The 109,791-nt window shown below is 73.1% G+C and carries 120 protein-coding genes (1 of these 120 only partly in view); 62 read left to right on the top strand and 58 right to left on the bottom strand.

What is annotated here, in order from left to right:
* Positions 1-323: 323 nt before the first annotated feature.
* The 5 genes from dnaK (at position 324) to ACIGNX_RS06535 (ending at position 5,378) form a co-directional block, all read left to right on the top strand.
* The gene (dnaK, locus tag ACIGNX_RS06515; protein ID WP_396537017.1) at positions 324-2,174 is read left to right on the top strand and encodes a molecular chaperone DnaK; all 1,851 of its coding nucleotides are present in this window, start codon (positions 324-326) and stop codon (positions 2,172-2,174) included.
* Positions 2,171-2,860, top strand: a complete 690-nt coding sequence (gene grpE / locus ACIGNX_RS06520; RefSeq protein ID WP_396537019.1) for a nucleotide exchange factor GrpE — start codon at positions 2,171-2,173, stop codon at positions 2,858-2,860. The genes dnaK and grpE overlap by 4 nt, the downstream gene beginning before the upstream one ends.
* A gap of 19 nt (positions 2,861-2,879) precedes the next feature.
* Complete coding sequence (gene dnaJ / locus ACIGNX_RS06525; protein ID WP_396537021.1) at positions 2,880-4,052, top strand: molecular chaperone DnaJ; 1,173 nt, start codon at positions 2,880-2,882, stop codon at positions 4,050-4,052.
* Positions 4,049-4,471, top strand: coding sequence for a heat shock protein transcriptional repressor HspR (locus ACIGNX_RS06530; protein WP_396537023.1), 423 nt, complete (start codon positions 4,049-4,051; stop codon positions 4,469-4,471). The genes dnaJ and ACIGNX_RS06530 overlap by 4 nt, the downstream gene beginning before the upstream one ends.
* A gap of 229 nt (positions 4,472-4,700) precedes the next feature.
* Positions 4,701-5,378, top strand: a complete 678-nt coding sequence (locus ACIGNX_RS06535; RefSeq protein WP_396537025.1) for an alpha/beta fold hydrolase — start codon at positions 4,701-4,703, stop codon at positions 5,376-5,378.
* Between the two features lie 176 nt (positions 5,379-5,554).
* Here the strand turns inward: ACIGNX_RS06535 and ACIGNX_RS06540 are convergent, their stop codons facing one another.
* Positions 5,555-6,658 carry an FAD-binding oxidoreductase gene (locus tag ACIGNX_RS06540; protein ID WP_396537027.1) on the bottom strand — a complete coding sequence of 368 codons (1,104 nt, stop codon included), beginning with the start codon at positions 6,656-6,658 and terminating at the stop codon, positions 5,555-5,557.
* Between the two features lie 500 nt (positions 6,659-7,158).
* Positions 7,159-7,539, bottom strand: coding sequence for a VOC family protein (locus ACIGNX_RS06545; protein WP_396537029.1), 381 nt, complete (start codon positions 7,537-7,539; stop codon positions 7,159-7,161).
* Between the two features lie 175 nt (positions 7,540-7,714).
* Between ACIGNX_RS06545 and clpB the strand changes: the two genes are divergently transcribed.
* The 9 genes from clpB (at position 7,715) to ACIGNX_RS06590 (ending at position 16,613) form a co-directional block, all read left to right on the top strand.
* Positions 7,715-10,297: an ATP-dependent chaperone ClpB gene (gene clpB, locus ACIGNX_RS06550; RefSeq protein WP_396537031.1), complete on the top strand. Its 2,583-nt coding sequence runs from the start codon at positions 7,715-7,717 to the stop codon at positions 10,295-10,297.
* Positions 10,298-10,733: 436 nt separating this feature from the next.
* Positions 10,734-11,429, top strand: coding sequence for a hypothetical protein (locus ACIGNX_RS06555; RefSeq protein ID WP_396537033.1), 696 nt, complete (start codon positions 10,734-10,736; stop codon positions 11,427-11,429).
* Positions 11,426-12,205: an SDR family NAD(P)-dependent oxidoreductase gene (locus ACIGNX_RS06560; RefSeq protein ID WP_396537035.1), complete on the top strand. Its 780-nt coding sequence runs from the start codon at positions 11,426-11,428 to the stop codon at positions 12,203-12,205. The genes ACIGNX_RS06555 and ACIGNX_RS06560 overlap by 4 nt, the downstream gene beginning before the upstream one ends.
* A gap of 94 nt (positions 12,206-12,299) precedes the next feature.
* A complete protein-coding gene (pyrE, locus tag ACIGNX_RS06565; RefSeq protein ID WP_396538166.1) occupies positions 12,300-12,854 on the top strand; it encodes an orotate phosphoribosyltransferase in 555 nt (184 codons plus the stop codon).
* Position 12,855: 1 nt separating this feature from the next.
* Entirely contained in the window at positions 12,856-13,545 is a 690-nt protein-coding gene (locus ACIGNX_RS06570) for a hypothetical protein (RefSeq protein WP_396537037.1), read from the top strand.
* 69 nt (positions 13,546-13,614) lie between these two features.
* The gene (locus ACIGNX_RS06575; RefSeq protein ID WP_396537039.1) at positions 13,615-13,995 is read left to right on the top strand and encodes a DUF2784 domain-containing protein; all 381 of its coding nucleotides are present in this window, start codon (positions 13,615-13,617) and stop codon (positions 13,993-13,995) included.
* 90 nt (positions 13,996-14,085) lie between these two features.
* A complete protein-coding gene (locus ACIGNX_RS06580; protein WP_396537041.1) occupies positions 14,086-14,781 on the top strand; it encodes a hypothetical protein in 696 nt (231 codons plus the stop codon).
* 112 nt (positions 14,782-14,893) lie between these two features.
* Complete coding sequence (locus ACIGNX_RS06585) at positions 14,894-15,511, top strand: TrmH family RNA methyltransferase (RefSeq protein WP_396537043.1); 618 nt, start codon at positions 14,894-14,896, stop codon at positions 15,509-15,511.
* A 25-nt stretch (positions 15,512-15,536) separates the two neighbouring features.
* Positions 15,537-16,613: a glycoside hydrolase family 76 protein gene (locus tag ACIGNX_RS06590; protein ID WP_396537045.1), complete on the top strand. Its 1,077-nt coding sequence runs from the start codon at positions 15,537-15,539 to the stop codon at positions 16,611-16,613.
* Positions 16,614-16,646: 33 nt separating this feature from the next.
* Here the strand turns inward: ACIGNX_RS06590 and ACIGNX_RS06595 are convergent, their stop codons facing one another.
* The gene (locus ACIGNX_RS06595; RefSeq protein WP_396537047.1) at positions 16,647-17,603 is read right to left on the bottom strand and encodes a LacI family DNA-binding transcriptional regulator; all 957 of its coding nucleotides are present in this window, start codon (positions 17,601-17,603) and stop codon (positions 16,647-16,649) included.
* A gap of 77 nt (positions 17,604-17,680) precedes the next feature.
* On the opposite strand from ACIGNX_RS06595, the gene ACIGNX_RS06600 reads away from it, so the two are divergent.
* Both ACIGNX_RS06600 and ACIGNX_RS06605 read left to right on the top strand, forming a co-directional pair.
* On the top strand, positions 17,681-18,505 hold the full coding sequence (locus ACIGNX_RS06600; protein WP_396538168.1) for a PfkB family carbohydrate kinase: 825 nt from the start codon (positions 17,681-17,683) through the stop codon (positions 18,503-18,505).
* A complete protein-coding gene (locus ACIGNX_RS06605) occupies positions 18,502-19,122 on the top strand; it encodes a nucleoside/nucleotide kinase family protein (protein WP_396537049.1) in 621 nt (206 codons plus the stop codon). Before ACIGNX_RS06600 ends, ACIGNX_RS06605 begins: the two co-directional genes overlap by 4 nt.
* A gap of 4 nt (positions 19,123-19,126) precedes the next feature.
* Here ACIGNX_RS06605 and ACIGNX_RS06610 read toward each other — a convergent pair whose 3' ends face one another.
* A complete protein-coding gene (locus ACIGNX_RS06610) occupies positions 19,127-19,792 on the bottom strand; it encodes a DedA family protein (protein WP_396537051.1) in 666 nt (221 codons plus the stop codon).
* A gap of 140 nt (positions 19,793-19,932) precedes the next feature.
* Here ACIGNX_RS06610 and ACIGNX_RS06615 point away from each other — a divergent pair, with 140 nt between their 5' ends.
* Positions 19,933-21,312: an FAD-binding oxidoreductase gene (locus tag ACIGNX_RS06615; protein ID WP_396537053.1), complete on the top strand. Its 1,380-nt coding sequence runs from the start codon at positions 19,933-19,935 to the stop codon at positions 21,310-21,312.
* Between the two features lie 9 nt (positions 21,313-21,321).
* Here ACIGNX_RS06615 and ACIGNX_RS06620 read toward each other — a convergent pair whose 3' ends face one another.
* From ACIGNX_RS06620 to ACIGNX_RS06640, 5 genes are all read right to left on the bottom strand, one after another.
* Positions 21,322-22,059, bottom strand: coding sequence for a DedA family protein (locus ACIGNX_RS06620; protein ID WP_396537055.1), 738 nt, complete (start codon positions 22,057-22,059; stop codon positions 21,322-21,324).
* A 10-nt stretch (positions 22,060-22,069) separates the two neighbouring features.
* Positions 22,070-22,255, bottom strand: a complete 186-nt coding sequence (locus tag ACIGNX_RS06625; RefSeq protein ID WP_396537057.1) for a hypothetical protein — start codon at positions 22,253-22,255, stop codon at positions 22,070-22,072.
* A 4-nt stretch (positions 22,256-22,259) separates the two neighbouring features.
* Positions 22,260-23,444 carry an N-acetylglucosamine-6-phosphate deacetylase gene (gene nagA / locus ACIGNX_RS06630; protein ID WP_396537059.1) on the bottom strand — a complete coding sequence of 395 codons (1,185 nt, stop codon included), beginning with the start codon at positions 23,442-23,444 and terminating at the stop codon, positions 22,260-22,262.
* Positions 23,441-24,346: an ROK family protein gene (locus ACIGNX_RS06635; RefSeq protein ID WP_396537061.1), complete on the bottom strand. Its 906-nt coding sequence runs from the start codon at positions 24,344-24,346 to the stop codon at positions 23,441-23,443. Before ACIGNX_RS06635 ends, nagA begins: the two co-directional genes overlap by 4 nt.
* Before the next feature lie 193 nt (positions 24,347-24,539).
* Positions 24,540-25,118 (bottom strand): SigE family RNA polymerase sigma factor, encoded by a 579-nt coding sequence (locus tag ACIGNX_RS06640; RefSeq protein WP_396537063.1) that lies wholly within the window; start codon positions 25,116-25,118, stop codon positions 24,540-24,542.
* A gap of 66 nt (positions 25,119-25,184) precedes the next feature.
* On the opposite strand from ACIGNX_RS06640, the gene ACIGNX_RS06645 reads away from it, so the two are divergent.
* Positions 25,185-25,463: a YciI family protein gene (locus ACIGNX_RS06645; RefSeq protein WP_396537065.1), complete on the top strand. Its 279-nt coding sequence runs from the start codon at positions 25,185-25,187 to the stop codon at positions 25,461-25,463.
* On the opposite strand, the gene ACIGNX_RS06650 is transcribed toward ACIGNX_RS06645, so the two are convergent.
* Positions 25,460-26,326, bottom strand: coding sequence for an SDR family oxidoreductase (locus ACIGNX_RS06650; RefSeq protein WP_396537067.1), 867 nt, complete (start codon positions 26,324-26,326; stop codon positions 25,460-25,462). The genes ACIGNX_RS06645 and ACIGNX_RS06650 overlap by 4 nt on opposite strands.
* Positions 26,327-26,398: 72 nt before the next feature.
* The gene (locus tag ACIGNX_RS06655) at positions 26,399-27,331 is read right to left on the bottom strand and encodes an aldo/keto reductase (RefSeq protein ID WP_396537069.1); all 933 of its coding nucleotides are present in this window, start codon (positions 27,329-27,331) and stop codon (positions 26,399-26,401) included.
* 109 nt (positions 27,332-27,440) lie between these two features.
* Between ACIGNX_RS06655 and ACIGNX_RS06660 the strand changes: the two genes are divergently transcribed.
* Positions 27,441-28,265 (top strand): TIGR03620 family F420-dependent LLM class oxidoreductase, encoded by an 825-nt coding sequence (locus tag ACIGNX_RS06660; protein ID WP_396537071.1) that lies wholly within the window; start codon positions 27,441-27,443, stop codon positions 28,263-28,265.
* Here the strand turns inward: ACIGNX_RS06660 and ACIGNX_RS06665 are convergent.
* Complete coding sequence (locus ACIGNX_RS06665; protein WP_396537073.1) at positions 28,262-28,549, bottom strand: DUF427 domain-containing protein; 288 nt, start codon at positions 28,547-28,549, stop codon at positions 28,262-28,264. The genes ACIGNX_RS06660 and ACIGNX_RS06665 overlap by 4 nt on opposite strands.
* Before the next feature lie 94 nt (positions 28,550-28,643).
* Here ACIGNX_RS06665 and fbaA point away from each other — a divergent pair, with 94 nt between their 5' ends.
* Positions 28,644-29,678 (top strand): class II fructose-bisphosphate aldolase, encoded by a 1,035-nt coding sequence (gene fbaA, locus ACIGNX_RS06670; protein ID WP_387485307.1) that lies wholly within the window; start codon positions 28,644-28,646, stop codon positions 29,676-29,678.
* Between the two features lie 123 nt (positions 29,679-29,801).
* On the opposite strand, the gene ACIGNX_RS06675 is transcribed toward fbaA, so the two are convergent.
* A complete protein-coding gene (locus tag ACIGNX_RS06675) occupies positions 29,802-30,917 on the bottom strand; it encodes a hypothetical protein (protein WP_396538170.1) in 1,116 nt (371 codons plus the stop codon).
* Positions 30,918-31,224: 307 nt separating this feature from the next.
* Between ACIGNX_RS06675 and ACIGNX_RS06680 the strand changes: the two genes are divergently transcribed.
* Together ACIGNX_RS06680 and ACIGNX_RS06685 are read left to right on the top strand one after the other, a co-directional pair.
* A complete protein-coding gene (locus ACIGNX_RS06680; protein WP_396537075.1) occupies positions 31,225-31,632 on the top strand; it encodes a DUF3151 domain-containing protein in 408 nt (135 codons plus the stop codon).
* Between the two features lie 4 nt (positions 31,633-31,636).
* Positions 31,637-32,740 (top strand): aromatic acid exporter family protein, encoded by a 1,104-nt coding sequence (locus tag ACIGNX_RS06685; RefSeq protein ID WP_396537077.1) that lies wholly within the window; start codon positions 31,637-31,639, stop codon positions 32,738-32,740.
* Here ACIGNX_RS06685 and ACIGNX_RS06690 read toward each other — a convergent pair.
* From ACIGNX_RS06690 to ACIGNX_RS06700, 3 genes are all read right to left on the bottom strand, one after another.
* Positions 32,737-32,940 carry a hypothetical protein gene (locus ACIGNX_RS06690; protein WP_396537079.1) on the bottom strand — a complete coding sequence of 68 codons (204 nt, stop codon included), beginning with the start codon at positions 32,938-32,940 and terminating at the stop codon, positions 32,737-32,739. The two genes, ACIGNX_RS06685 and ACIGNX_RS06690, sit on opposite strands and share 4 nt — an antisense overlap.
* A gap of 51 nt (positions 32,941-32,991) precedes the next feature.
* Positions 32,992-33,651 carry an HNH endonuclease family protein gene (locus tag ACIGNX_RS06695; protein ID WP_396537081.1) on the bottom strand — a complete coding sequence of 220 codons (660 nt, stop codon included), beginning with the start codon at positions 33,649-33,651 and terminating at the stop codon, positions 32,992-32,994.
* A gap of 108 nt (positions 33,652-33,759) precedes the next feature.
* Entirely contained in the window at positions 33,760-34,437 is a 678-nt protein-coding gene (locus ACIGNX_RS06700) for a hypothetical protein (RefSeq protein ID WP_396538172.1), read from the bottom strand.
* A gap of 88 nt (positions 34,438-34,525) precedes the next feature.
* On the opposite strand from ACIGNX_RS06700, the gene ACIGNX_RS06705 reads away from it, so the two are divergent.
* From ACIGNX_RS06705 to ACIGNX_RS06725, 5 genes are all read left to right on the top strand, one after another.
* A complete protein-coding gene (locus ACIGNX_RS06705; protein ID WP_396537083.1) occupies positions 34,526-35,815 on the top strand; it encodes an adenylosuccinate synthase in 1,290 nt (429 codons plus the stop codon).
* Between the two features lie 159 nt (positions 35,816-35,974).
* Positions 35,975-36,799, top strand: a complete 825-nt coding sequence (locus tag ACIGNX_RS06710) for an ABC transporter permease (protein ID WP_396537085.1) — start codon at positions 35,975-35,977, stop codon at positions 36,797-36,799.
* Positions 36,784-37,485 (top strand): ABC transporter ATP-binding protein, encoded by a 702-nt coding sequence (locus ACIGNX_RS06715; protein WP_396537087.1) that lies wholly within the window; start codon positions 36,784-36,786, stop codon positions 37,483-37,485. Before ACIGNX_RS06710 ends, ACIGNX_RS06715 begins: the two co-directional genes overlap by 16 nt.
* A complete protein-coding gene (locus ACIGNX_RS06720) occupies positions 37,469-38,422 on the top strand; it encodes an ABC transporter substrate-binding protein (RefSeq protein ID WP_396537089.1) in 954 nt (317 codons plus the stop codon). Before ACIGNX_RS06715 ends, ACIGNX_RS06720 begins: the two co-directional genes overlap by 17 nt.
* Complete coding sequence (locus ACIGNX_RS06725; protein ID WP_396537091.1) at positions 38,419-39,594, top strand: LLM class flavin-dependent oxidoreductase; 1,176 nt, start codon at positions 38,419-38,421, stop codon at positions 39,592-39,594. Before ACIGNX_RS06720 ends, ACIGNX_RS06725 begins: the two co-directional genes overlap by 4 nt.
* A 46-nt stretch (positions 39,595-39,640) precedes the next feature.
* Here the strand turns inward: ACIGNX_RS06725 and ACIGNX_RS06730 are convergent, their stop codons facing one another.
* Both ACIGNX_RS06730 and ACIGNX_RS06735 read right to left on the bottom strand, forming a co-directional pair.
* On the bottom strand, positions 39,641-40,744 hold the full coding sequence (locus tag ACIGNX_RS06730; protein ID WP_396537093.1) for a glycerophosphodiester phosphodiesterase: 1,104 nt from the start codon (positions 40,742-40,744) through the stop codon (positions 39,641-39,643).
* Positions 40,745-40,879: 135 nt separating this feature from the next.
* Positions 40,880-42,433 carry a Na+/H+ antiporter gene (locus ACIGNX_RS06735; RefSeq protein WP_396537097.1) on the bottom strand — a complete coding sequence of 518 codons (1,554 nt, stop codon included), beginning with the start codon at positions 42,431-42,433 and terminating at the stop codon, positions 40,880-40,882.
* A 27-nt stretch (positions 42,434-42,460) separates the two neighbouring features.
* Here ACIGNX_RS06735 and ACIGNX_RS06740 point away from each other — a divergent pair, with 27 nt between their 5' ends.
* From ACIGNX_RS06740 to ACIGNX_RS06790, 11 genes are all read left to right on the top strand, one after another.
* On the top strand, positions 42,461-42,721 hold the full coding sequence (locus ACIGNX_RS06740; RefSeq protein WP_396537100.1) for a UBP-type zinc finger domain-containing protein: 261 nt from the start codon (positions 42,461-42,463) through the stop codon (positions 42,719-42,721).
* Positions 42,722-42,831: 110 nt separating this feature from the next.
* Positions 42,832-44,832, top strand: a complete 2,001-nt coding sequence (locus tag ACIGNX_RS06745) for a TRAP transporter permease (RefSeq protein WP_396537102.1) — start codon at positions 42,832-42,834, stop codon at positions 44,830-44,832.
* Complete coding sequence (locus ACIGNX_RS06750) at positions 44,813-45,805, top strand: TAXI family TRAP transporter solute-binding subunit (RefSeq protein WP_396537104.1); 993 nt, start codon at positions 44,813-44,815, stop codon at positions 45,803-45,805. The genes ACIGNX_RS06745 and ACIGNX_RS06750 overlap by 20 nt, the downstream gene beginning before the upstream one ends.
* 28 nt (positions 45,806-45,833) lie before the next feature.
* Positions 45,834-47,090, top strand: a complete 1,257-nt coding sequence (gene purD / locus ACIGNX_RS06755) for a phosphoribosylamine--glycine ligase (RefSeq protein WP_396537106.1) — start codon at positions 45,834-45,836, stop codon at positions 47,088-47,090.
* 138 nt (positions 47,091-47,228) lie between these two features.
* The gene (locus tag ACIGNX_RS06760; RefSeq protein ID WP_396537108.1) at positions 47,229-47,681 is read left to right on the top strand and encodes a hypothetical protein; all 453 of its coding nucleotides are present in this window, start codon (positions 47,229-47,231) and stop codon (positions 47,679-47,681) included.
* 22 nt (positions 47,682-47,703) lie between these two features.
* Positions 47,704-48,273: a DUF3558 domain-containing protein gene (locus ACIGNX_RS06765; protein WP_396537110.1), complete on the top strand. Its 570-nt coding sequence runs from the start codon at positions 47,704-47,706 to the stop codon at positions 48,271-48,273.
* Between the two features lie 10 nt (positions 48,274-48,283).
* Positions 48,284-49,582 carry a PPE domain-containing protein gene (locus tag ACIGNX_RS06770; RefSeq protein ID WP_396537112.1) on the top strand — a complete coding sequence of 433 codons (1,299 nt, stop codon included), beginning with the start codon at positions 48,284-48,286 and terminating at the stop codon, positions 49,580-49,582.
* Position 49,583: 1 nt separating this feature from the next.
* The gene (locus ACIGNX_RS06775) at positions 49,584-50,351 is read left to right on the top strand and encodes an ESX secretion-associated protein EspG (protein WP_396537114.1); all 768 of its coding nucleotides are present in this window, start codon (positions 49,584-49,586) and stop codon (positions 50,349-50,351) included.
* Positions 50,352-50,454: 103 nt separating this feature from the next.
* Positions 50,455-50,982, top strand: coding sequence for an ESX secretion-associated protein EspG (locus tag ACIGNX_RS06780; RefSeq protein ID WP_396537116.1), 528 nt, complete (start codon positions 50,455-50,457; stop codon positions 50,980-50,982).
* Between the two features lie 41 nt (positions 50,983-51,023).
* Positions 51,024-51,329, top strand: coding sequence for a hypothetical protein (locus tag ACIGNX_RS06785; protein ID WP_396537118.1), 306 nt, complete (start codon positions 51,024-51,026; stop codon positions 51,327-51,329).
* Positions 51,330-51,333: 4 nt separating this feature from the next.
* A complete protein-coding gene (locus ACIGNX_RS06790) occupies positions 51,334-52,515 on the top strand; it encodes a transglycosylase SLT domain-containing protein (RefSeq protein ID WP_396537120.1) in 1,182 nt (393 codons plus the stop codon).
* A gap of 395 nt (positions 52,516-52,910) precedes the next feature.
* Here ACIGNX_RS06790 and ACIGNX_RS06795 read toward each other — a convergent pair whose 3' ends face one another.
* The gene (locus ACIGNX_RS06795; protein WP_396537122.1) at positions 52,911-53,546 is read right to left on the bottom strand and encodes a hypothetical protein; all 636 of its coding nucleotides are present in this window, start codon (positions 53,544-53,546) and stop codon (positions 52,911-52,913) included.
* Positions 53,547-53,716: 170 nt separating this feature from the next.
* On the opposite strand from ACIGNX_RS06795, the gene ACIGNX_RS06800 reads away from it, so the two are divergent.
* Both ACIGNX_RS06800 and ACIGNX_RS06805 read left to right on the top strand, forming a co-directional pair.
* Positions 53,717-54,022 carry a hypothetical protein gene (locus tag ACIGNX_RS06800; protein WP_396537124.1) on the top strand — a complete coding sequence of 102 codons (306 nt, stop codon included), beginning with the start codon at positions 53,717-53,719 and terminating at the stop codon, positions 54,020-54,022.
* Positions 54,019-56,013: an alpha/beta hydrolase gene (locus ACIGNX_RS06805; protein ID WP_396537126.1), complete on the top strand. Its 1,995-nt coding sequence runs from the start codon at positions 54,019-54,021 to the stop codon at positions 56,011-56,013. Before ACIGNX_RS06800 ends, ACIGNX_RS06805 begins: the two co-directional genes overlap by 4 nt.
* Before the next feature lie 13 nt (positions 56,014-56,026).
* Here ACIGNX_RS06805 and ACIGNX_RS06810 read toward each other — a convergent pair whose 3' ends face one another.
* From ACIGNX_RS06810 to ACIGNX_RS06835, 6 genes are all read right to left on the bottom strand, one after another.
* Complete coding sequence (locus ACIGNX_RS06810) at positions 56,027-56,368, bottom strand: hypothetical protein (protein WP_396537128.1); 342 nt, start codon at positions 56,366-56,368, stop codon at positions 56,027-56,029.
* Positions 56,369-56,382: 14 nt separating this feature from the next.
* Positions 56,383-56,760 carry a sterol carrier family protein gene (locus ACIGNX_RS06815; protein ID WP_396537130.1) on the bottom strand — a complete coding sequence of 126 codons (378 nt, stop codon included), beginning with the start codon at positions 56,758-56,760 and terminating at the stop codon, positions 56,383-56,385.
* A 70-nt stretch (positions 56,761-56,830) separates the two neighbouring features.
* A complete protein-coding gene (locus ACIGNX_RS06820; RefSeq protein WP_396537131.1) occupies positions 56,831-57,637 on the bottom strand; it encodes an ESX secretion-associated protein EspG in 807 nt (268 codons plus the stop codon).
* 73 nt (positions 57,638-57,710) lie between these two features.
* Positions 57,711-59,063, bottom strand: a complete 1,353-nt coding sequence (locus ACIGNX_RS06825) for a PPE domain-containing protein (protein WP_396537133.1) — start codon at positions 59,061-59,063, stop codon at positions 57,711-57,713.
* Between the two features lie 33 nt (positions 59,064-59,096).
* On the bottom strand, positions 59,097-59,489 hold the full coding sequence (locus ACIGNX_RS06830) for a transcriptional regulator (protein WP_396537135.1): 393 nt from the start codon (positions 59,487-59,489) through the stop codon (positions 59,097-59,099).
* Between the two features lie 106 nt (positions 59,490-59,595).
* The gene (locus ACIGNX_RS06835) at positions 59,596-60,168 is read right to left on the bottom strand and encodes a DUF3558 domain-containing protein (protein ID WP_396537137.1); all 573 of its coding nucleotides are present in this window, start codon (positions 60,166-60,168) and stop codon (positions 59,596-59,598) included.
* A 57-nt stretch (positions 60,169-60,225) separates the two neighbouring features.
* Here ACIGNX_RS06835 and ACIGNX_RS06840 point away from each other — a divergent pair, with 57 nt between their 5' ends.
* Positions 60,226-62,073: a glycoside hydrolase family 15 protein gene (locus ACIGNX_RS06840; protein ID WP_396537139.1), complete on the top strand. Its 1,848-nt coding sequence runs from the start codon at positions 60,226-60,228 to the stop codon at positions 62,071-62,073.
* Between the two features lie 60 nt (positions 62,074-62,133).
* Here ACIGNX_RS06840 and ACIGNX_RS06845 read toward each other — a convergent pair whose 3' ends face one another.
* Positions 62,134-64,293: a putative bifunctional diguanylate cyclase/phosphodiesterase gene (locus ACIGNX_RS06845; RefSeq protein ID WP_396537141.1), complete on the bottom strand. Its 2,160-nt coding sequence runs from the start codon at positions 64,291-64,293 to the stop codon at positions 62,134-62,136.
* Positions 64,294-64,369: 76 nt separating this feature from the next.
* Entirely contained in the window at positions 64,370-65,191 is an 822-nt protein-coding gene (locus tag ACIGNX_RS06850) for an SAM-dependent methyltransferase (protein ID WP_396537143.1), read from the bottom strand.
* Positions 65,192-65,281: 90 nt separating this feature from the next.
* On the opposite strand from ACIGNX_RS06850, the gene ACIGNX_RS06855 reads away from it, so the two are divergent.
* Both ACIGNX_RS06855 and ACIGNX_RS06860 read left to right on the top strand, forming a co-directional pair.
* Positions 65,282-66,430: a pentapeptide repeat-containing protein gene (locus ACIGNX_RS06855; RefSeq protein WP_396537145.1), complete on the top strand. Its 1,149-nt coding sequence runs from the start codon at positions 65,282-65,284 to the stop codon at positions 66,428-66,430.
* Position 66,431: 1 nt separating this feature from the next.
* On the top strand, positions 66,432-67,391 hold the full coding sequence (locus tag ACIGNX_RS06860; protein WP_396537147.1) for a pentapeptide repeat-containing protein: 960 nt from the start codon (positions 66,432-66,434) through the stop codon (positions 67,389-67,391).
* Here ACIGNX_RS06860 and ACIGNX_RS06865 read toward each other — a convergent pair.
* On the bottom strand, positions 67,335-68,219 hold the full coding sequence (locus ACIGNX_RS06865) for a LysR family transcriptional regulator (protein WP_396537149.1): 885 nt from the start codon (positions 68,217-68,219) through the stop codon (positions 67,335-67,337). The genes ACIGNX_RS06860 and ACIGNX_RS06865 overlap by 57 nt on opposite strands.
* A 108-nt stretch (positions 68,220-68,327) precedes the next feature.
* Here ACIGNX_RS06865 and ACIGNX_RS06870 point away from each other — a divergent pair, with 108 nt between their 5' ends.
* Positions 68,328-69,173 (top strand): aldo/keto reductase, encoded by an 846-nt coding sequence (locus tag ACIGNX_RS06870; RefSeq protein ID WP_396537151.1) that lies wholly within the window; start codon positions 68,328-68,330, stop codon positions 69,171-69,173.
* Positions 69,174-69,560: 387 nt separating this feature from the next.
* A complete protein-coding gene (locus ACIGNX_RS06875) occupies positions 69,561-70,391 on the top strand; it encodes a GH25 family lysozyme (protein WP_396537153.1) in 831 nt (276 codons plus the stop codon).
* Positions 70,392-70,453: 62 nt separating this feature from the next.
* Here the strand turns inward: ACIGNX_RS06875 and purL are convergent, their stop codons facing one another.
* The 4 genes from purL to ACIGNX_RS06895 form a co-directional block, all read right to left on the bottom strand.
* Positions 70,454-72,715 carry a phosphoribosylformylglycinamidine synthase subunit PurL gene (gene purL, locus ACIGNX_RS06880; RefSeq protein ID WP_396537155.1) on the bottom strand — a complete coding sequence of 754 codons (2,262 nt, stop codon included), beginning with the start codon at positions 72,713-72,715 and terminating at the stop codon, positions 70,454-70,456.
* Complete coding sequence (gene purQ, locus ACIGNX_RS06885; protein WP_396537157.1) at positions 72,715-73,386, bottom strand: phosphoribosylformylglycinamidine synthase subunit PurQ; 672 nt, start codon at positions 73,384-73,386, stop codon at positions 72,715-72,717. The genes purL and purQ overlap by 1 nt, the downstream gene beginning before the upstream one ends.
* Positions 73,383-73,622, bottom strand: a complete 240-nt coding sequence (purS, locus tag ACIGNX_RS06890; protein ID WP_306743917.1) for a phosphoribosylformylglycinamidine synthase subunit PurS — start codon at positions 73,620-73,622, stop codon at positions 73,383-73,385. The genes purQ and purS overlap by 4 nt, the downstream gene beginning before the upstream one ends.
* Positions 73,623-73,851: 229 nt before the next feature.
* Positions 73,852-74,391: a DUF3800 domain-containing protein gene (locus ACIGNX_RS06895; RefSeq protein ID WP_396537159.1), complete on the bottom strand. Its 540-nt coding sequence runs from the start codon at positions 74,389-74,391 to the stop codon at positions 73,852-73,854.
* A 150-nt stretch (positions 74,392-74,541) separates the two neighbouring features.
* Between ACIGNX_RS06895 and ACIGNX_RS06900 the strand changes: the two genes are divergently transcribed.
* The gene (locus ACIGNX_RS06900; RefSeq protein ID WP_396537161.1) at positions 74,542-75,513 is read left to right on the top strand and encodes an NAD-dependent epimerase/dehydratase family protein; all 972 of its coding nucleotides are present in this window, start codon (positions 74,542-74,544) and stop codon (positions 75,511-75,513) included.
* 29 nt (positions 75,514-75,542) lie between these two features.
* Positions 75,543-76,154: an MBL fold metallo-hydrolase gene (locus ACIGNX_RS06905; protein ID WP_396537163.1), complete on the top strand. Its 612-nt coding sequence runs from the start codon at positions 75,543-75,545 to the stop codon at positions 76,152-76,154.
* Here ACIGNX_RS06905 and ACIGNX_RS06910 read toward each other — a convergent pair.
* Both ACIGNX_RS06910 and ACIGNX_RS06915 read right to left on the bottom strand, forming a co-directional pair.
* The gene (locus ACIGNX_RS06910; RefSeq protein ID WP_396537165.1) at positions 76,076-76,795 is read right to left on the bottom strand and encodes a DUF2334 domain-containing protein; all 720 of its coding nucleotides are present in this window, start codon (positions 76,793-76,795) and stop codon (positions 76,076-76,078) included. The genes ACIGNX_RS06905 and ACIGNX_RS06910 overlap by 79 nt on opposite strands.
* 71 nt (positions 76,796-76,866) lie before the next feature.
* Positions 76,867-77,757: a phosphoribosylaminoimidazolesuccinocarboxamide synthase gene (locus ACIGNX_RS06915; protein WP_396537167.1), complete on the bottom strand. Its 891-nt coding sequence runs from the start codon at positions 77,755-77,757 to the stop codon at positions 76,867-76,869.
* A gap of 61 nt (positions 77,758-77,818) precedes the next feature.
* On the opposite strand from ACIGNX_RS06915, the gene ACIGNX_RS06920 reads away from it, so the two are divergent.
* Genes ACIGNX_RS06920 through ACIGNX_RS06935 form a run of 4 tightly spaced genes read left to right on the top strand, consistent with a single transcriptional unit; the run spans position 77,819 to position 80,743 of the window.
* Positions 77,819-78,673 carry an ABC transporter substrate-binding protein gene (locus ACIGNX_RS06920; protein ID WP_396537169.1) on the top strand — a complete coding sequence of 285 codons (855 nt, stop codon included), beginning with the start codon at positions 77,819-77,821 and terminating at the stop codon, positions 78,671-78,673.
* Positions 78,670-79,500 carry an amino acid ABC transporter permease gene (locus ACIGNX_RS06925; RefSeq protein WP_396537171.1) on the top strand — a complete coding sequence of 277 codons (831 nt, stop codon included), beginning with the start codon at positions 78,670-78,672 and terminating at the stop codon, positions 79,498-79,500. The genes ACIGNX_RS06920 and ACIGNX_RS06925 overlap by 4 nt, the downstream gene beginning before the upstream one ends.
* On the top strand, positions 79,497-80,246 hold the full coding sequence (locus ACIGNX_RS06930; RefSeq protein WP_396537173.1) for an amino acid ABC transporter ATP-binding protein: 750 nt from the start codon (positions 79,497-79,499) through the stop codon (positions 80,244-80,246). Before ACIGNX_RS06925 ends, ACIGNX_RS06930 begins: the two co-directional genes overlap by 4 nt.
* Before the next feature lie 56 nt (positions 80,247-80,302).
* Positions 80,303-80,743 carry a hypothetical protein gene (locus ACIGNX_RS06935; RefSeq protein ID WP_396537175.1) on the top strand — a complete coding sequence of 147 codons (441 nt, stop codon included), beginning with the start codon at positions 80,303-80,305 and terminating at the stop codon, positions 80,741-80,743.
* A gap of 73 nt (positions 80,744-80,816) precedes the next feature.
* On the opposite strand, the gene purB is transcribed toward ACIGNX_RS06935, so the two are convergent.
* The 7 genes from purB to ACIGNX_RS06970 form a co-directional block, all read right to left on the bottom strand.
* On the bottom strand, positions 80,817-82,250 hold the full coding sequence (gene purB / locus ACIGNX_RS06940) for an adenylosuccinate lyase (protein WP_396537177.1): 1,434 nt from the start codon (positions 82,248-82,250) through the stop codon (positions 80,817-80,819).
* A 47-nt stretch (positions 82,251-82,297) separates the two neighbouring features.
* Positions 82,298-83,089 (bottom strand): hypothetical protein, encoded by a 792-nt coding sequence (locus tag ACIGNX_RS06945; protein WP_396537179.1) that lies wholly within the window; start codon positions 83,087-83,089, stop codon positions 82,298-82,300.
* On the bottom strand, positions 83,086-83,616 hold the full coding sequence (locus tag ACIGNX_RS06950) for an RNA polymerase sigma factor (RefSeq protein WP_396537181.1): 531 nt from the start codon (positions 83,614-83,616) through the stop codon (positions 83,086-83,088). Before ACIGNX_RS06950 ends, ACIGNX_RS06945 begins: the two co-directional genes overlap by 4 nt.
* Before the next feature lie 47 nt (positions 83,617-83,663).
* On the bottom strand, positions 83,664-84,248 hold the full coding sequence (locus ACIGNX_RS06955; protein ID WP_396537183.1) for a TetR/AcrR family transcriptional regulator: 585 nt from the start codon (positions 84,246-84,248) through the stop codon (positions 83,664-83,666).
* Positions 84,249-84,261: 13 nt separating this feature from the next.
* On the bottom strand, positions 84,262-84,585 hold the full coding sequence (locus tag ACIGNX_RS06960; RefSeq protein WP_396537185.1) for a DMT family transporter: 324 nt from the start codon (positions 84,583-84,585) through the stop codon (positions 84,262-84,264).
* A gap of 85 nt (positions 84,586-84,670) precedes the next feature.
* Positions 84,671-85,420, bottom strand: a complete 750-nt coding sequence (locus ACIGNX_RS06965; protein WP_396537187.1) for a hypothetical protein — start codon at positions 85,418-85,420, stop codon at positions 84,671-84,673.
* 17 nt (positions 85,421-85,437) lie between these two features.
* The gene (locus ACIGNX_RS06970; RefSeq protein WP_396537189.1) at positions 85,438-85,956 is read right to left on the bottom strand and encodes a SigE family RNA polymerase sigma factor; all 519 of its coding nucleotides are present in this window, start codon (positions 85,954-85,956) and stop codon (positions 85,438-85,440) included.
* Positions 85,957-86,108: 152 nt separating this feature from the next.
* Here ACIGNX_RS06970 and ACIGNX_RS06975 point away from each other — a divergent pair, with 152 nt between their 5' ends.
* The 3 genes from ACIGNX_RS06975 (at position 86,109) to ACIGNX_RS06985 (ending at position 87,741) form a co-directional block, all read left to right on the top strand.
* Positions 86,109-87,131 (top strand): threonine aldolase family protein, encoded by a 1,023-nt coding sequence (locus tag ACIGNX_RS06975; protein WP_396537191.1) that lies wholly within the window; start codon positions 86,109-86,111, stop codon positions 87,129-87,131.
* 1 nt (position 87,132) lies between these two features.
* A complete protein-coding gene (locus ACIGNX_RS06980) occupies positions 87,133-87,264 on the top strand; it encodes a hypothetical protein (RefSeq protein ID WP_396537193.1) in 132 nt (43 codons plus the stop codon).
* 132 nt (positions 87,265-87,396) lie between these two features.
* Complete coding sequence (locus tag ACIGNX_RS06985) at positions 87,397-87,741, top strand: HAD-IA family hydrolase (protein ID WP_396537195.1); 345 nt, start codon at positions 87,397-87,399, stop codon at positions 87,739-87,741.
* 28 nt (positions 87,742-87,769) lie between these two features.
* Here the strand turns inward: ACIGNX_RS06985 and ACIGNX_RS06990 are convergent, their stop codons facing one another.
* Positions 87,770-87,943, bottom strand: a complete 174-nt coding sequence (locus ACIGNX_RS06990; protein WP_396537197.1) for a hypothetical protein — start codon at positions 87,941-87,943, stop codon at positions 87,770-87,772.
* Between the two features lie 68 nt (positions 87,944-88,011).
* Complete coding sequence (locus tag ACIGNX_RS06995) at positions 88,012-89,166, bottom strand: pyridoxal phosphate-dependent aminotransferase (protein WP_396537199.1); 1,155 nt, start codon at positions 89,164-89,166, stop codon at positions 88,012-88,014.
* Positions 89,167-89,558: 392 nt separating this feature from the next.
* On the opposite strand from ACIGNX_RS06995, the gene ACIGNX_RS07000 reads away from it, so the two are divergent.
* The 5 genes from ACIGNX_RS07000 to ACIGNX_RS07020 all read left to right on the top strand — a co-directional run bounded on the left by ACIGNX_RS07000 (position 89,559) and on the right by ACIGNX_RS07020 (position 94,272).
* Positions 89,559-90,290, top strand: coding sequence for a maleylpyruvate isomerase N-terminal domain-containing protein (locus tag ACIGNX_RS07000; RefSeq protein WP_396537201.1), 732 nt, complete (start codon positions 89,559-89,561; stop codon positions 90,288-90,290).
* A 117-nt stretch (positions 90,291-90,407) separates the two neighbouring features.
* Positions 90,408-91,940 (top strand): amidophosphoribosyltransferase, encoded by a 1,533-nt coding sequence (gene purF / locus ACIGNX_RS07005; protein WP_396537203.1) that lies wholly within the window; start codon positions 90,408-90,410, stop codon positions 91,938-91,940.
* An 86-nt stretch (positions 91,941-92,026) separates the two neighbouring features.
* Complete coding sequence (gene purM, locus ACIGNX_RS07010; RefSeq protein WP_396538174.1) at positions 92,027-93,088, top strand: phosphoribosylformylglycinamidine cyclo-ligase; 1,062 nt, start codon at positions 92,027-92,029, stop codon at positions 93,086-93,088.
* A gap of 88 nt (positions 93,089-93,176) precedes the next feature.
* Entirely contained in the window at positions 93,177-93,605 is a 429-nt protein-coding gene (gene arfB, locus ACIGNX_RS07015; protein WP_396537205.1) for an alternative ribosome rescue aminoacyl-tRNA hydrolase ArfB, read from the top strand.
* A 10-nt stretch (positions 93,606-93,615) separates the two neighbouring features.
* On the top strand, positions 93,616-94,272 hold the full coding sequence (locus tag ACIGNX_RS07020; RefSeq protein ID WP_396537207.1) for a class I SAM-dependent methyltransferase: 657 nt from the start codon (positions 93,616-93,618) through the stop codon (positions 94,270-94,272).
* Positions 94,273-94,361: 89 nt separating this feature from the next.
* On the opposite strand, the gene ACIGNX_RS07025 is transcribed toward ACIGNX_RS07020, so the two are convergent.
* The 3 genes from ACIGNX_RS07025 to ACIGNX_RS07035 form a co-directional block, all read right to left on the bottom strand.
* Positions 94,362-94,715: a hypothetical protein gene (locus ACIGNX_RS07025; RefSeq protein ID WP_396537209.1), complete on the bottom strand. Its 354-nt coding sequence runs from the start codon at positions 94,713-94,715 to the stop codon at positions 94,362-94,364.
* Between the two features lies 1 nt (position 94,716).
* Positions 94,717-95,505: a hypothetical protein gene (locus ACIGNX_RS07030; protein WP_396537211.1), complete on the bottom strand. Its 789-nt coding sequence runs from the start codon at positions 95,503-95,505 to the stop codon at positions 94,717-94,719.
* A gap of 108 nt (positions 95,506-95,613) precedes the next feature.
* Entirely contained in the window at positions 95,614-96,321 is a 708-nt protein-coding gene (locus ACIGNX_RS07035; RefSeq protein ID WP_396537213.1) for a Crp/Fnr family transcriptional regulator, read from the bottom strand.
* Positions 96,322-96,647: 326 nt separating this feature from the next.
* On the opposite strand from ACIGNX_RS07035, the gene ACIGNX_RS07040 reads away from it, so the two are divergent.
* Positions 96,648-97,712, top strand: coding sequence for an NADH:flavin oxidoreductase/NADH oxidase (locus ACIGNX_RS07040; protein ID WP_396537215.1), 1,065 nt, complete (start codon positions 96,648-96,650; stop codon positions 97,710-97,712).
* 72 nt (positions 97,713-97,784) lie between these two features.
* Here ACIGNX_RS07040 and ACIGNX_RS07045 read toward each other — a convergent pair whose 3' ends face one another.
* Complete coding sequence (locus tag ACIGNX_RS07045) at positions 97,785-97,970, bottom strand: DUF3073 domain-containing protein (RefSeq protein WP_396537217.1); 186 nt, start codon at positions 97,968-97,970, stop codon at positions 97,785-97,787.
* A 162-nt stretch (positions 97,971-98,132) separates the two neighbouring features.
* Here ACIGNX_RS07045 and ACIGNX_RS07050 point away from each other — a divergent pair, with 162 nt between their 5' ends.
* Positions 98,133-99,014: a hypothetical protein gene (locus ACIGNX_RS07050; protein WP_396537219.1), complete on the top strand. Its 882-nt coding sequence runs from the start codon at positions 98,133-98,135 to the stop codon at positions 99,012-99,014.
* On the opposite strand, the gene ACIGNX_RS07055 is transcribed toward ACIGNX_RS07050, so the two are convergent.
* The 5 genes from ACIGNX_RS07055 to ACIGNX_RS07075 all read right to left on the bottom strand — a co-directional run bounded on the left by ACIGNX_RS07055 (position 98,967) and on the right by ACIGNX_RS07075 (position 103,299).
* Entirely contained in the window at positions 98,967-100,163 is a 1,197-nt protein-coding gene (locus ACIGNX_RS07055) for an MFS transporter (RefSeq protein ID WP_396537221.1), read from the bottom strand. The genes ACIGNX_RS07050 and ACIGNX_RS07055 overlap by 48 nt on opposite strands.
* 46 nt (positions 100,164-100,209) lie before the next feature.
* Positions 100,210-100,803 (bottom strand): aerial mycelium formation protein, encoded by a 594-nt coding sequence (locus ACIGNX_RS07060; RefSeq protein ID WP_396537223.1) that lies wholly within the window; start codon positions 100,801-100,803, stop codon positions 100,210-100,212.
* Positions 100,804-100,863: 60 nt separating this feature from the next.
* Entirely contained in the window at positions 100,864-101,712 is an 849-nt protein-coding gene (locus ACIGNX_RS07065; protein WP_396537225.1) for a 3-keto-5-aminohexanoate cleavage protein, read from the bottom strand.
* 103 nt (positions 101,713-101,815) lie between these two features.
* Positions 101,816-102,907: a YgfZ/GcvT domain-containing protein gene (locus tag ACIGNX_RS07070; protein WP_396537227.1), complete on the bottom strand. Its 1,092-nt coding sequence runs from the start codon at positions 102,905-102,907 to the stop codon at positions 101,816-101,818.
* Positions 102,904-103,299 carry a Fur family transcriptional regulator gene (locus ACIGNX_RS07075; protein ID WP_396538176.1) on the bottom strand — a complete coding sequence of 132 codons (396 nt, stop codon included), beginning with the start codon at positions 103,297-103,299 and terminating at the stop codon, positions 102,904-102,906. Before ACIGNX_RS07075 ends, ACIGNX_RS07070 begins: the two co-directional genes overlap by 4 nt.
* Positions 103,300-103,387: 88 nt before the next feature.
* Here ACIGNX_RS07075 and ACIGNX_RS07080 point away from each other — a divergent pair, with 88 nt between their 5' ends.
* Positions 103,388-104,230 (top strand): aminodeoxychorismate lyase, encoded by an 843-nt coding sequence (locus ACIGNX_RS07080; RefSeq protein WP_396537229.1) that lies wholly within the window; start codon positions 103,388-103,390, stop codon positions 104,228-104,230.
* A 73-nt stretch (positions 104,231-104,303) separates the two neighbouring features.
* Here ACIGNX_RS07080 and ACIGNX_RS07085 read toward each other — a convergent pair whose 3' ends face one another.
* The 6 genes from ACIGNX_RS07085 to ACIGNX_RS07110 form a co-directional block, all read right to left on the bottom strand.
* On the bottom strand, positions 104,304-106,865 hold the full coding sequence (locus ACIGNX_RS07085) for a glycosyl hydrolase family 18 protein (RefSeq protein ID WP_396537231.1): 2,562 nt from the start codon (positions 106,863-106,865) through the stop codon (positions 104,304-104,306).
* A gap of 131 nt (positions 106,866-106,996) precedes the next feature.
* Positions 106,997-107,839, bottom strand: coding sequence for a biotin-dependent carboxyltransferase family protein (locus ACIGNX_RS07090; protein WP_396538178.1), 843 nt, complete (start codon positions 107,837-107,839; stop codon positions 106,997-106,999).
* Between the two features lie 62 nt (positions 107,840-107,901).
* A complete protein-coding gene (locus ACIGNX_RS07095; protein WP_396537233.1) occupies positions 107,902-108,507 on the bottom strand; it encodes an allophanate hydrolase subunit 1 in 606 nt (201 codons plus the stop codon).
* A 67-nt stretch (positions 108,508-108,574) separates the two neighbouring features.
* On the bottom strand, positions 108,575-109,210 hold the full coding sequence (locus ACIGNX_RS07100; RefSeq protein WP_396537235.1) for an FABP family protein: 636 nt from the start codon (positions 109,208-109,210) through the stop codon (positions 108,575-108,577).
* Positions 109,211-109,392: 182 nt separating this feature from the next.
* On the bottom strand, positions 109,393-109,695 hold the full coding sequence (locus ACIGNX_RS07105) for a DUF1416 domain-containing protein (RefSeq protein WP_396537237.1): 303 nt from the start codon (positions 109,693-109,695) through the stop codon (positions 109,393-109,395).
* A gap of 2 nt (positions 109,696-109,697) precedes the next feature.
* Positions 109,698-109,791 carry the 3' portion of a sulfurtransferase gene (locus tag ACIGNX_RS07110; RefSeq protein ID WP_396537239.1) on the bottom strand. 752 nt of this gene lie beyond the right edge of the window, so only the last 94 of its 846 coding nucleotides appear in the window; the start codon falls outside the window, past its right edge — the gene reads right to left on this strand; it ends in the stop codon at positions 109,698-109,700.

The raw sequence follows: 109,791 nt of genomic DNA on the forward strand, positions 1-109,791 counted from the left end.
ATCGCCGCCCAGGCACGATCGGTCAGCTCGCCACGCCCCACCATGCCCAAGAACTACCAGACGCCCTGATCACCGGCTTACAGGACACTGCCTAGGCACCGACCACGCGGCCCCGGTCGGCGACACCCCTCGTGTCGCCGACCGGGGCCGTTCCGCGTCCGGAGTGGCCCGGATCACCGCCGGGCGGGAACACCGGGGCCGCCAGGCGCGTTGGACAGGCAGGAAGGTTGAGCCGGGTGGACTCAAGTCCACCGGTGCCGGTTAAACTTGAGCCGGTACCGCTCAATGCGGGGCTCTCACAGACGCACTACCAGGAGGAACCAATGGCGCGAGCGGTCGGCATCGACCTGGGGACGACCAACTCCGTCGTCGCGGTACTCGAGGGTGGCGAGCCGACGGTGATCGCCAACTCCGAGGGGTCGCGCACCACCCCGTCCATCGTGGCCTTCGCCAAGAACGGCGAGGTGCTCACCGGGCAGCCCGCCAAGAACCAGGCGGTGACCAACGTCGACCGCACCATCCGGTCCGTCAAGCGCCACATCGGCACGGACTGGAAGACGGCCGACATCGACGGCAAGCAGTACACGCCGCAGGAGATCAGCGCGCGCGTGCTGATGAAGCTCAAGCGCGACGCCGAGGCGTACCTGGGCGAGGAGATCACCGACGCGGTGATCACCGTCCCCGCCTACTTCGAGGACGCCCAGCGGCAGGCCACCAAGGAGGCCGGCCAGATCGCGGGCCTCAACGTGCTGCGCATCGTCAACGAGCCCACCTCCGCCGCCCTGGCCTACGGCCTCGACAAGGGCGACAAGGAGCAGACCATCCTGGTCTTCGACCTCGGTGGCGGCACGTTCGACGTCTCGCTGCTCGAACTCGCCGAGGGCGTCGTGGAGGTCAAGGCGACCTCCGGCGACAACCACCTCGGCGGCGACGACTGGGACCAGCGCATCGTGGACTGGCTGGTCGAGCGGTTCAAGCAGAGCAACGGCATCGACCTGACCAAGGACAAGATGGCGCTGCAGCGCATCCGCGAGGCCGCCGAGAAGGCCAAGATCGAGCTGTCCAGCTCGAACAACGCCTCCATCAACCTGCCCTACATCACCGTGGACGCGGACAAGAACCCGCTGTTCATGGACGAGACGCTGTCGCGCGCCGAGTTCCAGCGCATCACCAACGACCTGCTGGAGCGCACCCGCGCGCCGTTCAACAACGTGATCAAGGACGCCGGCATCAGCGTCGGCGACATCGACCACGTCGTGCTGGTCGGCGGCTCCACCCGCATGCCCGCCGTGGCCGAGCTGGTCAAGGAGCTGACCGGCGGCCGCGAGCCCAACAAGGGCGTCAACCCGGACGAGGTCGTCGCCGTCGGCGCCGCCCTCCAGGCCGGTGTGCTGAAGGGCGAGGTCAAGGACGTCCTGCTGCTCGACGTCACCCCGCTGTCCCTGGGCATCGAGACCAAGGGCGGCGTGATGACCAAGCTCATCGAGCGCAACACCACGATCCCGACCAAGCGCTCGGAGATCTTCACCACCGCCGACGACAACCAGCCGTCCGTGCAGATCCAGGTGTTCCAGGGTGAGCGCGAGTTCGCCCGGGACAACAAGAAGCTCGGCATGTTCGAGCTGACCGGCCTGCCGCCGGCGCCGCGGGGCGTCCCGCAGATCGAGGTCACCTTCGACATCGACGCCAACGGCATCGTGCACGTGTCGGCCAAGGACATGGGCACCGGCAAGGAACAGCGGATGACGATCACCGGCGGCTCGGCGCTGCCGAAGGACGACATCGAGCGGATGATCAAGGACGCCGAGGCGCACGCCGAGGAGGACAAGCGCCGCCGCGACGAGGCCGAGGTCCGCAACCAGGCCGAGACGCTGGTCTACCAGACGGAGAAGGTCCTCAAGGAGAACGAGGACAAGATCCCGGCCGACGTCAAGGAGAAGGTCACCGCGGCCATCGCCGAGACCACCGAGGCGCTCAAGGGCGAGGACATCGCCAAGGTCCGCGCCGCCGTGGAGAAGCTCGCCACGGAGTCCCAGGCCATCGGCCAGTCCCTGTACGCCAACGCACCCACGGCCGACGCCGCGGGCGCCGCGGGCGGCACGACCGCCGGCGACGCGCCCAAGGCCGACGACGTCGTGGACGCCGAGATCGTCGACGAGGACGAGAAGAAGTGACCAACCCCGAGGAACAGCCCCACGTGGTCGTGCGCGACCGCAGGCGCATCGACCCGGAGACCGGGCAGGTGCGGCAGGCGGCGCCCGACGAGGAAGCGCGGGCCGAAGCGGTGGCGGAGCCCGAGGGCGGCGGCAAGCACGCCGCCCCCGAGGCCCCCGACGACGCCCAGGCCGTGGCCGTCGACCCGTCCGTCGAGCTGAAGGCCCAGCTCGACGAGCGGACCGCCGACCTCCAGCGGTTGACCGCCGAGTACGCCAACTACCGCAAGCGCGTCGAGCGCGACCGGGAACTGGTGATCACCACGGCCAAGGCCCAGGTGGCGGGCGAACTGCTCGGCGTGCTGGACGACGTCGAGCGGGCCGGCGCCCACGGCGACCTCACCGGCGCGTTCAAGGCGGTGGCCGACAAGCTGGTCAGCGCCCTGCACGGCACCGGCCTCGAGCCGTTCGGGCACGAGGGCGAGGAGTTCGACCCGTCCGTCCACGAGGCCGTGCAGCACAGCACGTCCCCGGACGTCACCGGGCCGACCGTCACCGCCGTGCTCCGCCGCGGCTACCGGTTCGGCGAGCGCGTGCTGCGGCCCGCGCTGGTCGCCGTGACCGACCACGAGCCCGCCGCCGAGCAGGCCGCGGGCGAGCAGACCGAAGAGACCGCCGAGAAGCCGGTCGAAGAGCAGCAGGACTGAGGAAAGGGGGCGGCGTCCGTTGAGCGCTCGCGACTGGATCGAGAAGGACTTCTACCGCGAGCTGGGCGTCACCTCGGACGCCTCGGCCGACGAGATCAAGAAGGCGTACCGGAAGTTGGCGCGGGAACTGCACCCCGACGCCAACCCCGGTGACGCCAAGGCCGAGGCGCGGTTCAAGGCGGTGTCCGAGGCGTACGGCGTGCTGTCGGACAGCGCCAAGCGCAAGCAGTACGACGAGGCCCGCCGCCTCTTCGCCGGAGGCGGCGGGTTCCCCGGCGGCTTCGGCACGGGCGGCGGCGGGTTCGACGTCGGCGACCTGTTCGGCCGCCAGGGCGGCGCGCAACCCGGCGGCATGGGCGGCCTCGGCGACCTGCTCGGCGGCCTGTTCAACCGCCGGGGCGGCACGTCCGCGTCCGCGACCAGGCCCCGCCGCGGCGAGGACGTCGAGACCGACGTCCGCATCGACTTCACCGAGGCCGTCAAGGGCGCGACCGTGCCCATGCGCCTGTCCAGCCCCGCGACCTGCGGCACGTGCGCCGGGTCCGGCGCACGTCCCGGCACGTCGCCGCGGACCTGCCCGAACTGCGACGGCGCCGGCCTGGTGACCCGCAGCCAGGGCGCGTTCGCGTTCTCCGAGCCGTGCGCGGACTGCCGCGGCACCGGGCGCATCGTGGACGACCCGTGCCCCGAGTGCGGCGGCGACGGCGTGAGCACCAAGACCAGGACGCTGACGATCCGCATCCCCGCGGGCGTCGACGACGGCCAGCGCATCAGGCTGGCCGGCCAGGGCGAGCCGGGGCGCAACAACGGACCAGCCGGCGACCTGTACGTGCGCGTGCACGTCAACCCGCACCCCGTCTTCGGCCGGTCGGGCAACGACCTGACCGTGACCGTGCCGGTGACCTTCCCCGAGCTGGCGCTGGGCACGACGTTGACCGTGCCGACGCTCGAGGGCAAGGTGACCTTGAAGGTGCCCGCGGGCACGGCCAGCGGCCGCGTGCTGCGGGCGAAGGGCAAGGGCATCGCCCGGCGCGACGGCCAGGTCGGCGACCTGCTGATCACCTTGAACGTCGCGGTGCCCAACAACATGGACGCCGCAGCCCGGGAGGCGTTGGAGAACTACGCGTCGGTGACGGCGAAGCACGACCCGCGCGCGGAGCTCAACGCCCTGTTGGAGAAGAGGTCGGTGTGAGCTTCCCGTTCCCGCCCGGCACCGACGAGGACACCCCGTTCTTCGTCATCTCCGTGGCGGCCCAGCTGTCCGGTCTGCACGCGCAGACCCTCCGCGCCTACGACCGGTTGGGCCTGGTGTCGCCGGGCCGCACGTCCGGCGGCGGGCGGCGGTACTCGATGCGCGACATCGTGCTGCTGCGGGAGGTGCAGCGGCTGTCGCAGGAGGAGGGCGTCAACCTCGCCGGCATCAAGCGGATCATCGAGCTGGAGAACGAGGTCGGCGCGCTGCGGGCGAAGGTGCAGGAGCTGACCGAGCAGCTGTCCAACGCGATGGCCGCCGCCGAGCACGCCGCCGCGTCGGTGCACGCCTCCTACCGCCGCGACCTGGTGCCGGTGCGGCACGAGACGGCCCTGGTCGTCTGGAAGCCGAAGCGCTGACCGGCCCCGAGCCGCCCACCGCGTCGCCCGATGGGGTGATCATGTCGCGACAATGTACGGAAACGCCGTTACCACACCTCGGTTAGAACGAGGAACCCCGCGACCACCACCCCACCCGCACCTACCCACCCGCCCGCAGCCACCCACCACACCCACCCACCGCACTCACGCCCACCCACCACACTCACGCTTACCCACCACACCGCCCGCCGCCCGGATGGGGACCCACGTGGACTTCGTCTTCGTGCACGGCACCACCCAGTCACCGGCCTCCTGGCGTCCGGTGGCCGACCTGCTCCGCGGCCGCGGCCACCGGACCGTGGCCGTGGACCTGCCGACCGACCGGCCGGAGCTGCGCGCCACCGACTACGCCGCGATCGCCCGCGCCCAAGCGGGCGACGCGCTGGCCCCGGTGCTGGTGGGCCACTCCGGCGCGGGCCTGCTGATGCCGGCCATCGCCCGGGCCGTGGCCGCGTCGCACCTGGTGTGGGTGGCCGCGGTGGTGCCCGGCCCGGTGTCCCTGGCCGACGAGCTGTCCGTCGACACGGGCGAGATGTTCAACCCGGAGTGGCGCGCCCTCACCGAGCCGCCCACCGCGGACCCCGTGGTCGCCGCGTACTTCCTGTTCCACGACTGCGACCTGGCCGGCGTGCGCGCAGGCCTGCGGACGTTGCGGCTGTTCCACCCCGTCGCCACGTACCGCGAGGTGCACGAGGTGCCGCAGCTGCCGTCGACCTACGTCCTGCCGCGCGAGGACCGCACGTTGCGGCCGTCGTGGATGCGGCGCGCGGCGCGTGAGCGGCTCGGGGTCGAGGCGATCGAGGTCGAGGGCGGGCACTGCCCGCAGACGAGCCGTCCGGCGACGTTGGCGGCGATCCTCGGTGCGGCGTGGCCCGGACGGGCGTGAGGAGCTGTCGCCCGGACGGGTGGCGACGGGCTCCGGCGATGGCGGTGTGCGGTCAGGACGGCGCGGGGTGCCGCCGAGGCCGTCCGGGCGGCCGTGACCGCCGAGGCGGCCACAGCTGGGTGCACGGCGCGGCGGCCGAAGTGGCTCCGTGAGGTGAAAGTTTTTCGGGAAGTGGCTCAGTCCAGGGTGAACGGGTCGTACTTGATCCGGTCCAGCGGGGTGCCGGCGACCAGCATGCGGGACACCGTCGCCCGGATCATGGACGGTGAGCCGCACACCAGCACGTCCCGGTCCTCCCACGCCCCGTAACGGGTGACCACGTCGGCGAGCGTGCCCTGCTCCACGCCCCGCGCGCCGGGGTCCGACTCCAGCACCGGCACGACGGTCAGCCACGGGTTGGTCATGGCGAACCGCTGGAGGTTGTCCAGGTCGTACAGGTCCTCCCGGGTCCGCCCGCCCAGGAACAGGTGCACCCTCGGGTTCTCGCCCCACTGCGCCATCTCGTCGATGATCGCGTGCATCGGCGCGACCCCGGTCCCGCCGGCGACCATCAGCACGTCCCGCCCGGACTTGCGGTCGACGCTCAGCCGGCCCATCGGCGGACCGATGCGCCACACGTCGCCGCGCTGCGTGTGCCCCACCACCGAACGGCTGACCCACCCGCCCTCGACCGAGCGAATGTGGAACTCGATGATGCCGTCGTCACGGGGTGCGTTGGCGGGCGAGTAGTACCGCCACAGGCGCGGGCGCTGGGGCGTCTCGACGCTGACGTACTGCCCCGCCCGGTACCCGACCGGGTGATCCGGTTGCAGCCGGACGACCGCCAGGTCCCAGCTCACGCGCTGGTGGTCCAGCACGGTGGCGTGCCAGTAGGCCGGGCCGTCGTCGGCGGCCGCCGCCTCCTGCATCGCCCGCGCCATGATCGTGTACGCCTCGGCCCACGCCATCTCGACCTGCGGCGTCCACGCGGGCCCGGCGTACTTCTTCACCGCCGCCAGCAGGGCCGTGCCGACGGACTCGTAGTGCACGTTCACGACGCCGAACTTGCGGTGGTCGCGCCCGAGCTGCCGCAGGAACGGGATGAGGTCGTCCGGCCGGTCCACCATCTGCACGACGTGGACGAGGGCGCGCAGCAGGCGGCTGCGCTGCACCTCCATGTTCACGGGGAACATCTCGCGGGTCGCCGGCGCGAGGCTGAAGAGCATGCCGTAGAAGAACTTGGCCACCTCTTCGGAGCGCGGCTCCACCACCGCGAAGCTCTCCCGGATCATCCGCACCATGGCGGTGACCCCGGGGGGAGGTTGGCGGTGTGGCGGGGTAGGGATGGGGCTCAACACGGCGTTCGCAGTCATGGTCCGGGCGCAGTCTCCACGTTTCTGGCGGCGCCAGCAAGGGCGCTACGTCCTCGTCAAGCTTCCATCCCCGACGAGGGGACACTAACCCGCCAACTGGCCGGTTGACTCCTTGATGCCACCTTCGAGTGCAGTGCGGTCACGGACGGTTGCAGACAGTTCCCGCGAACGGGTGGGCATTCCCCATCACATATACCGAATCTAGCGGTCTTCGCCCACCTCCAGGTGCACTAGACCTCACGGCATGTGGCTCACCCGACATCGCCGGCACGTCCGGCCGGCGCTCCGGTGCCCACGTTCACCCCGGTGGCGGCCGGCAGACCGCGGCGGTGCGGTGGGCCGCAATCGCCTGTGGATTCCCACCTGCGGATTGTGGACAACTTCGGCTCGGCTGTGGACAAGCTGCTACGACATCCGGGTGACCCGGGTCAGCCCTGCTCGGACCGCTCCGCTGCGCTGCGTTCAACGCAGAACTCGTTGCCCTCCGGGTCGGCCAGCACGACCCAGCCCGTGCCGTCCGGTCGGCGCATGTCCGACACCAGCGCCGCCCCGATCCCCAGCAGCCGCTCCACCTCGGCGTCGCGCGGGATGTCGGGCCGCAGGTCGAGGTGCAGCCGGTTCTTCACGGCCTTGGGCTCGGGGACCTGGATGAACAGCAGCCCCGGCCCCTCGCCGAGCGCGACGAGCGCTTCGGGGTCGCCCGGCTGGTCGTCGGCGGAGATCGGCCGGCCGGTGACCTGGCTCCAGAAGCCGGCCAGCGCGTAGGCGTCCCGGCAGTCGACGGTGATGTGGTGCACGAGTGAGGTCATCGGCCAATCCTGGGGGCGGGGTCCGTTCGGTCGCACGTCGATTTCCGGCCGTGGCCCACGCCACACGCTTCCGCTAGGTTGAGCGGAACAGGCTCAACTTTTCTGACGTTGATCCGGATGAAGGCTGGTGCGCGACGCCGGCCCCTGCGGCAGGAACACCCGACCGAGGTGAGGAATGGACGCTTTCAACCCGACCACGAAGACGCAACAGGCCGTGTCCGCCGCCGTGCAGGCGGCGACCATCGCGGGCAACCCCGACGTCGGCCCGGTCCACCTCCTCGGCGCGCTGCTGGCGCAGGGCGACGGCCTGACCGCGCCCCTGCTCTCGGCCGTCGGCGCCGACCCGAAGCAGGTGCACAAGGAGCTGGAGCAGCTGACCAGGGCGCTGCCCGCGGCCAGCGGCTCGTCCGTGTCCGCGCCCCAGTTCTCCCGCGACGCGGTCCGGGTGCTGGGCAAGGCGCAGGAGCTCGCCACCGAGATGGGCGACGAGTACGTGTCGACCGAGCACCTGCTGGTCGGCCTCGCCCAGCACGGCGGCCAGGTCGCCGACCTGCTGCGCCGCCACGGCGCGAGCCCCGAGTCGCTCAAGGAGGCGTTCGGCCGGGTCCGCGGCTCCGCGCGGGTCACCAGCCCCGACCCGGAGGGCACCTACCAGGCGCTGGAGAAGTACGGCGTCGACCTGACCGAGCGCGCCCGCAAGGGCGAGTTGGACCCGGTCATCGGCCGTGACGCCGAGATCCGCCGCGTGGTGCAGGTGCTGTCGCGCCGCACGAAGAACAACCCGGTGCTGATCGGCGAGCCCGGCGTCGGCAAGACCGCCATCGTCGAGGGCCTGGCGCAGCGCATCGTCGCCGGCGACGTGCCCGAGAGCCTGCGCGGCAAGAAGGTCGTCGCGCTCGACCTCGGCGCGATGGTCGCGGGCGCGAAGTACCGCGGCGAGTTCGAGGAGCGGCTGAAGGCCGTGCTCAAGGAGATCACGGACTCGGCCGGCCAGGTCATCACGTTCATCGACGAGCTGCACACGATCGTGGGCGCGGGCGCGACCGGCGAGTCCGCCATGGACGCGGGCAACATGATCAAGCCGATGCTGGCCCGCGGCGAGCTGCGGATGGTCGGCGCGACCACGCTGGACGAGTACCGCGAGCGCGTCGAGAAGGACCCGGCCCTGGAGCGCCGCTTCCAGCAGGTCTTCGTCGGCGAACCGTCCGTCGAGGACACCATCGGCATCTTGCGCGGCCTCAAGGACCGCTACGAGGTGCACCACGGCGTGCGCATCACCGACGCCGCGCTGGTCGCCGCCGCCACCCTGTCCGACCGCTACATCACCGCCCGCTTCCTCCCGGACAAGGCCATCGACCTGGTGGACGAGTCCGCGTCCCGGCTGCGCATGGAGATCGACTCCCGCCCGGTCGAGATCGACGAGGTCGAGCGCGCCGTGCGGCGGCTGGAGATCGAGGAGATGGCGCTGGCCAAGGAGTCCGACCCGGCCTCCGTGGAACGGCTGGCCGCGCTGCGCGCCGAGCTGGCCGAGAAGCGCGAGGACCTCGCCGGGCTGACGGCGCGCTGGCAGAACGAGAAGGGCTCCATCGAGAAGGTCCGCGACCTCAAGGAGCAGCTGGAGCAGCTGCGCGGCGAGTCGGAGCGGGCCGAGCGGGACGGCGACCTGGGCCGTGCCGCGGAGCTGCGGTACGGGCGCATCCCGGCGTTGGAGAAGGAGCTGGAGGAGGCGACCCGCACCACGCAGGACGCCGCCGTGATGCTGAAGGAGGAGGTCGGCCCGGACGACGTGGCCGACGTGGTCTCCGCGTGGACCGGCATCCCGGCGGGCAGGCTGCTGGAGGGCGAGACGGCGAAGCTCCTGCGCATGGAGGAGGAGCTGGGCAGGCGCGTGGTCGGGCAGGCGGAGGCCGTCCGGGTGGTGTCGGACGCGGTCCGGCGCACCCGCGCGGGCGTGGCCGACCCGGACCGGCCGACCGGCTCGTTCCTGTTCCTCGGCCCGACCGGCGTCGGCAAGACGGAGCTGGCGAAGGCGCTGGCGGAGTTCCTGTTCGACGACGAGCGCGCCATGATCCGGATCGACATGAGCGAGTACTCCGAGAAGCACTCGGTGGCCCGGCTCGTCGGCGCGCCCCCCGGGTACGTCGGCTACGACCAGGGCGGCCAGCTGACGGAGTCGGTCCGGCGCCGCCCGTACTCGGTCGTGCTGCTGGACGAGGTCGAGAAGGCTCACCCGGACGTGTTCGACGTGCTGCTGCAGGTGCTGGACGACGGCCGGCTGACCGACGGCCAGGGCCGCACGGTGGACTTCCGCAACACGATCCTGGTGCTGACCTCGAACCTCGGCTCGCACTTCATCGCGGACGCCACCCTGGACGAGCTGCAGCGCAAGGACGCCGTGATGTCGATCGTGCGCACGCACTTCAAGCCGGAGTTCCTGAACCGGCTGGACGACGTCGTGGTGTTCCACTCGCTGGCGACCGAGGAGCTGACGTCCATCGTGGACATCCAGGTCGACCGGCTCGGCAAGCGCCTTGCGCAGCGGCGGCTGCACCTGGAGGTCACGCCCGCGGCCCGGGAGTGGCTGGCGCTGAACGGCTTCGACCCGGTGTACGGCGCGCGGCCGCTGCGGCGGCTGGTGCAGTCGTCGATCGGCGACCAGTTGGCGAAGGAGCTGCTGGCGGGCGAGGTGCGGGACGGCGACACCGTGAAGGTCGAGGTGCTGGACGACCACTCGGGCCTGATCGTCGGCCGGTCCTGACCGGTCTTGTTCGGACGTGCCCGGCGAGGTGTCGACACCTCGCCGGGCACGTCCGCGTTCACCTGGCGATTCGATGCCGCCCGGCAAACCCTCGCGGGACCTCCGCCCGGTCTGTCTGCGGCTCGGTCTGGCGGGGGGCTGGTCTGTCTGTGGGCCCGGTCTGGCGGCGGCCCGGTTGCGGAGCCGGCTGCGCAGGCGTCCCCGACCGGGGGACCCCTGGTTTTACTCTGCCGGCCGGCACCGACAGCGGGGGTAAGGGCGGCCCGTGCCTGTGGACAACGCCGTGGCCTGTGGATAAGTCGGGGTCGGCGTTCGGCCCGCCCGCCGTGGCGCGCGCCACGTCCCCCGCGCGATCCGGGTAACAGCTTGATCCGTTCGCGCGAACCACGCCCCAAGTGATCTTCGTTTGTTCACCGCCGCCCGCTACTCTCGCACCGTGGGCATACCGGCGTGGGTCTGGTTCACCGTCGCCGCGGTCGCGGGCGTCGCGGGGTTCGCCCTGCTCGCGACCGACCGGGCGCAGCGAACCGCGCGTAACCGCGAGCGCCGCCGCTGGGCGGCGCTGCGCGGCTGGCAGTTCGAGGAGACCGACCACGTGCTGCCCACCCGCTGGGAGAGCGGCGCGATCGCCTACTACGGCGCGGGCGTCGCCAAGGACGTCGTCGCGGGCTCGACCTTCACCGCCGACGGCCGCCGCCAGGTCTACGTGCTCGACCACGAGACCGGCGGCAAGGTCAACTCCGTGCTCGTCGGCGTGCGCTGCCGCAAGCCGCTGTCCGTGGTCGTCGAGCTGTGGCTGCCCAGCGTGCCGTTCCAGCGCGACCAGATGCCCGACCTGCTCGGACCGGTCGGCTCGCGGTACGCGTTCGTCAGCGAGCTGCCCGCCGCGCGCAAGCTCATCACCCCCGACCTGGTCGACGCGGCCGAGGAGATCGGCGGCGACGTCACCGTCGTGTGGCTGGAGGACGACTGGGTGCTCGCCGCCGCGCCGCCCAACTCCACGCCCGCCCGCCTGGAGCGGCTGCTGCGCGACCTCGGCGAGCTGGCCGACGTGATCGACCCGTTCGAGGCCGACCCCGAGGCCGAAGCCGGTGGCGAGGTCCACCGCCCGCAGTTCGGGCGCAAGCCGTGACGCCGCCCACCGCCCTGGTGACGGGCGCGTCGTCGGGCATCGGCGCGGCGTTCGCCCGCAGGCTCGCCGCCGAGGGCCACGACCTGGTGCTGGTCGCCCGCGACGAGCGCCGCCTGGAGGAGACGGCGGCCAAGCTGCGCGCCGCGCACGGCATCACCGCCGAGGTGCTGCCCGCCGACCTGGCCGCGGAGGCCGGTCGCGCGAAGGTCGCCGACTTCCTCGCCGGACGCGAGGTGGACCTGCTGGTCAACAACGCCGGCTTCGCGATCTCCGGCGAGTTCTCCACCGCCGACCCGCGCGACCTGCGGTCCCAGCTCGACGTGAACGTGACGAGCGTGCTGCTGCTGACCCGCGCGGCGCTGCCCGGGATGGTGGCGCGGGGCCGGGGCGCGGTGGTCAACGTGTCCAGCGTCGCCGGGTTCCTGCCCGGCCGCGGCACCAGCTACAGCGCCGACAAGGCGTGGGTGACGTCGTTCTCCGAGGGCATGGCGATGGCCACGGCGGGCACGGGGGTGCGCGTGCTGGCGCTGTGCCCCGGGTTCGTGCGCACCGAGTTCCACCAGCGGGCGCGGATCGACATGTCCAAGACGCCCGACCTGCTCTACCTCGACGCCGACCGGGTGGTGCACGAGTGCCTCGCCGACCTGCGCTCGGGCAAGGTGCTGTCCGTCCCGGGGACCCAGTACAAGGCGATCACGACGTTCGCCCGGCTGGTCCCGCGCGCGCTGGTGCGCCGCATCGCCTCCCGCGTGGCGGGCGGGCGCGGGCGCACCTGAGGGCGGACGCCGGCGGGGGTGTCGGCGCCGGGGCGGGTAACGGTGTGTTGGCGCGCGGCGCGATGTGACACTCTTGGGACCCGTGCGAACTGATGTGGTCCTGGACGCCGCGGCGAAGGCCGAGCTGGCGCGGTTGGTGAGCGAGTTGGCCGTGGTGCACGGCAAGGTGACGCTGTCCTCGGGCGCCGAGGCCGACTACTACATCGACCTGCGCCGGGCGACGCTGCACCACGCCGCGGCACCGCTGATCGGCAGGCTGCTGCGGCAGCTCACCGCCGACTGGGACTACGTGGCCGCGGGCGGGCTGACGCTGGGCGCCGACCCGGTCGCGTGCGCGATGATGCACGCCGCCGCGGCGTCCGGCGAGGTGCTCGACGCGTTCGTCGTGCGCAAGGCCGCCAAGCAGCACGGCATGCAGCGGCAGATCGAGGGCATCGAGGTCGCCGGGCAGCGCGTGCTCGCCGTCGAGGACACCTCCACCACCGGCGGCAGCGTGCTGACCGCCGTGGAGGCGCTGCGCGCGAACGGCGCGACGGTGGTCGGCGTGGCGACGGTCGTGGACCGGGGCACGGGCGCGCGCGAGGTCATCGAGGACGCCGGCCTGCCGTACCGGTACCTGCTGGACCTGAACGACCTGGGCCTGGCCTGACGTGGTCGCGCTGGTCCTGCTGCTGGTGATCGTGGCGATCCTGGGTGTCGGGGTCGCCGTGGGGTTGTCCCGCCGCAAGCGGAACCCGTTCGCGAACCAGGAGTTCGTGAACCAGTGGGAGCAGGGCATGCGGGCGCTGGAGGCGTCGCTGGGCTGGCGGTTCGTCGCCGAGGACCAGGGCTTCCAGGAGCGCGTGCCGCAGGTCGGGCGGATGCTGGAGGCCGACCGGAGCCGGGTGAAGTTCCAGCTCGTCGGCCACTGGCGCGGGGTGCCCGTGCTCGCCGTCGAGGTGGTGTTCCGCGCGGACAACGTGGTCGCGTCGGAGTACCGCACGTACACGGTGGTGGTCGTGCCGCGGCCCATGCCGGGCCCGTGGGTGCTGATCAGCCCGCGCAACGACAGCGTGTGGGGCCTGTTCGAGCAGTTCGTGGCGACCGGCGACCCGGCGTTCGACAGCCGCTACGAGGTGCGCCGCCGCAACCCCGCGTTCGCCTCCGCCCTGCTCGGCTTGGGACTCGCCCAGGCGCTGCTGCAGGACCCGCGGGCGAACGGGGTGGCGATCGCGTTCGACGAGCACAACCTCGCCGCCGCCGTGCCGGGCCCGCTGCTCCAGGCGCCGCTGGCGCCCCTGGCCGACCTGCTGCTGGACGTGGCGGGCCGGGTGCCCTGGCAGGCGTTGCCGCGCGGCTGAGGGCCGGCCCACACGTCATTCGCCGACGCGCGATCACCCGGCGGCCTAGTCTGGCAGCGGGAGGTCGCTATGGTCGCGCGCGCGTTCGCCGAGCTCGTCATGGTGGTGCACTTCGCCGTTCTCGTCTTCCTGGTGGTCGGGGGTTTCCTGGCCTGGCGCTGGCCGAGGGTGCTGTACTTCCACCTGGCCATGGCCACCTGGGGCCTGCTGATCGTGCTGTTCCCGCTCGCCTGCCCCCTGACCTGGCTGGAGAACGAGCTGCGCGCCGCCTCCGGCCAACCGCGGCTGGTGGTGGGCTTCATCGACACCTACATCGACGGCGTCCTCTACCCGGACTCCGCGGCCCGCCTCGTGCAGGTGCTGGTGGCACTCGTCGTGGTCACCTCGTGGACCGGGTACTACCTGAAACGGCGCGAGTCCTCTCCGACCCGCACGGAGGCTTGTCGCTGAACCGGTCCAACACCCCGGTTCGGCTCTTCGGGTCAACCATCGTCGATCACCCTTTCAAAGCCTTATCCTTCGGGTTGAGGGGGTGGCGCGATGAGTTTGTTTCGACCTCGGAAGAGTGCGCGGAGCGACCTTTATCCCGAGCTCCTGGCTTATTACTGTGATTTGATCGAACGGGAACGAGGGCAACGTTGGCGCGTCCAAGCCTGGGCTCAGGAAGTCCGCGTCGGCGAGAACGGTGACGTGGACCAGCGCCTGTGCTTCACGGTGGTGGCGGAGTGCGACCGCCTCGACTTCGTGAGCTTCCACGACGGGGTCAACTGGAACTGGCCGCAGGCGCACCAGGACCAGGTCCGGATCGAGGTTCGCACCTCGGAGAGGCACGGTCTCGGGGGCACACGTCTGGACATCACCCACCACTGGACCCGCGGTGGCCGGATCAAGACGTTCATCCACCTCGATCGGCCGATCTCCCGCGGCGAGGAGTTCACGTTCGTGGCCGACATCTCCTGGCCCCGGAAGTGCTTGCCCTTCGTCCGGGGTGAGGGCCCGGACAGTTTTCTCGTGTCCTTCAGCGAGATCACCAGCCTGATCGAATACCGGATCGTGCTCCCGAAGCGGTGGACGGTCAACTTCGAACACCTCGGCCTCATCCCCGGTCGGGACGATTACGTCCTGACCGCGTCCGTGAACCGGGACGGTTGCCCGGTGGCCTCGCTGACCGTGCGCGACCTGCCGAGCTACCGGAAGGTCGGCATGAAGCTCGACCTGTCGCCCTCGGCGGCGTGACTACGATCGCCACGGTCTGTCCGGAGCCGGGGGTGACGTGGAACAGCGAGTGGTCCTCGAGGGGTTTCACGCCGTCAAGCACGCGGTTCGGTTCGGGGCGGTGGTGGGGACCGTGGTGGTGCTCGACCGGGACGCGGCGGTCGGGTTGGCGCGGACGCACGCGCCCGACCTGGTGGAGGTCTTCGAGCGGGCCGCGGTGGTGACGCGCGCGGAGTTCGAGCGGGTGATCGGGCGGGGTCACCCGACCGGGGTCGGCGGGATCGCCGAACGGCCCGCGCCCGGACCGGTCGCACCGCGCGGCGCGCCCCTCGTGCTGCTGGACAACCCGCGCAACCTCGGCAACTTCGGCGCGGTCATCCGGGTGGCGGCCGGGCTCGGGGCCGGCGGGGTCGTGTCCCTGGGCGACGTCGACCCGTGGCACCCGAACGTCCTGCGCGGCAGCGCCGGGTTGCACTTCGCGCTGCCCGTCGGGCGGTTGTCGGGGGTGGACGACGTCGACGGGACGGTGATCGCGTTCGACGCCGGCGGCCGGGACCTGCGGGACGTGCGGATCCCCGACGACGCCGTGCTGGCCTTCGGCTCCGAGCGCCACGGGCTGTCGGCGCTGGTGCGGGACCGCGCCGACCTCGTGGTCTCGCTGCCCATGCGCCCGAAGGTGTCCAGCTACAACCTGACCACCAGCGTCGCCATGGGCCTCTACCACTGGGAACTGTTCCGACGAGCTTCTTGAACGGTTCAGTCGGCACGCTGGTGGCGTGACCTCACCCAAGCTCCTGGCCGCGCGCGCCGGCGTCGCCGAACGCGCGGTCGAGTCCCGGCACCTGCGTCGGGTCTGGGGAGTGCCGGGCACGGTCCTCGGCGCGGTCGCCTGGCCCCTCGACTGGTCGGGCCGGGCGCACGTCCGGTTCAGCTACTGGTGGCAGGCGCACCTGCTCGACTGCGTGCTGGACGCCCAGCTCCGCTCGCCGAAGCAGGCGCGCGTGGCGCTGGTGCGGCGGCTCGTGCGCGGCATCCGGCTGCGCAACCTGGTCGGCTGGACCAACGACTTCTACGACGACGTGGCGTGGCTCGGCCTGGCGCTGCTGCGCGCCGAGCGGGAGGTCGGCGTCGCGCGGCCCCGGGCCGTCACCGCGATCGCCGACCGGCTGCGCGCCGGCTGGACCGACCACGGCGGCGGCGGCATCTGGTGGCGGCGCGACGACGACTTCAAGAACGTGCCCGCCAACGGCCCGGCCGCGATCTTCTTCGCCCGACTGGGCGCGCGGGCCGACCTCGGCCGCGCGCGGTCCATCGTGAACTGGGTCGAGGAGGCCCTGGTCGACCCGGAGACCGGGCTGGCGTGGGACGGGCTGCACGTGCGCCCCGACGGCACGGTCCGCGAGGTCGAGAAGAACTTCTACACCTACTGCCAGGGCGTCCTGCTCGGCGCGTGCGTCGAGCTGGGCGGTCGCTACCAGGACAAGGCGGCGCGGATCGTCGACGCCGTGGACAAGCACCTGGCCGCCGACGGCGTGCTGCGCGGGCACGGCGGGGGTGACGGCGGCCTGTTCGGCGGCATCCTCACCCGCTACCTGGCGCAGGCGGCGCTGCGCCTGGACCGGCCGCAGGCGGCGACGGCGGCGGACCTCGTGCACCGCTCCGCGGAGGCGGTGTGGGCCAACCGGACGGCGGTGGTGAGCGGGCCGCTGTTCGGCCCGGACTGGGCGCGGCCCGCGGTCAGGCCGTCCGGGCGCGAGCCCGAGCGCGACCTGTCCGTCCAGCTCGGCGGGTGGATGGCGCTGGAGGCCGCCGCCCTGCTGGAGCGCAACGACGTCCTGCCCGCGCGGACCTGAGCGCCGTCGGTGGCAGCTCGTCGGTGGCGACCGTCAGTGGCAGCCGCACGACCGGCGGTGCCGCAGCACGGGCGGCAGCCGGATCGTCTCCGGGGCCCGCTCCGGGTCCGCGATGCGCGCCAGCAGCAGCCGCACCGCCCGCCGCCCGATCTCCTCCACCGGCTGCGCCATCGCGGTCAGCGGCGGGTCGACCAGCTCGGCCCACTCCACCTCGTCGTAGGTGACCAGGGCCAGGTCCGCGCCGATCCGCACGCCCCGCGCGCGTGCCGCGTGCAGCACGTCGATCAGCACCTGGTGGTCGTTCACCACCACGCCCGTGACCCGGCCGAGCAGCGGCTCCAGCGCCGGCCGCACCAGGTCCTCGTCCCACGCCAGCCCCGCCCGGCCCAGGCCGAGCCGGTAGCCGAGCACCCGCTCGTCGGTGGTCGCGAGGCCCGGCTGGCCCGACACCAGCCCGATCCGCCGGTGCCCCAGCTCGGCGAGGTGCCGGACCAGGGTGGACGTGGCCTGCACGTTCTCCGGGCCCACCTGGTCGACGTCCTTGGCCACGGTCAGCCGGTCCACCAGCACCGTCGGCACGCCCAGCCGGCGCAGCTCCGGCAGCGCGGCCGACCCCGACGTCGGTGTGAGCAGCACCCCGTCCACCCGGCGCGAGCGGAGCATCCGCACCGCGGCCTGCTCGGACTCGGCCGAGTCGCGGGTGTCGATCAGCACCAGCGTGTAGCCGGCGGCGGTCGCCTCGCTCTCGATCGCCGCGATCAGCTCGGCGAAGTACGGGTGCGACACCAGCGACACCGCGAGGCCCAGGGACTTCGTGCCGCCGGTCACCAGCGAGCGGGCGATGGCGTCGCCGGTGTAGCCGGTCTCCTCGATCGCCTTCAGCACCCGGTCCCGGGTCGCGGCGGCGACCGGCCTGGTCTCGTTGATCACGTGTGAGACCGTGGTGATGGAGACGCCGGCGAGCTGGGCGACCTCCCGCATGGTGACCATGGACTCGTCCCCGTTCGGGCCGGCGCAAGCGATTGCGTGGGGACTTTACCCCGTTGGGAGGGCAGGACGTGGTCGCGGTGCTGTGTGTCGGGCTGACGACGGTCGACGTGACCCAGCTCGTCGAGGAGTTCCCCGCGCCCGGGCAGAAGGTGCAGTCGCTCGACGTGCACCTGGCGCCCGGCGGGCCGGCGGCGAACGCCGCGCGGGCGGTGGCCGCGCTGGGCCACCGGGCCGTGCTGCTGACCGCGCTGGGCGGCGAGCTGGGCGACTTCGCCCGGTCCCGGCTGCACCCCGTCGAGGTGCGGTCGGTGGGCGCGGGCGGCCCGGCGCTGAGCATGGTCGCGGTCCGGGAGCGCGACGGCGAGCGGACCGTGGTCTCGCGCAACGCCGCGGGCCTCGACGTGGACCCGGTGGTGGACCCGGCGCTCGTCGAGGCGGCCGACGTGGTGCTCGTGGACGGCCACCTCGGGCCGCTCGCCCTGGTCGCCGCACGGCACGCCCGCCGCGCCGGCGTGCCCGTGGTGCTCGACGCGGGCAGCTGGAAACCCGTGCTGGACGAGCTGCTGCCGCTGGTGGACGTGGCCGCGTGCTCGGCCTCGTTCGCGCTGTCGGAGGCCGAGGTGCACGCGCGGGGCGTGCCGCTGGTGATCCGCACGCACGGCCCGCGCCCCGTCACCTGGTCGCTGGGTGGTGCCACCGGCTCCCGGCCGGTACCCGTTGTCCGGGTGCGCGACACCAACGGCGCGGGCGACGTGTGGCACGGCGCGCTGGCGGTCGCGGTCGCCCGGGGCGTGGCGGTGGACGACGCCGTACGGTGGGCCAACGAGGTCGCCGCGGTGCGGGTGCGCCACACCGCGCGGGACTGGGTGGAGGGGCTGGGACGGTGGCGGAACGGCGGATGAGGTTCGACGAGCTGGTCGACCGGGCGCGGCTGCTGGTGGACACCGGCGAGCGCAGGCTCCTGGGCATCGGCGGCGCGCCGGGCTCGGGCAAGTCGACGCTGGCGCGCCGGCTGGTCGAGGCGCTGGGCGACGACGCCGCCCTGGTCGGCATGGACGGCTTCCACCTGGCCCAGCGGGAGCTGGAGCGGCTCGGCTCGGCCGACCGCAAGGGCGCGCCGGACACGTTCGACGTCCCCGGCTACGTCGACCTGCTCGGCAGGCTGAAGGCGTGCGGGCCGGACGTGGTCTACGCGCCGGAGTTCCGCCGGGAGATCGAGGAGCCGATCGCGTGCGCCGTGCCGGTCGACCCGTCCGTGCCGCTGGTCGTCACCGAGGGCAACTACCTGCTGCTCCAGTACGACAAGTGGAAGCGCGTGCGGGTGGTGCTGGACGAGGCGTGGTTCCTGGCGCTCGACGAGGACCTGCGGGTGGCGCGGCTGATCGACCGGCACGTCCGGTACGGCCGGTCGGTGGAGGAGGCGCGCGAACGCGTGCTCCACGGCACCGACCACGTGAACGCGCTGATGGTGAACGCGTCCAGGTCCGCTGCGGACCTGGTGATCACCGAGGTGCTGTAGCCCGTCAGGAGGACGCGCCGACCTCCTCGTCCACCGGCTTGCGCATCTCCTGGCGGTACCGGTACAAGCCGTAGGCGGTGCCGCCGACGAAGAACGCGATGCTGATGACCACGGCGACCGTCTCCAGCCACGGCACGGCCGTCAGCAGGCCCGCGCCGTAGTAGCCGGCCAGCACCAGCGTCGGCACCCAGGCGATCGCGCCGAGCGTCGTGGCGAGCATGAACCGCTTCGGGTCCATCCGCGCCGCACCCGCGATCATGGGCGCGAGCGTGCGGACCCAGGGGATCCACCGGGCGAGCACGACCGCCCAGAAGCCTCGTCGGTCGAGGAAGTCGCGGGCCTTGGCGAGGTTCTGCTTGTTGAGCACCTTGCCGCCGCGGCGGGCCAGCAGACGCGTGCCGGTGTGCCTGCCGATGTAGTAGCCGATCTGGTTGCCGACGACGGCCACGACGAGCGCGGCCCCCGACAGCAGCCAGGCCGACAGCTCGCTGTCGTGCGACGCGAGCACCACACCGGCGGCGAACAGCAACGAGTCGCCGGGCAGGAACAGGCCGAAGACGAACGCGCACTCGAAGAAGATGAAGCTCAGCGTGATCAACCACACGGCCAGCGGGCCTGCGGAATCGAGCTGAACGAATGCGACAGCCTCGGACGATGCGGACAACACCACACCACGCAGCCTACGTGGGACCGGGTCCGGGACAGGGCGACACGGGGATAACGCCTTGTGGAAGCCTCGGCGTCGCTGCGGTGCGTGCGGGCGCGAACACGGGCTGGAGTGATCGGCGTCACGCGGGTTAGCGTGGTGGGATGGAGGCCCTGCTCGCCGAACTGCGCTCCGCCGTCGGCCCCGACGCGGTGCTGACCGACACCGACGTCACCGCGGCCTACCGGCGCGACATGATGCCCCTGGCGCCCCACGGGCAACCGCTGGCCGTCGTCCTGCCGACGTCCGCGGACCAGGTCCGGGCGGTCGTGCGGGCGTGCGCGGCGGCGCGCACCCCGATCGTGCCGCGCGGCGCGGGCAGCGGCCTGTCCGGCGCGGCGAACGCCGTCGACGGCTGCGTGGTGCTGGTGACCACGAAGATGAACGCGATCGTGGAGGTCGACCCGGACAACCGGGTGGCCGTGGTCGAGCCGGGGGTGGTGAACCTCGACCTGCGCGCCGCGGTCGAGAAGCACGGGCTGTTCTACCCGCCCGACCCGTCCAGCTACGACTGGTGCACGATCGGCGGCAACCTGTCCACCAACGCGGGCGGGCTGTGCTGCGTGAAGTACGGCGTGACCACGGACTCCGTGCTCGGGCTCGACGTGGTGCTGGCCGACGGCGAGCTGCTGCGCACCGGGCGGCGGACCGTCAAGGGCGTCGCCGGGTACGACCTGACCAAGCTGTTCGTCGGCAGCGAGGGCACGCTCGGCGTGATCACCCGCGCCACCCTGGCGCTGCGCCCGCTGCCGCAGGCACCGGTGACGCTGGTGGCCGCGTTCGGCAGCACGGCCGACGCGGGCGCGGCCGTGAGCCGGGTGGTGGCCGAGGGCGTCGTGCCGTCGCTGATGGAGATCATGGACCGCACCTCCATCCGGGCCGTCGAGCAGTACCTCAGGACCGACCTGAACGCCGACGCGGCGCTGCTGCTGTGCCAGTCCGACTCCGGCGGCGAGGCGGGGCGGCGCGAGCTGGCCGCGATCGAGCAGGCGTGCGAGGCGGCGGGCGCGCAGCTCGTCTACGCGACCGAGGACCTGGGCGAGGGGCGTGACCTGCTCGCGGCGCGGCGGGCCGTGCTCAACGCGCTGGAGGTGCTGGGCGCGTGGCTGACCGACGACGTGTGCGTGCCGCGGACGAGGATCGCCGAGCTGATCGCCGGGTGCGAGCGGATCGGCGAGTCGGTCGGGTTGCGCATCGCCGTGGTCGGGCACGCCGGCGACGGCAACATGCACCCCACGATCGTGTACGACCCCGGCTCGGCGGAGGAGTTCGCGCGCGCCAGGCGGGCGTTCGACGAGATCCTGGGCCTGGGGCTCGCGCTGGGCGGCACGATCACCGGCGAGCACGGTGTCGGCAAGATCAAGCGGGAGTGGCTGGCGCGCGAGATCGGGCCCGTCGGCCTGCGGGCGCACCGCGCGATCAAGCGGGCGCTGGACCCGGACAACCTGTTCAACCCCGGCTCGATGTTCGACGCCCTCGGGTGAGGCGGGAGGTCAGTCGACCGGCCTGATGCGCTGCGTGTCGTCCACCCGCTCGATGACCTGGGTGATGTCGGCCGCCTCCTGGGCGAGCAGCGACTTCTTCTCCCGCCGCGCCTTGAGGATCTCGATGACGATCGGCACGACCGAGACCGCCACGATCAGGACCAGCATCATCTCGAGGTTCTCGCGCACGAACGCGATCTGGCCGAGGAAGTAGCCCAGCACGGTCAGGCCCGCGGCCCACGCGACGCCGCCGATCAGCGAGTACGTGAAGTACTTGCGCGGGTCCATCCGGCCGACGCCCGCCATGGCGGTGATGAACGTGCGCACGATCGGCACGAACCGGGCCATCACGATCGCGCGGGCGCCGTACTTGTCGAAGAACTCGTGCGTCTTGTCGACGTACTCCTTCTTGAAGACCTTCGACTCGGGCTTGGCGAACAGCGCCGGTCCCGCCCGGTGGCCGATCCAGTAGCCGACCACGTTGCCCGCCAGCGCGCACGCCGTGAGCAACACGCACACCAGCCACAGCGGGTACTCCAGCACGCCCGAGGCCACGAACAGGCCCGCGGTGAACAGCAGCGAGTCGCCGGGCAGGAAGAAGCCCACCAGCAGGCCGCACTCCGCGAAGACGATGAAGCACAGCCCGATCAGCATGTACGGGCCGAGCCCCTTGAGCAGGACCTGCGGGTCGAGCCATTCGGGACCGAGGGCAACCGTGGAGGTGAGCGCGACCGTCACGGCGACCACGGTACAGGCATCACCCGAGCGTCATGACCGCCACGACGGTGCCCGCGGCCAGCCCGAGCAGCACGGCGAGCAGCAGCACCCAGCCCGCGCCGAGCGACGGGCGGGCCGGTCGGGCGGGCACGCGGGGGTGCGCGCCGGAGCTGGTGGCCTGGGCGCGCAGCGCGTCGGCCACCAGCTTCTCGTGGTCTTCGGGCACCCGGTCAGTCCCTCGTCGTGGTTCCGGTTCCCCCGGAGGCTACCCAGGCGCCCCGCGCCATGACCTCGCGCGGCCTCAGCTCCTCGTCCAGCACCACGACGTCGGCCGCGAGGCCGGCGCGCAGCTCGCCCGTGCGGTCCTGCAGCCCGAGCAGCCGGGCGGGGTGGGTCGAGGTGGCGCGCACCGCCTCGGGCACGGTCAGGCCGCACGACTGCACCGCGTTGCGGAACGCGGCGTCCATGGTCAGCGTGCTGCCGGCGAGGGACGCGCCGCCCGCGAGCGTCGGCACGCCGTCCACCACCCGCACCTCCAGGCCGCCCACGTCGTACACGCCGTCGCCGACGCCCGCCGCCGCGATCGCGTCCGTGACCAGCACCGTCCGGTCGGTGCCCGCGTGCCGCGCGGCCAGGCGCACCGCGGTCGGGTGCAGGTGCACCAGGTCGCAGATCAGCTCCACGGTGACGCGCTCGTCGTCGAGCAGGGCGCCGATCGGGCCGGGCTCGCGGTGGTGCAGCGGCCGCATCCCGTTGAACAGGTGCGTGGCCACGCTGGCGCCCGCCTCGACGGCGGGGCGGATCTGGGCCTCGGTGGCGTCGGTGTGGCCGATCGCGGCCAGGACATCGTTGTCGACGAGGTGGCGCACCGCGTCCACGCCGTGCTCCAGCTCCGGCGCGACGGTGATCATGCGGACCGAGCCGCCGCCCGCGTCCAGCAGCTTGTCGATCGAGCCCCGGTCGGGCGGGCACAGGATCGCCGGGTCGTGCGCGCCGCACCGCGCGGCGGACAGGAACGGCCCTTCGAGGTGGATGCCGGCCACCACGTCGTCGCGCACCAGCTCGCCCAGCGCCCGGACCTGCTCGACCAGCTCCGGGATGGGCCGGGACACCAGGCTGGCCAGCAGCGTCGTGGTGCCGTGCCGGCGGTGCGCGTTCGCCGCCTTGACCACCCGGGCGGGGTCGGCGCTGGTGAACGCCTCACCACCGCCGCCGTGGCAGTGGATGTCGACGAAGCCCGGCACCAGCCAGCCGCCCGCGACGTCCCTGGTCGGGCCCTCCGGCGGCGCCCCCTCGCCGACGGCCGCGATCAGGCCGTCGCGCACCGCCAGCCACCCCCGGTCGAGCACCCCGTCGGGCGTGACGACCCGACCACCGGTCAGGGTCACGTCGACGGGTCCACCCCACGTGCTCATCTCTCCTCCAGCATGTCGATGGCCAGCAGCGCGGCCCCGAGGCACCCGGCCTCGTCGCCCAACGCCGCCAGCCGCAGTTCCGGGCGCCGCTGGAACGTGGTCAGCTCGTCCAGCCGCGCGCCCAGCGGATCCGTCAGCCTCGGACCCGCCAGCGCCAGGCCGCCGCCCAGCACCACGGCCTGCGGCCCCAGCAGCGCGGCCACCAGCAGGATGCCGCGCGCGAGCGCGTCCACCGCCTCGCGCCACACCACCGCCGCGTCCGGGTCGCCCGCGGCCAGCAGTCCCGCCACCTCCGCCGCGCCGGCGACGCGGCGGCCCGTGCGGGCGGTGTAGCGGCGGGCGATGGCGGCGCTGCTCGCCCGCGCCTCGACGCACCCGGTCTGGCCGCAGCCGCACGGGTCGCCGTGGCCGACGTCGACGTGCCCGACCTCGCCGGGCGCGGACGACACTTGGCCGCCCAGGACGAGGGCGGCGGCGATGCCGGTGCCGATGGGCATGATCACCGCGTCGACCAGGTCGCGGGCGTTGCCCTGGCGCAGCTCGGCGAGCCCGCCGGCGCGCACGTCGTGGCCGAACGCGGTGGGCAGCCCGGTGGCCGCCTCGACCCGCTCGCGGAACGGGTAGTCGGTCCAGCCGAGGTTGGCCGAGTAGACACCGGTGCCCTTCGCCTCGTCCACGATGCCCGGCACCACCAGCCCGACGGCGTCCACCGGCCGCCCGGAGGCGGCGCGCAGCTCCTCGACCAGGTCGGTGACGTCCTCGACCACCGCGTCCCCGCCGGGTCGCGTGGGGCGGCGCCGCTGCTCGACCGCCCGCACCCCGTCGGGGCCGTCGGCGACGAGCGCGGCCTTCATCCCCGTTCCGCCGACGTCGACGGCTATCACGTGTCCTGTGCGCGCCACGAGGACCGATACTGCGCCATCCGACCGCCATTGGTCTATACCAAGTGTCCGATTGGGTCCGTCTTGGGTGCCCGACGAGACGGTTTCGGGTGCCGGCGGCCGGGGCGCGGGCGCGGTCGGACCGGGACCGGCGGTCCCCGCACGGCCCGCGGCGGGAGGTCGCGCCCGCCCGCGGTGCCCGGTTCTCAGGGCGTCAGCTGCCCGCCATGATCTTCTGCAGCGCGTCCAGCGCGCGGCTCGCCGTGCTCTTCACCGTGCCCTTGCTGATGCCCGTGGCCTCGGCGATCTCGGCCTCGGACAGGTCGCCGTAGTACCGCAGCACGAGCACCTCGCGCTGCCGCGGCGGCAGCTGGGACAGCGCCCGCACCACGGCCTGGTGCTCGGCGGTCAGCATGGCGAGGCTCTCCGCCGACCGGGCGTTCGCCACGTGCGGCGGGGTGTAGTCGCGGGCCGTCTTGCGCCGGCGCAGGACGCTGCGCGAGCCGTTGACGACCGCCGTGCGCAGGTACCCGACGGCGGCCTGCGCGTCGCGCAGGTTCGACCAGTTGCGGTGCAGGCCGGTGAACGCCTCCTGGACCACGTCCTCCGCGGTGGCGGGCTCGTCCACGAGCAGCAGCGCCAGCCGCACCAACCGCATCCGGTGCTGGCGGTACAGGTCCTCCAGGGTCAGCGGACCGGTCGGGGCCGGGGCCGCGCCGTCCTGGATCCGCAGGTTCGTCAGCGTGTCCTGCACACGCGCGATGCCGCCGCTGTTCCGATCGGGACCGACCACGGAAAAGACGTTACCCCGTCACGCGGTAGCTTCGGCGCGGCGCTGCACAACGGAGGTGGGCATTCGATGGCTCGGTTCGCGGTCGAGTTGGTGTTCGGCGACAACCAGGACGAGCGGATGGCGGTCCGGCCCGCGCACCGCGAGTACCTGGCCACCCTGGTCGAGCGGGGCGTGCTGCTGGTGTCCGGCCCGTACGCCGACCAGTCGGGCGCCCTGCTGGTCTACGAGGTCGCCGACGAGGCCGAGTTGCGCGAGGTCCTCGCCGCCGACCCGTACACGCCCGCGGGCGTGGTGAGGGAGACGCGCGTGCACGAGTGGCAGGCGCTCATGGGCGTCTGGCTCTAGTCGCCGCGCACCTCGGCGGCGGCGGCCGCCCCGCCCGGCCCGACCAGGCCGGACAGGTCGTTCGCCGCCATCTCGCGGTCGGCGGCGGGCACCTGCCGGGCCGCCTGCCGGTCGACCACCTTCGGCGTGAGCGCGCGCAGGAGCTTCAGCCCGCCGACCCAGCCGGGCACGTGCACGGCCCTCGACCGCCGGGTGATGCCCCGGACCACCGCCCGGCCCACGTCCGCGACCGGGTACTTCCGGCCGGCCGGACCGGGCATGCCGCGGCGCAGCGGCCCGAACACCGGGTGCTCGTCGGCGCTGTCGACCATGTCGGTGGAGATCCACGAGAAGTACGCCACGCCGACGTCCACGCCCAGGTGCCGCACCTCGGCGCGCAGGCTGTCGGCGAACGCCTCGCAGCCCGCCTTCGCGGCGGAGTAGGCCGCGTTGCCCGGGATGTGCACGATCGCCGCCAGGGACGACACGACGAGGCAGTAGCCGCGGCTCGCGACCAGGTGCGGCAGGCACGTGCGGACCGTGCGCCACACCCCGAGCAGGTTCACCTCGATCACCCGCTCGAACGCGGCGGGGTCCATCGACCGGATGAACCCGGTGGCGGCCACGCCCGCGTTCGCCACGACCACGTCGATGCCGCCGAAGCGCTCGACCACGCCGGCCACCGCGGCCTCCAGCGCCCGCCAGTCGGTGACGTCGGCCTCCCACGCCTCGCCGCCGCACTCGCGGGCCACCTCGCGCAGCCGGTCGCCCTCCAGGCCGACCAGGGCGAGCTTCGCGCCCTTGGCGGCCAACCGCCGCGCCACTTCCGCGCCGATGCCCCTGGCCGCGCCGGTGATCAGGACAACCTTGCCCGCGACGTCCACGGTGACCTCCTCAAGCTCGGAGCACGAGGAGGCCACCGTAACGCAACTTACCGCCAGTAAGCTACTGGTGAGTTAAACGGCACTGGCCTCGGTCAGGACCGCCACCTCGTCGGCCTCCAGCTCCAGCTCCAGCGCCGGCAGGAGGTCGGCCAGCTGCTCCGCGGTGCGCGCCGACGCGATCGGCGAGGCCACCGTCGGCTGCTCGGCCAGCCACGCCAGGGCGACCGCCGCCGGGGTGGTGCCGCGGCCCGCCGCCACCTCGTCCAGCGCCGCCAGGATCCGCAGGCCGCGGTCGTCGAGGTACTTCGACGCGGCGGCGGCCCGGGCGCTCTCCACGGTGACGCCCGGCCGGTACTTGCCGGTCAGGAAGCCCTTCGCCAGGCCCCAGTAGGGCGCGGACGACAGCCCGTGGTCGGCCACCGCGCGCGACAGCCCGCCCTCGTAGGAGCGGTCCACCAGGTTGTACGCCTGCTGGAGCGCGACGAACTTCACCAGGCCCTCCCGCTCGGACACCGCCAGCGCCGACGTCAGCCGCTCGGCCGTGTAGTTGGACGCGGCGACGTACCGGACCTTGCCCGCGCGCACGAGCCGGTCGAACGCGGCCAGGGTCTCCTCCTGCGGCGTGCCCGGGTCGTCCTTGTGCGCGTAGTACAGGTCGATGTGGTCCACGCCCAGCCGGCGCAGGGAGTCCTCTGCGGCGCGCTCGACGGTCCCCGCCCGGAGGTTGTCGAGCCCGCGCAGCGAGCCGACCTTGGTGGCCACCACGACCGCGTCCCGGTTGCCCCGGGCGCGCAGCCACCGGCCGATGATCGTCTCCGACTCGCCGCCCACGTGCCCCTCGGCCCACGCCGAGTAGGCGTCGGCGGTGTCCACGAAGTTGCCGCCGGCCGCCGCGTAGGCGTCCAGCACGGCGAACGAGGTCTCCTCGTCGGCGGTCCAGCCGAACACGTTGCCACCCAGGCACAGGCGCGACACGTCGAGGTCGCTGGTTCCCAGTTGCGTCATGCCGCGAAGCTAAGCCGACCGGTCCGCCCGCGCCCGACGGCGGGGCCAGGACTAAATGGCGGGTCCGCGCGGTTGCCAGTCGTCAGCACCTAGTTCGCGGGGAGACGAAATGACGGTCGAGTTGGGCAGGTACGGCGTGTGGGACCGGGCCGCGAGGTGGGTGGGGCGCGGCCGCGACGCCGCCGAGCTGGAGGAGCTGGGCTTCGGGGCGCTGTGGCTGGGCGGTTCGCCCGACGGAAGCGTCATGACCACGGTGTCCGACCTGCTGGACGCCACGGAGAAGATCACCGTGGCGACCGCCGTGATGAACGTCTGGACCACCCCCGCCGGCGAGGTGAACGACGGCTACCGGGCGCTGGCGTGGACCGACCGCTTCCTGGTCGGCATCGGCACCGGGCAGGGTGAACTGGCCGGTGAGGTGCACCACAGCCCCTACCAGAAGCTGATCCACTACCTGGACGAGCTGGACGTGCCGCGCGACCGGCTCGCGCTGGCCGCGCTGGGCCCGCGGCTGCTCCGGCTGGCCGCCGCCCGCACCAGCGTCGCCCACCCGTACCTGGCGACGCCGGAGTACACGGCGCGGGCGCGCGAGACCGTCGGCGCGGGCGTGGTGCTCGCGCCCGAGCAGCACGTGGTGCTGGAGGCCGACCCGGCGCGGGCCCGCGAGCTGGGCCGGGAGGCGCTGGCCGAGTACCTGGGCCGCCCCGACCACACCCGCAACTGGCTGCGGCACGGGTTCACCGAGGACGACCTGGCGGGCGGCGGCAGCGACCGGCTGGTCGACGCCCTGGTCGCGTGGGGCCCGGTCGAGCGGGTCGCCCGGCGGTTGCGCGAGCACCACCGGGCGGGCGCCGACCACGTCGCCGTGCAGGTGGTCGGCGCCCCGGACGCCCAGCGGGCGCTGCGCGACCTGGCGGCCGCGCTGGGGGACTAGTCGTCGGAGACCTCGACGCCCTTCCAGAACGCGACGTGGTCCTTGATGTTCGCCGCGGCCTGCTTGGGTTCCGGGTAGAACCACGCCGCGTCGGGGTTGTCCTCGCCGTTCACGTGCAGGGTGTAGTAGCTCGCCGTGCCCTTCCAGGGACAGACCGACGAGGTGTCCGACGGCCTGAGGTACCGGGTGTGCACCGACTCCGGGGGGAAGTAGTGGTTCCCCTCCACCATCTCGGTCTTCTCACTCTCGGCGATGATCTCGCCGTTCCACCGTGCGATCGCCATGACACCACTATGCCGCTGATCATCTTCGCTCGCCGGGCGGTGGCCGTAGGATGCTGCCGACACCGCGTTCCGGGCACCCGAGGAGGACCCACCGATGCCCATCGCAACCCCCGAGGTCTACGCCGAGATGCTGGATCGCGCGAAGGCGAACGAGTTCGCCTACCCCGCGATCAACGTCACCTCGTCCGAGACCCTCAACGCGGCCCTGCGCGGATTCGCGGAAGCCGAGAGCGACGGGATCATCCAGGTCTCGACCGGCGGCGCCGAGTTCGCCTCGGGCACCAAGGTCAAGGACATGGTGACCGGCGCGGTTGCGCTGGCGGAGTTCGCGCACGTGGTCGCCGAGAAGTACCCGGTGAACATCGCGCTGCACACCGACCACTGCCCGAAGGACAAGCTCGACGGCTACGTCCGGCCGCTCGTCGCGATCAGCCAGGAGCGGGTGGACCGCGGGCTCAACCCGCTGTTCCAGTCGCACATGTGGGACGGCTCGGCCGTGCCGCTGGACGAGAACCTGAAGATCGCCTCGGAGCTGCTCGACCTCACCGCCAAGGCGAAGATCATCCTCGAGATCGAGGTGGGCGTCGTCGGCGGCGAGGAGGACGGCGTCGCGCACGAGATCAACGAGAAGCTCTACACCTCGCCCGAGGACTACCTGAAGACGGTGGACGCCCTCGGCGCCGGTGAGAAGGGCCGCTACCTGGTCGCGGCGACGTTCGGCAACGTGCACGGCGTGTACAAGCCGGGCAACGTGAAGCTGCGCCCGGAGATCCTCAAGCAGGGCCAGGACGTGGTGGCCGAGAAGCTGGGCCTGCCGGCCGGCTCGAAGCCGTTCGACCTGGTCTTCCACGGCGGCTCCGGCTCGCTGCTGGAGGAGATCCACGAGGCGGTGACGTACGGCGTGATCAAGATGAACATCGACACCGACACGCAGTACGCGTTCACCCGCCCGATCGTGGGTCACATGTTCGCGAACTACGACGGCGTGCTGAAGGTGGACGGCGAGGTCGGCAACAAGAAGGCGTACGACCCGCGCTCCTACCTCAAGGCCGCCGAGCAGGGCATGGCCGCCCGCATCGCCCAGGCGTGCGAGCACCTGAAGTCGTCCGGCCGCATGATCGCCGGCTGACGGCTCACCCCGCGCGGCGAACGGCTCCCCCGGAAGTCCCCGGGGGAGCCGTTCCGCGTTCCGGCCCCCCAGGTGGTGGACGGCTCAGGTGGTGGGCGGCTCAGGTGGCTCGGTGGTCGCGGCTCAGGCGGTCGCGGCGGACCCGCGGCGCGCGCGCCCGGCCGCTACCCGGTCCACGACCAGCCACACCGCGGCCAGCACGGCGAACGCCGCCGCCGCGGACGGGTAGAGGATCGGCGGCGCCGCGTCCAGCTCCTGCTGCGCCCAGATGCCGCCGTAGCCCAGGCCCGTCACGGCGGCCGAGCCGACGACCGCGGCCAGCGGCGCGGGCAGCCTGCCCAGGTGCGCCGCGTCCACCGCCACGCCGACGAGCAGCAGGAACACCGGCACGGCCGAGAGCGGGAAGTCGGCGAGGCCGAGCACGGGCCAGATCAGCAGGCGGTAGGCGACGTAGCCGCCTGCCACCGCCGTCGCCGCCCACGGCGTGCCGATCGCCCGGCGGGCCAGCACGAGCACGACGGCCGCCGCGACCAGGCCCCACACCGGGTAGACCCAGTCGGGGATGGGCAGCGAGAACCGCACCATCGACTCCCGGTCGACGGCCCGGCCGATCTGGTCGGCGGCGAACTGCAGCAGGCTCGGCTCGGCGTACGGGTCGCCCCGGTCCCACGAGGCGATCTCCAGCACGCCGTACTCCTGGTGCTGGTTGGGGAACCAGGCGTTCTCCAGGAAGAAGAACCACAGCGCCGCCAGGCCGAACAGCCGCCACCGGCCACCGGCCGGGTACCCGGCGCGCCAGCCCCGGATCGCGCCCGCCAGCATGATCGCGGTGCCCAGGTACAGCAGCGCGTGCGACCCGCTCCACGACGTGATGTCCAGGCCGTTGACCCGGTGGTTGATCAGGTCGATGGGCAGCGCGATGAGGAACACGCCGGTGCCCCACTGCATCAGCCGCAACGCCGTCCGGTCCACGCCGTAGCCGGTGTAGGTGTGGAACAGCGTCAGGCCGACCACGATCACCGTGCCCGCCGTGTTGATCAGGTGGGGCGGCGCCAGGTCGTCGCGCAGCCACTTGAAGTGCCAGGCCACGTCCCACGAGGAGCCGATCAGCTTGAGCAGCAGACCGACCAGCCAGAGCCGGTAGAGCCCGGCGACGAGGGCGGGTGGCGTGCCGCGCCCCGGCTCGCCGCGCTCCCAGTACTGGTCGCGGAACCGCGCGACGCGGTTGGTAACCCCCATGTTCACCCGCCCATGATGCGTCCCGGTGGGGGTCGCTGGAAGGGTGCCCCGCCCTGGTCTTTCCCGGAAGTTCCCCTAGGGGACGGCCGCGACCTGCGAGTTCTCCGGGCGGACTCATGCTAACAGGTGATCACCGTTGCTCCGAACGGCCGCAGGGGGAAAGGTGCCGCCCTGAGAGTCCGCTGAGAAGGGCCGGACCGGGACGAGGGGTGCTCCATGGGGCAGAAGGTCGTGGCCGGCGTCGTCGCCGCCGCGGTGGTGCTGGCACTGGTCGCTGCGGTGGCCCGGGTATTCCTAAGCTGACGGCATGGAGAACCTGCTCGGTCCCGAACCCACGTTGCTGCCGGACCGCCCGGAGGCGCAGGCCGCCGCCGAGGCCGGCACCGACCCGGCCAAGATCGTCCGCGCCTACCCCGACTTCAGCGAGGCGTGGGCGCTGCTCGCCGAGCGGGCGCTGCAGACCGGCGACCCCGTCGCCGGCTACGCGTTCGCGCGCACCGGCTACCACCGCGGCCTGGACCAGCTGCGCCGGTCCGGGTGGAAGGGCCACGGCCCGGTGCCCTGGTCGCACCGGGGCAACCAGGGCTTCCTGCGGGCGCTGGCCGCGCTGGCGCGGGCCGCCGACGAGATCGGGGAGACCGAGGAGTACGAGCGCTGCCGGCGGTTCCTCGCCGACAGCGACCCGGCGGCGCCCGCCGCGCTCGGCCTGGGCTGAGCGCGTGGTCGCCGTGCGCGACGAGGTGGTGCGCAGGCTGAAGCGGTGGCGCGCCACGGCCCTGCCGATCGGCCAGGCCGGGCTCGCCGCCGGCCTGGCCTGGTTGGTGGCCACCGACGTGGTGGGGCACGCGCACCCGTTCTTCGCGCCGATCGCCGCGGTCGTCTGCCTGGGCGTGTCGCTGGGGCAGCGGCTGCGGCGGGTGGTGGAGCTGGTCGTCGGCGTGTCCGTCGGCGTGGGGGTCGGCGACGTGCTGATCTCCCTGATCGGCTCGGGGCCGTGGCAGATCGCGCTGGTCGTGGCGTTGGCGATGTCCACGGCGGTGCTGCTGGACGGCGGCGCGGTGATCGCCCTGCAGTCCGGTTCGTCGGCGGTGCTGGTGGCGACGCTGCTGCCGCCCACCGCCGGCGGCGGGCTGGACCGGATGGTGGACGCGCTTGTCGGCGGGCTGGTCGGGCTGGCGGTGACGGCGCTGCTGCCGGCGAACCCGCTGACCGTGGCGCACCGGCAGGCCAAGGTGGTGCTCGGCGAGCTGAGCGAGGCGCTGCGCGGGGTGGCGGCGGCGGTGGCCGAGCACGACGCGGTGCAGGCGGCCGGGGTGCTGGCGCGGCTGCGCGACAGCCAGGAGGCGGTGAACGAGTTCGCGTCGGCGCTGCGGGCGGGCGGCGAGATCGCGACCATCGCGCCGATCCGCTGGCGCCGGCGGCACGAGCTGGGCCGGTACGAGACGGCCGCCGCCCCGGTGGACTACGCGCTGCGCAACACCAGGGTGCTGGCGCGGCGGGCGCTGGCGGCGCTGCGGGACGGCGAGCGGGTGCCCGAGGTGCTGCCCGACGTGCTGCGGCGCTACGCGGACGCGGTGGACCTGCTGCGGACCGAGCTGGGGCGCGGCGACGTGCCCCGGGGTGCCCGTGCGGCGGTCCGCGAGGCGGCGGCCTCGGCCACGGCGCACCGGCTCGGCGGCGAGGGCTTCTCGACCAAGGTGGTGCTGGCGCAGGTCCGGTCGGTGGCCGTGGACCTGTTGCAGGCCACCGGGTTGTCGCGGGCGGACGCGGCCGGGTCGTTGCCGCCCCTCACCAGGAAGGGCGGCGACGACGCCGGGCGCTAGCCCTGCGGGCGGTTCAGCACGCCGAGCAGGACGGCGTGCACCGCCTGGTGGTCGCGCGGGTCGGCCAGGCGGCACGACGCGCCCGTGACGGCGTACCACTCCTCCGCGCCCTCGTAGCGCACGGTCGCGCGCAACCGGCCCTTGTCCAGCGTGGTGCGCAGCTCCAGGTCACCGGTGACCACGCCGACCTCGTCGGTCATGACACCACCGGGCCCCGCAACGAAGGCGGAAGAGAGTTCGGCCATCGGTCGTCAGCACCTCCCGAGCATGCTCTGCAGCGCAGACTTCTCCGCGGAGTTCACGCTCAAACCCCACTTGTACTTCGAGCGCGTCCACATCTTCGCGTACGTGCACCAGTAGGACGTCAGCGGCGGCTTCCACAGCGCCGGGTCCTGGTCGCCCTTGGCCTGGTTGACGTTGTCGGTGACCGCGATGAGCTGCGGGCCGGACAGGTCGTTGGCGAACGACTCGCGCCGCGCCGTGGTCCACGACGACGCGCCGGAGCGCCACGCCTCGGCCAGCGGCACGACGTGGTCGATGTCCACGTCCGAGGCCGCGCTCCAGGTCGCCCCGTCGTAGGGGCTGTACCAGCGGCCGGAGGTGGCAGCGCAGCTCGCGTCGGTGACCACGTTCGTGCCGTCGCGCTTGAGCACCGCCTCCCGGGTGTTGCAGGCACCCGAGACGGTGCTCCAGTGCGGGAACAGGTCCCGCGAGTAGCCGCTGGTGGAGCCTTCGGCGGCGACCGCGAGCGCGGCCAGCTCCGCCTGCGCGGTGCTCGTGCTCGGGATGTTCGGCGGCGTGGCCCCGGCGGGGGTGACCAGGCCGACCACCAGCGCACCAGCCAGGAGCAGGGAAAGAGCCGGAAGTCGCGAAGCACGGGCGAGGCGTGCGGGTTTGTTGACCGTTGACATAATTCCGACCTTCCTAGTTGGAAGCTGTCGGAATTACCTTGGGTCAATTCTCCTTCCGTTACAACGCTTTCGTGTGACGCCTGAATGGCGCGCGAGAAAATTCCGCTGTCACTGCACCCCGCGGACCAGGCGCAAATCCTCCGTGTGGCGGTACCAGGTCCACTTGCCCATCGGCCGCGGGTGCGCGATGCCGTCGGAATCCACCTGCACGGGCAGGCAGCCCAATTGGAACGCGCGCGCCTGCGTGCTGGTGACCTTCCGCCCGATCAGCCGCTTGTGGATCACGTGCACGACCAGGCCGGGACCGCCGTCCGGGTCCGGGGTCACCTCCAGCCGCGACGCCTGGCCCCGCAGCACCACCGTGTCGTCCCCGTAGCCGACGCCCCGCACCGGGCCGAGCGAGCCGAGCCCCACGAGCACCCCGCCGACGTCGTCGCGGACGAGCGGCACCCGGTCGGGTTCGCCCGACAGCGCGAGGTCGAGCGCGCGACCCGGGTCGGTGGGCAGTCCCCACAGCTTCGCCACCTCCGAGCGCGGGTCCACCGGGACGTACCCGACCGGCACGTCCGCGAGCCGCTCGGAGCGCATCAGCCGCAGCACCACCGCGTTGAGGTCGGCGTCCGTGCCGTGCACGACGAGACGTTCGTCACCCAGTTCGGCGAGGACCGCGTCCACCTCGGCCTTTCCGGGCCGTTCCGCCACTCGGCGGACCCCGAAACGGTCACCGTCCGTGATCCTCGGCGACTGCGAGTTTCCGCAGGCCAGCACGATTCCGCGCACCTTCATCTCCTGGTCTACCCTCAACAGCCGTCCTCTGACGGCTCGGCCGTCGCGGGCTCTCGGCTCTTACCCGTCCAACCGCTTGGAGTTTCACATGCCGGCCGTCGTGCTGATCGGTGCCCAGTGGGGCGATGAGGGCAAGGGCAAGGCGACCGACCTGCTCGGTGACCGCGTGCAGTGGGTGGTCCGGTACCAGGGCGGCAACAACGCCGGGCACACCGTGGTGCTGCCCGACGGCCAGAAGTTCGCCCTGCACCTGATCCCCTCCGGCATCCTCACCCCCGGCGTGACCAGCGTCATCGGCAACGGCGTCGTGGTCGACCCCGGTGTGCTGCTCGAGGAGCTGGCGGGCCTGGACGAGCAGGGCGTCGACACCAGCAAGCTGCTCATCTCCGCGGACGCCCACTTGATCATGCCGTACCACGTGGCGATCGATAAGGTCACCGAGCGGTACCTGGGCAAGGCCAAGATCGGCACGACCGGTCGCGGCATCGGGCCGTGCTACCAGGACAAGATCGCCCGCGTCGGCGTGCGCGCGCAGGACCTGCTGGACGAGAAGATCCTCCGGCAGAAGGTCGAGGCCGCGCTGGACTTCAAGAACCAGGTGCTGGTCAAGGTCTACAACCGCAAGGCGCTCGACCCGGGGCAGGTGGTCGACAGCGTGCTGGAGCACGGGTCGAAGTTCGCCTCCCGGATCGCCGACACGCGCCTGCTGCTCAACCAGGCGCTGGAGCGCGGCGAGACGGTGCTGCTGGAGGGCTCGCAGGGCACGCTGCTCGACGTCGACCACGGCACCTACCCGTTCGTCACCTCCTCGAACCCGACCTCGGGCGGCGCGAGCGCCGGCTCGGGCATCGGGCCGACGCGGATCACCACCGTCATCGGCATCCTGAAGGCGTACACCACGCGCGTCGGCTCCGGCCCGTTCCCGACCGAGCTGAACGACGAGATGGGCGAGCACCTGCGCAAGACCGGCGGCGAGTTCGGCGTCACCACGGGCCGGTCGCGGCGCACCGGCTGGTTCGACGCGGTCATCGCCCGGTACGCGGCGCGGGTCAACGGCATCACCGACTACTTCCTGACCAAGCTGGACGTGCTGTCCGGCCTGGAGAAGGTCCCGGTCTGCGTCGGCTACACGATCGACGGCGAGCGGGTGGACGACATGCCGATGACGCAGACCGACGTGCACCACGCCGTGCCGGTGTACGAGGAGCTGCCCGGCTGGTTCGAGGACATCACGCACTGCCGCACGTTCGAGGAGCTGCCCGCGAACGCCCGCGCGTACGTCGAGCACCTGGAGGAGATCTCCGGTGCCCGCGTCTCCGCGATCGGCGTCGGCCCGGGCCGCGACCAGACCATCGTGCGCCACGACATGCTCGGCTGACGCGCTCAGCGGGTTCACACCACAGTGCCTCTGGTACCGACGCAATCGGTGCCAGAGGCACTTTCACAATTCGGGAGACGTTGACTTCCCCGGTCCGGATACCAAAACTCTGATTCGCTGATCAGCGCGTCCGATGTTCCCGTCCGCTGGGAGAAATCCGTGTCGATTTCCACCGCGGGTGTTGTCGCGCGTCCGGAAACGGTCGTGCCGGCGCGTGCCCCCGCCCCGAAACAACGCAAGTGGCCGGATCTGCGCCGGTGGTTGAGCCCGCTCGGGTTGATCGTGCTGTGGCAGGTGGCCTCCGGCACCGGCGTGCTGCCGGAGGACAAGCTCGCCTCGCCGCTGACGGTGTTCCGGTCGGCCTGGGAGCTGGTCCTGGACGGGCAGCTGGTGGACGCGTTCCTGGTGTCGTCGGGCCGGGTGGCCGTCGGGTTCGCCCTCGGCGCGGTCGTCGGCGGCGCGCTCGGGCTGGTGTCCGGGCTGTCGCGCTGGGGCGAGCGGCTGCTCGACCCGCCCGTGCAGATGCTGCGCACGTTGCCGCACCTGGGCCTGATCCCGCTGTTCATCCTGTGGTTCGGCATCGGCGAGGAGCCCAAGCTCGCGCTGGTCGCCGCCGGGGTGGCGTTCCCGCTGTACCTGAACCTGCACGCGGGCATCCGGCAGACCGACCCGGCGCTGCTGGAGGCCGCGCGGGTGCTCGGCTACACGCGGTTCGAGCGGGTCGCGCACGTCGTGCTGCCGTCGGCGGTGCCGCAGACGCTGGTCGGGCTGCGGATCGCGCTCGGCACGGCGTGGCTGTCGCTGATCGTCGGCGAGCAGGTCAACGCGGACGCGGGCATCGGCTACCTGATCAACAACGCGCGGGAGTTCCTGCGCACCGACGTCGTCGTGGTCGGCCTGCTGGTCTACGCCCTGCTCGGGCTGACCACGGACGCCCTGGTGCGCGCGCTGGAGAGGAGGGTGCTGCGGTGGCGAACGCGGTGAGCATCCGGGGGTTGGTGAAGGACTTCGGGCCGCGCCGGGTGCTGGCCGGGCTCGACCTGGACGTCGCCGACGGCGAGTTCGTGGCGCTGCTGGGGCGCAGCGGGTGCGGCAAGTCGACATTGCTGCGCATCCTGGCGGGGCTGGACACCCGGGTCGAGGGGACGGTCACCGTGCCCGAACGGGTGTCGGTGGCGTTCCAGCAGCCGCGCCTGCTGCCGTGGCGGCGGGTGTGGCGCAACATCTCGCTGGGCCTGCACGGGGTGGACGGCCGTTCGGTCGCGGAGCAGGCGCTGGCCGAGGTGCGGCTGGCCGACCACGCCGACGCGTGGCCGTTGACGCTGTCCGGCGGCGAGGCGCAGCGCGTGTCGCTGGCGCGGGCGCTGGTGCGCGAGCCGGAGCTGCTGCTGCTGGACGAGCCGTTCGGCGCGCTCGACGCGCTGACCCGGCTCGCCATGCACCACCTGGTGGAGCAGCTGTGGCGGCGGCACCGGCCCGCCGTGCTGTTCGTGACCCACGACGTGGACGAGGCCCTGCTGCTGGCCGACCGCGTCGTGGTGCTGGACGGCGGTCGGCTCGTGGCCGAGCACCGCGTCGACCTGCCGCGACCGCGGCGCCGCGCGTCCTTCGCGGACCTGCGCTCACGAGTGCTGTCGAACCTGGGGGTGGACGATGTCGAAGCTGCTTAGCGCGCTGGTGGTCGCGGTCCTGGCGGTGTCGGCCTGCGGCACGGCGGAGTCGGCCGACGACGGTCCGGTCGTGCTCAAGGTGGGCGACCAGAAGGGCGGCTCGAAGGCGCTGCTGACGGCCGCCGGGCTGCTGGACGACTTCCCGTACCCGATCGAGTGGTCGACCTTCACGTCCGGCCCGCCGTTGCTGGAGGCCGCCTCGGCCGGCGCGATCGACGTCGGCGGGGTCGGGAACACGCCGCCGATCTTCGCCGCGGCCGCGAACGCGAAGATCGCCGCGGTGTACTCGGCCAAGGGCAACGTGGAGAGCGACGCCGTGCTGGTGCCCGCCGACTCGGCCCTGAAGTCCGTGCCCGACCTGAAGGGGCGCAGCATCGCCGTGGCCAAGGGCAGCTCGGCGCACGGGCAGGTGCTGCTGACGCTCGCCGCGGCCGGGCTGACCACGAAGGACGTGACGCTCACCTTCCTGCAGCCCTCGGACGCGTACTCGGCGTTCACCCAGAAGCGGGTGGACGCGTGGGCGGTGTGGGACCCCTACACGGCGCAGGCCCAGCTGGAGGCCGGGGCGCGGGTGCTGACCGACGGGCGCGGCAAGTCCAACGGCTACACCTTCCAGGTGGCCGGCCGGGCGGCGCTGGACTCGCCGGGCAAGAACGAGGCGGTCAAGGAGTTCGTGAAGCGGATCGCCCGCGCCCAGCGGTGGGCCGACACGCACCGCGAGGAGTGGGCGCGGGCGTGGGCGGCCGAGACCGGGCTGAAGATCGAGGTGGCGCGGGCGGCCGTCGAGCGCGGCGGCGACCTGCCGGTCAAGCTGGACGACGCGGTGGTCGCGTCGGAGCAGGAGCTGGCCGACGCGTTCAGCGCGGACGGCGCGCTGCCGGGCAAGGTGGACTTCAAGGAGTTCGTGGACACCCGTTTCCAGGGGGAACTGTCATGAGCGTCGTGCTGCACTGGTTCCTGCCCACCTCCGGCGACGGCCGGACCGTCGTCGAGCGCTTCCACGCCAACCGCTCGCTGGGCGCGGCGGCGCCGCGCGACCCGGACATCGACTACCTGGCGCAGGTCGCGCAGGCGGCCGAGCGCAACGGGTTCGTCGGCGTGCTGACGCCCACCGGCACGTGGTGCGAGGACGCCTGGTTGACCACGGCGGCGCTGCTCGCGCGCACGTCGACGCTGAAGTTCCTGGTGGCGTTCCGGCCGGGCGTGATCTCGCCGACGCTGGCCGCCCAGATGGCCGCGACCTACCAGCGGATCTCGCGCGGTCGGCTGCTGCTCAACGTGGTGACCGGCGGTGACGAGATCGAGCAGCGCCGGTTCGGCGACTGGCTGGACCACGACCGGCGGTACGCGCGGACCGACGAGTTCCTGCACGTGGTGCGGGCGGTGTGGTCGGGCAGGCCGGTCGACTTCGACGGCGAGCACTACCGCGTGTCGGGCGCGACCGTGCTGGCCGCGCCGGACCCCGTGCCGCCGATCTACTTCGGCGGGTCGTCGGACGCGGCGCTGCCCGTCGCGGCCCGGCGGGCGGACGTGTACCTGACGTGGGGCGAGCCGCCCGCGCAGGTGGCGGAGAAGATCGGCCGGGTGCGCGAGCTGGCGGGCGACCGGCCGATCCGGTTCGGCGTGCGGCTGCACACGATCAGCCGCGACACGTCCGCGGAGGCGTGGCGCGAGGCGGAGAAGCTGCTGGAGGCGCTGGACCCGGCGCAGGTGGCCAAGGCGCAGGAGCAGCTGCGGGCGTCGCAGTCGGTGGGCCAGCAGCGGATGCTGGCGCTGCACGGCGGCGACCTGAGCCGGGGCGTGCGCGGCCTGGAGGTCCACCCCGGGCTGTGGGCCGGCATCGGCCTGGTGCGCGGCGGCGCGGGCACGGCGCTGGTCGGCAGCCACGAGGAGGTGGCCGACCTGGTCGAGGAGTACCACGCCGTCGGCGTGGAGGAGTTCGTCCTGTCCGGCTACCCGCACCTGGAGGAGGCGTTCTGGTTCGGCGAGGGCGTCCGGCCCGTCCTGGCGGCCCGCGGCCTGCTCGCGGACCCGGCCGCGGCGGCGGACCCGCGCACCGCACCGGAGCTGTCGGCACCCCCTGAGACCCTCTCCCTCGGGGGGTCCTGATCACCGGGGGACGCCCGCGTTCGCGCGGGCGTCCCCCGGGCGGCGGTCAGCCCTTGCGGGCTTCCACGGCGGTGTCGGGGTTGTCGGCGAACACGCCGTCCAGGCCCGTGGCGAAGAACCTCGCGTACTCGCCGAGCGGGTCGCCGTACGCGGTCGGGTCGGCGGAACCGCGGAAGTCGGCGGGCAGGAAGGTGTTCTCGTTGCGGAACGTCCAGGCGTGCACGACCAGGCCGCGCGTGTGCGCGTCGCGCACCAGCGCGGTGGGCTCGCGCAGCGCGCCCGCGGCGTCGCGCGGGATGACGAGGTCCTTCGCCGCGCCGACGCCGTTGGCGTAGGTGCGGATCTCGCGCAGCCCCTGCGGCGTGACGAGGTCGGCGTAGGTGCGCTTGTCGCCCGCCTTCACGAAGTCGTACGGCGCGCCCGAGGCGTTCACCAGCTGCACCAGCGGCACGCGCAGCTTCGACCGGAGCTGCTTGAGGTTGGCCACCTCGAACGACTGCACGAACACCTTCGCGTTGGGCCGGTTCAGGCCCGCCCGGTCCAGCACGTCGACCAGGCGCGGCTCCAGCGGCAGGCCGATCTCCTGGAAGTACGTCGGGTGCTTGGTCTCGGGGTAGATGCCGATGTCGCGGCCCAGCTCGCGGGAGAGCCGGCGGGACAGGTCGACGACCTCCTCCAGCGTCGGCACCTCGAATCGGCCGTTGTAGACGGTGTTGCGCTGCCGGACCTCCGGGATGCGCTCCTTGGCCCGCAGCGTCTTCAGCTCGGCCAGCGTGAAGTCCTCGGTGAACCAGCCGGTGACCGACGCGCCGTCGATGACCTTGGTGGTGCGGCGCGCGGCGAACTCGGGGTGCGCCGCCACGTCCGTGGTGCCGCCGATCTCGTTCTCGTGCCGCGCGACCAGCTTGCCGTCCCTGGTCGCCACCAGGTCGGGCTCGACGTAGTCCGCGCCCATCCGCGCGGCCAGCTCGTAGGAGGCCAGCGTGTGCTCCGGCCGGTACCCCGACGCGCCCCGGTGACCGATCACCAGCGGGCCCTTGCGCGAGGACGCCACCTCCGCCTGGCCGCTCGCCGTCGCGGAGGGCAGCACCACCGCCCCCGCCACCGCGAGCGCCGCGAGCGCCGCCCCGACGAACCTCGTCCGCACCATCGCCGACCTCCCGAAAGGGTTCCTGCCCAGCACTACTGACGCGGCAGCTTCGTCGCGCACCGCGACGTCCCGGACACGCCAAGGCGAAGTGGAGGACACGTCACGGTGAACGCGTGGTGGGCGGTTCGGGGTTCGTCACTCCCTGGAGATGGCCGCTTCCTCCAGGTCGAGCTCCCGGAGCACCCGGAACAGCACCTCGTCGTCGATGCGCCCCTCGTCCCGGGCTCGCACGAACACCTCGCGCTCGGCCTCCAGCATCGTGCGCCGCAACCGCCGGTAGGACGCGGCCGGGCTCTCGTCCTCCTGCCTGCCCAGCCGCTCCCAGGCCGCGTTGCCCCGGTGCTCGGCCATCGTCCGCAGCCGGTCCACGACGTGCCCCGGCGTGTCCTGGTCGTCTTCGACCACCTCGTCCAGCCGCCGCACGGCGGCCTGCGCGGCGGCGTGCTGCACCTGCGCCTCGGCCAGCGCGTCGGTGCGCTCCTCGTCGCCGCGGTACGCGAGCCTGCGGATCACGAACGGCAGCGTCAGCCCCTGGATGAGCAGCGTGCCGACGGTCACCACGAACGCGCAGAACACGATGACCTCGCGACCGGGCAGGTCCAGCGGCAACGCGCTCGCCGCGGCCAGCGACACCACGCCCCGGATGCCCGCCCACGACAGCACGGTCACGCCGCGCCACCCCGGTGCGACCTCGCGCCGGCGGATCCGCTTCGACAGCAGCCGGGGCAGGTACGCGGCCGGGTACATCCACAGGAACCGCACCAGGATCGTCGCACCCAGCACGGCCGCCGCCGCCCACACCAGCCCGGGGGTGATGTCCACCGCGCCGACGACGCTGTTGAGCTGCAACCCGATCAACGCGAACACGAACGACTCCAGCAGCGCGTCCACCGACCGCCACACCGCCGTGTCCTGCAGGCGCGTGTAGTAGGAGCCGCGCGGGGCGTTGTGCCCGATGTACAGCCCGGCCACGACCACGGCGAGCACACCGGAGGCGTGCACCTCCTCGGCGAACAGGTACGCGCCGAACGGCACCAGCATGCCGAGCGCGCTCTCCAGCACGCCGTCCTCCAGCCGGTCGCGCAGCCACCGCACCACCCAGCCGATCACCAGGCCGACCAGCACGCCGCCACCCGCGCTGACCAGGAACGTGCGGGTGCCGTCCACCCACGTCGTCGCGACGCCGGCGGCGGCCGCGACCGCCACCTTGTACGCGGTGAGCGCGGTCGCGTCGTTGATCAGGCTCTCGCCGGTGAGCAGCGTCATCGTCCGCCGCGGCAGGTCGAGCCGGCGGCCGATCGAGACCGCCGCCACCGCGTCCGGCGGCGCCACCACCGCGCCCAGCACCAGCGCGGCGGGCACCGACAGGCCGGGCAGCACGAGGTGCGCCACCCAGCCGACGCCGACCGTGGTCGCCAGCACCAGGCCCACCGCGAGCAGGCCGATCGGCCGGAGGTTGGCCCGGATGTTGTGGTAGGAGCTGTCCAGGGCGGCCGAGTACAGCAGCGGCGGCAGCACCAGGACCAGGACCAGCTCCGGTTCCAGGGCGAACTCCGGCAGGCCGGGGATGAACGACACCGCCAGCCCGACGCCGACCAGGGTCAACGGCGCCGACCAGTTCAGGCGCTTGGCCGCCGCCGTCACGAGCAGCGCGCCGAGGAGCAACAGGAGCAGTTCCGGTCCGTGCATGGCGCAATCTTGCGTGATGATGGCGGTATGACCTGTCCTCACCTCTCCGAACTGCCGGAATCCGTCGCGCCGGACAACCCCGACGGCTGCGCCGACTGCCTCGCCATCGACGAGCACAACTGGGCCCACCTGCGGATCTGCCTGTCCTGCGGCCACGTCGCGTGCTGCGACTCCAGCCCGCGCCGGCACGCGACCGCGCACTTCCACTCCTCGGAACACCCCGTGATGCGCTCGTTCGAGCCGGGCGAGGACTGGCGCTGGTGCTACGTGGACGCCCGGATCGTGTGAACCCGGCCGGGGCGTCTTTACAGTCCCTTTAGCCGGTCGGCCTATGGCTGTGACCCACGGCACAGCTAGCTTCGGGAGCGCTCCACCCAGCGCGACGCGAAGGGGTGCTCGTGCCGACCAAGCCGCAGGTCGAAGTCGACGAACTGCTCGCCGAGCACGACGAGGAGCGCCCATCGCGCGCCCTGTCCCGGCGGTGGGGGCTGGGCGTGCGGGTGGCGGGCCTCGCCATCGCGCTGCTCGTGCTCAAGCAGGTGTTCTGGCCGTTCGCCAAGGGCGGCCAGTTCTACCTGGTGATCTTCCTGGCGGTCACGCTGCCGCTGGTCTTCCTCTGCTACCGGCCGCGGGGCCGGCGCGGCGGCGCCGACGACGACCCCGGCGTCGTGGATTGGGCCGCGGCGGCGCTGGCGTTCGTGGTGGGCGCCTACCCGCTGTTCGGGGGGTTCGACGCGTTCCTCGACCGGCAGGGCCAGCTCACCGGGCTCGACGTCGTGGCCGGGTCGCTGCTGCTCCTGCTGGTCCTGGAGGCGTGCCGGCGGACCACCGGCTGGGTGCTGCCCGTCGTCTGCGCCGGCTTCATCGCGTTCGCCTACTACGGCGGGTACCTGCCGCCGTCCTGGGCGATCTCGCACGCGGGCGTGGACTTCCCGCAGATCATCAACGGCTTCTACAACGACGCCACCGGGTTCTACGGGACGCCGCTGGACGTCGCCGCCACCTACATCGTGCTGTTCACGATCTACGGGTCGGTGCTCAACGCCTCCGGCGCGGGCGCGTTCTTCGTGGACATCAGCTTCTCCGCCTTCCGCAGGTCCCGCACCGCGCCCGGCCGCACCGCCGCCACCGCCGGGTTCCTGCTCGGCACGGTGTCCGGCTCCGGCACGGCGACCACCGTGTCGCTGGGCGCGGTGACGTGGCCGATGCTGAAGAAGGCCGGCTACCCGAGGGAGAGCGCGGGCGGGCTGCTCGCCGCGTCGGGCATCGGGGCGATCCTGTCGCCGCCCACGCTGGGCGCGGCGGCGTTCATCATCGCCGAGTACCTGGAGACGTCCTACCTGCAGGTGCTGATCTGGGCGATCCTGCCGACGCTGCTGTACTACCTGGGCATCGCGCTGGCCGTGGAGATCGACGCGCGCAAGTTCGGCGCGAAGCCGGTCGACATCGACTCGCCGAGCCCGTGGGCGCTGCTCAAGCGCGGCGGGTACCACTTCCTGTCGCTGGCCGTGATCGTCGTGTTCCTGGCGCTGGACATCCCGGTGTTCTCCGCCGTCGTCTACGCCACCGGCGTCGCCGCGGTGTTCGCGCTGTTCGCCCTGCGCGGCGACGTGCGGGCGTGGCTGAGGGCCGTGGCGGACTCGCTGTCGACCGGCGTGCGGTCGGCGCTGCCGGTGATCGCGGTGTGCGCGGCGGCGGGCGTGATCACGTCCACCATCACCAAGACCGGGCTCGGCCAGGAGCTGGCGTCGGCCCTGGTGGACCTCGCCGCCGCCCTCTCGTCCAACCCGACCGCGGTCCTGCTGGTCACGGTCGTGCTGTCGGCGCTCGCGGTCAGCCTGCTCGGCCTGGCCGTGCCCGTGACCGCGTCGTTCATCATCTCGTGGGTCGTCATCGGGCCCGCGCTGATCGAACTGGGCGTGGCGCGCGAGGAAGCGGCCATGTTCATCTTCTACTACGCCGTGCTGTCGGAGGTGACGCCGCCGACCGCGCTCGCCGCCGTGGCCGCCGCCGCGATCACCGGCGGCGACGTGGTGAAGACGATGTGGCGGACGTGGAAGTACACGCTGCCCGCCTTCCTCGTGCCGCTGGCGTTCGTGCTGACCGACAACGGCGCCGGCCTGCTGCTGCGCACGTCGTTCCTCGACGGCCTCTGGGCGTTCGCCGTCTCCGCGCTGGGCGTGGCGGCGCTCGCCGTGCTCACCGGCGGCTGGCTGTTCGGCCCGGCGCGGTGGCCCGAGCGCGTGCTGTGCGCGCCCGCCGCCGTGGCCCTGCTCTACCTGCAACCCGTGACCACCGCCGTCGGCCTGGGCTTCCTGCTGGTCGCGGTGGCGGTGCACGTCGTCCTGCGTCGGAAGACCCACTCGGGAGGGGAACAGCATGCGCAGCTGGACGCTTAAGGTCGCCGTCGGCGTGCTCTCGGTCGGCCTGGTCGCCGCCGGGTGCGGCGGGAAGCGGACGCCCGACGCGGCGGGCGGCACCGCAGCCGGTGCCGCCTGCGAGGCCGGGGACGGGCGGATCACCATCGCGACCGGCAACTCCGGCGGCGTCTACTACGTCATCGGCGGCGGCCTGGCCAAGCTGATCAGCGACAACACCAAGCTCAAGGCCACCGCCGCCGAGACCGGCGCGTCGGTGCAGAACATCCAGCAGCTCGTCGCGGGCGACTACGACATGGCGTTCTCGCTGGCCGACACGGCGGCGGACGCGGTCGCGGGCAAGGGGGCGTTCGACGGCAAGCCGCAACAGGTGCGGGCGCTGACCAGGCTGTACCCGAACTACACGCAGGTCCTCGTCCGGACCGACGCGGGCATCGACTCGGTCGCCGACCTGCGCGGCAAGCGGATCTCCACCGGCTCGCCCAAGTCCGGCACCGAGGTGATCGCGAACCGGCTGCTCACCGCCGCCGGGCTGAACCCGGAGACCGACGTGCAGGCGCAGCGGCTCGACCTGGCCAAGACCGCCGACGGGATGAAGGACGGCAGCATCGACGGCCTCGTGTGGTCCGGCGGCCTGCCCACCGCGCAGATCACCGACCTGACCACGTCGTTGAAGGACGAGGTCGAGTTCCTCGACATCACCCCGCAGCTCGACGCGCTGAAGGAGGTCAACGGCGTGTACGACCGGGGCGTCATCCCCGCCGCCACCTACGGGCAGCCGGCCGACGTGCCCACCGTGGCCGTGCCGAACGTGCTGCTCGTGCGCTCGGACTTCCCCGAGGGCGACGCGTGCGCGGTGACCAAGCTCATCTACGACAGGAAGGCCGACCTGGAAGCCGTGCACCCGGCGGCGAAGGACATCCTCCGGGACAAGGCGGCGATGACCGACCCCGTGCCGCTGCACCCCGGCTCGCTGGACGCCCTGGGCGGCTGACCGGTCGGGTCATCTAGGCTTCCGCACCGTGCGTGTCCTGGTCATCGGGTCTGGCGCCCGTGAACATGCCCTAGTCCTCGCGTTGTCGCGGGACCCCTCGGTGATCGCGTTGGCGTGCGCGCCGGGCAACGCCGGCATCGCCGGGGTGGCGGAGACCTACGGGGTCGACGTCACCGACGGCGGCGCCGTCGCCGCGCTGGCCAAGGAGTGGAACGCCGACCTCGTCGTCGTCGGGCCGGAGCAGCCCCTGGTTGCGGGCGCGGCGGACGCCGTGCGCGCGATCGGCATCCCCTGCTTCGGCCCGTCGGCCGCCGCCGCGCGCATCGAGGGCTCCAAGGCGTTCGCGAAGGACGTCATGGCCGCCGCCGGCGTGCCGACCGCGGTGTCGGAGACCGTCGACAACCCGGCCCGGCTGGACGCGGCCCTGACCCGCTTCGGCCCGCGGTGGGTCGTGAAGGACGACGGCCTGGCCGCGGGCAAGGGCGTGGTCGTCACCGAGGACCGCGCCGTGGCGCGCGCGCACGCCATGACGCTGCTCGACCACGGGCACCCGGTGCTGCTGGAGTCGTTCCTCGACGGGCCGGAGGTGTCGCTGTTCTGCCTGGTGGACGGCGCCACCGTGGTGCCGCTGCTGCCCGCGCAGGACTTCAAGCGCGTCGGCGACGGCGACTCCGGCCCCAACACCGGCGGCATGGGCGCGTACTCGCCGCTGCCGTGGGCCCCGCCGGACCTCGTGGACACGATCGTGTCGACCTGCGTCCAGCCGGTCGTGGACGAGCTGGCGCGCCGCGGCACCCCGTTCACCGGCCTGCTGTACGCGGGCCTGGCCCTGACCTCCACCGGCCCGCAGGTCATCGAGTTCAACTGCCGGTTCGGCGACCCGGAGACCCAGGCCGTCCTGGCGCTGCTGCGCAGCCCGCTGGCGGCCCTGTTCCACGCCGCCGCGACCGGCGCGCTGGCCTCCGCGCCGCCGCTGGACTGGGCCGAGGGCTACGCCGTGACCGTCGTGATCGCCGCCGAGGGCTACCCGGGCCGCCCGCGCACGGGTGACGTCGTCAGCGGCGCCGAGGCGGAGGGCGTGCTGCACGCCGGCACCCGCCGCCGCGAGGACGGTGCCGTGGTCTCGACGGGGGGCCGGGTCCTCTCGGTCGTCGGCACGGGCCCGACCCTGGCCGACGCCCGGACCGACGCCTACCGGCGCGTCGAGTCGGTCCACCTGACCGGCTCCCACCACCGCACGGACATCGCGCTGCGCGCGGCGGACGGCGGGATCACCGTCCCGTAGTCGGCGGACCACCCGGACGACAACACCGCGGGAACCGGGTCGGACGTTTCTTCGTCCAACCTCAGACCCGGTTCACGCGGTCGTTGGTAGCCTCGAACCGGGTTCAATCCGTTACCGACCGTACGGGGGTAGGACGTCGTGGAACAGGAGACCGGCCTACTGGGCGCCGTCGCCGCCGCGGGGGGAGCCGTCGGCAAGGCGGTCGGCGAGGTGTTCGCGGCGGAGAAGCGGCTGGCCGCGACCATGGCCACCGGCCCGGTGTCGGGCCAGAAGTTCGAGGTCACCAAGGAGACCGTCCTCCAAGCCGGCAAGATCATCAGTGATCAGGTCGACCAACTCGCCCGCAGCTTCCGGGCGGCGTACCGAGACCTCCGGATCAGGACCGACGGCCTCGACACGGTCAACGCGGACATCGCCGCGGCGTGGAACCAGCGCTTGATCGACCACGACGACTCCTACTCCAGTCGTGTGGAGGAGTACATCGTCAGCCTCCAGTCCCTGGTCGAGCAGCTCCGCGGCGCGGCCGAGCAGTACGGCTTCACGGACGAGGAAGTGCAGGCGGCAATGGGAGCGGCTGGTGCGCGGAACTAGGTCAGTCGCGGTCCTCGCGGCGGTGACCGCGCTGCTGGCGGGCTGTTCCGTCAAGGACCCGGGCGATCCGCAGCCGCAAACCCCCACCCCGACGGGCTCGGCTCCCACCGGCACGTCGGAGGCCGACTCGTCGTTCCCCCCGCGGCCCAAGGAGATCAGGGTCGACGGCATCTCCGACGCCTGCGTGACGCTGAACAAGGACCAGCAGCGCGAGTTGGGCATCGACGAGGCGCACAGCGAGCCGATGGACGTGATCGAGAACCGGAACATGCCGGGGTGCAGCTTCCAGTCGAACTCGCGTCCGCTCTTCAGCTACGAGGTCACGCTGATCTCGGATGAAGGCGCGGACTACTGGAGGGGCGGCGGCAACCTCGACGTGGTCGAGAAGACCATCGCAGGGTACGGCGCGGTGCAGGTCAAGCTCGCCGGCACGACCAAGGGCGACTGCGCGCTGGCGATCGACGTGGCCGACGGGCAGCAGCTCTTCGTCTCCTTCCTGCCGATCGGCGACGGCTTCACCCAGGACCAGATGTGCCAGAACGCCGCCAAGGGTGCGGAGATGGCGCTGACGACGTTGCAGACTTTGAAGTAAGGGGGAGGTCATGGGCGGCTTCAGGCAGATCACCGACCACCGCTTCGAGGGGTTCACCAACAGCGGGTTGGCGGAGCTGATCACGCAATTCCAGACCGGTGACGCCGCCCAGCGGTTCAGCGACGCGTCGCACGCGCTGCGGCAGTTGGCGTCGACGTTGGCCGACACGGACGAGACGTTGCGCAACGAGCTGAAGAAGCTCGGCATCGACTGGCAGGGCGCGGCCGGTGAGAACGCCGGCAAGGCGGTCACCGTGTCGTCCGACGTGGCGACCTCCGGCACCGAGGCCGCGCAGCAGAACTCCGTGGCCACGGCGGTGCAGGGGGCGACGTACAGCCAGACCCGCAACGGGATGCCCGAGCCGCAGAAGCTGCGCGGTGACACGAACACCAACTTCGTGGACGACGTCGGCGGGTTCTTCGGGTACGAGACGGACCACGCGCGCGAGGTCAAGGAGACGCAGGCCGCGCGCGAGCAGGCGATCCGGGGCCTCGACCAGTACACCGAGGCCAGCCGGGACGCGTTGAACCAGTACCAGGGCATGAACAAGCCGCCCCAGTTCGACGTGACGGCGGCCTCCAGCGTCAGCACGCCCGTGGCGGCCGTCGGGCAGCCCGGCGGTGTGGTGCCCGGCATCCCCGGTGGCGTGCCCGGCGGGGTCCCCGGCGGCGTGGCGGGGCACGTGCCCGGCGGGTCGGTCGGCCTGCCGCCGCAGTTGCCGGGCCAGCAGTTGCCCGGGCAGCTGCCGGGTCAGCAGTTGCCCGGTGGCTCGACCGGTTTGCTGCCGACCACGCCCGGCGGGTCGACGGTGCTGCCGCCGGCCGCGATGGGCGGCCGGCCCGGCGGGTCGAACCTCGGGTTGGGGCTCGGTCTCGGCTTGGCGGGCGGCCTCGGGCTCGGGATCGCGGCGACGCAGGCCCGCGGTGGGCGGGTCGTGCGCAACCCCGCGACGGCGATGGCCGGCGGCGGGAAGCTGCCCGAGGGCGCCGCGGGTGGCAAGGGTGCCGCCGGCGGCAAGGCGGGCGTGCCCGGGATGCCCGGCACGTTGACCGGCAAGCCCGGCATCTCCGCCACGATCGGGGCCATCGACCCCGACGAGCGCGTCCCCGGTCGCGGCACGGCCGGTGGCGTCGGCGGCAAGGCAGGCTCCGGGTCCTCGGTGCTGCAGCCGGCGGCCAGCGCCAAGGGCGGCGAGGGCGAGGAGGACGCCGAGCACATCCGCAAGTACGGCGTCGACTCCGACGACGTGTTCGGCGACGAGCGCATGGTCGTGCAGTCGGTCATCGGCGACGAGCCGGAGAAGCAGTGAGGTGAGCGGCACGGTTGTCCTGTCCACGCTGGAGTTCGACGTCGCGTGGGAGGGTGAGCGACTTGCCCGGCGCAACGTCGCGCTGGACGTGCCGAGCCCGGGCATCACGCACACCGAGCGCGCTCGGTTCGTCGAGCAGGCGTGGCGGTCGCTCGCCGACCGCGGCCTGGCGGCCAACCGGCGGCCGGCGCCGGAGCTGGCCGACGCGTTCGCGCTGCTGGCCAACCCGCAGCTGTCGATCGACCTGTGGATCTGGGTCGACCGCCGCAAGATCAAGGGCCTCGCGGCGGCGAGTGGTGACGACGCCGTCCTCGCCGTGGTCGACGGCGACGAGGTGTGGCTGATCGAAGCACGGGCCGGTGCGCTGGCCGAGGCCGCGGTGTCCGTCGCCGGCGAGGTGCCCGCCGGGTACGGCCGGTCGATCAGCCTGCCGAACGACGTGCTGCGCGCCGCGTCCGACGAAGCGGGCCGGGACGCGGAGAAGCTGGTGCTCGCGCTGGAGCGGCACGGGTTGCCGCTGCACGAGGCGCAGGAGCTGGCCGGCATGTGCGACGGGATGGGCACCCGCGGCCAGTTCGGCGCGGAACGCGCGCGGCACGGCGGCCCGCCCGTGCGCGCCGGCCGCGTCGTCGCCTGGCACGACACGCCGTCCGGCCGCTACCTGCACCAGGTGCGGCCCAGTTCCGACGGACGCAACTGGAGCACGATCACCCCGATCGACAACGCCCGGCTCGCCGGCTGCGTGTGGGAGTTGGCGCAGGAGGTCTGACTTCCCGGTGGCGCGCGGAACCCCGGCGTCCTCCGCGACGTCAGTTCCGGTGCGGGCCTGGGGGGCCGGAGCAACGCCCGCCGTCCTTCGGGAGTGACGTCTGGTGACCACAGCGAGCCTCAGCGCCACCGCGTTCCGCACCGCCTGGGAACACCTCGACCTCGGCGCCATGCCGATCGTGCTGCACGTGCCGGACGGACCCGCGCCGTGGAGCCACCTCACCGCCCAGGGGCTCGCCCGCGGCGGCGAGCTCGACCCGTGGCTCGGCGCGGCGCTCAAGCTCATCGCGAACCCGCCGCGCTCGGCCGACCTGCGGCTGGGCATCGGCCGCACGGCGGTGCGCGCGCTGGCCGCGTCGACCGGCTCGGGTTCGGTGCTGGCCGTGCTGACGCGTGACCTGCTGACCGTGCGGGAGGTGGAGCTGGACCTCGCCACCGCGCTGGTCGGGCTGCTGCCGCGGCTGCCGGGGGGCCTGGTCGGCGCGCCGGACCTGCCCGGCCGGTTCGGCGCGGCCGCGATCGACCGGAGCGGGCGGCGCAGGCGGGCCGCGGACGTCGTCGACTTCCACGGGCCGACCGACCCGGACCTGCTCCGCAAGCGGATCACCGGGCTGCTGGACGAATTCCTGTGATAACGCCCGTGCGGACGCCCGTTCCGCTCTACAGTCGAAGAATGGCGGTCGCGAAGTTCAACGCCGAGGCGATGGAGCAGTGCCGGAGCACGGCGCGCACGCAGGCGGGGCAATTCGGCGCGGTGGGCGACGGGTTCGCCGGCCACTACGCCGATCCGGACATCTTCGGCGCACTGGGGAGTTCGGGCGCGCTTTCCGCGGCGGCGTCCGAAGTGGACCGGAAGGCGGGCGAGGAGTTCGCCGCGGCCGAGTCGGTGCTGGGGAAGGTGGAACGCGCCATCGACGCCGTGCAGCAGTCCGTGGTCGACGTGGAGGCCGCCAACGCGGGCTCCTTCCGGGCGGTGTGAGCTGATGGGAGCCTCGGAGGAGGTCGCCGCGCTGCCCGGCGGGCAGGCGTTGGCGCAGCTCGCGCGCAAGGTCGACCGGGCCAGGCCGGACGCCGTGAAGGAGATCGCGAACCGGTGGAAGCAGGCCGCCGCCAAGGCCGCGGAAAGCGGTGACGCGGTGCGGCAGTCGGTCACCCGGCTCGACGACGCGTGGCAGGGCGGTTCGGCGGACGGATTCGTCGCCTACATGGACGGATTCACCAAGAGCGGGAATTCGCTGACCGACGCGTTGACGTCGGCCGCCGGTGATCTGGAGGGCGCGGCGGCGGCGCTGGAAACGGCGAAGTCGTCGGTCGAGCGCATTTGCGAGAACCTGCTCAGCCGGGTGCGGCAGCTGCGCCGGCAGGCCCACGGCATGCCGCAGGAGGACGTCGACGCCGCCATCCGGGGCATGTGCCAGGAAGCGGCGGGCGACGCGCAGCCCGTGATCGAGCAGGCGGAGCAGGCGCTGAGCGCCGCTCTGGGCGCGTTGAAGGGCCGGCCGGGTGCCATCACGCCCGCGTTCTCGACCATGGCGGACCCCGACGCGCAACCGTTCACGCCCGCGCCGGGGAAGGCGATCGAGTGGACGCCCGCGCCGGAGCCGACGCCGGCGGAGGACCGGACCGCCCCGTCGTCCTCGCAGCCCGCCGAGCAGCCGTCGCACGGTTCCGGTGGCTCGGGTTCCAGTGGTGGCGGCGGCAGTGGTGGCGGTGGCGGGACCGGCGGTGGAGACGGCGGCGGCGGTGGTGGAGGTGGCATGGGCGGCCTCGGGCCCAGCGGTGGCCCGCCGTCCAGCGGACCTCCGCCCGGGAACGTCGAGGAGTGGATCCGGGAGGCGATCCGGATCCTGCGGGCCAACGGCATCCCGGTCACCGAGGAGAACATCGACGAGATCTGGACGATCATCGAGAAGGAGTCGGGCGGCAACCCCCACGCCATCAACGACTGGGACTCCAACGCCGCCAAGGGCACGCCGTCGAAGGGGCTGATGCAGTGCATCGACCCGACGTTCCAGGCGTACAAGCTGCCCGGGCACGACGACATCTGGAACCCGGTCGACAACATCATCGCGGGCGTCCGCTACACGTTCTCGCGGTACGGCGGGTTCGAGGGGCACCCCGGCCTGAAGTCGATGGCGAGCGGCGGCGGCTACCAGGGCTACTGACGCCGGCGGTGCGGAGGCGCAGGGGCCGGGCGTCTGCGAGGGCGACGGCTTGGCCGCCGAAGCGCTGCACGTGGTGGGCCACCGGGGTCACCTTGGTCCGGCCGAGTGGCGGCATGCGGTCGGCGGCGTGCGGTTGGCAGCTCGTTCGCGCGGCGCACGGGCCGGAGCGGGTCGGTTGTGGCTGGGTGGTGCGGTGCGCTGGACGTGACAGCCCGGTGAGGTGACCGGCAGTCGGCCGGGGTGCTGCTCGTGGCCGGGTGCACAGCCGGGGCGGATGTCCCCTGGCATGCCGAAGAGCACCAGGGCGCGTGGCCGTGGTGCCGGTGGAGGTCGCGGGCTGAGCGGGATCGGGGCGTCTCGGGTCCGGTGTGGCGGTGACCGCCTCCGAGGCGCGGTCACCAGTGGTGGTTGTGGGCTTTCGCCTCGGCGGCGGCCGCGTCCAGGCGGGCGATGGCTTCGTCCCACCAGCGGGCCAGGTCGCCCACTTCGAACTCCCACACCTCGGGCTCCGACGCCTGGGGCTCCGACGCCTGGAGCTCCGGGGTGGTCGGTTGGTCGTCGGTCACGGTCGGCTCCTCGAGGTTGCCCGTGAGGCGGGTCTCCGCCGGCTCCGGCGGGGGCCAGGCGATGGTCCGCGGCAGCGGTTCGGTCGACCACAGGTCGTTCGGCAACGCGTACGGCCGCGCCCGGGGTGGGCGCGGCTCCTGGACGGCCCACGCAGGCTTCGGGTGTTGGGCCGTTCGGGGTGGGGCGTGCCGGGTGCTCAACGCCGGCACCCGCGGTGGTGGGTCCGGTGGGCCGGCGGCGGTGCGCGGGCGCGGCACCGCGGCCGGCCGGGGGTCGGTGGACAGGTGGTGCACGAGCGCGGATTTCCAGCGCTGTCTGCGGATTTGCCACGGCGTGAGCACGCGGTGGCGCGGGCCGGCGGAGGGCCGCGTCAGGTGCGCGACGAGGAGTTCCCGCAATTTCGCCGTCCCCGAGCGGGCCACTTGGAGCAGCACGGTTCCGGGCAGTTGGAGCAGAACTGTCATGTGTTAATGATCGAACGGCTGTTCGACGTCGGCAAGATCACCTTCGGGTGATCACCAACGGGCGGTTCAACCGGGCTCCTTGGCCGGCGGGGCGGGGGAACCGAAGATGGTGACCGCGCGTCGCATTGCCGGCGGTCGGGCGGCACGAAGGGTGGGCGATCGTGTTCGGGGTGCAACCAGAGACGTTGCGCGAGGCGTCCAAGCAGTTCCACGAGGGCGCGGACGCGACCGGCGACGGGGCGGAGATGATCTCGATGCTGCGGCTGGACGCCGACGCGCTCGGGCAGGTGCCGGCGGCGGCGGAGTTCGTCGACGCGCTGGCCCGGTGGTCCGGCGAGCAGTCCGAGGACCTGCGCCGGGGCAGCGCCTGGTACCGCGACGCCGGTGACGGCCTCACCGAGAACGCCGACGCCTACCAGCGCGCGGACGACGACTCGACCTCCTCGTTCCGCGGCATCGAAGGGGGGCTGGCGTGAGCTACGTCGACCCCGAAGTCCTCTACGGACAGCTCGCCGCCGGTGACGCGGGCCGCGTCGCGGCCGCCGCCGACCCCATCACGGGTGCGATGAGCGCCGTCGGCCGCGCGGGCCAGGCGGTCTCCGCCGGCGGCGGCACGGCCACCGCGGGCTGGCGGGGCGACGCGGCCACCGCGTTCGCCGCGCGCGCCGACCTCTCCGCCCGGTCCGCCGCGGTGGCCGGCGAGCGGCTCGGCGCCGGCGCGGACATCGTCCAGGCCGCTTCCCGCGCCTACGGCCAGATGCGCGGCAGCGCGGACCAGCTCATCGACTTCTGGCGCGGCCGCTCGCCCGCGCTGGACGAGGCGCAGACCCGCGAGCTGGCCAACCGCGTCAACGAGCAGCTGAACAACGTGAAGAACGGCTACGAACGCGTCCTGCGCTCGTACGCCGGCGCGCTCGCCAAGGTCCGCCCCGGCTTCGAGGAGACGGCGGCGAAGGACCGCGGCTGGACCACCGCCGTCGCCGCCACCCGCACCACGGCCGCCGTGCCGGGGCCGGGCACCGACCCGAGGCAGGTCGCCGCCTGGTGGAAGTCGCTGACCAAGGAGCAGCAGGACGAGCTGCTGCGCACGAACTTCCAGGAGCTGGGCCGGTTGCGCGGCCTGCCCTCCGGCGTCCTCGACCAGGCCAACCGGCTGCGGATCGCCGACGACGCCCAGCGCTTCGGCGCGCAGCGCGACCAGCTCGACGCGCGGCTGGCCGAGCGCGCCCGGGAACTGGGCCTCGACCCGCGCAAGTCCGAGGACGTGGTCAAGCTGCTGAACGACGCCGAGTACGCGTCGCTCAGCGAGCAGCGCCGGGAAGCCGCCACCAAGGCCGAGAACGCCGAGAAGGTGCGCACGAGCATCGACCGGGCCGAGCAGCTCGCGCGGGACAACGGCTGGTTGAACCCGCAGGGGCAGCCGGACGTCCGCATCCTGGCCTGGGACCCCTACGGCCCGCGCGGCGACGGTGCGACGGCCATCGCCTACGGCGACCCGGACACCGCGCGCAACGTCGCGGTGAGCGTGCCCGGCACCGGCTCCACGCTGGACGGCTTCTCCGTCGACCAGGCGGGCAACCTGCGGGCGGCCATGGGCGCGGAGGGCAACGCCACCATCCAGTGGCTCGGCTACGACGCGCCCGGCTGGTCGCCCGGCCAGGTGGACAACCCGGCGCAGGCGCGCGAGGGCGGCGCGAACCTGGTGGCCGACGTGGCCGGCTACCGCGCCGCCGCCGAGGCCGCCGGCAACCACCAGCACCTCACCGTGATCGGCCACTCGTACGGCTCCACCACGGTCGGCTACGCGGGCATGAACGGCCTCGCGGCGGACGACATCGCGTTCGTCGGCTCGCCCGGCGTCGGCGCGTCGAACGTCAACCAGCTCTCCGCCGGGCCCGGCCACGTCTACGTCGGCGCGACCGAGCACGACCCGGTGGTGCAGGGCACGAGCCAGACCTGGTTCACCGAGGACGGCTCCTCGATCGGCCCGTACGACGACCGGTTCGGCGCGCGGACCTTCGGCACCACCGACGGCACCTCCGCCCTGGGCGCGCACTCGCAGTACTACGCGCCGGGCTCGGAGTCGGTGCAGAACCTGGCCCGCATCGCGACCGGCCACGGCGACTCGGTCACCGCGCAGGAGTGGGACGAGAACCCGCTCGGCCCGTCGCTGCCCGGCGGGCACCTGCCGGGCGTCGGGCCGGTGGTCGACTTCGTCGGCGGCACGGCCGTCGGCGCGGCGGACCTGGTGGCCGACGCGGGCACCGGGCTCTACAACGCCGGGCGGGAAGCCTGGAACGGCAACTGGTCCGAGGCGGGCACCGGCTTGCTCGACACGGGCAAGGAGGTCGTCAACGACGCCGTGGACGTGGTGGTCGGCGGGGTCGGCGACGTGGTGGAACTCGGCCGGGACGCGGTGGAGGGCGTCGGGCGGGCCTGGGACAAGACCGTCGGGTCCTGGTTCTAGTCAGCGCGACCGGTCAGCGCGACCGGCAGGGCCCGACCTCGGTCTGGACGCCCTCCTGGTCGAAGCCGCTCGCGTCGGACTGCCGCACGGAGCACCGCAGGAGGTCGCCGACCCCCACCCCGCCCGGGAGCCGGTCGAGGTCGACGGCCTTCGTGGTGATCCGCTCGATCGACCCCGGCTGGTCCTGGTCGATCTCCAGGTTGGCGTACGCGGGCTTGGTCTCGCCCATCGACTCGTAGGCGGGGTTGACGCGGACGACCTTGAAGTCCACCTCGCCCGACCACTCGCTGCCGCCGCACCCGGCGAGGAGGGTTGCGACCGCGAGGACGGCGACACACGCCTTGAGCGCCTTCACCCGGTCGAGCTTAGCTAGAAGCGGAGCACCGGGAGCAGGTTCGACAGATCCGCCCGGCTGCCCGACGCGGTGACCCTGGCGTCCGCCACCGCCTGGTCCCACCCGAGCCGGCCCACGGCCAGCTCCAGCCACGTGCGGGGGTCGGTCTCGACCACGTTCGGCGGCGTGCCGCGGGTGTGGCGGGGGCCCGCCACGCACTGCACGGCGGCGAACGGCGGCACGCGCACCTCGACGCTGCGGCCGGGCGAGACCTGCTCCAGCGTCCGCAAGCTCAGGCGCACGGCGGCGGCGAGGACCGGGCGCTCCGGCTGGTCCGCCGCACCGGCGAGCCAGGGCAGCACGGCTTCGACGGCGGCGCGCGCTTCGTGCGGGTCAACGGGCTTGGACGGCACCCGCCCAGGTTATCGCCGAGGCCGGCCCGACCGGCGCCGGCCGCATCTTCGCCGGTCGGGTCTTCGCCGGTCAGATCCTCGCCGCGCGCACCGCTTCGGCGAGCAGTTCCTCGACCTGGTGCGCGAGCCGGCGCGAGTCGGTCGGGCTGAACGTGCTCCACGGCTCGGACCCGTTCGCCGCCCGCCGCTGCTGGAGGTAGCGGCCGTCCTCGGTGTCGAAGAACGCGACCACGCGGTCCGGTCGGCACCGCTTGCCGTACTTGTCGCGGGCCGCCGCGCCGAAGTTGCCGGTGTGCACGAGCCCGGTGAACATCTTCACCAGCGTGACGGCGTCCTCCTGCCGCACGCCGTGCTCCCGCAGCGAGTTCTCCAGGCTCTTGGGCGAGCCGTCGGACTTCTTGACGGCGGCCTCCAGGTCGGCGCTGGGCATGGTGACCGAGTGCCCGCTGCCGGCGGGGTGCGCGGGCAGCGCGCCGAGCACCGCGGACGGCAGGCCGCTGCCCGCCGCGCGCCGGAACGTCAGCCGGTTGTCGGTCAGCGTGGCCACCGCGCCCTCGTCGCCGTTGGCCACGGCCAGCACGCGCACGCTCTTGCCGATCCACACGCGACCGTCGACCTCGCGCTCGGGCCGGTTGAACAGGCGCAGCAGGTAGTCCAGCTCGGGGTGCAGCCCCGTCGGGCCGCCGAGGCCGCGCACGCCGATGCCGTGCCACACGCGGCGTTCCAGCTCGGCGCGCTCCCGGTGGGTCCTGCCCGGCGACGGCACCTTGATCACGAGCGGCATCTGGCCGAGGTCGAGGCGTTCCCACAGCACGTCGAACTCCTCGGCCGAGAGCTCGATCGGCTCCCGCTCCGCGGACCCCCCGAAATACGTCACCGACATCCCCGTCCCCTGAAAACCGGACACGGGCCCGCGCCGGGGTCGGCGCGGGCCCGTGCCGGGCGGATACCTACTGCGGCAGCTCGCCGATCACCGGCGGCGCGACGAGCCGGTCGTCGCCGAACACGTCGTTCGTCTCGACCAGGTAGTCGGCTGCCTTGTGCTCGAGGTCGTCCTCGCCCTCGCCGCCACGCGCGCCGGCCGCGCCCGCCGCACCGGCCGCTCCGGTCGCACCGGGACGCCCGGGCGCGCCGGGACCGCCCGCGCCCGGACCGAAACCGCCCGCGCCGCCACGACCGGGCAGGCCGGCCGCGTTGCCGCCGGGCACACCCGAACCGGGCACGCCGCCGGCGCCGGGCACGCCGCCCGGGCCGGGGAGGCCGGGGCGCAGGCCGTTGGGGCCGCCGGTGCCGCCCGCGCCCGGACCACCGGGCAGGCCCGGCACCCGGCCGTTGGGCAGGCCGGGGCGCTGCCCGCCGGGACCCGTCGGGACCCTCGGCGGGACCTGCTGCCCGCCGGCGGGCGGCCTCGGCGGGAGCTGGCCGGTGGCCGGGGGCCGGGGCGGGGTCCACATCGGCGGCGGCGTCGGGCCGACGGGCGGCCGGCCCGGGCCGTTCACCGGCGGGGTGACCACCGGCGGTGGCGGGGTCGGCGTGCCGGTCGGCGGCGCCCACGAGGGGTTGGTGCTGCCGCCGGTGGCGCCGGGCACGAACGTCGGCTGCGGCACCTGCGTGCCGGTGCTCGGCGGGGCCCAGGACGTGGTGGTCGTGCCACCGCCGTCGCCCGGCGGCGTCCACGTCGGCGTGGACCTGTAGTTGGCGCTCGTGCTGTTGTACTCGCCCGCGCCGGCCGGCGGCGGGGTGTCGATCACGACCTGCGGCGGCGGGACGAACTTGCCCAGCGTGTCGGCGTTCCACTCGCTGCTGGACTGGTAGTTGTTCATCACCTCGACGGCCTTGGCCTCGGCGTTGTCCTGCGCCGCCTCCTGCCGCTCGTGGTCCTGCTGCTGCCGGATGACGTGCATGATCCCGACCGGGCCGGTCAGCCCGCCGACGACCTTGTCGCCCAGCGACGGCGCCTCGGTGGTCACCGGCACCGGCTCGGGCATCTCCTTGCGGGCGGTCGCGATGTAGTCCGCCTGCAACTGGGCGGAGGTCTCCATCGTGCTCGAACCCTGCTGGGCGTCCGACGCCCACGCGGCCAGGGGCGACAGCGACGCCTTGGTGGTGTCGGCCGTCTCGCCCTCCCAGCTCGCGCCGAGCTTGGCCAGCCCCTCCTGGATCGAGGTGTCGATCTCGCCCAGGGCCTCGGACAACGACTTCCAGGTGTCCTCGAGCGGTCGGGACGCGGCGACGCCCGGACCGCCGTTGATCATCCGGTAGAGATCGGGGTGGGCATACCCGCGCCAGCGGTGGTCACCCATCGTGCTCGCCCCCCTCGGGTGCGTAGGTCAAGGTCAGCCGTTGTTGATGCGTCCCCAGGACGCGGTGTTGTCGCCTTCGACCCGCCGGTAGTCGGCCTCGATGGCGGTGAGCTGGTCGACCACGCCCTTGAGCTGGTCGCGGTACGCCCTGAGGGCCGTGAGGCCGGCGGAGTCGCCCGCCTCGAACGTGTCCCGGTTGAACCGGTCGGCCGTCTCGTTGCTCACCGGGTCGTGCGCCCACGGCCGGGCCTTCAGCTCGGAGACCGCCCGCTGGAGCTTGACCTCCAGCTTCTCCAGCGCGTCCGAGAACACCTTGCGCGCGTCCGGGATCGCCGAGGGTTCGATGCTGAGCTTGCGCTGCGCCCCGGCGTAATCGGGCAGCGTCGCCGGCGTCGATCCTCCGCCACCACCATCCGCGATGAACACGGCACACCCCTCCTCAGTGCTGCACATACCCCAGCGTGTGCATTCGGGACGACTTTAGCTCTGATGCGTGACGCGGGTGGCCGGTTCCCCGGCAAAGGGAGCAGTTCTACCTGTCCAGGTTGGCCATGACGGCCGCGGCGACCGGCTGCACGACCTGGCACAGCGACTTGACGTCGGTGTCGCCGAGGCTGAACGCCTGCACGTCGACCAGCTGCCCGTCGGCGACGTCGACGTCCACCGAGCAGGCCAGCCCCGCCGCCGTGGTCGACTCGACCAGCACGGCGGGGAAGCCGCCGACCTCCAGCCTGGTCACGTCCGGCCGGGGCGGGTCGGTGTAGGTCTCGATGCCCTTGGTGCTGTCGAGGTAGACGGCGATGGAGTACTTGCGGTCCTCACGGCCCGTGCTGCACCCGGGCTTGCCGGTCTCGATGTCGGCCCGCGGCGGCCGGTCGAGGCCGAACTCGGCCCGTTGCGCCTCAGTGAGGAGGGTGCACGGGTCCACGCCCTTGATGTCGATCGTCTTGGGGCGCTTCGACTGCTCTCCAGAAGGAATGGGCGCAGAGGGGGTGCCGGTCGCGGTGCCGGCCGTCGCGCCGCCGGGGCTCGCGGACCCGTCCGTCGGCTGCGAGCAGCCCCCGAGCAGGGCCAGGGCGGCGATGAGCGGCACGGCACGGCGCATGTGGACCAACGTATCGGATTACACGCGCCGGTGAACGCCAGTACGTAGGGTCGTGGCGTGGGCGACACGGGACCTGGACGGATCGAGGACTACGCGCTGCTGTCCGACCTGAGGACGGCGGCCCTGGTGGGGCGGGACGGGTCGATCGACTGGCTGTGCATGCCGCGGTTCGACTCGCCGTCCTGCTTCTCGCGGCTGCTCGGCACCGAGGACGACGGGCACTGGCGGATCGCGCCGACCGGCGAGGTGGTGGCGGTCCGCCGGTCCTACCGGGACGGCAGCCTGGTGCTGGAGACCGAGTTCGAGACCGTGGACGGCGTGGTGCGGCTGACCGACACCATGCCGCCCGAGCAGGACGACTGGGACGCGGACACGCGCGTGGTGCGCGTGCTGGAAGGCGTGTCCGGGCAGGTCGAGATGTCGTTGCGGTGGGTGCTGCGGTTCGCCTACGGCGACTCGGTGCCGTGGGTGCGGCGCGGCGAGCGGGACGGGCAGGAGTGCATCGTCGCCCTCGCCGGGCCGTCCGCGGTCGCGCTGTACGGGGACCGGCTGCCGTACCGGGTGCACGGCCAGCGGGCGCACGAGGCGGAGTTCACCATCTCGGCGGGCGAGCGGCTGTCGTGGGTGATGGAGTTCGCGTACTCGCCCGACGAGCCGCCCGCACCGGTGGACGCGCTCGCGGAGGTGGCCCGGTCCGAGGCGTTCTGGCTGGCCTGGTCGTCCCGGATCGACTACGACGGGCCGCACGCGGAGGTCGTGCGGCGGTCGCTGATCACGTTGAAGGGCCTGTCGTACGCGCCGACGGGCGGGATCGTGGCCGCGCCGACCACGTCGCTGCCCGAGACGTTCGGCGGCGAGCGCAACTGGGACTACCGGTACTGCTGGCTGCGCGACGCCACGTTCACGTTGCTGGCGCTGGACAACTTCGGCTGCACGGGCGAGGCGGTCGCGTGGCGGAGGTGGCTGCTGCGGGCCGTGGCGGGCGACCCGGCCGACCTGCAGATCATGTACGGCCTGGGCGGCGAGCGGCACCTGGTGGAGTGGGAGGTCGACTGGCTGCCCGGGTACCGGGGCGCGCGGCCGGTGCGGGTCGGCAACGCCGCCTACCGGCAGTTGCAGCTCGACGTCTACGGCGAGGTCATGGACGCGCTGCACCTGGCGCGGGAGCGGGGGCTCGGCGAGACGCCGGACTCGTGGGCCATGCAGCGCGGCATGATGCGGCACCTGGAGAAGGTGTGGGAGCGGCCCGACAAGGGGTTGTGGGAGGTGCGCGGCCCGGACCGGCACTTCACCCACTCGCGGGTCATGCTCTGGGTGGCGTTCGACCGGGCGGTGCGGGCGGTGGAGGAGTTCGGCATGCCCGGCCCGGTCGAGCGGTGGCGCGAGCTGCGCGACGCCGTGCACGCCGAGGTGCTGGCGAAGGGCTGGAACGCGTCGCTGGGCGCGTTCACCCAGTACTACGGCGGGAGTGAGCTGGACGCGGCCACGCTGCTGATCCCGGCGGTCGGCTTCCTGCCCGGCGACGACCCGCGCGTGGTCGGCACCCTGGACGCGGTCTCCCGCGTGCTCAAGCACGGCGACCTGGTGGACCGGTACCAGACCGCGCCCGGTGAGTCCGATGTGGACGGGCTGGCCGGCGTGGAGGGCAGCTTCCTGGCGTGCTCGTTCTGGTACGTCGACGCGCTGGCGCTGGCCGGGCGGCGGGAGGAGGCGCTGGCGATGTACGACCGGCTCGTCGGCCTGTGCAACGACGTGGGCCTGCTGGCGGAGGAGTACGACGCGGGGACCGGGCGGATGTGCGGCAACTTCCCGCAGGCGTTCAGCCACCTGGCGCTGGTGAACAGCGCGGCGGTGCTGTTCGGCGGCCACACCCGCGAGGAGCGCCACCGCGGCGGCACGACCTGAGGGAGGCTGACGCGGACGTGCGGAGTCCGACGGCGGCCGGACGAGCGGGTCCCCGCCCGCTCAGCGGCGCAGCAGCTCGTCGATGTCGGCGGGCTTCATCGGCTTGGCGAAGAACCAGCCCTGGCCCGTGTCGCAGCCGATCCGGTGCAGGCGCTTGGCCTGCGCCGGGGTCTCCACGCCCTCGGCGGTGACGCCCAGGCGCAGCGCGTGGGCCAGCTGCACGAGGGTGGAGACGATCTGGACGTCGACCGCGTCCTCCTCGTCGGCCGCGCGCAGGCCCTCCATGAACGAGCCCGCGATCTTCAGCTCGTGCACCGGCAGGTGCTTGAGGTAGGCGAGGTTGGAGTAGCCGGTGCCGAAGTCGTCGATGGCGATCCGCACGCCCATGTCCGACAGCGCCCGCAACGCCTCCAGCGGCTCGTCGGCGGTGCCCATGATGGCGCTCTCGGTCAGCTCCAGCTGGAGGTGGTGCGGCGGCAGCGCGCACTCGTCCAGGATGCGCTTGACGTCCCGCACCAGCTCGGGGTCGCGGGACTGCCGCACGGCCAGGTTGACGCTGACGAACGGCGCGTCGTCGCCGAACTCCTCCAGCCACCGCCGCGCCTGCTCGCACGCCCGCCGCAGCACCCACCGGCCCAGCGGGACGATCAGCCCGGTCTCCTCGGCCAGCTCGATGAACCGGTCCGGCGCGAGCCGGCCGAACTCGGGGTGCTGCCAGCGCACGAGGGCCTCGACGCCGACGACCGTGCTGTCCTCCAGCCGCACCAGCGGCTGGTAGTCCACGTAGAACTCGTCGCGCTCCAACGCCGCCGGCATGGTCGCCGACAGGGTGAACCGGGCGACCTCCTTGGCGTTGCGCTCCGGGTCGTACAGCGCCCACCGCGACTTGCCGTCGGCCTTCGCCCAGTACAGCGTGATGTCCGCGTCGCGCATCAGGTCGGCCGCCGTGGTGTTGGACAGCGCGCGCTCGACGATGCCGATCGACGCCGACACGGTCAGCTCGTGCCCGCCGATCCGGATCGGCGACTCCAGCTCGCGCAGCACCCGGTCGGCCACGTCCACGATGTCCTGCGTGTCCTGCGAGCCCTCGACCAGGATGACGAACTCGTCGCCACCCATCCGGGCGACGAGCTTGCCGTCGCCGGACACCGAGTGGTCCAGCCGCCGCCCGACCTCGACCAGCAGCTGGTCGCCGATGTCGTGGCCGAGGCTGTCGTTGATCACCTTGAACCCGTCGAGGTCCAGGTAGCACAGGCCGGCGCGGTGCCGCGCCCGGTTGTTGAACACCCGGCCGAGGCGCTCCAGGAACAGCGCGCGGTTGGGCAGGCCGGTCAGCGGGTCGTGCAACGCCTGGTAGCGCAACCGGTTCTGCAGCAGGTGGCGGTCGGTGACGTCCTCGATCATCGCCACCTGGTACTGCGGGTCGCCGTGGTCGTCGCGCACCAGCGACAGCGTCAGGTGCGTCCACACCTGCTCGCCGTCGGCCCGGCGGAACCGCTTCTCGGCCCGGTAGTGGTCGCACTCGCCCGCCGTGAGCTGGTCGTACAGCCGCCAGACGCCGCTGCCGTCCTCCGGGTGCATCAGGTCGCGGATGTTGTACTGCCGCATCTCCTCGACGCTGAACCCCAGCATGTCCTGCAACGCCTGGTTCACGTCCAGGATGCGGCCCTCGACGTCGGCGATGCCGATGCCGATCGCGGCCTCGGTGAACATCGCCCGGAACCGGGCCTCGGAGGCGCGCAGCGCGGCCTCGGCCTGGTCGCGGGCGTCCAGCACGGCCGCGCGGATCGCCTCCTGCTCGGCCAGCGTGCGTTCGCGCAGCGCGCGGGCGTACCCGGCGGCCAGCGCGCCCTGCAACGCGGCCAGCCGCGACCGCATCAGCTCGTCGGGCTGGATGCCCAGCTCGCCCAGCAGGTCGTCGCCGAGCAGCTGCACGGTCCGGCCCAGCGTGTCCGTGCCGGTGAAGTGCGCCTCGACCAGCCGCGCGCCGATCTCGTAGCCGGGCGCGGTGCGGAACGGGCTGGCGTGCAGCGCGTGCACCAGCACCTCGGTCAACGCCTGCAGGTGCTCGGCGACCTCGGACCGCGTCATGGGCACGTAGCTGCTGCCGATGACGGCGGTCGCCCAGGTGCGGGCGAAGGACTCCGCCCCGGCCAGTACGGCGGGGTCGAGGTTCGATCGGCCTGGTGCTGCCACCCGATGGTCAACCTGTTCCGTCATGTCCGTCGGCCTGCCGCCACAACCGAGAGGATACGGCCGGTCGCCGCGCGAGGTCGACAACCCGGCCCGGCGCTCATCAGCGCTTCCGCCCGACGCCGCCGAAGCTGATGAAGTGCGCCGCGTCCTCGTCCACGTCGTCGGGCGACTCCGGCCGCCACAGCGGCAGCCGCGCCACGCCCGGCTCGACCAGGTCGAAGCCCTCGAACATGACCTCGACCTCGCGGCGGGACCGGAAGCACATCTCGCTGACGCCCCGGTTGTAGACGCTCCTGGCGTCGTCCCAGGCCGGGTCCCACTCGCCCTCCTCGAAGCCGGCGTGCGAGATGGCCAGGTGGCTGCCGTCGGGCAGCGCGTCGCGGTAGTCTGCGACGATCCCGCGGGGGTCCTCCGAGTCGGGCACGAAGTGCAGCAGCGCGATCATCAGCACGCCGATCGGCTGGTCGAAGTCGAGCAGGCCGCGCACCTCCGGCGAGGTGAGCACCTCCTTGGCGTCGCGCACGTCGGTCTGCAGCACGTTGACCAGCTCGTTGCCGGTGAGGATGGCCCGGCTGTGGGCGACCGCCACGGCGTCCATGTCGACGTACACGACGCGGGCGGACGGGTCGGCGGCCTGGGCGATCTCGTGCACGTTGCCGACCGTGGGGATGCCGGAGCCCAGGTCGAGGAACTGGCGGATGCCCCGCGACAGCATGAACCGCACGGCGCGCCGCAGGAACGCCCGGTGGTTGAGCACGATGCCCCGGATGATGGGCACGTCGGCGAGGACCTTGTCGGCCACGGCCCGGTCGACGGCGAAGTTGTGCGCGCCGCCCAGCCAGTAGTCGTAGACCCGCGCGATGCTCGGGCGCGCCAGGTCGATGTCACCCGGCGCCCAGGTGGGCCGCTCCACGCCGTCCACGCGATCTCTCCTCGAACGTGCTCGTGTTCTCACCGTTGTGGTGACACCCACATCATGGGCCAACCCGGTGAGTTGGCACACCGTCGGTCGGTGCGAGTTCTTCAATCGCCCACCGCCGAACTGATCACCGGGAAGAATGACGCCCTCGTGGGGTACCTGTGGATCGCCGGCGCGGTCGTCTCGGTGGTGGCGTCGGGCTGGCTGCTGCTCGCGCACCGCCGCGGGCGCGGCGTGGTCATGCCGGTCGTGCTCGGGGCCGCGGGCGCGTTCCTGCTGGTCACCGGGTGGTTGTTCGCCGTGGACGCGGCCGGGCCGAAGCACGAGGCGATCAAGACTGGTGGCCTCGCGGGCGGCTCCGTGGTGGCCCTGTACGCGCTGTGGCTGAACGACCGGCGGCGGCGCACGGACGAGGAGCGGCAGCGGGTCGAGACCGAGCGGAAGGACCTGGAGCACGCGAAGGCCGAACACGACCGGTCGCGGGTCGCCGACGAGAGGTTCGCCCGGTCGGTGGAACTGCTCGGTCACGACGCGGAGCAGGTCCGGGTCGGCGCGATGCACGCCCTCGCGGGCCTGGCCCGGTCGCGCCCCGAGTACACCCAGACCGTGCTCGACGTGCTGTGCGCCTACCTGCGGCGGCCGTTCGAGCGGGATGGCGACGAGCGCGAGCTGGAGGTCCGGCTCACCGCGCAGCGGCTGGTCGCCGACCTGCTCCCGCGGGCCGGCGTCGAGGGTGCCCCGCGCTACGACCTCGACCTGACCAGGGCCTACCTGGAGTACTTCGACCTGTCGCAGCGGCAGGTCGGCCGGTTGCTGATGCGCTCGACCACCCTGGCGGAGTCCAACTCGCTGCACCACACCGAGGTGCACGGCGACGCCTACTTCACCGCCTCGGCCAGCTCCGGGCGGCTGCACCTGCACCACGTGGTGTTCCGCGGCGGCGCCTGGTTCAGCCGGTTCGCCTGCGAGCGGACGACCGACTTCCGCGCCACCAGGTTCCTCGGCCCGACCAAGTTCGCCGAGTCGTCGTTCACCGGCCCGGTGACCTTCGAGGGCTGCGAGTTCGCCGGGCCCGCCGACTTCGCCGACGCGCGGTTCACCGGCGGCCTCGACCTGAGAACGGCGACACCGGTGGAGCTGCTCGGCGCGGGTCCGCGGGTGTCCCTCGACCACGACAACGCCCTGCCCGGGGGCTGGGTGGTCCGCCGCGACGCCGACGGGCTCGGACGGGTGGAGGTCTGACGTGCGCGGACGCGGGTTGCTGGTGGCCAGCGTGGTCGCCGCCGTCGTCGTCACGGTGGCGACGACCGCCGTGCTGCTCCTGCTGGACCCGAAGCAGCCGAAGGCGGAGGCGGTCAAGACGGGCGGCCTGGCGGGCGGCGCGGTCGTGGCGCTGTACGCGCTGTGGCTCAACGACCGGCGGCGGCGCACCGAGGAGGCGCGGCACGAGCTGGAGGGCGAGAAGGTCGCCGACGAGCGGTTCGCGCGGGCGGTCGAGCTGCTGGGCCACGAGGCCGACCAGGTCAGGGCCGGTGCGATGCACGTGCTCGCGGACCTGGCGCGCAGCACGCCCCGGTACCGGCAGACGGTGCTGAACGTGCTGTGCGCGTACCTGCGGCGGCCGTTCGAGCACGCGGCCCTGCGCGCGCTGCCGGAGGACCCGGAGCAGGCGTTCACCGGCCGGGAGCGCGAGGTGGACCCCGAGCAGGACCGCGAGATGACCGTGCGGATGACCGCGCAGCGGCTCGTCACCGACCTGGTGCCCTGGGGCCAGGCGCCGGACGCGGCGTACCAGCTCGACCTCACCGGGGCGAAGCTCGTGCACTTCCGGCTGGAGGGCCGCCGGTTCGGCAGGCTGGTCGCCCGGCGCGCCGAGTTCTACGGCATCACCGCGTTCCGCGAGGTGGAGCTGGTCAAGCCCGCGCTGTTCTCCGGCGCCACGTTCCACGGCCGGGTCGACTTCCGCGGGGCGCGGTTCGACGGCGGGATCTCGTTCCAGGACGCCGACTTCCGCGCCCGGCTGGACGTCACCGGCGCGCGGGTGGGCACGTTCCTGCACCCCCCGGCGCGACCGCCGGCCGACCAGGTCGGCGCGCTGGAGGTGCAGCGGGGCACCGCGCTGCGCGCCGACCCGGGCGGCCTGCGGCTAACCGGCGACGGGCAGCCCCCCGCCGGCCTCCAGGACCATGTCCAGCAGGACTGACGCGGCGGCGCTCACCGCGGGCGCGGACACCACGGCGGTCTCGACGGTCGGCGCGTCGACCAGCTCCACGAACCGGGCGCGGGTCCGCTTGGCCGCGAACGACGCCGGCACCAGCGCCACCCCGAGGTCGAAGCCGACGAAGTCGAGCAGCGAGTGCACGTCGTTGACCTCGACCGCGACCCTGCGGTCCACGCCCGCGGTGGCCAGCGCGCGGTCCACCTCGTCGCGCGTGCCCCAGCCGGGGTTGAAGTCCACGAACGCCTGACCGGCCAGCTCGGCGAGCCGCACCGACTCCCGCTCGGCGAGCGGCAGCTCCGGCGCGCACGCCAGGACCAGCGGCTCGGTCGACAGCGTCGAAACCTTCAGGTCGTCACCCGCGCCGCCGGGGGTGACGAACGCGAGGTCGAGCCGGCCGGCGCGCACGAGGTCCACCAGCTCGGCCGAGCCCGCCTGGCGCAACCGCAGCTCGACGCCGGGGTGCAGCTCGTGGAACCGGGCCAGCACGGCGGGCAGGTGCACGGCGTGCAGGCACTGGATGCTGCCGACGGCCAGCGAGCCGCGCAGCAGCCCCTGCACCGCGGCCACCGCGTCCCGGGCCGCGTCGATCGTGCCCAGCACGCGCCGTGCCTCGACCAGCAGCGCGCGCCCGGCCTGGGTCAGCTCGACCTGGCGGGTGCTGCGCACGAACAGCGGCGCGCCCAGCTCGACCTCCAGCGCCCGGATCGACGCGGAAAGACCCGACTGGGCGACGTGCATGCGCCGGGCGGCCCGGGTGAAGTGGCACTCCTCGGCCACGGCCACGAAGTACTCGAGCTGGCGGAGTTCCACGATTCATCACCCGTACTGCTGAATGGCATCAGCTTCTTCTGTTGGACAGCTTAATGCCTACCGCGCAAGCTGGTGGCGCACAACCGCGACCGACGGAAGGACGTCAAGATGCTGACTCGCCGGATCGGAGGGGTCGAGGTCGGCGCCATCGGCCTGGGCGCGATGCCGATGTCGCTCGAGGGCCGGCCCGACCGGGCCCAGGCGGTCGAGACCATCCGCACCGCGCTGGACCGGGGCGTGACGCTCATCGACACCGCCGACGCGTACTCCGCGGACGACGGCGACTTCGGGCACAACGAGGAGCTGGTCGCCGAGGCGCTCAAGGGCGTCGACGGCGTCCTGGTCGCCACCAAGGGCGGCCACACCCGCACCCCGGGCGGCGGCTGGGGCCTCAACGGGCGGCCCGAGTACCTGAAGTCGGCGTGCGAGGCGTCGCTGCGCCGGCTCGGCGTGGACGCCATCGGCCTCTACCAGTTCCACCGGCCGGACCCGGCCGTGCCGACCGCGGAGTCCGTCGGCGCGCTCGCCGAGCTGCTGGACGAGGGCAAGATCAGGCTGGCCGGGGTGTCGAACTTCAACCCGGTGCAGATCCGGGAGGCCGACGAGGTCCTCGGCGGCCGGCTGGCGAGCGTGCAGAACCAGTTCTCGCCGGCGTTCCGCTCCAGCGAGCCGGAGCTGGAGCTGTGCGCCGAGCTGGACATCGCGTTCCTGCCGTGGAGCCCGCTCGGCGGCATGAGCGAGGCCGGTCGGCTGGGCGAGCGGTTCGGCGCGTTCGCCGAGGTCGCGCGGGCGCACGGGGTCAGCCCGCAGCAGGTGTGCCTGGCGTGGATGCTCGCCAAGGCGCCGCAGGTCGTGCCGATCCCCGGCTCGTCGCGGCCGGCGAGCATCGCCGACTCGGCCGACGCGGTGCACCTGCGGTTGTCGGAGGAGGAGCTGAAGCGCCTGGACGGGTGACACCCTGAGGATGCGGCGGGGTGCGTCCGGCCGGACGATTCAGGCGGGACGTACCAGCACCGCCGACCGAATGGGGCGTCGATGGCGACACGCACCCGCTCGCGCGCCGTGACCACCCGACCGAGTGCCGGAGCGATCACGCGGGCGACCGTCCCCGCGCCGGTCGCCGGGGCGCCGCCACCGCCGGGCGACACGCGGCGGGGTCCGGGACTCCCACCCGACCACCCACCACCTCGACGGCAGCACCGCGCGGTCGCGCAGGGTTGCGCGGAGATGACGCGTTGCTCCGTTTTCGTGACTAATTAACACGAAGCTTGGTGAAGTGGTTAGAGGTGCAGGACACTGCCCAACGAGTCAACCCCCCTGCACTGGCTCAAGGAGTCCCCGATGAACAACCTCGCACGCTCCGCCACCGCCCTCGTGACCGGCGTCGCGCTGGCCGTGCTCGGCCTGGCGGCGACCGCCCAAGCCGCCCCGTCCCAGACCGCGCCGTCCCAGAACGCGCCGTCCCCGGTCGCCGAGGACCACGCCATGGGTTCGCAGATCGCCAAGCACGAGGGCGGCGGCGACCGGCGCATCGCCATCCCGACCGACCCGAGCGCCCAGGCCGTCGTGTACGGCATCGACGTCAGCGGGCACCAGGGCAACGTCGACTGGAACTACTGGTGGGGCCAGGGCAAGCGGTTCGCCTACGTCAAGGCGACCGAGAGCACCACCTACCGCAACCCGTACTTCGCCCAGCAGTACAACGGGTCCTACAACGTCGGCATGATCCGCGGCGCGTACCACTTCGCGCTGCCGGACAAGTCGACCGGCGCCACCCAGGCCGACTACTTCGTCAACAACGGCGGCGGCTGGTCCCGCGACGGCAAGACGCTGCCCGGCGCGCTCGACATGGAGTACAACCCGTACGGCTCCACGTGCTACGGCCTGTCCCAGTCGAGCATGACGGCGTGGATCAAGTCGTTCAGCGACCGCTACCAGGCCCGCACCGGCCGCTGGCCCGTCATCTACACCTCCACCAGCTGGTGGAGCCAGTGCGTGAACGGCGACTTCAGCTCGACCAACCCGCTGTGGGTCGCCCGCTACTCCTCCACCGTCGGCTCGCTGCCGTACGCGTGGCCGATCTACACGATCTGGCAGTACTCGTCCTCGCCGATCGACCAGAACCAGTTCAACGGCGCGTACGACCGGCTCCAGGCGCTCGCCAACGGCTGACCGCCGGGTGGGCGGCCGGGGAACGCGCCCCGGCCGCCCACCGCGTCAGTCGAACGGCGGCGTCAGTCGAACAGCGCGGGGAGGGTGCCCTCCCACGCCTCGCGCAGCTCGGCCAGCGGCAGCGAACCCAGCCCCTGGACCTCCAGCGCGCCGGACTCCGGGTCCACCACGCCGACCTTGCGCCACGGCAGGCCGCGCGCCGTGCACATGTCGGTGAACCGCAGCTCCTCCGTGCGCGGCACGGCCACCAGCACGCGGGCCGTCGACTCGCTGAACAGCTCGGTGAACAGGTCGCCCTCCAGGAACACCCGGGCGCCGACCTCGCCGATCAGGCACGTCTCCACCAGCGCCTGCGCCAGGCCGCCGTCGGACAGGTCGTGCGCCGCGGACACCATGCCGTCGCGCGAACCCGCCACCAGCACCTCGCCCAGCAGCTTCTCCCGCGCCAGGTCCACCCGCGGCGGCAGGCCGCCCAGGTGCCCGTGCACGACGTGCGCCCACTCCGAGCCGCCGAACTCCGCCCGCGTCTCGCCCAGCAGCAGCAGCGTCTCGCCCGCCTCCGCGCCGATCCCGGTCGGGATGCGCCGGCGCACGTCGTCGATCACGCCCAGCACGCCCACCACCGGCGTCGGCAGGATCGCCGTCGAACCGGTCTGGTTGTAGAAGCTGACGTTGCCGCCGGTCACCGGGATGCCCAGCTCGGCGCACCCGTCGGCGAGGCCCTTCACGGCCTGCTCGAACTGCCACATCACCGCCGGGTCCTCCGGCGAGCCGAAGTTCAGGCAGTTCGTCACCGCGACCGGCGTCGCGCCCGTCGTGGCCACGTTGCGGTACGCCTCGGCGAGCGCGAGCTGCGCACCCGCGTACGGGTCCAGCCTGGCGTAGCGGCCGTTGCAGTCCGTGGACAGCGCCACGCCCCGGTGGGTCGACTCGTCGATGCGGATCATGCCCGAGTCGGCGGGCTGCGCGAGCACCGTGCCACCGCGCACGTACCGGTCGTACTGCTGGGTGACCCACCGCTTCGACGCCAGGTTCGGCGACGCGGCCATCGTCTTGACCAGCTCCAGCAGCTCGCCCTCGGCCGGCTTCGGCAGCCGGTCGGGGGTGTCGGCCTGCACCGCGTCCTGGTCGGCCGGGCGCTCGATCGGCCGCTCGTACACCGGGCCCTCGTGCGCCACGGTGCGCGGCGGCACGTCCAGCACGACCTCGCCGTGCCAGGTGATGACGAGCCGGTCGCCCTCGGTGACCTCGCCGATCTCGGTCGCGATCACGTCCCACTTCGCGCAGACCGCCATGAAGGCGTCCAGGTCCTCGGGCCGCACGACCGCGCACATGCGCTCCTGCGACTCGCTGGACAGGATCTCCGCCGGGGTCATGCCCGACGCGCGCAGCGGCACCCGGTCCAGGTAGACGTGCATGCCGCCGTCACCGGCGCTGGCCAGCTCCGACGTCGCGCAGGCCAGGCCCGCGCCGCCCAGGTCCTGGATGCCGACGACGATGCGCTCGGCGAACAGCTCCAGGCAGCACTCGATCAGCACCTTCTCGGTGAACGGGTCGCCCACCTGCACGCTCGGCAGCTTCTTGCGCTTGCCCGCCGAGTCGTCGAACGTCTCGCTGGCCAGCACGGACACGCCGCCGATGCCGTCCAGGCCGGTGCGCGCGCCGAACAGGACGACCTTGTTGCCGGTGCCCGAGGCGTGCGCCAGGTGCAGGTCCTCGACCCGCATCGCGCCCACGCACAGGGCGTTGACCAGCGGGTTGCCCGCGTAGCTCGCGTCGAACACGACCTCGCCGCCGATGTTGGGCAGGCCGAGGCAGTTGCCGTACCCGCCGACGCCGGCCACGATGCCCGGCAGCACCCGGCGCGTGTCCGGCGCGTCGGCCGGGCCGAACCGCAGCGGGTCCATCACGGCCAGCGGGCGCGCGCCCATGGCCAGGATGTCGCGCACGATGCCGCCCACGCCCGTCGCCGCGCCCTGGTACGGCTCGACGTAGGACGGGTGGTTGTGGCTCTCGGCCTTGAACGTGATCGCCCAGCCGTCGCCGATGTCGACCACGCCCGCGTTCTCGCCGATGCCCGCGAGCATCTTCGCGCGCATCTCGTCGGTGGTCGTCTCGGAGAAGTACTTCAGGTGCACCTTGGACGACTTGTAGGAGCAGTGCTCGCTCCACATCACCGAGTACATGGCCAGCTCGGCGTCCGTGGGGCGGCGGCCCAGGATGTCCTTGATGCGGGCGTACTCGTCGTCCTTCAGGCCCAGCTCCTTGTAGGGCTGCTCCTGGTCGGGCGTGCTCTCCGCGTTCTTGACGGTGTCGACGGCCATCAGACGCCCACCACCGAGTCGACGAGGGAGAGGAACATGCCCAGGCCGTCGTCGGTCGGGCCGGTCAGGGCGTCGATCGCGTGCTCGGGGTGCGGCATGAGGCCGACGACCCGGCCGTTGGCGCTGGTGATGCCCGCGATGTCGTTGCGCGAGCCGTTGGGGTTCTCGCCGACGTAGCGGAACACCACGCGGCCCTCGCCCTCCAGCTCGTCCAGGGTGGATTGGTCGGCCTGGTAGCCGCCCTCGCCGGACTTCAGCGGCACGAGGATCTCCGCGCCGCGGTCGTACCGGGTGGTCCACGCGGTGCCGTTGTTCTCGACCTTGAGCCACTGGTCGCGGCACACGAAGTGCAGCTTGTGGTTGCGGACGAGCGCGCCGGGCAGCAGGTGCGCCTCGCAGAGGATCTGGAAGCCGTTGCAGATGCCCAGGACCGGCATGCCCTTCTTGGCCGCGTCGACGACCTCGGTCATGACGGGCGCGAAGCGGGCGATCGCACCGCAGCGCAGGTAGTCGCCGTAGGAGAACCCACCGGGCACGATGACCGCGTCGACGCCCTTGAGGTCGTGGTCGGCGTGCCAGAGCTTGACCGCCTCCCCGCCCGCGTACCGGACCGCGCGCTCCGCGTCGACGTCGTCCAGCGTGCCGGGGAACGTGATGACCCCGACCCTCATGCCTCGACCCGCCTCACGACCCAGTCCTCGATCACCGGGTTGGCGAGGAACGTCTCGGCGATCTTGGCGAGCGTGGCGTCGTCGACGTCGTCGGCGACCTCCAGCTCGAAGTGCTTGCCCTGGCGGACAGTGGTGATCCCGTCGAACCCGAGACGGGGCAGCGCGTTGGCCACCGCCTGTCCTTGCGGGTCGAGGATTTCGGGCTTCGGCATGACGTCGACGACGACTCGGGCCACGACAGGCTGCTCCAAGGTAGGAGGGCTGGCGGTACCGCCAAAGCCTACCTGACCTGTGTGTTCATCAACTTCGCACGTGGTGGGGGGCACACGTTCACCTGGTATCACCCGATCGTGAGAGGGCGCCGGGGGGTCGGATCCTGCTAATCTGATCGCAGCCGAGGCCCGTAAGCCGAGGAAGTGAACGCGGTCCCCCTCCCGGACGGTTGGGCGGCCGCGTTTCGCGCGTCTACGGCCAGTCGAGCCTGATCACCGAGCCGATCAGCGGTACCGCCCGCCGGGCCCAGTCGCCGCCGGCGCCGTGGCACCAGACGGCGATGTCGGCCAACCAGAGCAGGGGCTCGTCGACGCTGTCGACGTGCTCGTAGACGAGCGGGCTCTCACCGGGGCGCTTGCCGAGCACACCCCGGACCGTGCGCACGTCGAAGACGTCGCGGTTCTGGCGGCTGTCGAAGACCAGGCGGTGCCCCCCGAGGTCGAGCAGGTCGTCGACCAACCTCGCCACGCACTCCTGGCGGGCGCGTTCCTCGCCCCGGGCGCAGCTCGCCCGGTAGACGTCGACCCGTGCTCCGCTGTCGGCCAGCTTCGACAGCAGCAGCCTGCGGCGGGACTGCTTCTCGTCGTAGAAGTGCAGCTCCCGCTGACCTGGGAACAGCAGGCCGCGCAACGCCGACCGCAGGCGCTTGAGGTCCCTGGGGTGGATGACGGCCGCCGCCAGGTAGTACGTGTCGTTCCGACGGGACTCGTCGACGAATGCGTGCACGCTCACGGCCGGGTATCGGCACGCGCGCGGGCCCGCTGGAACGACTCCGCCCGAACGTGCGTTCGCCCCGACCGGCGGGACCACCGGCCAAGGCGAGCCGTTCGCCGTCGGCTGACGCGGTGGCGGGGTGGGGTTCGCGGACGCAGGGTGGGGATCATGCGCATCCTGGTGCTCGGTGGGACGGTGTTCCTCGGCAAGGCGACGGCCGCCGAGGCGGTGCGGCGGGGGCACGAGGTGGTCTGCGCGGCCCGCGGTGAGTCCGGGGCCGTGCCCGGGGGTGCCGTGCTGGTGCCCGTCGACCGGGACGTCGACCTCGGGCCGCTGGCGGGACGGCACTTCGACGCGGTGGTGGACGTGGCCAGGATGTCGGTCACCTGGGTCCGCCGGGCGCTCGCCGCCGTGACCGCGGACCACTGGACGTTCGTCTCCAGCGCCTCCGTCTACGCCGACCACTCGACGCCCGGCGGCACGGCCACGCTCGACCCGGTGGAGGACGACCCCGCCGCGCCGATGACCCCCGAGCGCTACGGCGCGGTCAAGGTGGCCTCCGAGCACGCCGTCCTGGACGCCGTGGGCGACCGCGCGTTCATCGTCCGGGCCGGCCTGATCAACGGGCCCGGCGACCCCACCGACCGGTTCGGGTACTGGCCCAACCGGCTGTCCCGCGGTGGGCGCGTCGCCGTCCCCGACGCGCCCGACCAGCCCGTGCAGCACGTCGACGTGCGCGACCTCGCCGCCTGGGTCGTGGACGCGGCCGAGCGGCGCACCACGGGCACGTTCGACGCGGTGGGGCCCGCGAACCCGCTGTCGCTGGTTCTGGGTGAGATCGCGGGCGCGGTCGCGCCACCGGGCACGGTGCTGGTGCGCGTGCCCGAGGCCGTCCTCCAGCGGCACGGGGTGGAGCCGTGGGTCGGCCCGAGGTCCCTGCCCCTGTGGCTGCCGCCGACCCACCGGGCGATGATGTTCCGCGACGCCGGTCCGGCGTTGGCCGCGGGCCTGCGGGTGCGGCCCACGGCCGAGACGGCGCTGGACGCGTTGGCGCACGAACGCGCGCTGGGCCCGGACCGCCCGCGGCGCGCGGGACTGCCGCCGGAGGCGGAGGACGCCCTGCTGCGCGACGTGGCGTGAGCGGCCGGGCGGAGACGAGAGGAGCGCTCATGCTGATCGCGCACTTCGGGCACTCGTGCCTGCTGGTGGACACGGGCGCGGCCCGGCTGCTGTTCGACCCCGGCGTCTACTCCTCCGGGTTCGAGCGGGTGGAGGGGCTGGACGCGATCCTGATCACGCACGGGCACCCCGACCACGTCGACCACGACAAGCTGCCCGCGCTCCGCGCCGCCAACCCGGGAGCGCGCCTGGTCGCCCCGTTCGAGCTGGACGGTGCCGAGCGGGTCGCACCCGGTGACGCGCTGGAGTTCGGCGGGTCCGCGGTGCACGTCCTCGACGCGCCGCACGAGGTCATCCACCCGCAGGTCGAGCTGCCGGTGAACGTCGGCTACCTGGTCGACCACGGCGCGTTCTACCACCCCGGCGACTCCCTGACCGTGCCCGGGCAGCGCGTCGACGTCCTCGGCCTGCCCGTCGCCGCGCCGTGGCTGAAGGTCTCCGAGGCGGCGGACTTCCTCGCCGCGGTCGGCCCGCGCAAGGCGGTGCCGATCCACGAGGCGATCCTGGCGCGGACCGAGATCTTCTACCGCGTGCTGGCCGGCACCGCGCCCGAGGGCGTCGAGGTGGTCGTGCTGCCGCGCGGCGAGGCGGTCGAGCTGTAGGTCGCGGGCGACGCGCCGTGGTGCAGGGCGAGGTCGACGGCCTCCAGCAGCGCCTCGCGCGGCCCGAGCCGGTCCAGGTCCGCCGCGTCCACGCCGATCCGCACGAACGCGCCGCGCCGGGCCGCCCGGGCGATGCCGAGCAGGTAGCCCCAGTGCTCCTGGACCATCCGCACCCGACCCGTCCGCACCTCGCCGGTGCGCAGGTCGCGCACGCCCGCCATGTCGGCGCACACCGCGAACCGGTGCCGGCGCAGCGCGACCACCGTGCCCGGCGAGGCGAGCCAGGACGGCGGCGCGAACAGGTCCGTGGCCAGCCCCAACCGCTCCAGCGCGGCCCGCGCGGCGACCAGCCGCAGCCCGGCCTCGTGCGCGGGCAGCGCGGAGAACTCGGCGCGCCGGCGCAGCGACACGGGCCGGTGCGTCGGGTCCGGCTGGTGGTCGAAGCCGTGCAGGACCAGCGCGTCACCGGCGGCCACCCGCCCGCGCACCCAGTCCAGCGCCGGACCGGGCACCGCCTTGCGGGGCGTGAGCAGCAACGACATCGGCACCCGCCGCCGGTCCAGTTCGTCGGCGAGGTCGGCGCACCGGGCGAGCGTGCTCGGTCCGACGCCGGACAGCGAAACCACGAGTTCGGCGACCATGCCCCCAGTGGGCACCACCGGCGTGTCGGCCGCTCCAAGACGAGGTGACGCCCGGGTGCGGACTCGGCGAACTATTCCGGGCTGGGCCAGTCGGCGAAGGAGCGCCCGGTGATCCGCTCGTACGCCTCCACGTACCGCGCGCGGGTCGCGGCCACCACGTCGTCGGGCAGCGGCGGCGGAGGGGTGTCGGAGGCCCGGTCCCAGCCGGAGGCGGGCGAGGTCAGCCAGTCGCGCACGTACTGCTTGTCGAACGACGGCTGCACGCGACCCGGCTCGTAGCCGTCCAGCGGCCAGTAGCGCGACGAGTCGGGCGTCAGCACCTCGTCACCGAGCACCAGCGCGCCGGAGCGGTCCAGCCCGAACTCGAACTTGGTGTCCGCCAGGATCACGCCGCGGGACCGGGCGTACTCGCGCGCCGCGCCGTACACCTCCAGCGTGACGTCGCGCAGCCGGCCGGCCAGCTCCGCCCCGACCTGCGCCTCGACGTGCTCGAACGGCACGTTCTCGTCGTGCGCGCCCAGTTCGGCCTTGGTCGCCGGGGTGAAGATCGGCGGCACCAGCTCGGACGCCTCCACCAGCCCCGGCGGCAGCCCCACCCCGCACACCGATCCGGTCCGCCGGTACTCGGCCATGCCCGACCCGGTCAGGTAGCCGCGCGCCACGCACTCGACCTGGACCATCTCCAACCGCCGCACCAGCAGCGCCCGGCCGCGCACCTCGGCGGGGATGCGCGGGTCGTCCCACGCGACCAGGTGGTTGGGCGTCGAGTCCGCGAACCGCTCGAACCAGAACACGCTCATCGCGGTGAGGACCCGGCCCTTGTCGGGGATCGGGGTGGTCAGCACGTGGTCGAAGGCGGAGATCCGGTCGGACGCCACGAACAGCAGCAGGTCGTCGTCCACCTCGTGGACGTGGCGGACCTTGCCGGCGGCGATCTGCCGGTAGTCGGCGAGCTTGGGCACCGCCGAAGCCTACTTGTCCCAGCTCATGGGCGGCCCTTCCCACCTGCGGCAAGATTCACCCATGCGCGCACCCGGACTCCTGCTCGTCGCCGCGACCGCCGCCCTCGCGGTCGCCTGCGCCCCCGCGGACCAGACCGCGCCGCCCACGAACCAGGTGGACGGCGTGACCTGCACGAAGGACAAGCTGCCCACCCTGACCCCGGGCAAGATCACCTTCGGCACGGACCAGCCCGCCTACGAGCCGTGGTTCGTCGACGACGAGCCGGCCAACGGCAAGGGCTTCGAGTCCGCGGTGGCCTACGCGCTCGCCGAGGAGCTGGGCTACGCCAAGGGCGACGTGGTGTGGACGCGGGTGCCGTTCAACGCGGCCATCCAGCCGGGCAAGAAGACCTACGACATGGACCTGAACGAGTTCTCCATCACCGACGAGCGCAGGCAGGCCGTCGACTTCTCCGCGCCGTACTACGACGTGGACCAGGCCGTGATCACGCTGAAGTCGTCCAAGGCGGCGGCGGTGAAGACGCTGGCCGAGCTGAAGCAGGTCAAGATCGGCGCGCAGGTGGGCACGACGAGCTTCGACGCCGCCGAGCGGTTGCAGCCCGAGCAGGACGTGGCGGTCTACAACACCAACGACGACGCCAAGGCCGCGCTGCGCGCCGGGCAGATCGACGCGCTGGTCGTGGACCTGCCGACGGCGTTCTTCATCACGTCCGCGGAGCTGACCGACGGGCTGATCGTCGGCCAGGTCCCGGCCGGCGACGGCAAGCCCGAGCAGTTCGGCATCGTGCTGGACAAAGGCAGCCCGCTGACCGCCTGCGTCTCGACGGCGGTGGAGAACCTGCGCGCCAAGGGCACGCTGGCCGGGATCGAGCGGGAATGGCTGTCGGCCGCGGGCACCGCACCCGAGCTGAAGTGACGAGCGAGCTGCAGCGGGAGCGCCTGGCCTACCGGCGCTCCCGCTCGCGGCGGTCCACCCTGGTCGCCCTGCTGTCGACCGCCGTGTTCGCCGTCGCCGTCGGGGTCACCGTCGCCCGCGCCCCGGGCTGGCCGCGCGTGCGGCGGTCGTTCTTCGACGTGGAGGTCGCGTGGCGCTCGCTGCCCGCGATCCTGGAGGGGCTCTGGCTGAACCTGCGGGTGCTCGTGGTGTGCGGGGCGCTGATCCTGGTGCTCGCGCTGGTGGTGGCGGCGCTGCGGACGGTGCGCGGCCCGGTGTGGTTCCCGCTGCGGGCGCTGGCCACGGTGTACGTGGACCTGTTCCGCGGCCTGCCGCTGATCATCCTGCTGTACCTGGTGGGATTCGGCCTGCCTGCGCTGCGGCTGACCGGGGTGCCCAACGACTTCGTCGTGCTCGGCGGGCTGGCGCTGGTGCTGACCTACACCGCGTACGTGGCCGAGGTGTTCCGCGCCGGCATCGAGTCGGTCCACCCGTCGCAGGTCGCGGCCGCCCGCTCGCTCGGCCTCGGCCCGCGCAGGACGCTGCGGCTGGTCGTGTTGCCGCAGGCCGTGCGGCGGGTGATGCCCGCGCTGCTCAACGACTTCGTGGCGCTGCAGAAGGACTGCGGGCTGATCTCCGTGCTGGGCGCGGTGGACGCGGTGCGGGCCGCGCAGATCGAGCAGGCCCGGTCGTTCAACTTCACCCCGTACGTGGTGGCCGGGCTGCTGTTCGTGCTGCTCGCGGCGCCCACGGCGCGGTGCGCCGACGCCCTGGGCCGCCGGCTGGAACGCCGTCAGGGGGGCCGATGACCGAGCCGGTGCTCAGCGTGCGGGGCGTGGTCAAGCGGTACGGCGACCGCACCGTGCTGGACGGGATCAGCCTCGACGTGCGGGAGCACGAGGTGGTGACCGTGATCGGGTCGTCGGGGTCGGGCAAGTCGACCCTGCTGCGGTGCGTCAACCTGCTGGAGGAGCTGGACGACGGCCAGGTGCTGCTCGACGGCGTGGACGTGTCCGACCCGCGGGTGGACGCCGACGTGGCCCGGCGCGGCATGGGCGTGGTGTTCCAGGCGTTCAACCTGTTCCCGCACATGAGCGTGCTGGACAACGTCACCCTCGCGCCGCGGGTGGTGCACGGCGTGCCCCGCGAGCGGGCCGAGCGCGACGCCCTCGACCTGCTCGACCGGGTGGGCCTCGCCGACCGCGCGCGCAGCTACCCCGAGCGGTTGTCCGGCGGGCAGCAGCAGCGGGTGGCGATCGCGCGGGCGCTGGCCTACTCGCCGCGGCTGCTGCTGTTCGACGAGATCACCAGCGCGTTGGACCCGGAGCTGGTCGGCGAGGTGCTGGCGCTGGTCAGGGAGCTGGCGACGAGCGGGCGGACGATCCTGATGGCGACGCACGAGATGGGGTTCGCCCGCCAGGTCGCCGACCGGGTGGTGTTCCTCGACGGGGGCCGGCTGGTCGAGTCCGGGCCGCCGGAGCAGGTGCTCGGCGAGCCGACCCACCCGCGCACCCGGCAGTTCCTCCGGCGGATCATCGAGGCGGGCCGCCTTTAGGCCGCACGGCAGACGCCACTTGGGGTATCGGACGAGTGACCCCTACTCTGCTTGGCGTGGTCCCTCGGAAGGCATTTGCGGCGCCCGTCGCGGCGAGCGGCGGGCTGCTCCTGCTGCTGCTCTCGAGCGCCTGCGCGAAGCCGTCGGCGAGCCCGGAGCCGGTGGTGCTCCCGACGATCTCCAGTTCCGCGCCGGTGACCTCGGTCCCGGCCGTCGCGAACATCTCCGTGCAGCCGGCGCCGACCACCACCACCACGCCACCGCCGCCACCGACGGTCGCCGACACGACCGAACCACCGCCGCCGGCGCCCCCGCCGGCGGCACCGCCGCAACCGCAGCCGCCGGTCGAGACGACGACCACCCCGCCGCGGTTCGACGAGGTGGCGCTGGAGGGCTTCCCGTGCGAGCAGCAGGGCGCGAAGGCGGTCGACCCCGCGGGCCGCGACCTGGTCTGCGAACGGACCCGCCGCGGCCGGCTGGTCTGGGACAGGGCTTGACGGCCGCTGCTCCGCGGCCGGCGGCTCGGTCGACCGGAAGTCGGTCGTTCGCGTCCTGATCCCCGGCGGTCGGTCAGAGGATCGGTTCGGGGACGTAGCCGGCCGCGGCCGGGAACTCCGCCAGCACGTCCTCCACCTGCCGCACCACGTCGGCCACCTGCTGCTCGGCCACGCCGGTGAACGACAGGCGGTCGGCCAGCAGGGCGTCCAGGGCGGCCCGGTCCAGCGGCAGGCGGTCGTCGGCGGCCAGGCGGTCCAGCAGGTCGTTCCCGGCCAGGCCCTCCTCGCGCATCGCCAGCGCCACGGCGACGGCGTGCTCCTTGATCACCTCGTGCGCGGTCTCCCGGCCCACGCCCGCGCGCACCGCCGCCATCAGCACCTTCGTCGTGGCCAGGAACGGCAGGTAGCGGTCCAGCTCGCGGGCCACGACCGCCGGGTACGCGCCGAACTCGTCCAGCACCGTGAGGAACGTCTCCAGCAGCCCGTCGAACGCGAAGAACGCGTCCGGCAGCGCGACCCGGCGCACCACCGAGCACGACACGTCGCCCTCGTTCCACTGGTCGCCCGCCAGCTCGCCCACCATCGACAGGTAGCCGCGCAGGACCACCGCGAAGCCGTTGACCCGCTCGCACGACCGGGTGTTCATCTTGTGCGGCATCGCGCTGGAGCCGACCTGACCCGCCTTGAAGCCCTCGGTGACCAGCTCGTGGCCCGCCATCAGCCGGATCGTCTTGGCCAGCGACGACGGCCCGGCGGCCAGCTGCACGAGGGTGGACACCACGTCGAAGTCCAGCGACCGCGGGTAGACCTGGCCGACGCTGGTCAGCACGGTGGCGAAGCCCAGGTGGCCCGCGACCCCGCGCTCCAGCTCCACCAGCTTGTCCCGGTCGCCGTCGAGCAGGTCGAGCATGTCCTGGGCGGTGCCGACCGGGCCCTTGACGCCGCGCAGCGGGTAGCGGGCGATCAGCTCGTCCAGCCGGCGGAACGCCACCAGCAGCTCGTCCGCGGCCGTGGCGAAGCGCTTGCCCAGCGTGGTGGCCTGGGCGGCGACGTTGTGCGACCGGCCCGCCAGCACCAGGTCGGTGTGCTCGGCGGCCCGGCGGGCCAGCCGCGCCAGGACGGCGGCGGTCTTGCCGCGCACGTGCTCCAGCGACCGCAGCACCTGCAGCTGCTCGACGTTCTCGGTCAGGTCGCGCGAGGTCATGCCCTTGTGCACGTGCTCGTGCCCGGCGAGCGCGTTGAACTCCTCGATGCGGGCCTTCACGTCGTGCCGGGTGACGCGCTCGCGCTCGGCGATGGACGCGAGGTCGACCTGCTCCACCACCCGCTCGTAGTCCGCGACGGCCTCGGCGGGCACCGCCACGCCCAGCTCGGCCTGGGCCTTCAGCACGGCGAGCCACAGCCGCCGCTCCAGCACGACCTTGTGCTCGGCGGACCACAGCGTGGCCAGCTCGGTGGAGGCGTAGCGACCGGCGAGGGCATTGGCGATGCGGGGCTTGACCGTCACGTGACCAGCTTATTTCGCCCGGACGGGCGACCGGACGCCGGGGAGCGTCACGGCGCCACCAGCGCCGGGTCGGTGGCCAGCTCGACCAGCTGGTAGGTGGTCAGCGACACCCCGGTCGGCACGACGCCGGACGCCTCGGGCTCGTAGCCGTGCGCGGTGATCTCGACGACCGAGCCGTCGAGGCGGAAGTGCGCCACGGTCCGCGTGGCGGTCGTGGGGTCGGAGGTGGTCGCGGAGGTCAGGTAGCTGCCGTCCGGCCGGCGCACGGGATCGTCGCAGGTGAGGTCGGCGCAGAACTCGGCCGTCGTCATCCGGGCGCGGGGCGGGACGATCCGCGCGGTCACCCTGCTGGTGCCCACGCCGTCGACGAAGCTCACGGTCGCGTAGAGGTGGCCCGGCGGCGGGTCGGTGACCGGGTCAGCGTCGGTGCGCACCACCTTCACCTCGGGCGCGACCTGGGGGAACCGCTTGACCAGGTACGCCGTGAGGTGGTTCCCCGCGTCGTCCGAGGCGAACGCCGGTGCGGTCGCGGGTGGCGCCGCCACGGTCGCCGACGGCGGCTGCGGCGGCGCGGTCGACCCGGGGTCGAGCGGCGGCGACGCCGTGGTCGTCAGCACGGACCCGGTCGCCGCGTCGACGGTCGACCGCCGGTCGAGCACGCCGGGCAGCGTCAGCGCCGTGCCGGTCAGGACCACCGTCACCACCGCCACGGTCACCAGCGCGCGCCGCCTCCGGCGCACGTGCTGCGCCCGTTGGATCAGCTCGTCGGGGTCGAAGTCCAGCGGCGGCTCGTCGCCGACCGCGGCCCGCAGACCTTCCCGGAGCTCCGCCTCGCTCACGACGCCACCACCGCCCCTCGCTCCAGCTGCTCGACCGCCGCGCGCAGCGCCACGAGCCCGCGGGCGGTCTGGCTCTTCACGGTGCCCTCGGTGCACCCCATCGCCAGGGCCACCTCGGTCACCGGCAGGTCCTCGAAGTACCGCAGCACCAGCACGGCCCGCTGCCGCGGGGGCACCCGCAGCAGCGCCGCGTGCACCAGGTCGCGGGCCCAGAGCCGCTCGCCCGCCAGGTCCGGGTCGGTGGTCGCGTCGGCGACGTCGGGCACCTCGCCGTCGCGCTGCTCGGCGCGCCGCCACGGCCGCCGCTTCTCGTCCAGCCAGGTGCGCAGCAGCACCTTGCGCGCGTACCCGGAGGCGTTGTCGCGCCACTCGATGCGGTGCCACGCCTGGTAGAGCTTGAGCAGGCTGGCCTGCATCAGGTCCTCGGCCGTGTGCCAGTCGCCGCAGAACAGGTAGGCGGTGCGCCGCAACGAAGCGGCGTGGCCCACCGCGAAGTCGCGGAAGCCCTGCTCGTCGGCCTTGCGCATGAGATCCGGTCCCCTTCCGCGCCCCCACCCCTTCCACGCGCGGGGGATCAGCGGGGTTGCATCGCCTTGCGCAGCATCCGGCGGGCCGCCGCCCTGGGATCCGGGCTGATCTCGATGAGCGCGTTGACCACGGCGCCGTCGACCAGCGCGATCAGCTCCTCGACGCGTTCCCGGCCGACCGGTTGGCCCGCCCGGGTGAAGATGTCGAACAGCAGAGAGTGCAGCTCGCCAGACATCCGCCGCATCAGCGGTCGCAGGTAGGGCCGCCGCCCGGTGGCGACGAGGCGTTCGTAGCGCAGCAGCACGGCCTCGGCGTCGCCGTCGCCGGACGGGCCCAGCAGCAGGTCCAGCACCAGCTCGACGAACGCGTCCCCGCCGCACTCGCGCGGGTCCAGCTCCTCCAGCCTGGCCTTGCCGTAGGCCAGCTCGGCGTTGCCGTGGAACTCCAGGGCCGCGGTGACCAGCTCGTCCAGCGAGTCGAAGTAGTACGTGGTGGAGGCCAGCGGCAGGCCCGCGCGCTCGGCGACGGCGCGGTGCCGGATCGCGTCGAAGCCACCGTCGGCCAGGAGGCCCGCGGCGGCTTCGACCAGCGCCTGGCGCCGGCGCTCGCCCTTCGGCGTTGCGGCTGTCATTGCAGGAAAGGTACTAGTGCCCGCCACCGGCCAGGTTGAGGCCGATGACACCGCTGACGATGAGGCCGAGGGAGACCAGCTTGACGGTGCCGACGCCGTCGCCGAGCCAGATCATGCCGATCACGGCGGTCAGCGCCGCGCCGATGCCGGTCCACACGGCGTACGCGGTGCCCGCGGGGAGCTGCTTCATCGCCCAGGCCAGCCCGGCGAAGCTGATCAGCGCGCACACCGCGAACGCCGCGGTCCACCACAACCTGCTGAAGCCGTCGGAGAGCTTCAGCGCGACGGCCCAACCCGCCTCGAAGAAGCCGGACACGATGAGCACGGCCCACGCCATGACGACCACCTCCCAATCTGGCACAAGCGTACCAATTTAGTGGTACGCACGTCCCAGAATAAGGGGTGACGTGCCTCTCCGCGCCTCAGATCCGGGCGGCGAGCCTGGCCGCGAGCCCCGGCAGCTGCGCCTGGAACGGGTCCACCCCGCCGTCGTCGGACCGGCTGATCACGAACAGGTCCTCGCCGGCGGACGTCTTCGCCGAGGCGTACGCGTCCGCGGGGTCGGGCACCACGGGAGCCGCCCCGACCGGCGCGACCACCACCGACACCGTGCCGCGGACGTCGCCGTCGCGCACCGGCAGGCTCGCGCCGCGCTCGGCGGGCGGGCAGAACCCGAGCGGGGCGGACGCCTGGTCGGCGTTGGCGACCGGGAGCTCGTCGGCGAGGGCGACGGCGAGCTCCCGGTCCACCTCAACGCACCCGCGTTGGGCGTTGCCGACCGACGGGCGGTCGGCGCTCCCGGATGGCTCGTCCCCCTGCGCAGACGGGTCATCGGGGAGGCTCAGGGGCATTTCACCGCCGGGGTCGGGCGATGCGTCCTTCGGCATCATCTCCGGCTCGCCGGCGCTGAAAGGTGTGACGTTAGGGGACGAGGCGTCGTGAGCGGAACCCGCCGCGGCGAGATCACCGCCGGGGTCCCGCGCGAGGTTCGAGCCCACGACCAGGCCGCCGAAGACCAGCGCCACCGCCAGCGCGGAACCGGCCGCGATCGCCGACCTGCGCCGCGCGGTCGCCCGCGCCGAGGCCGACCGCACGGCGGCCACGTCGAAGGACGGCGGCGGCGCGTCACGGGCCGCGTCGCGGAACAGCTCCGAGAGCCTCTGCTCGTCCACCTACCTCCTCCTCCCGCTCACGACGCCGGCCGCAAGTCGTCGATCGTGTCGCCCAGCGCCTCGCGCAGGGCCTCCAGCCCCCGGGAGGTCTGGCTCTTCACGGTCCCCTCGGAGCAGCCCAGCGCCTCGGCGGCCGCCGCGACGTCCAGGCCCTCCAGGAACCTCAGCACGAGCACCGCCCGCTGCCGGGGCGGCACCCGCCGCAGGCCGGCGACCAGCGCCTCGCGCGTGGCCACCGAGTCCGCGACCTCGCCGTCGCCCGAGGGCGTCTCCGGGACCTCGTCCACGAAGCGCTCCCGCCGCCACGGCCGCCGCGACTCGTCGATCACCGCGCGCACCAGCGTCCGGCGGACGTAGGCGTCCAGGGCCTGCTTGTCCCGGACCTTGCGCCACCTGCGGTGCAACGCGACGAACGCGGTCTGCGCCAGGTCGTCCGCCCGGTGCCAGTCACCACAGAGCAGGAACGCCGTTCGGCGCACGGCCTCCCGGCGAGCCACGAAGTACTCCGCGAACTCCTGCTCGTCGCGCTGATCCACGCGGACTCTCTCCGCTCGTCGTGCTTGCACTGACCGGACGGAACCGGCGGGGTCCACGGTTGCACGCCGGTGCGCCGAGACTTGCGTCACCCCCATGGTGGTACGGGCGACGCGGTCGGGTCAGGGCTTGCCCGGTGTGATGTGATCCGTTCGTGACCCGGTTCTCCCCGCTCGACTTCCGCTCCGACACCGTCACCCGGCCGGACGAGGCCATGAGACTGGCCATGTCCCGCGCCGAGGTCGCCGACGACGTGCTCGACCACGACCCGACCATGCGGCTGCTCGAGGAGCGGGTGGCGCAGGTCCTGGGGGTGGAGGCGGCGTTGTGGGTGCCGTCGGGGTCGATGGGCAACCTGATCGCGCTGACCGTGCACCTGCGGCCCGGCGACCGGTTCCTCGCGCCGCGCGGCGCGCACGTGCTCGACAACGAGCTGGGCACGGCGGCGTGGATCGCGGGCGGGATGCCGCACCCGCTGGAGTGCGACGCCGGGCCCGGCCGGGCGACGCCCGACGCGGTGCGCGCGGCGGCCGGCACGTCCGGGCCGTACTACACGCTGCGCACGACGCTGCTGTGCCTGGAGAACACGCACAACGCGGCCGGCGGGGCCGTGACGCAGCCGGACGAGCACGCGCTGCTGGTCTCGGCGGCCAGGGAGACCGGCCTGCGGGTGCACCTCGACGGGGCGCGGCTGTGGAACGCGTCCGTGGCGCTGGGGCTGCCGCCGGCGGCGCTGGCGGTCGGGGTGGACACCGTGCAGGTGTGCCTGTCGAAGGGGCTCGGCGCACCGGTCGGGTCCGTGGTGGCCGGGTCGTCGTCGTTCGTGGCGGAGGCGCGGCGGGTGCGCAAGATGCTCGGCGGCGGGGTCCGGCAGGGCGGCGTGCTGGCCGCCGCGGGCCTGATCGCGCTGGACCGCGTCGACGACCTCGCGCGGGACCACGCCAACGCCCGGGCGCTGGCCCGCGGCCTGGCCGACCTGGGCTGGCAGGTGGACGACGAGCCGGAGACCAACATCGTGCTGGCCGGCGTGCCCGACCTGGACGTGACGCTGGCGGGGCTGCGGCACCTGGGCGTGCTCGCCGGGCCGATGGCGGGCAAGGTGCGGTTCGTGCTGCACCGCGACGTGGGCGCGGAGGACGTGGCCGAGGCGTTGCGGCGGATCGGGTCGGCGAGCTGACGTGCGCTGGGTGGTGTTCGACTGCGGCGAGGTGATCGGCAGGCCGAACGGGGTCATGCCCGCGCCGGCGGGGGTGCTCGGGGTGCCGGTCGAGGACTTCGCTCGCGCGTACTGGGCCGCCCGGCGGCCGTAGGACGCCGGTCAGCCCGACCTGGCGTACTGGCGCGCGGTCGGCGACGCGGTCGGCGTGCCGGTGGACGAGGAGCTGTCGCGCCGGCTGACCGAGGCCGACGTGCGGGGGTGATCGCGGCTCGAGCCGGAGGCGGTGGCGCTGGTGGCGGAGCCGGCGGGGGCCGGCGTGCCGCCGGCGCTGCTGTCCAACGCGCCGGCGTCCCTGGCGCGGGTCGCCGAGCGCGAGCCGTGGGCCGGGCACTTCCGGCACCTGGTGTTCTCCGGTGACGTGGGCGTGGCCAAGCCGGACCCGCGGATCTTCGCCGTGCCGGCGGAGCGGCTCGGTGCCGACCCCGCCGACTGCGCGTTCTTCGACGACCGGCCGGAGAACGTGGCCGGTGCGGTCGCGGCGGGGCTGACCGGGGTGCTGTGGCAGGGCCCGCGGCACGCCCGGGAGGTGCTCGGGACCTGGCGGGGCGACCCGGCCGGCTCCGCCTGAACCAGGCGGAGCGGAGGGGGTCCGGCGATCAGGGGCCCTTGATGCCCTTCGGGCGCTTGTTGCTCTTGATGGCGCCGTACGCGGCCGTGCCGAGGAAGAGCACGCCGCCGATCACCGCGAGCCAGAAGAGGCCCTTGACGACCGCGCCGAGGACGGTGAGCACGAGCCAGGCCGCGAGCAGCCACAGGATTATCCGCACCATGCCCACACGAACGGATGATCTCCGGGTTCAGTTCCCCCACGCACCGTTCCGAGCGAGTAAGAATGTCGTCATGATGACGACAACCAGCCACCCATCCGCCGCAGCGCCTCCTCGATGTCGGTGGCGGCCCCGGCGAAGGACATCCGGATGAACTCGTGCCCGCGCACGGGGTCGAAGTCGATGCCCGGCACGATCGCGACGCCCGTGTCGTCCAGCAGGCGGCGGCAGAAGCCCATCGAGTCGTCGGTGAGGTGGGAGATGTCGGCGTAGGCGTAGAACGCGCCGTCGGCGGGCGCGACCTCGTCGATGCCCAGGTCGGCCAGGCCCTTGAGCAGCACGTCCCGGTTGAGGCGGTACCCCTCGACCAGCCGTTCGGTCTGCGCGTACGACTCGGGCTCGAACGCGGCGACGGCCGCGTGCTGGGCCAGCGCGGGCGGGCAGAGCGTGAAGTTGCCCGTCAACCGGTCCACCGCGCGACGCAGGTCGGGCGGCAGCAGCATCCACCCCAGCCGCCAGCCGGTCATGGCGAACGCCTTGGAGAAGGAGTTGACCACGATGGAGTCGCGGGAGGTCTGCCAGGCGCTGGCGAGCGGCGCGCCGTAGCTGATGCCGTGGTAGATCTCGTCGCTGACCAGCCGGACGTCGTGCTCGGCGCACCAGCCCGAGAGCGCGGCCAGCTCGTCCGGCGACAGCACGGTGCCGGTCGGGTTCGCCGGGCTGGCCACCACGAGCCCGTCGAGCGGACCGGCCTCGGCGAGCATGTCGACCGTGGGCTGGAACCGCGTCTCCGGGCCGCAGGGCAGTTCGACGACCTCGCAGCCCAGGGCGGTGAGGATGTTGCGGTAGGCCGGGTAGCCGGGCCGGGCCAGCGCGACCCGGTCGCCCGCGTCGAAGGCGGCGAGGAAGGCCAGCAGGAACCCGCCGGAGGAGCCGGTGGTCACCACGACGTCGTCGGGGGAGACGTCGAGCCCGTACTGCCGGGCGTAGTGCCCGGCCAGGGCCTCCCGCAGCTCCGCGATGCCCAACTGCTCGGTGTAGCCCAGTGTCCGCTCCCGCAGGGCGCGGTGCGCGGCCTCCAGCACGGGCGTGGGCGCGGGGCTGGACGGCTGCCCGGCCGCCAGCGACACGACGTCCCCGACCAGGCGCTGCCGGCGTGCGGCGGCGGACAGCACTTCCATGACGTGGAACGGAGGCACTTCGGCACGACCGGCGACACCCGACATGCGCGCCAGGCTAATCGACACCCCATCCGCATCCCCTGCCTCACCTCCGCCCCCACCTCCGCCTCGCCTCTGCTCCCGCCTCACCTCTGCTCCCGCCTCACCGCCGCCTGCCGCTCCTGCTCGCCACCACATCCGCCGGCACCTGCTCCGGGCCACCTACGCCACGGCCGACCGACCCGCCGCGACCGACCCATCGCGAGCACTCACCGCGAGCACCCGACCGGCGACCGGTGCCCGGGTGCCGCCGCCCAGGCAGGGTGATCGTGATCGAACGGCACCGCCGGCGCCGCCCCTGCGTCGTTGTGGGGGAAGGGTCGGTACATCCGCCGCCGGGACGCGCGCCCGTGCGGCACGATGACCGCGCACCGATCGACTCGAGCGGGAGGCTGGACGTGCCTGGAGGTTGGACCACCCAGCGGTGGACCGAGGTGTTCACCGCGCAGGCGGCGATGTTCCGGGCGGCGGTCGGGAAGGCCGACCCCGCCGCCGCAGTGCCCAGTTGCCCCGGCTGGACGTTCACCGACCTCGCCCTGCACGTCGGCAGGTTCCTGGAGACCTCCCTGGAGTACCTGCGCACCGGCAGCGCGGTCCGCCTCCGCCTCCCCGAACCCCCGGTCGACGTCGTGCCCCTGGCCTACCTGGACGACCAGCTCGCCAAGGCCGCCGAGCTGCTGCCGGCCATCCCGGGCAACCGCGCGGCCTGGACGTTCTCGCCCTCCGCACCGGACCTGGCGTGGGTCTGGCACCGGCGCATCGCCCACGAGCTGGACCTGCGCCGCTGGGACGCCCAGGCCGCCCTGCGGGAACTCGTGGTCGGTGACGCGGACTTCGCCGTCGACGGCATCGACGAGGCGCTCACCACCCTGCTCGCCGCCAAGTACGCCACCGACGTGCCACCGACCGCCAAGGGCACGGCGCTCGTGCAGCTCACGGACGTGCCGGAGGCGTGGGTGGTGACGTTCGCGCCGGACGTGGTGCCGGAGGTGCGCGCCGCCTGGCCGGGTGAGGAGGCGGACCTGGTGATCACCGGCGAGGCGCAGCTCGTCCACTACGGCCTGTGGGGTCGCCTGCCGCTCGAACACACCGGTGACGAACAGGTCTGGTACGCCCTCAAGCTGGACTGATGTCCCGGTGATGGTGCGTTTGGTCACGTAGGAGGGGGTCCGAGGGGGGTAGTAGACCCCTCGACAGCCTTACACTCGACGGTGCAGCCCGGACCTTCGTCGCTAGGGAGCAACCTGGTGGTCACCGACCATTCAGCAACCGGCCGCACTGACCCCGACACCCAGGAAGAACGCGAACCCCGCGAAGAATGCGGTGTGTTCGGCGTGTGGGCACCCGGCGAGGAAGTCGCGAAGCTCACCTACTACGGCCTGTACGCGCTGCAGCACCGCGGCCAGGAAGCGGCGGGCATCTCCGTCGGCGACGGCAGCCAGGTGGTGGTCTTCAAGGACCTCGGCCTGGTCAGCCAGGTGTTCGACGAGCAGGTGCTCCAGTCGCTGCGCGGCCACGTCGCCGTCGGCCACTGCCGCTACTCCACCACGGGGTCGACCACGTGGGAGAACGCGCAGCCGACGTTCCGCACCACGGCCACCGGCTCGGGCCTGTCGCTGGGCCACAACGGCAACCTGGTCAACACCGCCGAGCTGCTGGCCAAGGCCCGCGAGGTCGGCGTGGACACCGGCCACGGCGCCACCACCGACTCCGACCTGGTGTGCGGCCTGCTCGCCGCCCAGGCCGCCGACATCGGCATCGAGCAGGCGGCCATGCAGCTGCTGCCGACCCTGCTCGGCGCGTTCTGCCTCGCCTTCTCCGACGAGTCGACCCTCTACGCGGCCCGCGACCCGCAGGGCGTGCGGCCGCTGGTGCTCGGCCGGCTGGAGCGCGGCTGGGTCGTCGCGAGCGAGACGGCGGCGCTGGACATCGTCGGCGCGTCGTTCGTGCGCGAGGTCGAGCCGGGCGAGCTGATCGCGATCGACGAGAACGGCCTGCGGTCGAGCCGGTTCGCCAACCCCGAGCCCAAGGGCTGCCTCTTCGAGTACGTCTACCTGGCCCGCCCGGACACCACGATCGCCGGTCGCTCGGTGCACGCCACCCGCGTCGAGATCGGCCGCCGGCTGGCCGCCGAGCACCCGGTGGAGGCCGACCTGGTCATCCCGGTGCCCGAGTCCGGCACGCCCGCCGCCATCGGCTACGCCCAGGCCAGCGGCATCCCGTACGGCTCCGGCCTGGTCAAGAACGCCTACGTCGGCCGCACGTTCATCCAGCCGTCGCAGACGATCCGCCAGCTGGGCATCCGGCTGAAGCTGAACCCGCTGCGCGACGTGATCCGGGGCAAGCGCCTGGTCGTCGTGGACGACTCGATCGTGCGCGGCAACACCCAGCGGGCCCTGGTCCGGATGCTGCGCGAGGCGGGCGCGGTCGAGGTGCACGTGCGGATCGCGTCGCCGCCGGTCAAGTGGCCGTGCTTCTACGGCATCGACTTCGCCTCCCGCGCCGAGCTGATCGCCAACGGCCTGGACACCGACGGCATCCGCCGCTCGGTGGGTGCCGACTCGCTCGGCTACGTGTCGCTGGAGGAGCTGATCGCGGCCAGCGAGCAGCCGAAGTCGCGGCTGTGCTCCGCGTGCTTCGACGGCGACTACCCGATCCCGCTGCCGGACGACGCGCTGATCGGCAAGCACCTGCTCGAGGGCATCCGGGGCGTCTCGGGCTCGGCCACCCCCGTCCTGACGAACGGGTACGGTGCCGAGGACGCCCTGCAACGCCCCTGACCACCGGTGGGCCGGGCGTGCGACGCGCGGATCGACCAGTCTTGCCCTGACATCGTGGATGCCCTGAGATCGTGGAGCACAGAGACGTGACCGACAGCGCCAAGGCGACCTACGCCGCAGCTGGAGTAAGCATCGAAGCCGGTGACGAGGCGGTGGAGAAGCTCAAGCCGTGGGCGGCGAAGGCGCAGCGTCCCGAGGTGCTCGGCGGCATCGGCGGGTTCGCGGGGCTGTTCCAGCTCCGGCTGGACCGCTGGAAGGAGCCGGTGCTCGCCTCGTCCACCGACGGCGTCGGCACCAAGATCGCGGTCGCGCAGGCGATGGACAAGCACGACACGGTCGGCATCGACCTGGTCGCGATGGTCGTGGACGACCTGGTGGTGTGCGGCGCGGAGCCGCTGTTCCTGCAGGACTACATCGCGATCGGCCGGGTCGTGCCGGACAAGGTCGCGGCCCTGGTCAAGGGCATCTCCGAGGGCTGCGTGCTGGCGGGTTGCGCGCTGCTGGGCGGGGAGACCGCCGAGCACCCCGGCCTGATGGGCGAGGACGACTACGACATCTCCGGCACGGGCGTCGGCGTGGTCGAGGCCGCGGCGATGCTCGGCCCGGACCGCGTCCGCGCGGGTGACGTGGTGATCGCCATGGGGTCGTCCGGCCTGCACTCGAACGGCTACTCGCTGGCGCGGCACGTGCTGCTGGACATCGCCCGGATGCCGCTGGAGGGCCACGTCGAGGAGTTCGGCCGCACCCTCGGCGAGGAGCTGCTGGAGCCGACCCGCATCTACGCCAAGGACTGCCTGGCCCTGGCCGCCGAGGCGGAGGTGCGCACGTTCGCGCACGTCACCGGTGGCGGCCTGGCGGCGAACCTGGCCCGCGTGCTGCCCACCGGCCTGCGCGCGAACCTCAACCGCGGCACCTGGACGCCCGCGCCCGTGTTCGCCCTGATCGCCCAGCGCGGCCGGGTGGAGCGCGAGGAGATGGAGAAGACGTTCAACATGGGCGTCGGCATGGTGGCCGTGGTCGCGCCCGAGGACGTCGACCGCTCCCTGGCCGTGCTCACGGCACGCCACGTGCCCGCGTGGGTGCTGGGCGAGGTGGTCCGCTCCGACGAGCCGGGCGCCGCCCTGGCCGGGGACCACCCCCGCTTCTAGCCCTTCGCGGCGACCTCCGGGGGCCGTCAATCCGTGCCGAGCGGTAAAGCCCGCGACGCTGCCGGGGTGGACCTTCTAACCTGTGCTGGTGGCCGAGGACCTGACCGTGACGCGGACGCTGGTGATCCCGGCGGCCGAGTTGAGCGAGCGGTTCTCCCGGTCGTCCGGGCCCGGTGGGCAGGGCGTGAACACGGCGGACAGCCGGGTCGAGCTGAGCTTCGACCTGGCCGCTTCGCCGTCCGTGCCGGGGTGGCTGCGCGCGCGGATGCTCGGTCGGCTGGAGAAGCGCCTGGTCGACGGCGTGCTCACGGTCGTCGCGAGCGAGCACCGGGCCCAGTTGCAGAACCGGCAGGCGGCCCGCGAGCGGCTGGCGCGGCTGCTGCGCGACGCGGCCGCCGCGCCGCCACCGGTGCGGCGGCCGACCAAGCCGACCAAGGGTTCGCAGGAGCGCCGCATCTCGGAGAAGAAGCGTCGCGCCCGGACGAAGCAGGGTCGGCGCGGCAACGGCTGGGACTAGGGTCTCGGGCGTGACCGAGTCCGAGTTCCTGACCATGACGCGCATCGCCTACGACACCGTCGCCCACAGCTACGCCGACCTCGTGCGGGACCTCCTCGCGGAGGCGCCGGCGGACCGGGCGGTGCTGGGGCTGTTCGCCGAACTGGTCTCCGGGCGGGTCGCGGACGTCGGCTGCGGTCCCGGCCGGATCTCCGGCCACCTCGACGGGCTCGGCGTGGACGTCTTCGGCGTCGACCTGTCCCCGGAGATGGTCGCCGTGGCCCGCCGCGACCACCCGGGCCTGCGGTTCGAGGTCGGCTCGATGCTCGACCTCGACCTGCCGGACGCCTCGCTGGGCGGCGCGCTGGCCTGGTACTCGCTCATCCACGTGCCGTGGGAGGAGCACCCGGCGGTGTTCGCCGAGTTCCACCGCGTCCTCGCGCCCGGCGGCCTGCTGCTGCTGGCGTTCCAGATCGGCGACGAGGTCCGCCGGTTCGAGGAGGGCTACGGGCACGACATCCTGCTGGACCTGTACCGGATCAACCCCGACCGGGTGCTCGGGCAGCTCGCTGCGGCCGGGTTCGAGCCGCACACCCGCCTCGAACGCGAGCCGGTGGACCCGCGCTGGGAGAAGACCCGGCAGGGCTACCTGCTCGTGCGCAAGGCCGCTCGGCCCGACCGGGTGTAGGGGCGCTCCGGCCGACTCGCCGACCCCACCGCTCACCGACCCCACCGCTCGGAGGTCACCGGCCGCCGTTGCCCGGTCACCGTCGTCGATCAGCGGCGCGCGCCGGCCGCGTAGTCCCCGACCGTGCGCGGCAGGGCCGGACCCACCTCGTGCAGCACCGCGCGCAACGGGCGGGCGGCTTCCGGGCGTTCCCACAGCATGGTGTGGATGCTGCCGCGCCACTCGGTGGTGAACTCGGCCCGCGCCAGGTCCAGCCGCACCCGCGGCGCGGCCACCAGCCTGCCCCTCGCCTCGTCCAGCCGGGCGCTGACCAGGTCGGCCAGGTCGGGCGCGAGGACCGCGGCCACGCGCGTGCGCACGTCGGACCACTGCTCGCTGTCCGCCACCGCGGCCAGCGCGCCCGCCGCCGCGCCGGCGAGCAGTCTCAGCGGTTCCTCGCGCACCTCACGCCCTCTCGTCGCGGTCCCCGCGGTAGACCGGGCCGAAGTGCGAGCCCCGCTGGTCGTTGCGGTCGAAGTTCTGGATCAGGTCGGCCTTCTGGGTCGGCACGTGCGCGTCGCCCCCGGCCTGGACGACCGTGGAGGCGCCCGAGGCGACCGCGTACTGGTTCACCGCGGGCGCCGGGGTGGCGGGCGGCGCGTCGCCACCGAGCACCAGCGAGTGCACGTCGCCGCCGGGCAGCCACATCCAGCCGTGGCCGGCGAAGTTCTTCACCCGCACGTCCACGCGCCGGAAGTACTCCGGCCGCAGCGTCGTGTACCCCGGCACGACCAGCGAGTCGAACAGCGACTCCGACAGCACCACGACCAGGTCGGCCGTCGACTGCTCCAGCGCCGCGTGCGGCGGCTCGCTGTTGAGCAGCCTGCTGACCAGCACCGCGTCCTGGCCGGGGTAGCCGTTGGCGCCCTGCACGGTGGTGCCGAAGTGGATCGCCAGGCGCAGCCGCAGCTTCGCCTCCGGCACCCGGTAGCGGTTGGTCTTGCCCAACTCGACGTCGAGCGCCCGCACGTACCGGTCCACGACGTCGCCCTCCGGCGTCGTGGCCGGCAGCACGGCCCACTCCTCGTCGCCCTTGGCCTGCCTGCTCCACGTCGTGCGGTCCAGGCCCGCGGCCTCACCGGCCCGGTCCAGGGTGCGCACCAGCAGTTCCTGGAGCTCGCGCTGGAGCTGGTCGTCCGCCGCTCCGTAGCTCTTCAGGTCACAACAGACCAGCAGGCTGCGCTGGAAGTTCATCGGCCGAACCCTTTCGACGGCGTGCTGACGCACCGCGGGCACGCGGCTGCGCAGAGTCACTGTGGACTACTGCATCGGCGGTAATACCGCAGAAATGCGGTCCCCGCCTCAGAAGCCGGCGAATTTGCGCAGTCCGTCCAGATCGGGCACCAGCACGTCGCGCCTGAGGTGACTCACCACCACCCCCGCTTTCCGCAGATCGGAGAACGCCTTCTCGGCCGTCCTGGGCTTCATCCCGGCGATCGAGGCGAGTTCGACCTTCGTGAGCGGAATTCCCAGCGTCCACCCGTGCGCCTCTTCGCGCCCGTAGGTCTGCACCAATTCGGCCAGCACCCGGGCGACCCGTTCGGCGGCGGGGTGGGACAGGAAATCGCGCCGGCGCTGGTTGGCCCAGCGCAACCGGTCGTTGATCATCCCGATCAATTCGACGAACACGTCGTTGCGCCGGTGCAGGAAGCTCATCAGCTCACCGCTGGTGATCAGCTTCGCGACCACGTCGCCGCACGTGACGACGGTGGCCGAGCGCGGCTTCTGGTCCAGCGCCGCCATCTCGCCGACCAGGTCGCCCGCGACCCGGATCGCCAGCAGCGCCGTGTCGCCCGTCTCGTCCGTGGTCTGCACCTTGACCACGCCGTCGAGCAGCAGAAGGACATGAGTGTCCTTCGCGTCCTGCTCGATGACCTCGCGGTCGGCCGTGTAGCGCACGACCGTTCCGATGTTCAGCAGTTCTTGTCGGGTGTTGTCTCGGAGGCGGCCCAGGAGGCTGTTGCTGGGCCACCCTGGATCCTGCGTCATCGTGGTCGGCATGGGCAGCATGTGGATCCTGTTACTGTCGTGACCGGCGGGAACTTCCATTGGGCCGACCCGGAGTCGGGCGGCAAGTGATGGTCTCCCCGAACGTGCTGCGGACAGTACACCCGAATGGGCGTAACTGCTGTCCTCTTGTTCGGCGTTTTGCCGATCGACCCGTCGTCGAAGATCACGTGCGAATGCACGCGCAATACCGATTCGAATGGAATTCCGCAGCTCCCGCGAGGTGGGACGGCCGACACACCGGGGAACAACGGGTGGCTCCGGGGTACTTGACCGGGATGACGAGCCGCAGGGCCGTTGTCATACCGGAACCTCACCAGGAGTCGCACGTGAGCCTGCTGTTCAGCCCGCTGACCCTCCGCACCGTCACGCTGCCCAACCGCGTCGCGGTCAGCCCCATGTGCCAGTACTCGGCGCGGGACGGCCACCCGAACCAGTGGCACCTCGTGCACCTCGGCTCGCGTGCGCTCGGCGGCGCGGGCCTCGTGTTCACCGAGGCGACCGCCGTGCAGGCGGTCGGGCGCATCTCGCCCGAGGACACCGGCCTGTGGGACGACGCGCACGTCGACTCGTGGCGGCCCGTCGTGGACTTCATCCACGCGCACGGCGCCGTCGCGGGCGTGCAGCTCGCCCACGCCGGGCGCAAGGCCTCGACCTACTCGCCGTTCGCCACCCGCCGCGGCGGGGTCGCGGACGCCGACGGCGGCTGGACACCCGTCGGGCCCGGCCCCGAGCCGTTCGACGCGCACTACCGCACGCCGGCCGAGCTGGACGTCGAGGGCATCGGGCGGGTCGTCGCCGACTTCGCCGCCGCCGCACGGCGCGCGCTGGCGGCCGGCTTCCGGGTGGTCGAGGTGCACGCCGCCCACGGCTACCTCCTGCACGAGTTCCTGTCGCCGCTCAGCAACCACCGCGCGGACGCCTACGGCGGGTCCCTCGGCAACCGCACGCGCCTGGTGCGCGAGGTCACCGCGGCCGTCCGGGAAGCCGTCGGCGAGGACGTGCCGGTGTTCGTGCGCATCTCCGCCACCGACTGGGTCGAGGGCGGCTGGACCGCGGAGGACAGCGTCGTGCTGGCACGCGACCTCGCGGCCCTGGGCGCCGACGTGATCGACGTGTCCACCGGCGGCAACGTGCCCGTGGCGGACATCCCGACCGGCCCCGGCTACCAGGTGCCGTTCGCCGAGACCGTGCGGCGGAAGGCCGACGTGCCCACCGCGGCGGTCGGCATGATCACCGACGCCCGGCAGGCCGAGCAGGTCCTCGCCGATGGCTCGGCCGACCTGGTGCTGCTCGGGCGGGAACTCCTGCGCGACCCGTACTGGCCGCTCCACGCGGCGCGGCAGCTGGGGGTGCAGGTCGACCCGCCGAGGCAGTACGCCAGGGCGTTCTAGGGCCCGTCGCAAAGGTCGGGCTGCCGGTCTGGAGAACCGGCAGCCCAACCTCAGCAGCGGGTGTGTTGTGTGTCAGCGACGGTAGTCGTCGTAATCGTCGTCCGACGGGTCGTCGAAGCGTTCTTCGCTTCGGCGACCACCAGCGGACTCGCCGCCGGACAGCTCGCGTTGCAAGGCGTCGACGTCGATGTTGTGAGAGCTGTATTTGAGCTCCCGCGCCACCTTGGTCTGCTTGGCCTTCGCTCGGCCGCGCCCCATGGCTCGACCCCCTCGCACAGGGACGGGGGCGGCCGGGGGAACGGCGGCCCCACTCGTCTCGACAACTAGTTCCTGGTAACTACCGTACCGTGTCGAAGGGGTTCCCCGCGACGCGGTAGGCGTGACACGTGCCGCCAAATCTCACCGTGGGAGGATGCGCGGGTGCCTCGACCGTTCGTCGCCTACCTCAGGGTGTACGAACCGCTGTCGGCTCTTGACGCACCGTTGGCCGATCAGGTGCGGAAAGCCCTGGAAACAGGGGCTCTGAGCCGTGCGGACGTCGGCGCGCGGGAGCGGGAGCTGTGGCTGCGATCACAGCTGGCCCGGCCGCGTCGCCTCCTGCCCGGTGAGCGGTCGGACGGCAGCGTCGCGCCCGACGCGCCGTTCGACGTGATGACCATCAGCCCCGCCGAGGTGCCGGGGGAGGTCGGTCCGGGACCCCTGGTCTGCCCCCTCGACCTGCGCGCCAGGTCGGCCGCCGCGCTGGTCGGCTTCCTGGCCGCGGCGACCGGCCCGCTGCTCGACGAGACCGTGCCGGTCGAGCCGGAGGCGGTCCGGTCCCGGGCCTCCGCGGTCATGGCGGAGCTGACCGCGGGCGCGGTGCACGTCATCTCGACCACGTGGACGGTGCCGCTGCCGTGGTTCGCCCTGGTCGAGCCGGAGGCGCGGCGCGTGGTCCTGGCGCCGAAGGACGACCCGGAGCGCCAGGTGTCGTGGCGGGTGTCCATGGCGGACGCCCGCGCGCGGGTGGCCAGGGCGCACCGGGTGGTGACGACCTCGCTGGGCGAGGGCGGTCCGGCCAAGGTGCTCGCGGACACCGGGCGCTGGCTGGACCACTTCGCGCCCGACTCGGCCGTCGAGCTGGACTACGGCGGCCTGGTGCAGCTCATCGACGACCAGGACCTGCTGGAGGACAGCTCGGCGGCCGACGTCAACGCGATCGTCGACGCCCTGGAGACCGGTGACGCCGAGGAGGTCGCCCTCCGGTACGAGCGGCTACGGGACTTCTGGGGCGAGCTGGCGCGCCGCGAACGGCACGGCTAGCAGCACCCGGGCCGCCACGGCGGCGACCGCGGCCAGGAGCAGCGCGGCGGGCCACCCGAGGCCGGCCGCGACCCAGCCGGCCAGCGGTGGCGTGACGGTGGCGCCGAGGTAGTTGGCCGAGTTCTGCATGCCCAGCGCGATGCCGGTCCGGCCGGGGGGCGCGAGCTCGCCCGCGGCGGTGATCGCGACGCCGTTCCAGCACAGCGCCAGGGCCGCCGTGGGCACCAGGACGGCGACCAGCGCCCACACCGGGGCCCGGTCGAGCACCGCGCAGAGCACGAACCCGACCGCGATCAGCACGCTCAGCACCTTCAGCGGTCCCACCCGGGTGGGTGAACGGTCCGACCACACGCCGACGACCAGCCGACCGGCACCGCCGCCCACCTGGGCGACGGCGAACAGCCCGGCCGCCGCGCCGACGGCCACGCCCCGGTGGTCGTGCAGCAGCTCGACCATGAGGGAGGCGGCGGTGAACTGCGGAACGACGAGCAGGCCGCTCGCCGTGCTGAGCCGGATCAGGTCCGGGTCCTTGAGCACGACCCCGTGCCGGCCCTGCCCGGACCGCACCGCCCACGGCGGCTCCCGCACCCACACGGCCACGGCGACCGCGACGAACGCGGTGAAGCCCGCCAGGGCGAGGAACGTCGCCGGCACGCCCGCGTGCAGCGCGACGACCGGCAGCACGGCGGCGGCCAGGGCCGCGCCGAGCGGGGTCGCGGTCTGCCGCAGGCCCATGGCGAAGCCGCGCCGCCGCGCGGGGAACCAGGTCAGCACCGCCCGGCCGCTGGCCGCGTTCACGCTCGCGCCGAGCAGCCCGACCCCGACCAGCGCCACGCCCGCCACCACGGGCCCGTCGAACGCGGCGAGTGCCAGGCACCCGGCCGCGCCGAACCCGCCGACGGCCATGACCAGCCGCTCGCCGTGCCGGTCGGCGGCGGCGCCCCACAGCACGAGGGTGAGCATGGTGCCGAGGTTGACCGCGCCGAGCAGCAGGCCGACCTGGGGCAGCGTCAGCCCGAAGTGCGCGCGCAGCTGCGGGGTGATCGCGGGCAGGCCGAGGAACACCGCGGCGTTCGTGCCCTGGGCGAGCGCGCCCACCGCGAGCACCACCCAGCGGTACCCGGGCGTGGTCGAGCGTTGTTGTGCCATCGATCGGGCACGTTAGGCACTCTGTCCAAATTACGGGAGTGTGATCTCACCCAGTGGGCTGGTCCTTGGTGCGGCCGGGGTTCGCGGGCCACCCGCGCTCGGCGGCCAGCAGCTCGTCCACCGAGGCGCTCCCGCTCTGGTACCGCCCGGCGATCTCGGCGTTGAGCAGGTCGACCACCGCCTGCACCTCGCGCCGCCGCGTCGACACCGAGGACTCCTCGGCGACGAACACGCGCAGGGCGAGGTCCAGCTTGTCGTCCGACAGCGCGCTCACGTCCGACAGGTCGACGTCGGAGACCAGGGCCTCCACGTGCCGCCGGTGCGCCTCCGCCCGCGACGGCTCCTGGGTCTGGTACCGGCCCAGCCCCGTCGCCGGACCGACGGCGTTCGAGGCGAGGATCGTCGCGAGCTGGTCGACCACCGCCGAACCGCCCGACGTGCGGCGCTCCTGCTCGGCGCGCACGATGTCGATGCGCGCGTGCAGCAGCCGCCGCAGGTACGACAGGTCGGTCTCCTCCTGCGCCGCTTCGTCGCGCAACGCGCGCACCGCGGCGAGCGGGAGCCGCTCGACCCCCTCGGTGTAGTCGGGGGCGAGCACCCGGTCGATGCGGCGGCGCCCGCCGGGGCGCACCTCGATCACGTACTCATCCTGGGGTAGTTCGGGTCCACCCGCCAACACAAACCTGCTTCCAAAGTTGTCTCAAACCTGTACCGGACGACGCACGCCGAGCAGCTCGCGCGCCTGCGCGGGCGACAGCGGCGGGCGCTGGGCGATCTTCGCCAGCCCGGCCGCGCGGGCCACCAGTTGCGCGTTGTCGCGCACCGGCTGCCCCTTGGCGTACGAGGTGGTGTCCTCCATGCCCACCCGCAGGTGACCGCCCGCGGCCAACGCCGTCAGCATCACCGGGAGGGTGGTCCGCCCGATGCCCGTCGCCGAGAACGACGCGCCCTCCGGCAGCAGCCGCAGCGCCGCCACCAGCGTCTCCGCGTCACCGGGCATGCCGCCCGGCACGCCCATCACCAGGTCGACGTGCACCTTGCCGCCCGCGGGCAGCCCGTGCTGGTCCAGCAGCCGCCGCAGCGACGCCAGCTGGCCGAGGTCGAAGATCTCGTACTCGGGGGCGATGCCCCGCTCCTGCATCCCCTTGTGCAGCGCGACGACGAACTCCCAGCGGTTCAGGAACACGTCGTCGCCGAAGTTCACCGTGCCCATCGTGCAGGACGCCGAGTCGGGCAGCGCGTCGAGCACCCGCAGCCGGTCGGCCTCCGGGTCGGTCACCGCCCCGCCCGTCGACAGCTGCACGACCAGGTCGGTGTGCTCGCGCAGGGCGGCGACGGTCTCCTTGAGCAGCCCGAGGTCGAGCGTCGGCCGGGTGTCCGCGCCGCGGATGTGCACGTGGACCATCGCCGCGCCGACCTGCTCGCAGGCCCGCGCGGTGCCGACCAGCTCCTCCAGGGTGACCGGGAGCCGGGGGACGTCGGCCTTCGCGAGCTCGGCCCCGGTGGGGGCGACGGTGAGCAGCGTGCCGTGGGATCCGGGTCGGGACATGCCGTGATCCTGGCACAGAACCCGTTCGGACCAGCGCCTCGACGCCGCCCGGGTCACCCGGAGCCGCAGGTGGGCGAGGTCCCCGGTTTTCCGGTCCGGACGCTCAGCGGCCCAGGTTGCGCGCCGCCTCGCGGCCGAGGCCGGGCGTGTCCGGCGGTACCGAGTCGGGGTCGACGCTCGCCTGCACGCGCCGGTCCTCCGCGCCGACCAGCAGCTCCGCCTCCGGCGGGACCGACCGCTTGACCAGCGCCAGCACGACCGTGCCCAGCTCGTGGTGCAGGGCGACGCTGCCGACGCGGCCGACCACGCGGTCGTCCACCAGCACCGGGTCACCGGTCTCGGGCTGCACCTCGCGGGACCCGTCCAGGTGCAGCAGCAGCATCCGGCGCGGCGGGCGGCCGACGTTGTGCACCTTCGAGACCGTCTCCTGGCCCCGGTAGCAGCCCTTGTCGAGGTGCACGGCCTCGCCGATCCAGTTCACCTCGTGCGGGATGGTCTTCTCGTCGGTGTCCACGCCCAGCCGCGGGCGCAGCGACTCGACCCGCAGCGCCTCGAACGCCCAGCTCCCCGCCGCCCGCGCGCCCGCGCCCGTGAGCCGGGACCACCAGTCGGCCAGCTCGCCGCGCGGCACCACCAGGTCGACCGCGCCCCCGCCGGGCCACGGCGTGCGGCGGGCGAAGCCGCCACCGACCGCGACGACGCCGTGCGGGCCCCCGGGCAGCGGCAGCTCCAGCGCGGCGAACACGCCGGGGACGTCCGGGCCGACCAGCGTGAGCACGGCCAGCTCGGCCGTGGCGTCGCGCGGTTCGACCTTGGACCAGAAGACCATCTTGGTGAGGTACGCCAGCAGCTCGCCCGCCCGCGACGCCTCCGTGTCGAGGTAGGCGACACCGCCGACGTTCGCCACGACCACGTGGTGCTCGACGCGGCCCTGCACGTCCAGGATCAGCGCCTCGGTGCCCTCGCCCTCGCCGAGCACGGTGAAGTGCTGGCTGGTCAGCGAGTGCAGCCAGGTCAGCCGGTCCTCGCCGGGCACGGCGATGACGGCCCGGTGCGAGCGGTCGAACACGGCCGCCGACCGCACCGCGGCGCGTTGCTCCGCGAACGGGTCGCCGAAGTGCCACGGCACCCCCTGGTCGGGAGCGCCCTCGAACGGGGCGACCGCGCCGGGGGCGCTCAACAGCGGTGACTTCACTCGGACTCCTTCGGTGCGCCGGTGGCCAGGCACTCGCGGCAGGTGCCGGACAGCGCGAGGTGGCTCGCATCCAGTTCGAACCCGTACTCGTCCCGCAGTGTTCCCCCGAGCGGGGACAGCAATTCGCACGGCACCTCGTCCACCCGCCCGCACCGGTGGCACACCAGGTGCACGTGCTCGTGCTCGTCGACGGAGTAGTTCGGCGCGCCGTGCCCCAGGTGGGTGTGCCGGACCAGGCCGAGCCGGTCGAGCAGGTCGAGCGTGCGGTAGACCGTGGTGATGTTGACCGTGGGCGCGGTGACCTGCACGCGCTGGCAGATCTGCTCCGGTGTGGCGTGCCCCAGCTCGCGCACGGCGTCCAGCACGAGCTGGCGCTGGGGTGTCATCCGCATGCCGCGTTCGTGCAGCGTCTTGCGCAGGGCCTTCGGTGCGCCGGCGGTGTCCACGGTCCCGATGGTAGGCCGTGAGTAGGCTCCCGGTATGCGCGTGCTCGCACTGCTGGACGGAACGCTGGCCGACCCCGACGCCCCGCTGATCCGGGTGGACGACCTCGGCCTGATGCGCGGTGACGGTGTCTTCGAGACCGTCCTCGTCGTCGACGGCAAGCCGCGGGAGCTCGGTCCGCACCTGGACCGGCTGGCCCGCTCGGCGGCCATGCTCGACCTCCCCGAACCCGACCGCGCCGCGTTCGAGCGCGCCGTGGACCTCGTGCTGGACAACTGGGCGGGCGGCGCGGAGATCGCGCTCAAGCTCGTCTACACGCGGGGCGTGGAGGGCGGCGACGGCACGCCGACGGGGTTCGCGCTCGGCATGGACATCGCGCCCAAGGTGCTGGCGCAGCGCGCGGACGGCATCGCCGCGGTCACCCTGGACCGGGGCGTCGAGGCCGGCCTGGCGGACCGCGCGCCGTGGCTGCTGCTCGGCGCCAAGTCGCTGTCGTACGCGGTCAACATGGCCGCGCTGCGCGAGGCCGAGCGGCGCGGGGCGGCCGAGGTCGTGTTCACCACCCCGTCCGGCTCGGTGCTGGAGGGGCCCACGTCCACGCTGGTCATGGCCCGCGGGCGGACCTTGACCACGCCGCCCGCCGAGCTGGGCATCCTGCCGGGCACCACGCAGGCCGCGCTGTTCCGGGCCGCCGGGCGCGAGGGCTGGGAGGTCGAGGTGCGGCCGGTCGAGGTGGACGAGCTGTACTCGGCCGACGGCGTGTTCCTGGTGTCGAGCGTCCGCAAGATCACCCGCGTGCACACGCTGGACGGCAAGACGCTGCCCGACTCCGCCGAGCTGCACGCGCGGCTCGCCGGGCTGTACGAGTCGGAGTACTAGGAGTCCCCGGGCGCGTGCCGCACGCGCCCGGGGTCCCCGTGCCGGCCATTCAGGCCGGCTACTTCGGGGCCGGCTACTTCAGGCCGGCGTCCACGGCGTTGATCAGGGTGCCGTTGGCGGTGTCACCGGACATCTCCCAGATCATCGCGCCGAGCAGGCCGCGCTGCTTGAGCCACGCGGTCTTCTTCTGGATCGCCCACGCGTCGTCGAACGTCCACCACTGCCCGCCGTTGCCGGTGAAGCAGGACGTCGCGACGGCGGCCTCGTCGTGCTGGACGGTGCACCCCGGCACGCTCGCCAGCAGGTTCGAGTACCCGCGGGTGCCCGCCTCCTCCGCGAACTGGCCCGGCGCGGCGCCCGTCGCCGACTGCCACTCGCCGCCGCGGCCGCCGTCCTGGACGCCCTGCCAGCCGCGCCCGTAGAACGCGAGCCCGATGGTGATCTTGCGCGGGTTCACGCCGGCCGACGTGTAGGCGTTCACCGCGTTCTCCACGCTGAAGTGGAACGAGTACGGGTCGTCCGCGTCGGCGTACAGGTTGCCCTGGTGGCCGGCGCGGTTGGGCTCCCACGAGTTGTCGCTGCCCGCGCCGTGGAAGTCGTAGCCCTGCACGTTGAAGATGTCCAGGGACTTCGCCACCTGCGGCAGGTCCCAGCCGGCCGCGATCTTCGCCGGGTCGGCCGGGGTGAACGCGGTCAGGTCGTAGCGCTTGCCCGTCTCCCGGGTCAGCTCGTCGAGCTGGCGGCGGAACTCGTCGATCAGCAGGGTGTTGTTCCGCTTGTCGTCGGCCCCGACGTGGTTGCCGGCGTGGCCCTCCGCGCCCGGCCACTCCCAGTCCAGGTCGATGCCGTCGAAGATGCCCGCCGCCGTGCCCGGTCCGCCGGCCGCGTTGTAGGTCGGCAGGTTGCCCCGGATGTAGATGTCCAGGCAGGACTTGACGAACTTCTTGCGCGCCGCGTCGGTGGCGGCGACGTCGGAGAAGTACTTGGAGTAGGTCCAGCCGCCCAGGGAGATCAGGACCTTCAGCTGCGGGTGCTTCGCCTTGAGCTTGCGCAGCTGGTTGTAGTTGCCGCGCAGCGGTTCCCAGCCGGTGTCGGCGACGCCGTCCACGGACTGCGCCGCGCTGAACGGCCTGCTGTAGTCGGCTTCCGCGTCACCCGCGCCGTCGCCCTGGTTGGGGTCCTGCGGGTTGGCCGAGGTGCCCTTGGTGACGCCGTGCAGGCAGGTCAGGTTGACCGGGTCGATGTTGCCGAACGCGTAGTTCAGGTGCGTCAGCTTGGCCGCGGTCCCGCTGGTGTCGAGGTTCTTGACGAAGTACTGGCGGCCGTAGATGCCCCACTGGACGAAGTAGCCCACGCGCGCGTAGCCGTTGACGATGTCCGAAGTGGACGCGGTGACGGCGTTGCTCGCGGCGGACACGTTGTCGTACAGGTCACGGGCGCGCACGGTGAACGTGTACGCCGTGGACGGCGACAGGCCGTCGACCCGCGCGGTGGTGCCGGTGACGGTCGCCTTGACCGAGGTGCCCTGGTAGACGTCGTAGTTGGCGACGCCCCGGTTGTCGGTGGCCGCGTCCCAGCTCAGCGTGATGCTGCCCGCGTCCTTGGCGGTGGCGCGCAGGTTGGCGGGCGCGGTCGGCGGCTGGGTGTCGTCGGCCGGGTTGTTCGTCGTCACGGTCACCGCGTTGGACGCCGCGGACAGCGTGCCCTTGGTGTCCTTGGCCTTCACCGTGAAGGTGTAGGCGGTGTTCGGGGTGAGGCCGGTGACGGTGGCGGCGGGCGAGGTGACCGTGGTGGCCAGGGCCGTGCCGTTGTAGACCTCGTACCCGGCGACCGGCAGGGAGCCGGGGGTGGAGGCGGTCCACGCCAGGGAGACGGTCTTGGTCGTCTTCACCGGCGAGGTCAGGTTGCCGGGCGGCGTGGGCGGCGTGTCGGGGGTGCCGTCGCAGTTGGCGTTGTTCACCCGGCAGGTGACGGGTTCGGCGGCCGAGCTGAGCGTGAACGTCGGGCTGTACGGCTCGGTGGACCGGCGCGCGGCCACGCTGCGGTTGTAGTGCACCGGGCTGAGCGTGACGGCGTTGCCGGTCTGGGTGAGCGTGGCGTTCTGCGCGTTCGAGGCCGTGACGCCGGCCGGCAGGGTGAAGGTGACGGACCAGTCGGCGAGCACGGCGTCGGTGTTGTTGTTGACGACGAACTTGCCGGTCGAGCCGGTGAGGCTGAAGTCGGCCGTGGTCGGCGCGGGCGGCGGTGGCGGCGGTCCGCTGCCGTCGCAGTTCGCGCCGTTGACCGTGCAGGAGGTCGGGTCGACGGCCTGGCTGAGGGTGAAGGTGGGGCTGTACGGGTCGGTGTTGCGGCCCGCCTGGATGGTGCCGATGTAGAACGCGGGCGTCAGGGTGACCCGCGTGCCGGTCTGCGTGGTGGTGGCGTTCTGCGCGCCGCTGACGGTGACGCCGGCGGGCAGGTCGAACTTGATCGTCCACCCGGAGATCGCGGCCGAGGTCGGGTTGGTGACCACGAACTTGCCGGTGGTGCCGGTCCGGCTGAACGCGGCGGTCAGGCCGGTCGCGGCGGCGGCCGGTGCGGACAGCGCTGCGGTGGCCAGGAGGAAGGCCAGGAGCGCGATGGCTGGTCGGCGCATCAGGGTGTGCCTCTCGAAGACAGGGACAGTCGAGAACCACGGCGGCCTGGTCGTGCCGGTCTTTCCGTAACGCTTCCGAACGTAGGTCGTGCCGGTGGTCTTGACAATGGGTCTAGACCAATTGCGTCCGTTCAGCCCTGCGGGCCGAAGCGCACCCGCGTGCCCGGCGGCGCCTGGCCGAGCAGCGGCAACGCGTGCGCGGGCACCACGCCGACCACCGGGTATCCGCCGGTCGTCGGGTGGTCGGCGAGGAACACGACGGGCAGCCCGTCGGCCGGGACCTGCACCGCTCCGGTGACCAGGCCCTCGCTCGGCAGCTCCTGCCCGACCCGCGCCGCGGTGCGCTCCAGCGCGGTGCCGGTGAGGCGCAGGCCGACGCGGTTGCTGCGCTCGGACACCGTCCAGCGGCCCGCGCGGAGCCTGCCCGCGGGGTCGTCGAACCAGTCGTCGCGCGGTCCGAGCCGGACGGGCACCACGAGTTCGCCGGGCACGCGGACCGGGACCAGCACGTCCACGCCCACCGGGACGCCGGTCGGGTCGCCCAGCGGCAGCTCGTCGCCGGGCCGCACCGGCCGCGGGCCGAGGCCGGAGAGCACGTCGGTGGACCGGCTGCCCAGCTCGGCCGGGACGGCGAGGCCGCCGGAGACCGCGACGTAGCAGCGCAGGCCGCCCTCGGGCGCGCCCAGGGCGAGGGTCTCGCCGGCGGCCAGGTGCAGCGGCGAGTCGCGCGGCGCGCCGTCGACCAGGACGGGCGTGGCCGGGCCCGTGACGGCGACCGTGCAGGAGGCGTTGGCGCGCAGCGACAGGCCGCCGAGCAGCACCTCCAGGCCGGCGGCGTCCCCGGGGTTGCCGACCAGGCGGTTGGCGAGCGCGAGCGAGCGGGGGTCCAGGGCGCCGGACGGCGGCACGCCCAGGTGGGCGTGGCCGGGCCGGCCGAGGTCCTGGACCAGGGTCTGCGGGCCCGTCCCCAGCACGGTGAGGGAGCGTGCGCCCCGGGCGTCGGGCTCCCGCGTCGCGGGCGTCGGGCTCTCGCGGGTCACCGGACGGCCTCGAAGCGGACGCGGTCACCGGGGGTGAGCAGGGCCGGGGCGGCCCGGCGCGGGTCGAACAGGGGCGCGTCGGTGCGGCCGATCAACCGCCAGCCGCCGGGGGTGGCCCGGGGGTAGGCGGCGGTGAACTCGCCCGCCACGCCCACGGAGCCGGCCGGGACGCTCGTGCGCGGCGAGTCCAGGCGCGGCTGGCGCAGCGGCCCGGGCAGCCCGGTCAGGTAGGCGAAGCCGGGCGCGAAGCCGCAGAACGCGACCCGGTAGTCCGCGCCGGTGTGCAGCTCGACCACCTCGGCGGTGGTCAGGCCCGCCGTCTCGGCCACCAGGTCGAGGTCGGGCCCGTCGTAGCGGACGGGCAGCACCACGTCGTCGCCCTCGGCGCCCGGGTGGTGGACCAGGTCCGCCGCGGCCAGCACCCCGCGCACGGCCGGCAGGCCACCGGGCCGGGTGACGACCAGGACCGTGCGGGCGGCGGGCACGAGGTCGACCACGTCGGGCAGCCCGGCCGCGGCGACCGCCGCGCGCACCGCCTCCACCTCGCCCAGCGAGTCCACCTCGACGAGCACCGCGTCGTCGCCGCACCGCCGCAGCCGCATGGGCCCAAGGATAGGGGGATCGGTGAACGACCCACCGCCGCCGGGCCGACCGCCGGGGCGGCCGGGCTCAGCCGACGACGCGCTTGAGGTGTGCCGACGTGTGGGGCTGGAGCGGCTGACCGACCATGGCCCGCTCCTCCACGTACGCCAGGTCGCCGTTGTTGACGATGCCGTACAGCCGCTGCGCGGCCGTGACGTCCTTGGCGGTCGCCGTGCGGACCACCGCGTCCGTGGTGATCTCCCACGACGTCTGCGTGCGGGGCTTGCCGTAGTACAGCTCCACGATCCCGGTGTTGTGCGTGAGCAGCACCTCGATCGTGTCGTCGGCCTGGGGCCGCCAGAAGCCGGTCTCCCGGGCCGCCTGGCGGAGCACCGCGCCGTTCTCGTCGAGCAGCCACGCGCGGGCCTCGTAGTACAGGAACGGCCGGCCGTCGTGCGCGAACGTGATCTGCTGCCCGTAGCGGAACGGGCCGTCGATCGTCGGGTACACGACCTCGCCCTCGCCGCGCCACACGCCGACCAGCGGCAGCAGCGCCAGGCAGGCGTCGTGCAGCGACGGGCCGGAGCGCAGGTTCGCCGTGTCCGCCGGGATCGGCAGGTCGTCGAACTGCGGCAGGTTGCGCCCGCCGGTCACCGCGGCGCGCGAAGCGGCGGCCTGCACGGCCGCGTCACCACTGCCCGGAACGGGCCCGTTGTCGCTCACCGCTGGTCGGAGAACAGGCGGTACACCACGTAGCCGGCGAACCATACGACCAGCAGGGACACGAGGACCAGCAGCCCGGTGAAGAAGTGTTCCACCCGGCCAGTCTAGGCGCCCGGCCCCGAACGCCGTCGACCCCGGTGGCGAACGCCACCGGGGTCGACGGGTGATCGTGCGGGTGGGGCTCAGGCCACCGCGACCTCGACCGGGTGCACGCCCGGCCCGTCCGCGCTGACCGACGCCTGCCCGTTGCCCGACCGGTGCAGCGCCCGGACGGTCCACGTGCCCGGCGCGGCGAAGAACCGGAAGTCGCCCTCGGGCGAGGACACGACCTCGGCGGTGAACTCGCCGGAGGCGTCCAGCAGGCGCACGAACGCGCCGCCGACCGGGGCGCCCTCGGACCGGACCTTGCCGCTCAGCACGACCTCGTTCGCGCCGACCTGGATGTCCACGCCCTGCTGGGGCGCGCCGCAACCGTCCAAGCTCATGATCAGCCCTCCTTGCCGCTGCCGAGCTCGACCGGCACGCCGACCAGCGAGCCGTACTCGGTCCAGGAACCGTCGTAGTTCTTCACGTCCTCGTGG

Source organism: Actinosynnema sp. NPDC053489, assembly GCF_044544865.1.
GTDB lineage: Bacteria > Actinomycetota > Actinomycetes > Mycobacteriales > Pseudonocardiaceae > Actinosynnema.

What these genes read in the sequence shown, in the direction of transcription:
- purL (WP_396537155.1), bottom strand. Translation starts at nt 72,715, where the DNA reads ATGGCCGTCGACACCGTCAAGAACGCGGAGAGCACGCCCGACCAGGAG.
- ACIGNX_RS06695 (WP_396537081.1), bottom strand. Translation starts at nt 33,651, where the DNA reads ATGTCAACGGTCAACAAACCCGCACGCCTCGCCCGTGCTTCGCGACTT.
- ACIGNX_RS06790 (WP_396537120.1), top strand. Translation starts at nt 51,334, where the DNA reads ATGGGAGCCTCGGAGGAGGTCGCCGCGCTGCCCGGCGGGCAGGCGTTG.
- ACIGNX_RS06545 (WP_396537029.1), bottom strand. Translation starts at nt 7,539, where the DNA reads ATGACCTCACTCGTGCACCACATCACCGTCGACTGCCGGGACGCCTAC.
- ACIGNX_RS06995 (WP_396537199.1), bottom strand. Translation starts at nt 89,166, where the DNA reads ATGTCGGGTGTCGCCGGTCGTGCCGAAGTGCCTCCGTTCCACGTCATG.
- ACIGNX_RS06575 (WP_396537039.1), top strand. Translation starts at nt 13,615, where the DNA reads ATGGTCGCGCGCGCGTTCGCCGAGCTCGTCATGGTGGTGCACTTCGCC.
- clpB (WP_396537031.1), top strand. Translation starts at nt 7,715, where the DNA reads ATGGACGCTTTCAACCCGACCACGAAGACGCAACAGGCCGTGTCCGCC.
- ACIGNX_RS07080 (WP_396537229.1), top strand. Translation starts at nt 103,388, where the DNA reads ATGCGCGTGCTCGCACTGCTGGACGGAACGCTGGCCGACCCCGACGCC.
- ACIGNX_RS06605 (WP_396537049.1), top strand. Translation starts at nt 18,502, where the DNA reads ATGAGGTTCGACGAGCTGGTCGACCGGGCGCGGCTGCTGGTGGACACC.
- ACIGNX_RS07095 (WP_396537233.1), bottom strand. Translation starts at nt 108,507, where the DNA reads ATGCGGCTGCGGCGGTGCGGCGACGACGCGGTGCTCGTCGAGGTGGAC.
- ACIGNX_RS06735 (WP_396537097.1), bottom strand. Translation starts at nt 42,433, where the DNA reads ATGCACGGACCGGAACTGCTCCTGTTGCTCCTCGGCGCGCTGCTCGTG.
- ACIGNX_RS06580 (WP_396537041.1), top strand. Translation starts at nt 14,086, where the DNA reads ATGAGTTTGTTTCGACCTCGGAAGAGTGCGCGGAGCGACCTTTATCCC.
- ACIGNX_RS06770 (WP_396537112.1), top strand. Translation starts at nt 48,284, where the DNA reads ATGGGCGGCTTCAGGCAGATCACCGACCACCGCTTCGAGGGGTTCACC.
- ACIGNX_RS06795 (WP_396537122.1), bottom strand. Translation starts at nt 53,546, where the DNA reads ATGACAGTTCTGCTCCAACTGCCCGGAACCGTGCTGCTCCAAGTGGCC.
- ACIGNX_RS07085 (WP_396537231.1), bottom strand. Translation starts at nt 106,865, where the DNA reads ATGCGCCGACCAGCCATCGCGCTCCTGGCCTTCCTCCTGGCCACCGCA.
- ACIGNX_RS06540 (WP_396537027.1), bottom strand. Translation starts at nt 6,658, where the DNA reads ATGGTGCGGATGATCCGGGAGAGCTTCGCGGTGGTGGAGCCGCGCTCC.
- ACIGNX_RS07045 (WP_396537217.1), bottom strand. Translation starts at nt 97,970, where the DNA reads ATGGGGCGCGGCCGAGCGAAGGCCAAGCAGACCAAGGTGGCGCGGGAG.
- ACIGNX_RS06680 (WP_396537075.1), top strand. Translation starts at nt 31,225, where the DNA reads ATGGAGAACCTGCTCGGTCCCGAACCCACGTTGCTGCCGGACCGCCCG.
- ACIGNX_RS06655 (WP_396537069.1), bottom strand. Translation starts at nt 27,331, where the DNA reads ATGACGCAACTGGGAACCAGCGACCTCGACGTGTCGCGCCTGTGCCTG.
- ACIGNX_RS06875 (WP_396537153.1), top strand. Translation starts at nt 69,561, where the DNA reads ATGAACAACCTCGCACGCTCCGCCACCGCCCTCGTGACCGGCGTCGCG.
- ACIGNX_RS06955 (WP_396537183.1), bottom strand. Translation starts at nt 84,248, where the DNA reads ATGACAGCCGCAACGCCGAAGGGCGAGCGCCGGCGCCAGGCGCTGGTC.
- ACIGNX_RS06690 (WP_396537079.1), bottom strand. Translation starts at nt 32,940, where the DNA reads ATGACCGACGAGGTCGGCGTGGTCACCGGTGACCTGGAGCTGCGCACC.
- ACIGNX_RS07035 (WP_396537213.1), bottom strand. Translation starts at nt 96,321, where the DNA reads ATGCTGCCCATGCCGACCACGATGACGCAGGATCCAGGGTGGCCCAGC.
- ACIGNX_RS06835 (WP_396537137.1), bottom strand. Translation starts at nt 60,168, where the DNA reads ATGCGCCGTGCCGTGCCGCTCATCGCCGCCCTGGCCCTGCTCGGGGGC.
- ACIGNX_RS06740 (WP_396537100.1), top strand. Translation starts at nt 42,461, where the DNA reads ATGACCTGTCCTCACCTCTCCGAACTGCCGGAATCCGTCGCGCCGGAC.
- ACIGNX_RS06700 (WP_396538172.1), bottom strand. Translation starts at nt 34,437, where the DNA reads ATGAAGGTGCGCGGAATCGTGCTGGCCTGCGGAAACTCGCAGTCGCCG.
- ACIGNX_RS06725 (WP_396537091.1), top strand. Translation starts at nt 38,419, where the DNA reads ATGAGCGTCGTGCTGCACTGGTTCCTGCCCACCTCCGGCGACGGCCGG.
- ACIGNX_RS06950 (WP_396537181.1), bottom strand. Translation starts at nt 83,616, where the DNA reads ATGCGCAAGGCCGACGAGCAGGGCTTCCGCGACTTCGCGGTGGGCCAC.
- ACIGNX_RS06930 (WP_396537173.1), top strand. Translation starts at nt 79,497, where the DNA reads ATGACCGAGCCGGTGCTCAGCGTGCGGGGCGTGGTCAAGCGGTACGGC.
- ACIGNX_RS06730 (WP_396537093.1), bottom strand. Translation starts at nt 40,744, where the DNA reads ATGGTGCGGACGAGGTTCGTCGGGGCGGCGCTCGCGGCGCTCGCGGTG.
- ACIGNX_RS06825 (WP_396537133.1), bottom strand. Translation starts at nt 59,063, where the DNA reads ATGGGTGACCACCGCTGGCGCGGGTATGCCCACCCCGATCTCTACCGG.
- ACIGNX_RS06990 (WP_396537197.1), bottom strand. Translation starts at nt 87,943, where the DNA reads ATGGTGCGGATAATCCTGTGGCTGCTCGCGGCCTGGCTCGTGCTCACC.
- dnaK (WP_396537017.1), top strand. Translation starts at nt 324, where the DNA reads ATGGCGCGAGCGGTCGGCATCGACCTGGGGACGACCAACTCCGTCGTC.
- ACIGNX_RS06785 (WP_396537118.1), top strand. Translation starts at nt 51,024, where the DNA reads ATGGCGGTCGCGAAGTTCAACGCCGAGGCGATGGAGCAGTGCCGGAGC.
- ACIGNX_RS06615 (WP_396537053.1), top strand. Translation starts at nt 19,933, where the DNA reads ATGGAGGCCCTGCTCGCCGAACTGCGCTCCGCCGTCGGCCCCGACGCG.
- ACIGNX_RS06595 (WP_396537047.1), bottom strand. Translation starts at nt 17,603, where the DNA reads ATGGTCACCATGCGGGAGGTCGCCCAGCTCGCCGGCGTCTCCATCACC.
- ACIGNX_RS06960 (WP_396537185.1), bottom strand. Translation starts at nt 84,585, where the DNA reads ATGGCGTGGGCCGTGCTCATCGTGTCCGGCTTCTTCGAGGCGGGTTGG.
- fbaA (WP_387485307.1), top strand. Translation starts at nt 28,644, where the DNA reads ATGCCCATCGCAACCCCCGAGGTCTACGCCGAGATGCTGGATCGCGCG.
- ACIGNX_RS07030 (WP_396537211.1), bottom strand. Translation starts at nt 95,505, where the DNA reads ATGAACTTCCAGCGCAGCCTGCTGGTCTGTTGTGACCTGAAGAGCTAC.
- ACIGNX_RS07065 (WP_396537225.1), bottom strand. Translation starts at nt 101,712, where the DNA reads ATGTCCCGACCCGGATCCCACGGCACGCTGCTCACCGTCGCCCCCACC.
- ACIGNX_RS07075 (WP_396538176.1), bottom strand. Translation starts at nt 103,299, where the DNA reads ATGCGGATGACACCCCAGCGCCAGCTCGTGCTGGACGCCGTGCGCGAG.
- ACIGNX_RS06920 (WP_396537169.1), top strand. Translation starts at nt 77,819, where the DNA reads ATGCGCGCACCCGGACTCCTGCTCGTCGCCGCGACCGCCGCCCTCGCG.
- ACIGNX_RS06900 (WP_396537161.1), top strand. Translation starts at nt 74,542, where the DNA reads ATGCGCATCCTGGTGCTCGGTGGGACGGTGTTCCTCGGCAAGGCGACG.
- ACIGNX_RS06645 (WP_396537065.1), top strand. Translation starts at nt 25,185, where the DNA reads ATGGCTCGGTTCGCGGTCGAGTTGGTGTTCGGCGACAACCAGGACGAG.
- ACIGNX_RS06910 (WP_396537165.1), bottom strand. Translation starts at nt 76,795, where the DNA reads ATGGTCGCCGAACTCGTGGTTTCGCTGTCCGGCGTCGGACCGAGCACG.
- ACIGNX_RS06675 (WP_396538170.1), bottom strand. Translation starts at nt 30,917, where the DNA reads ATGGGGGTTACCAACCGCGTCGCGCGGTTCCGCGACCAGTACTGGGAG.
- ACIGNX_RS06905 (WP_396537163.1), top strand. Translation starts at nt 75,543, where the DNA reads ATGCTGATCGCGCACTTCGGGCACTCGTGCCTGCTGGTGGACACGGGC.
- ACIGNX_RS06845 (WP_396537141.1), bottom strand. Translation starts at nt 64,293, where the DNA reads ATGACGGAACAGGTTGACCATCGGGTGGCAGCACCAGGCCGATCGAAC.
- ACIGNX_RS06705 (WP_396537083.1), top strand. Translation starts at nt 34,526, where the DNA reads ATGCCGGCCGTCGTGCTGATCGGTGCCCAGTGGGGCGATGAGGGCAAG.
- ACIGNX_RS06660 (WP_396537071.1), top strand. Translation starts at nt 27,441, where the DNA reads ATGACGGTCGAGTTGGGCAGGTACGGCGTGTGGGACCGGGCCGCGAGG.
- nagA (WP_396537059.1), bottom strand. Translation starts at nt 23,444, where the DNA reads ATGAGCACGTGGGGTGGACCCGTCGACGTGACCCTGACCGGTGGTCGG.
- purQ (WP_396537157.1), bottom strand. Translation starts at nt 73,386, where the DNA reads ATGAGGGTCGGGGTCATCACGTTCCCCGGCACGCTGGACGACGTCGAC.
- ACIGNX_RS06870 (WP_396537151.1), top strand. Translation starts at nt 68,328, where the DNA reads ATGCTGACTCGCCGGATCGGAGGGGTCGAGGTCGGCGCCATCGGCCTG.
- ACIGNX_RS06720 (WP_396537089.1), top strand. Translation starts at nt 37,469, where the DNA reads ATGTCGAAGCTGCTTAGCGCGCTGGTGGTCGCGGTCCTGGCGGTGTCG.
- ACIGNX_RS07105 (WP_396537237.1), bottom strand. Translation starts at nt 109,695, where the DNA reads ATGAGCTTGGACGGTTGCGGCGCGCCCCAGCAGGGCGTGGACATCCAG.
- ACIGNX_RS07055 (WP_396537221.1), bottom strand. Translation starts at nt 100,163, where the DNA reads ATGGCACAACAACGCTCGACCACGCCCGGGTACCGCTGGGTGGTGCTC.
- ACIGNX_RS06665 (WP_396537073.1), bottom strand. Translation starts at nt 28,549, where the DNA reads ATGGCGATCGCACGGTGGAACGGCGAGATCATCGCCGAGAGTGAGAAG.
- ACIGNX_RS06750 (WP_396537104.1), top strand. Translation starts at nt 44,813, where the DNA reads ATGCGCAGCTGGACGCTTAAGGTCGCCGTCGGCGTGCTCTCGGTCGGC.